This is a genomic window from Pedobacter indicus (assembly GCF_003449035.1).
GTDB lineage: Bacteria > Bacteroidota > Bacteroidia > Sphingobacteriales > Sphingobacteriaceae > Albibacterium > Albibacterium indicum.
In genome coordinates this window covers 3,228,758-3,344,100 of sequence record NZ_QRGB01000001.1, presented here as the reverse complement: position 1 = coordinate 3,344,100, position 115,343 = coordinate 3,228,758, and the positions used below count along the sequence as shown (strand labels likewise).

Here is a 115,343-nt window from a genome sequence, read left to right as displayed (position 1 = left end):
CCATAATAGCCGCCACCATAGTAACCACCGTAGTATGAGTAAGGTCCCCAGTATCCACTATATGGATATCCCCATCCAAAGCGTGAATAACCATAATACGGGCTATACCAGCTATTCCAACCTATGCCGAAGTAGATACCCGAATAGAACGGGCTGTAGAAATCCCAATGATTGATCCAAGGATCGTAATAAGGTAATCCTGGGGTGCCATAGTAAAACCGGCTGATCCGATTGGCATAAGACATACCCTCGTAATAGCCATCATAGTAATCATTATTAGAATATTCATCTTCATAATATTCATCCTCGTAACGCGGTTCGCTGTCTTGTGTTACCACCACAGCCTCCGCATCTCTTCCGTAAACATCGTCAGGGAAAGTTTGGGCGGTATTATTCAGCGACGCACAGGACGCCAACAATGCCATAACCCCCACCAGTCCCAGGCTGTTTAATATTTTATATTTCAGTTTCATCTTGTTTGGTTTTTGCACAGTAATTAGTTGTTTGACTATATTAATGTGCTGAGGTTTAAAGCCTCTGTTAAAATTTTCTATTATAATCCGCAATATTAAGAAATCCGTCTAACTTTGTGTGTAAAGAATTAATTAGTATTCACCTTAATTTACACAATAAAACTGGTAAAATAAAATGAGTAAGGGTATTACAAGCAGGGCAGAAGACTATTCCCAATGGTATAATGAATTGGTAGACAAAGCCGATTTAGCGGAGCACTCAGCCGTAAGGGGCTGTATGGTGATCAAACCCTATGGTTTTGCCATTTGGGAGAAAATGCAGGCTGCTTTGGATAAAATGTTTAAAGACACAGGGCACAGCAATGCTTATTTTCCGTTATTCATACCAAAGTCATTTTTTTCAAAAGAGGCATCTCACGTTGAGGGCTTCGCCACAGAATGTGCTGTAGTTACTCACTATCGACTAAAAAATGACGGGACTGGTCAAATTATTGTCGATGAGGAAGCTAGATTAGAAGAAGAGCTGATCGTTAGACCGACGTCCGAGACGATCATCTGGAACACCTATCGGGGGTGGATAGAGTCTTATCGTGACTTACCGATCCTCGTTAATCAGTGGGCGAACGTCGTTCGTTGGGAAATGCGTACACGTTTATTTTTGAGAACAGCTGAATTTCTTTGGCAGGAAGGGCATACAGCGCACGCTACTTCAGAAGAGGCCGTGGCCGAAGCGGAGCAAATGCTGGATGTATACGGAACGTTCGCTGAGCAGTGGATGGCTTTACCGGTTATCCGTGGAAAAAAAACCGAAAGTGAACGTTTTGCCGGGGCGGTAGATACCTATTGTATCGAGGCATTAATGCAGGACGGGAAGGCCTTACAAGCAGGTACATCACATTTCTTAGGTCAAAATTTCGCCAAAGCTTTTGACGTTAAGTTCACGTCTAAAGAAGGTAAACTTGAGCATGTATGGGCTACGTCTTGGGGGGTCTCTACGAGGTTGATGGGAGCGCTTATTATGGCTCATTCGGATGATGCGGGACTCGTTCTGCCACCCATGCTAGCGCCGATACAGGTTGTTATTGTGCCGATTTATAAAACAGAAGAAGAAAAGCGAGAGATAGATCAACTTGTTGACGAATTAATGGCAGCTGGGAAGCAAAAAGATATTTCGATGAAGTTTGATGATCGTGATACACATCGTCCAGGATTCAAATTTGCCGAATGGGAGCTAAAAGGCGTTCCGGTGAGATTGACAATCGGTGCGCGTGACTTAAAGAACGGTACTGTTGAGGTCGCCAGACGTGACCAGCAGACGAAAGAAACTGTTTCTAAAGAAGGCTTGATAGATCGGATAGAAAAATTGCTTGAGGATATTCAACAAGCGATCTTTGACAAGGCTCTGGCCTTTCAAAATGAGAAAACTACCGAAGTTAATTCTTACGATGAGTTTAAAGAGGTTCTGGAGAAGAAAGGAGGCTTTGTTTCTGCCCATTGGGACGGTACTCCTGAAACCGAAAAGCGCATCAAAGATGAAACGAAGGCTACAATTCGCTGTATACCCATCAACAATAAACAGGAAGCCGGAACTTGTATATTAACAGGCAAGCCCTCTACACAACGAGTGCTGTTTGCAAAGGCATATTAAGAGTTGCGAAGAAGGGTCTGGAATCTTTGTTAAAAATCTAGCACTTCTGCCAAAGACTGTTCACAAAGCATTTTTTATCATCAAAAAAATGCTTTGTGATCTTAAATCCAGCTTGTTCAGCCAACTGGTCAATTTCTGATAAATCGAATTTCTTTGAGATCTCCATGTGAATTGGTTCGTGAGCTGCAAAATTGACCGTAAACTTTTCTGATCCGCTGCCAATGTGAACTTTCTGGTCTTCTGTGCTGATTAAGTAACTTTTGCATTCACCTGAAACAGGATCATAGAGCGGGAAGTGACTGAACTTGTCAGTACTGAAGTCAGCTTCAAGCTCGTTGTTTATTCGTGTTAACAGATTGATATTGAAAGCTTTGGTTATTCCCTCCGGGTCATTGTATGCCCTTAGTATCGTGTCTGGATCTTTTTTTAAGTCAACGCCGATAAGAAAAAAATCTCCCGCCCGCATAAACCCTGACACCTGTTTGCAAAAATCGGTCGCCTGCGTGATCGTCATGTTGCCAATATTGGAGCCGAGAAACAGGATGATCATCGGTTTCTGACTTATCGTACGTTGTTTTTTGAGCATATGCACATAATCACCGTTTAGACCGTGAACCCTCATGGAGGGAACGAATTCTGAAAACTTTTTATTCAAATGGGTGATCACATTTTTTGAGATATCGATCGGGTAGTAGATAAAGTCAATCTTTGTTTGTTGAAACGCACGCAAGAGGTAGATGGATTTACTGGCATCACCCGCACCGAGTTCGACCAGATCTAACTCATGAAATCTATCTGCCACAATTTGAGCGATATCATCAGCATGCTCTTTTAAAATAGACAGCTCACAACGACTGAGATAGTACGCTTTTGAATGCATCAGTTTTTGAAATAATGCATCACCGACCTTGTCATAAAAATACTTTGAGGGTAGACTTTTTAAGCCCTTGCTTAGACCCTCTTTAACATCCTTGTAAAACTCACTCATAGGGTATTTATTATAAAATTATCCGAATACCTGTGAACTGCCATCTCGCATCAGGGTAGAAAAAGTTTCTGTATGTAGGTCTGCTGTGGCCGGTACTGGTTGCTTCGGAGGCTCCGCGGAGCACCATTTGGCTAACCATGAATTTTCCATTGTATTCACCAATGGCACCTTTTTCTTTCTTGAAACCCGGGTAGGGTAAATAAGCACTTTCCGTCCATTCCCACCGCGCACCCCAGTTTAGTTGGCCTGCCGCTACTTCCCATTCTTCTTCAGTCGGTAGCCTGGTCCCTTTCCAACTGGCAAATGCAAAAGCCTCATAGTAACTGATGTGACATACCGGCACATCGGGTTCAATAACTTTAAAGCCGTCAAGATCATAACGGTGCCACTCGCCATGATGGTAATGCCAGTATAATGGAGCTTTACCCTGATTCTTTTTAACCCACTCCCAACCATCGGCATGCCAATAGGAGAAATTTTCATAGCCCCCGTCCTGCATAAATTCCAAATATTCGCCGTTTGTGATCAGTTCGGAAGAAATAGCAAATTTGTTCAGATAAACTTTATGACGATTTCTTTCATTGTCAAAACAGAATTCATCACCTTGATAACCAATTTCATAAACTCCTTCTTGAAAGACAAGGGACGAGCCGGCGCTGCATTGTTTGTTAGTGACGTATTCAGCATTGTAAACCGGGAATAACGGGTTATTCCCCAAAATATATTTGATGTCTGTTATGAGTAGTTCCTGATGCTGTTGTTCATGATTAATCCCGAGGATCATCAGCTTTTTCAATTCAGCGCTCACATCGGTTTCCTTCAGAAACCGCAAGATCGCTGTGTCAACATGTTGGCGATAATCATAAACCTGTTCAACGGTTGGTCTGCTTAGGTTTCCTCGATTGACGCGGATTACCCTTTCGCCAACGGATTCATAGTAACTATTAAAAACAAAATTGTATTGTGGGTTGAAGGCTTCGTAATCCGGGTCAAAGTGAAGCAGGATAAACGTCTCGAAGAACCAAGAAGTGTGACCCAAATGCCATTTTGGGGGGCTCACTTCAGCTATTGGTTGTAATACATAATCTTCTACCATCAGGGGTTTGCAAATAGCCTCGGTATGTTTACGTGTAGTTTTAAACCAGTCGATCAGATCGTTTCGCTCGATGTCATTCATAGTGTTCCTAAGATTATTGATTGAAACTCCTTTTTTCAATATTGGTGTTTCACGGGTTGCGTGTTAGCTAATTTAGCTGTACCTTGTTTTCGTACATCTATTTAGATAAACAAAATATTAATTTAATTGATTTAAGAATATGAAATTTGCTACGAAGGCCATTCATGCAGGCCAAGTTCCAGATCCAAGTACTGGAGCTGTAATGACTCCAATTTACCAGACAACTACCTATGTCCAAGCATCACCTGGTGATCATAAAGGATATGAATATTCGAGAGGGACCAACCCAACCCGGAAAGCTTTAGAGGATTGCATAGCTGCATTGGAAAATGGACAGTTCGGTCTTGCTTTTTCAAGCGGAATGGCAGCTACCGAGACCGTGTTGAAGATGTTGCGGCCTGGAGACGAGGTGATTACCGGAAATGACCTTTACGGCGGCTCCTATCGTATATTTACCAAAGTTTTTGAGCCTTTGGGTATTAAATTCCACTTTATTGACCTCTCCGATCCGGATACGATACGAAAATACATCAATGAGGATACCAAGCTAATCTGGGTAGAAACACCTACAAACCCCACGATGCAGATTATCGACATCGAATCGGTCTCAAAAATAGCTCGTGAAAACAACATACTTTTTGCTGTCGATAATACATTCGCTTCACCTTATTTGCAAAACCCCTTAGATTTAGGAGCCGATATTGTCATGCACTCCGTGACTAAATATATCGGTGGCCACTCCGATGTCGTTATGGGTGCCTTGGTTGTTAACGATGAAGATTTATACAATCATTTGTTTTTTTATTACAATGCATGTGGCGGCACACCCGGTCCGCAGGATAGCTTCCTTGTTTTGCGAGGAATTAAAACATTGCACTTGCGTATGAAGGCACATTGTGAGAATGGTAGAAAAATCGCAGAGGCATTAAAAAACCACCCCAAGATAGAAAAGGTTTATTGGCCAGGGTTTGAAGACCATCCGAATCATGCTATTGCCAAAAAGCAGATGCGTGATTTTGGAGGTATGCTATCCATTGTATTTAAAGATAAATCCCTTGAAAATACATTCAAGATAGCCTCATCGTTTAAGGTGTTTTCTCTTGCCGAGTCATTAGGCGGGGTAGAATCTTTAGTTAATCACCCAGCAACCATGACCCACGGTTCCATTCCAAAAGATATACGGGAAAAAGTGGGTGTTGTAGATAACCTGATACGTTTAAGTGTTGGTATAGAGGACGTCGAAGATCTATTAGCCGACTTGGAACAAGCATTGGCTTAAGAAGAGTTCCCGATTGGTGTTTCGAAGATAGGCCAATCGGGAACTTCTCTCCCCAGTCGAGAAACTATCTTCAAAAATTTTGATAATAGGTAGCCTTTACATTAGACAACAATAACCTTCACGCCCTTTGCCTCGAGCTGATCAACCGTATGAGGGGATATCCCATCATCGGTAATAATCTGATCGATTTCATCGATGTCACAGATTTTCCCGAAACCTCGTTTCCCAAACTTTGAAGAGTCAGCTAGTACGATAGTTTTATTAGATACACTCATCATTTGTCTGTTCAGGTGGGCTTCCATAACATTGGTGGTGGTAAGTCCGTTTTCCAGATCGATGCCGTCAACCCCGACAAAAAGTTTACTGCAGAAGAAGTCTTTTAAAATTTCTTCAGCATAGGGCCCCATAACAGATGATGAACTCTTTCTTAATAGACCACCTAACATCAGAACGTCAACCTCTGGATTTTGTAAAAGTACTTCAGCAACTTGAATCGCCGACGTGATTACCGTTAAACTCTCTTTGGTTTTGATATGTCGGGCTAAGGCCATGACCGTTGTTCCCGAAGCAATAATGATTGAGTCATTCGGTTCGATGAGTGACGCAGCCGTTATGCCGATCTTGTTTTTCTCTTCGGTTTGCAGTTTCTCTTTTACATTAACCGGCCTGTCCATGGTATATGGATTATTTAACGTAGCACCGCCATGAATGCGAAACAAAAGGTTTTTGTCTTCCAGTTGTTTCAAATCCTTTCGTATGGTTACGGAAGAGACGTCCAGCATTTCACAAAGGTCTAGCACATTGACCTTGCCTTCTTTTTTTATTTTTTCTAAAATTATTCGGTGTCTGTCGGCTAAACTAATCATTTGGGTAGTTTTTTTGAAAGATAGTGAGAATGCGCGTAATTCAAAAATTAAATTTATTTTAACCTTTATGTTTTGTTTTTATTCGTGAATTTATAGTTTTGTATAGTTTCATTTGATTCGTTCAATGAATAAAAAACCTAAATTATTATGGAGACCTATATTTTATCATTAGATCAAGGCACGACAAGTTCACGAGCAATCGTATTCAATAAAAACGGTGATGTCATCAGTATTGCACAAAAAGAGTTTCAGCAACACTATCCCTCGCCAGGCTGGGTAGAGCATGATCCTTTAGAAATTTGGTCAACACAATTAGGCGTCGCTACTGAAGCTGTCAGCAAGGCGGGTTTGTCCGCTTCTCAAATTGCAGGCATAGGAATTTCCAACCAACGAGAAACCACCGTCGTATGGGATCGGAAGACAGGTAAGCCGATTTTTAATGCAATCGTATGGCAGGACAGGAGAACGGCTGGCTACTGTGATCAGCTTAAAAAGGAAGGACATGAAGATGCCATCCGTCATAAAACCGGATTGCTGATCGACTCGTATTTCTCGGGGACGAAAATTCGTTGGATACTTGAAAACGTTGAAGGTGCCAGGGAAAAAGCAGAAAAGGGAGAGCTTGCATTCGGTACGGTAGATTCATGGTTGATATGGAAATTAACAAATGGTGAAACGCATGTTACCGATGTGTCGAATGCGTCACGCACCATGCTTTATAATATTCACAGTTTATCTTGGGATCAAGAGCTCCTCAGTTTGCTTGACATCCCGGAAAGTATGTTGCCCGAGGTTAGGTCTTCCAGCGAGGTATATGGGAAGACTGCTGGAGATATCTTTTCAGTCAGAATTCCAATTGCCGGTATCGGCGGTGATCAGCAAGCAGCACTTTTTGGCCAGTTATGTACACAATCGGGTATGGTCAAAAATACCTATGGAACGGGTTGTTTTATGTTGATGAATATTGGGTCGGAACCCATTATTTCTAAAAATAACCTCGTCACAACCATCGCTTGGAAAATTGGTGACGAAGTCAGCTATGCACTTGAAGGGAGTATTTTTATAGCTGGTGCGGTAGTTCAATGGCTTCGAGACGGACTTGGCATAATTAAAAAATCCGAAGAGGTAGAGGCTCTTGCCAAACAAGTGAAAGATACAGATGGCGTTTATCTTGTGCCGGCGTTTGCCGGATTGGGGGCTCCGCATTGGGATGCGTATGCACGCGGAACCATCGTGGGGCTGTCTCGTGGAAGTACATCAGCGCATATCGCTCGGGCCGCTTTGGAGAGCATTGCATTTCAAACGGTCGATATTCTAAAGGCGATGGAAGCTGATTCAGGAGTCGATATTCACGAATTACGTGTCGATGGAGGTGCAACCGCTAACGATTTGCTGATGCAATTTCAATCGGATATTCTTGCAGCAGACGTGGTTCGTCCCAAATTGACAGAAGTAACTGCCATAGGCGCTGCTTATTTGGCCGGCCTTGCGGTTGGTTATTGGGAAAATATCCAGGATATTCAAGAACAATGGCAAATAGACAAAGTCTTTAAACCATCCGGTGAAATAAATATCGCGGACAGAATGACCAATTGGGATCGCGCGGTTAAAACCGCAAAAGCATGGGCAGATTTGGAAAACCATCAATAGTTATTTACGAGTTTTAAACCAAAAATTATGACACCTTTTTTAGCAGAGTTAATAGGAACAGCCATCTTAATTTTATTAGGAGGAGGTGTTGTTGCTAATGTATTGTTGAAAGGAACGAATGGTCATGGTGGTGGGTGGATCGTCATAACAACGGCGTGGGCCTTGGCGGTGTTTACAGGTGTTGTAATTGCCGGGCCTTATAGTGGAGCTCACTTAAACCCCGCGGTGACATTGGCAATGGTGATCAGTACAGACCTGACGTGGGCTGAAGGGTTACAATTTGTCGTCGCTCAGTTTTTAGGTGCTATGATCGGTGCTTTTTTTGTATGGCTTATTCATTTTGAACATTTTAAGGCTACGGAAGATCGTGGTGCTAAACAGGCTGTTTTTTGTACCTCACCCGCCATTCGTAACCTTCCCATCAACTTGTTAAGTGAAGTTATAGGGACTTTTGTCCTGATTTTTGCAGTGTTCTATTTTACCGATGCCGAAATAAGAGACACGCAAAGTCCGGTCGGGCTTGGCTCCATCGGGGCCATACCGGTTGCTTTCGTTGTATGGGTTATCGGTTTATCACTTGGCGGAACAACCGGCTACGCGATCAACCCCGCACGTGACCTAGGTCCCCGTATAGTACACGCCTTGCTGCCAATAAAAAATAAAGCGGACTTTAATCTGAGCTACGCGTGGGTACCGGTAGTAGGCCCACTCTTAGGGGCTTTATTAGCCTGCTTGCTTCATATCTTGATCAAATAACCTCCCTGCTTTTTACCGTATTCTTCTCTCTTAGCTTAATGTATTATTAACGTTGGGTTAATAGTATTACGCTATACTTGCAGCAATTTTTAGATGCCAATAAGTTAGTGTCTGCATAGTAATTACTTAGGTTAAGAATATGAAACAAATTTACATTAATCGGGTGAGCGCCCGTCTCATGTTTACGCTTATTTTAGTTTTAAGCTTGTTCTGTACAAGCTTATATGCACAAGAAAAGCTGGTAACGATACAAGGTGTCGTTTATTCCGCGGATGATCGCGAGGCCCTGCCGGGGGTCTCAATTGTTGCAAATGAAACCAGCGTTGGAGTAACAGATGCCAATGGAAGTTTTTCGTTAAATGTGAATACCGGAACTACGCTAAGGTTTGCTTTTATTGGATTAAGCCCCTATGAGATGGAGGTAACACGAGCTGAATCTGGCTTAGTTATCCAATTGCAAAATGAAGCAAGAGGTTTGTCAGAGGTTGTAGTAACTGCCCTAGGAATCGAACGGGAAGCTAAGGGCTTAGGGTATGGTGTGACAACGGTGAAAGGTGAAGATTTTACAGAGGCGATGTCAAATAACTGGACTGATGCACTTAAAGGTAAGGTGCCTGGATTGAATTTGACTCAAGCGAGCTCTGGTCCAATCAATTCAACGAGGATTAATCTTCGTGGGGATCGTTCGTTAGACCCAAACCGAAATGAGGCTTTGATTGTCGTAGATGGTATTCCGATGATTAATGGTAAAGCTTCATCTGGAGTGGATCAAGCCTACGGCCCGGGTGCATCTGGCGATGACAAAGATATTCCGATCGATTTCGGTAACGGCTTATCTGATATCAACCCAGATGATATTGAGTCGGTTACAGTTTTGAAGGGTGCAGCCGCAACAGCTTTGTACGGTAGTAGGGCAGGTAATGGAGCACTGATCATCACAACTAAATCGGGTAGAAATAAAGACGGCATTGGGGTCTCGTTCAATTCGAACACCAGTGTGAATGATATTTTGCAGTGGCCAGATCGTCAATACGAATACGGACAGGGTAATAATAATAGAAATGCAGCTGGAGAACTGTATTATTCATATCAATTGTCACCTGACGGAGCAAATACAGGATCAACATCAAGTGCATTTGGTCCGAAGTTCGAGGGACAAAGCTATTATCAATATGATCCTACTTTAGAAGGTCAGTCTGCATCGCCACAACCATGGGTTCCTTATGAAGATAACGTCACAGGTTTTTTTCGTACGGGTTTCAATACAACGAACAGTGTTGCGATCGACGGAGCAGGCGAGCGGTTTAGCGGTCGGGCCTCAATTACTCATACAAAAAATGAGTGGATCATGCCTAACACCGGCTTCGAACGCTTGGTCGCGTCTTTAAATACGAATATGAGGGTGTCGGACAAACTGACGTTGAATGGAAAGTTTAGTTATACAGATAAATCAAGTGACAATCTTCCGGGAACGGGATATAACAATCAGTCAATTGCTTATTTCATGATTTTCCAGAATCCGAATGTTGATCTGGCATGGTATGAACCACGATGGAAAGAAGGCAAAGAGCAAATTGAGCAAATTCACCCGTTCAGCTCCTATATAGAAAACCCTTATCTTATTGCTCATGAGATGACAAACAGTCTTCAAAGCGCCAATGTTGTCGGCAATTTGCAAGGAACTTACACTTTCGATGATCGTTGGAGCCTCATGTTGCGTTCTGGTCTGAACATGCGTCAAGATCAACGTGAGCAACGTCGCCCATGGAACACATCAAACTTTCCGCAAGGCTTCTACAAGCAACAAGACGTTTATTTCTTTGAGTCAAATACAGATGCTTTGTTGACTTTTCAGGATGAATTGAATCAGGATTTCTCGATAAACGCATCCGTGGGAGCAAATACGATGAGAGGGGAATCCAAACTGAACAATTCAATAGCACGGGGTTTGACCCTTCCGGGCATTTATAAGTTGTCTAATGCATCGGACCGGGCGCTAGCTGAAAATGAGATTATGAAGCGTCAAACGAACAGTGTTTATGGTTTAGTAAATTTTTCATGGAAAGATCGGATCTTTTTGGATATCACCGGACGGAATGATTGGTCATCGACGCTACCAGAAGATAATCGTTCTTATTTTTACCCTTCTGTTAGTAGCAGTTTTGTGTTAAGCGACTTGCTAACATTGCCGGAAGCAATTTCATTTGCGAAGGCAAGACTGTCATGGGCTCAGGTGGGTACAGATACAGATCCTTATAGATTATCGAAATATTATTCTACGTCGGCATTTCCTGGTTCAGCGGAGGCGCCGACTTCTCTTCACAATGCAGAACTTAAGCCCGAAATTTCCTCTTCGTGGGAGGCAGGGTTGAACTTTGCGTTACTTAATAACCGAGTTTACGCTGATGTGAATTTTTATAATAACGAGACTGTCAATCAAGTGTTGACTATTCCATTGGATGTGACGACCGGTTTCTCTTCCGCATTTATTAACGGAGGTAAGATTCGGAATCGTGGTATTGAAGTGATGTTAGGGGCGACGCCAGTATCAACGAGAGATTTTAGCTGGAATACGAACATCACTTGGTCAAAGAACGATAACGAAGTGCTGACCTTAAGCGAGAACATCGGTAGCGAAGAGCAAATCATAGCAACGAGCGGAACAGCTTCAATCATCGCCACGGTAGGTGGATCGACCGGTGACATCTGGGGATACGGGTTAGTGCGCAATGAAAATGGTGACGTTGTATTTGATGCTGAAACTGGTTTGGCAGTTCGTCCAGCAGATATTACCAAAATAGGTAATGCTTATGCTGATTGGAGAGGTGGTTTTTTCAATGAGTTTAAGTACAAAAATTTCCGTTTAAGTGCGTTGATTGATGGACAATACGGTGGTATTGTATATTCTCAAACACATCACAAGATGAGTGAACAAGGTAAGCTGACACATACCTTGCTTGGTAGAGAAACAGGAACAGTGATTGGCGAAGGTGTTGTTGAAAATGCAGACGGAAGTTATTCTCCAAATACCACTCCGGTAGCAATTAACACATGGTATGGTGACTACTACCGCCGTGCAAATATCGAGACAAACAGCTTCGATGCTTCCTACTTAAAATTGAGAGAGGTGCGTTTGGAATATACACTACCAGCTTCATTTGTTTCGAGATTACGCGTGAAAGGTGCAAGTGTAGCCGTATATGGAAGAGATATAGCTATGATATCAGATTTCCCAATATTCGATCCTGAAACAGCATCCTTAAACGGGTCGACGATTGTACCGGGCGTAGAAATGGGCCAACTTCCCACACCGAGAACTTGGGGTTTCAATCTGAAATTTAATTTTTAATTACTGTTATTTAATATCGTTATGAAAAAGATTTTATTAGGTGGCTTGATCATTTTAAATATATTCTTCCTGTCATCTTGTACAAAAGACTTTGACAGTTTAAACACAGATCCAAATCGTATCGATGAGGTAACTCCTGGTAGTTTATTGACACCGACGATCTATGGAATGAGCACCTATTTTACAGAACGGAGTTATTCATTTACCTGGCAACTGATGCAGGTTGGATTGCCAAACCCAAGCGTAGCCAGAGGTGTACATAGATATGAGGTCAACGAAAACGCTGGAAACGGAACTTGGAATACTCTATATAAATGGTTGAGAAATACCCGAGAAATGGAGCAGGCTGCAATAGAATCAGAACTTCCTATATATACCGCCGTTGCTGCGACCTTAGAAGCTTATATAGCAGGGATTCTGACAGATAGCTTTGGAGACGTTCCGTTAAGCGAAGCACTTAGAGCAGAGGAAGGTATTAACCAACCCAAGTTTGATACGCAGGAGGAAATCTATCGCTACCTGATCGATAAGCTAGAAAACGCAAATTTAGTTTACGAAGCCGGTGGTGAAATGACTGGTAATGATTTACTGTACAATAATGACGTGGAGAAGTGGCGTAAGTTTAACAACTCATTATTGATGCGCCTTCTTTTGAGAACCTCAAAGCGTACCGAGTTTGATAGCTACAACCGCTTAAAAGGGATGATTGACAATGCTGGTAAATATCCGATATTTACTAGCAATGAGGAGGCCGCTTTGGTACCAATTAGTGGGATGTCACCCTATGATTACGCTTGGGGACGAAGACAAGATTATGTGAATTTTGAGGCTATGAGCTCTTTCTTCGTTGATTTGTTAAATGATTTAGAAGATCCGCGCAGAGCACTGTTCATGACACAAGCTAGCGAGTTGGTCGATGGAAAAGTTGTTCCTATAGGCTATAAGGGCATACCTTCAGCACACTCGGGAGACGCCTCACAATTTAATTATAATCCAAGTACACCACAAGGCGACCTTATGGTACACACAGCTTTGGGTACTGAGATTATTGAAGTGATTATGACCTATGCTGAAGTCGAGTTTATTAAAGCGGAAGTAGCCCTTCACTTTAATGATCGTGCAGGCGCCAAAGAAGCTTACGAAAAAGGTGTTACAGCATCCATTACGCAATGGAAAGGCGGTACAGTGCCCGCCAATTATTTTGATAATGAATTTGTAGCTTTCGGTGGAACAATGGAGCAGTTAATGACGCAAAAGTATCTCGCACTTTTCTTCAATGATTATCAACAATGGTTTGAATACCGTAGAACAGGCTATCCTGTATTACCTAAAACAGAATATATGCTGCATGATGGTGTTATGCCGACTCGGTTTATGTATCATAATGACGTGAGGAGATACAATCCCGAAAACTATCAAATAGCGGCTGAGCGAATTGGTGGCGATGACGTGATGACAAAAGTTTGGTGGGAAAAATAGATTTAGTTTTCTAAGATTTATTTTCAAGATTCGGGGTTTTAAACTTTCTTTTAAGTTAAAATTAATACATTCTATTTTTCACGCAACCCGCTTTTTTTCGTGTTAAATACCCGGTAAAGTCCTTTATTTCCAGTTGAAATGCTGTAGCTATCCTTGAAAGATACTGTACTCTTCGACGGACTTTAGTCGGACATTGTTCGGACATCCTTCGGACATTAGTCGTGTCAGCACGACTAATGTCCGAAGGATGTCTGTTTAAGATCCGTTTAATATTCGACGCTGATTTAAACGAGGGTTAATTTATCATTTAAGTTAAATGCAGCCAAAACTCTATGTTTAAAATTCAGGGATGAATTATTGAAAATCAGGGGAAGTGCTGATTAGAAAAAAATCTCGTTCGATAGTTTTTCGAAACCAAGCATTGCATTGGAGTATTTTGCGACTCTCGGGGAAATTCGTGATTTATATGGTTCAAAACCTACAAATAATTGACGCTTTTTGTGTGTCGTTCTATTAAAATTATTAATTTAGAAAAATTTTGATAACCCTATTGGTTTCGTTATTCGAAAAAAGACTATTTTATTATACCATTTTGATTAATCATGAATAAACAAAAAAATTCAAGACGTGAATTTCTGAAAACATCAGCATTGGCGGCGGCGGCATTTACGATTGTGCCCCGACACGTGCTGGGTGGCCAAGGTTTCTTGGCTCCGAGCGACCACTTGACGAAAGCGGTAATTGGAGTCGGTAGTATGGGGCGTGGACACTTTAAATATGCAGGTACAAAAACAGTTGCAATTTGTGATGTTGATAAACGACATCTGCAAATAGCGGCAGGTATGTTGGAGAAAGGAGTTAAACAACTTCATGATTATCGCGATTTAATACAGCTTCCTGAAGTAGACATTGTACATATTGCAACTCCGCCACACTGGCATGGAATTATGGCAGCAGAAGCAGCAAAGGCTGGGAAGGATATTTGGTGTGAGAAGCCTATGACACGAACGATTGGCGAAGGAAAGCGAGTGAAAGAGGCTGTTCAGCAACATGGTCGTATTTTCCGTCTGAATACATGGTTTAGGTTTGACGCGAATTTTTACGGCATGGCGGTGCCAGTGAAAAAGATTAAAAAACTAGTTGACTCAAAAATGTTAGGTTGGCCACTAACTGTTACAGTTGGACGACATACTGGCTTCGATTGGAAATTTTATTGGGTTGGGAAAGATAACCTGCCGGTAGAGAAAGTGCCTGCAGAGTTAGACTATGATATGTGGTTAGGCCCGGCGCCGTACAAGCCATATAGCGAACATCGAACACATACAACGTTTCGTGGATATTGGGATTATGATGGAGGCGGCTTAGGTGATATGGGTCAACACTATCTAGACCCTATCCAGTATTTCTTGGGTAAAGATAATGAAAGCCCGATCTCTGTTGAGGTTGATGCGCCGCAGCAGCATAGTGACGCGGTAGGAACATGGCGAAAAATCGTGTTCACTTATGCGGATGGGTGTAAGATTGTTTTAGATGGTGAAGGGAAAATTGATGATGTCCCTTATATCGATGGCCCGAATGGGAAATTATATCCGGGCTTTAAATCTGATATTCCAAATATGGAGCAAAAGTTAGCGGCATTCCCAGAGCCGGAAGCTCAGGTAACCGATTTTGTGCAGGCGGTTAAAGAACGCAAGAAGTTTGCTTTGAACGAAGATAACGGACATCGATCTTGTACGTTGGTGAACATGGGATTGATAGCAGTAAGGTTGGGCAGAACGTTGAAGTATGATCCAGTAAAAGAAGAGTTTATTAATGATGAAGCGGCAAATAGGTTGATCGACCAACCTATGCGGGGTCCGTGGACTATCTAAACCAAACTTAAATCGACATATCAGAAAATCGTAATAATGAAAAAAACAATATATACTTTATTAGCAGCATTTATGCTGCAGTTACCGGCTTTTGCACAGCAAGCTGACCAACGAACTGCCACAACGAAAGTGGCCGACGTCTTGGCCTTGCAGCCAGCTTTGAACGAGCAAAAGTTAAATGAAGCTATGGCTCAACTCGATGGCTTTGCGGCTTCGGATATCACGGCGCTTATTAAGCAACTAACACCGGAAGGACAGGGTGATGACTCGAAAGTAGAGTATGCATCCAATAGTTATTCTTTTTATGTAATGCTCCCGGGAAAAGAAAACCAACGTGCCAAATTCGTTCAAGGATTGGTTGCTGCATTGCCGGAAGTTGCTGATAAAGATAACAAAGGTTATATTATTTCTCTCCTTCAGAAAGCAGGAAAAGATGATGCCGTAGCTGCATTAAGCCCTTTTTTGACGGATGAGTACTTATCGGAGAAAGCAGCGCGCGCGCTAGCGACTATCGGGACGGAAACCGCATCAAAAGCGTTATTGGAACAGTTACCTAACACCAGCGGGCACGCTCAGGTTTCAGTTGTCGAAGCACTAGGAGATGCACGTTATGCTGGCGCTGAAGAGGCCATTATTAATTTGGTGGGCAGTGATGATGTAGGGTTGGAGCGTGCTGCGCTATATGCTTTGGCAAATATCGCTGGTACCGCTTCTGCAGATGTTTTAAAAGCGGCTGCTAAAGACGCGGGATATATCTACAATGAGTCGAACGCTACCGCTTCATTTATTCACTATGCAAACCAATTGGCAGAAAAAGGGGAAGAGCGTTTAGCAGAAAAGTTAGCTTCAGATTTATTGAAAGATGCAAAATCAGATGAGCAGGTTCATTCACGGATCGCTGCATTGGAGTTGCTAGCACAAATAAATGGCGAAAGCTACACAAAAAAGCTGGTTAAAGCGGCTTTAGATAATAACCTTGAATATAGGGTAGCGGCACTTAAATTTGCAGCCCCTTATCTTACCGATGCAAATGCAGGAAGATGGATTAAAGGAATACGTAAGGGAAGCCCAGAAACAAAAGCAGATTTCATAAGCTTTCTAGCTCGGAACAATCAGTCGGCAGCTATTCCGGCAATTCAAAAGTCGTTGACTAGTAATTCTGATATCGAGCGCGCGGCTGCTATCCACGCACTTAGCAAGTTGTCTGGCGATCAGGCTGCAGGGGATTTAATTAAGCTTTTAGAGAACGGCAACGAATCAGATCGGGCTGCTGTGAAAGAGGCATTGTTGACGATGAAGGGAGAACAAGTGCCGGTTGTATTGACCGAGTCTTTACCAAATCTCAATGCTGCTGATAAAGTTTTGATTTTAGAAGTATTAACTAATCGTGCGTATGCAGGTAGTTTTGACGCTGTTCAACCGTTGTTAACAGACAGCGACCCTAAGGTAAAGGAAGCTGCATTTAATGCACTTACGCAGATCTCGAGATCGAAAGATCTCCCGAAGCTCTTGGAATTGGTGAAAACAGCCTCGGGGGATGATTTAACTGCTGTGCAAACGGCTATTGTTAATGTCGTTAATACAAGCGCTAATCAAGAGCAGGATATCGACCAGGTTTTAGCAGCTTACACAGGTGCGAATGAGCAAGGTAAGATGTCATTGTTACGTGTTTTATCCGGTATCGGAGGAGAAAAAGCCCTTGCTGCTGTATCTGAATCGGTTGCTAATGGTAATGCAAGTTTGAAGAGTGCATCGATCATCGCTTTATCGGATTGGAGTGATGAGAGCGCCTTGCAGGAGCTTATTAAGCTTAGTAAGACGACCGCAAATGAAAAAGAGTTTGATGCTATTCTAAAAGGTATTGTTCGTATTGCAAGTGGATCTACATTGCCTAACGAACAGAAGGTGCTTATTTATAGAGACCTAATGGACGTTGCGCAAAATAGTGCACAAAAGAAATTGGTCTTGGGCAGATTACAGGCAACCGGCACGTATAATGCATTGATCTTCGCAGGTACTTTTTTAGACGATAAGGAATTGCAGGGAGTTGCTGCTAATACCGTAATGAACATTGCTTTAGATAATAAAGATCTTTACGGTCAGGACGTGCGTGTATTACTAGACAAGGTGATCGGGCTCTTAGGTGGAAGCGAAAGCAGCTATTTGAAGGAAGCAGTAAGGAAGCACTTAGCTGAGATGCCAAAAGGACAGGGTTATGTTTCCTTATTCAATGGCAAGGATTTAACCGGATGGAAGGGCTTAGTGGCTAATCCGATTAAACGTGCACAGATGTCAGAAAAAGAGTTGGCTGCAGCACAGAAGAAGGCAGATGAGCAAATGAGAGCAGGCTGGATCGTAAAAGATGGAATTTTGACCTTTACTGGAAAAGGTGATAATATCGCAACAATAAAACAGTATGGTGATTTTGAGATGTTGGTAGACTGGAAGCTTGATAAAGATGGTGAAGAAGGGGATGCTGGCGTGTACCTTCGTGGTACTCCGCAAGTACAAATATGGGATACTTCGCGAACCAACGTGGGTGCTGAGGTCGGATCTGGTGGGTTATATAACAACCAAAAACACGAAAGTAAGCCACTGAAGGTTGCTGATAATCCATTAGGTGAGTGGAATACATTCAAAATTAAAATGGTAGACGATAAGGTTACCGTCTATTTGAATGGTGAACTGGTTGTTGATAACGTGGTGCTTGAAAATTATTGGGATAGAAATCAGTCTATTTTCCCTATTGAGCAGATTGAATTACAGGCCCATGGTACCTTGGTTTACTACCGCGATATTTTCGTTAAGGAGTTACCGAGAAAGGAAATATTTGAGCTTAGTGCGGCTGAAAAGAATGAAGGGTTTGAAGTTTTATTTGATGGAACGAACCTGGATTCGTGGACAGGGAATACAGACTCTTATGTTGTGAGTGAGGAAGGGACTTTAGCTATTTACCCTACGAAGGGCTCTGGTGGTAATTTGTATACAAAAAATGAATATAGTGATTTCATCTACCGTTTTGATTTCCGATTGACCCCCGGTGCAAATAATGGAATTGGTATCCGGGCTCCGCTGACAGGCAATGCTGCGTACGAAGGTATGGAAATTCAGGTATTGGATAATGATGCAGATGTGTACAAAGACTTAGAAATTTATCAATATCATGGTTCTGTATATGGCGTAATTCCGGCTAAAAGAGGTTTCTTGAAGCCTGTTGGCGAATGGAACACTGAAGAAATTTATATAAAGGGTGATGAGATTCGTGTGACCTTGAATGGAACAGTAATTCTAGAAGGTAATTTAGCAGAAGCATCTAAGAACGGAACTTTGGATGGGAAAGCGCATCCTGGATTAAAGAAAGCTAGCGGACATATAGGGTTCTTGGGGCATGGCTCTGAGGTACACTTTAAAAATATTCGAATTAAAGATTTAAGTAAATAGATTAAAATCAATTATTAAAAGATGAAAAAAGAGTTTTTAGCTACAGGGTTAATTGCTGCTGTTATCGGTTTTTCAGCATGTAACAATCAATCAGGTCAAACCGGCGACACAGCACAAACAGATGCAGATAGTACAGAAATGACCACTGAAGACGAGTGGATTTCACTTTTTGATGGTGAATCATTGGCAGGCTGGCATGGTTATAATAAAACTGAGCCGGTTGATAACTGGATTATAGAAGACGGGGCGTTGGTTTGCTTAGGAGCGGCAGAACACGATACTGGCGGAGATATCGTAACGGACAGGGAATTTGATAATTTCGAGCTAGTATGGGATTGGAAATTAGAAGGAGGGAGTAATAGTGGTGTAATGTATCATGTAGTAGAGGATCCTAAATATAAAGGCCCTTACGAGACTGGACCGGAATATCAGATGATTGATGATGAAGGATGGCCAGGAGAATTGGAAGAGTGGCAAAAAACAGGAGCTGACTATGCGATGAACCTCGCGAATGATAAAAAGAAAGTGAAACCAATCGGCGAGTGGAATAATAGTAAGATCGTTTATGATAACGGACATGTAGAGCATTGGTTGAACGGCGAAAAAATCGTTGAATTCGAGGTTGGGACTGACGAGTGGAATAAAGAGAAAGAAGAAGGCAAATGGAAAGATTTCCCGGATTATGCTTCTGTGAAGAAAGGTAAGATCGCTTTACAAGATCATGGAAAGAAAGCTTATTTCAAAAATATCAAGATAAAAGAGCTTTAGTCTCTTTGTTTATTCATGCACAAGAAAAGGATCGTGGGCTATTGTCTACGATCCTTTTTTTATGTATCAGTTTGGTGTGAATAAGTAGAAAAAATATGTATACTGAAACAATTCCATCATGATGTATGTTGTTCTCTTCAACAATTAATATGGATTAAAAACTAAATTCTCTTTATGCAAAATTGGCTCAAAACAGTAATAGCGGGAGTAGCCGCATGGAAATGGGGCGGCGGATGTCTTGGAACGATCGCCGTGTTTGTTATCGTATACTGGTTGTTGGGGCAGACCGGTTGTTAATCAGGTTTTATCACCCCACACTTCCGTATTTTTAATACCCAACTCTTTAGCGTTGAAGACAGGGTCTTTTCCCTGTTTTCTTTGCTTAATGTAGTCTTTAAAGGCTTTCAACGCTGGTTTTCTCAATAAGAAGATTGCAATTAAGTTGATCCAGGCCATTAAACCAACGCCAATATCGCCGAAAGTCCAAGCTAACTGGGCTGACTTTACGGAACCGTAGAATGTAGCACCTAATAAGCCTATTCTTAATAACCATAGCCACCACTTATTGGTCTTTTTTGGTTGGAGATAACTCAAATTTGTTTCCGCAATATAATAGTATGCCATAATGGTGGTAAACGCAAAGAATAGTAAGGCGATAGCCACAAAGCCATGACCTATGGTTGGGAAATGCGTGCTAACGGCTGCCTGTGTAAATCCGGTTGCATCTACCCCTGGGTTATGGTCGATAATGAATCCTCCCTCGGGATTATTGACGTGGTACTGATTGGTGAAAAGAATCATCAGCGCGGTTGCTGTACAGACAAAAATGGTGTCAATGTACACAGAGAATGCCTGCACCAAGCCTTGTTTTGCTGGGTGACTTACTTCTGCGGCAGATGCAGCGTGCGGGGCGGTTCCTTGTCCGGCTTCATTAGAATAAAGCCCCCTTTTTACCCCCCAAGAAACGGCCATCCCGAAGATACCTCCAAAGAGAGGCTCCAGATCGAAAGCAGATCGGAATATTAATCCCATAACTGAAGGAACTTCTTTAATGTTTAAGATGATGATGACGACCGCCATAAGCACATAAGCACCCGCCATAAATGGTACGACAATCTCCGCCACCTTCCCGATTCTCTTTACTCCGCCGAATACAATTAAACCCAGTAATAACGTAACGGCTGCACCGGTGACCTCTACTGGGACGTCAAATGCGTTGTTCATGCTTGACGAGATACTGTTGCTTTGGACACCGGGTAAGAATAGCGCGGTGCTTAGGATCGTAGCTATGCAAAAAAGGATTGCATACCATTTAACCCCTAAACCCTTTTCGATGTAGTATGCAGGTCCACCGCGAAATTGACCATCTTTTACTGTTTTGTAAATCTGACCGAGTGTTGCTTCCATATAGGCAGATGAGGCACCTAACAAAGCGATTGTCCACATCCAAAAGACAGCACCCGGACCACCCATAGCGATGGCTGTGGCAACCCCGATAATGTTTCCCGTTCCAACGCGACCAGAAATGGCAATAGTAAACGCCTGAAAGGATGAAACGCCGTGTTTAGAAGGCTTTCCATTGAATAGGAGCCAGACCATTTCCCTAATATATCTGAATTGCATGAACTTCATCGCAAACGTGAAATACAATCCCATTGCTACACAAAGAAAGACAAGCGCATCGCTCCAAATAATACTGTTTATAAAATTTGCTATTTGTTCCATGAAGTGGTTTTGGAGCCATAAAGAAAGTGATTTTTAAACAGAATCACGATTTCAAATTCATGTTTTTTTAGAAAGTTTATTTGTTAGATTGATCTAAATAAATTAGTTTTGTATCATTAACTCACTTGTTTTCATGCGGTTTTTGTTGCTAATATTATTGTTTTCCCTTATTTCTTGTCATTCACGCGATGTAAATGAATTTCGTGATGATCAGAGACCTTTGGTAGTCGTTACAACGAACCTGCTTGCTGATGTTGTGCGGAATATCGTCGGCGATTCGGTGAGAGTTGGATCGCTTATGGGAGCCGGAGTTGATCCGCATTTGTATAAAGCTAGTATTGGTGATTTGAAGCAGCTGTTAGCTGCAGATATTGTTTTGTATCAAGGATTGCATCTAGAGGGGAAGTTAGGTGAGGTTTTGGCGAAGTTGGGCAGAACAAAGGAAGTAATGGCATTGGCCGACCATATCCCATCGGCAAAGATCCGATATGTCGATGAGAGTCATGCTATCCCTGACCCGCATATTTGGTTTGATGTTAGTATATGGAAGGAAGTTGTAGAGTCTGCCTGTGTTAAATTGTCAGAAAGGCTGCCGGCGTATGCTGTCTATTTTCGTGCGAATACGGATAGATACCTGAGTGAATTAGACGAACTAGACCAATATGTGCGTGAACAAGTTCATTCGATCGATCGGGAGAAACGGGTTTTAATCACGTCGCACGATGCGTTTAACTATTTCGGTAATGCCTATGACATTGAAGTGCGTGGTTTGCAGGGTGTTTCAACTTTATCCGAATTTGGTTTAAAGGATATTTCTGATTTAGTGAAAACAGTAATCAATCGAAATATAGCGGCGGTATTTGTAGAAACCTCCGTGTCATCTAGGTCCTTGCAGGCTGTTGTTGCAGGTGTTCGTGAGCGAGGAAAAGAGTTGTCGATTGGAGGCATGCTTTATACGGATGCACTCGGTGAAAGTGGACAAGCAGAGGGCACCTATATTGGTATGATGCGCTATAATGTGAATACAATAGTAAAAGGGTTAAAATGAAAGAGCAAAAAACAGTTTTGAAAGTTAATAATCTTACCGTAGGCTATACGCAAAAGCCTGTACTGTGGGGTATTGATTTTTCTATACCCCAGGGGAGTATTGTGGGTGTTATTGGTCCGAATGGTGCGGGGAAGTCTACTCTTTTAAAGTCGATTATGAGCATTATACCTATCTCCAGCGGTTCTGTTGAGCTATTTGGTAGCTCACTTGATGAGGTACGACACCGTGTTAGCTATGTTCCGCAAAGAGAATCTGTAGACTGGGATTTCCCAGCGTCGGCATATGATGTCGTTATGATGGGGCGTTTTGGTAAGCTTGGTTTGTTGAAGCGACCTGGTCATGATGATAAACAGATTGTCAATGATTGTCTCGAAAAGGTCGGCATGATGGAGTTTTCAAAAAGACAAATTTCACAGCTCTCAGGTGGTCAACAACAGCGTGTATTTATTGCGAGAGCGCTGGCACAGCAAGCTGATTTTTATTTGCTTGACGAGCCTTTTGCAGGTGTTGATGCCGCGACAGAGAAGACCATTATCGAGTTGTTGCGAAATATGGCGAAAGAAAATAAAACGGTAATGGTTGTGCATCATGATCTACAATCTGTTAAAAAGTATTTCGATTGGACAGTCTTGTTAAATGTAAACCTGATTGCGTCTGGCAAGACGGAAGAGGTATTTACCGAAGAAAATATCCAACGAGCTTACGGTGGAAAGTTAACACTACTTTCTGATGTTCGTACGAAGTTGGGTCATTCGGATTACACAGATAAGGAGGGTTAAGTGATTCAATCTATTGTCGAATTTCTTTCTTTTTCTGATCCTAATATTCGTTATGTGGTATTAGGGTCGATGCTTTTGGCCGCCAGTTCTGCTGTAGTTGGTGTATTCATTGTATTAAAAAAGAAGGCATTGATTGGTGACGCAGTTTCTCATTCAGTACTGCCAGGTATTTGTTTTGCATTCCTTTTCTCTGGAAATAAAAATATTCCCGCATTGATTACTGGTGCTTTTATTTCGGGATGGTTAGCATTGGTTTTGATCGATTTAATTGTTAAAAAATCGAAAGTCAAAAAGGATGCGGCTATAAGCATCGTATTAACTGTTATGTTTGGCTTAGGTATTGTTTTGTTAACTTATATTCAACATCATGGTAGTGCAGCACAAACGGGTTTAGAAAGTTTTATTTTCGGAAACGCAGCAGCGTTAATCGGTACCGATATCATTGTTTTCTCGGTTATTGGACTTGTTCTGTTGATAGTTGTTCTTGCTTTTTTTAAGGAATTTACCTTAATTTCATTTAATGAATCTTATGCTAAGACACTGGGTATACCTGTCGGACGATTAGATTTGCTGCTTTCTACCTTGACAGTTTTGGCTGTTGTCTCTGGTATTACAGCTGTGGGGGTTGTTTTGATGGCTGCGATGCTTATCACGCCAGCCGCTGCGGCGAGGTTCTGGTCGGATAACCTGAGAAAGATTGTTTTCCTTTCTGCATTATTTGGTGCTCTATCTGGATTTTTCGGTGCATTCATATCTTATTTAGCGCCTTCGATGCCTACGGGGCCGTGGATGGTCATCACTTCATCTATCATTGCTTTTGTTTCTTTCTTTTTTGCACCTAATAAGGGTTTTGCCTTTAGGCAAATGAAGCGTAAGAAGTCGATGCGTATCGTGGATGATGAAAATGTTCTAAAGATATTTTACCATCTGGGTGAACGCATAAATGACTACACCCATGCTTATTCCGAAAGCCACTTAATTGAAATGAGGGGGATTAACCAGAACCGGTTGAAATCTGCTATTAAGCGTTTGACAAGACGAGACCTGCTTTTGGAGGAACATGATGGTAAAAGAAAGTTCAGTGACGAGGGCTATAAGCAAGCAGTAAGAATAGTTAGGTTGCATCGCTTATGGGAACTTTATCTGTTGAAATATGCCAAGATTCCTGCACATCAAGTGCATGAGAGTGCCGAAATGATCGAGCACATCCTAACCCCAGAAATGGAAAAGGAATTGGAGTTGCAACTGGGTTATCCAGATAAAGACCCGCATGAATCGATTATACCACGAATTAAAAATTGAGTGATGATTTTATTTTGGATTATATTAACAGGTGCTCTTGTTGCAGTTTCTGCCGGACTATTAGGGTGTTTTCTCGTATTACGTAGAATGAGTATGATCGGTGATGCTATTAGCCATGCTGTCCTTCCTGGAATTGTAATCGCTTATCTAGTGAGTGGTAACCGAGAGCCAATGACTGTTTTAATCGGTGCCAGTATATTGGGTTTAGTTACCACAGTTATGATTGAATACTTGCAAAAGAAAGCACGTGTACAAGGTGATGCAGCCATTGGTGTTACTTATACATTTATGTTTGCTGTTGGTATTCTTTTGATTACTTTATTTGCTGGCCAGGTTGATATCGATCAGGATTGTGTTTTGTATGGAGAGATTGCCTATGTTCCCATCGATACAATTATTACCGAGAGTGGAAAGAATATAGGACCGAGACCTGTTTATCTTTTAAGTGGGATGTTAATAATGACTATTTTGTTTATAGTTCTATTTTTCAAACAACTATCTATAACCGCCTTTGACCCTGCTTTTGCTTCGGCTATCGGAATATCAACGACTCTGTGGCATTATCTTTTAATGGGACTGGTATCCATGACAACGGTAATCTCCTTTGAGTCGGTAGGTGCAATCCTAATAATTAATTTTTTAATTGGTCCGCCGACGATTGCGTATTTGCTTACGAATAGCTTAAAAAAAATGCTTCTTTTGACGATTGGCATTGGTATCGCGATTGCTGTGGTCGGAGGGCTTGTTGCAGCTTATTTTGATGTGTCTGTTGCCGGAACCATGGCAGTGACTACGGGCGTTATTTTCGCATTTACTTTTGCTTATTCTCGTTTTTCACGTCGGGTTAACGTGCAGGCTCATGTTATTGCTATTGTCCCAAAACCTCTTGAATCATAATAACAATACACTATTTTTGTAAAAGATGAAGGATGTTTTCCGTTTCAAGCAATTTCAGGTAGATCAGCGAGGCTGCGCTATGAAAATCAACACAGACGGTGTATTGCTGGGCGTATTTGCTGCACCTAACTCAGAGCAGGTGCGCAGGATATTAGATGTTGGTACGGGGTCTGGGGTGATTGCGCTGATCCTTGCCCAGCGTTATAGTCAGGCTGTGGTGGATGCGATCGATATAGACGAAGACTCCTTTGCGTGTAGCAAATTGAATTTTCGGAATTCGATATTTGCAGATAGGACAAATGCTTTTCACATTGATATGGAGAGTTTCGAGTCGACAAATGCTTATGATTTAATTGTTTCAAATCCACCGTTTTTTATCGATTCCCTGAAAAATACTGATATGCGAAAAATGCGATCACGACATAGTTCTCTATCTTTTTATAGGTCGTTATTTCAGAAAGCAACTGAACTGTTAACGAATGTCGGTTCTTTTGTTATTGTTTGGCCTATTAAAGTTCGTGACCGAATTGTTGATTTGAACTATACAGAGGCGTTAAATTGCTATCGGGAGGTTCTAGTCCAATCATTTCCGACGAGTGAGCCTTTTCGGGTGATTAGTTTTTTTAGCAAAGATGGCTCGATGAATTACACAAACGAATTGTTCGCGATTTACAAGGAGCAAAATGTGCATTCGGATAGATATCAAGATGTATTAAAAGATTTTTTCACAATTTTCTAGTTTCGGTTAACATGAAAAAGATAGGGCTGTTGTCTGATACTCATAGCTATCTAGATGATGCTGTTTTTGGATATTTTAAAGAGTGCGACGAAATCTGGCATGCTGGTGATTTTGGTTCGATTGAAGTGATTGAACGGCTCGAGAACTTTAAGCCTTTACGTGGGGTTTACGGCAATATCGATGGGAAAGAAGTTCGGACAATATTTCCCGAAGTTAACCGGTTTATGTGCGAGGGTGTTGATGTGTTGATGACTCATATTGGTGGGTATCCCAAACGCTACCAACCGTATGTTAAAAAGGAAATGTTACGACATCCGCCGAAACTTTTTATATCTGGACATTCGCATATATTAAAAGTTGTATATGACGAAGAGTTTGCGTGCTTACATCTTAATCCGGGTGCCGCCGGGAAACAAGGCTGGCATCGTGTGAGGACTTTATTGCGCTTCGATGTTAAGGACAAGAAAATTCAGAATCTGGAAGTTATCGAATTGGGAAATAGGTAATTGTGAAAAATAAACTTAGCTTTGTTGAGCCAATTAGATATTCAACTTAAGCTTAGTTATGATAAGATTTAAAACTCTAGGTCAATTCATTATTGAAAAGCAAGCAGAATTTCCCTATGCTAAGGGGGAGCTGTCAAGGCTGCTTCGTGATATTGGGATCGCTGCGAAGGTAGTTAATAGAGAAGTTAATAAAGCTGGTTTAGCGGATATCCTGGGTGATCATGGAACATGCAATATACAAGGTGAGGAACAGAAAAAATTAGATGTATTTGCCGATGAGCAGTTTATTGATGCTTTAAGTCAGGGTGGAGAATGTTGTGTTGTCGCGTCTGAGGAACACGATGAATACATCAAGATAAAAACACCTGTATCAGCAAATGCGAAGTATATTGTATGTATTGATCCACTTGATGGTTCGTCAAATATCGACGTGAATGTTTCGGTTGGAACTATTTTCTCCATCTATCGTCGGAACAATTTAGATAATCCTGTTTCCATTACAGATATTCTGCAAAAGGGCGTCAATCAGGTTGCTGCGGGGTATATTGTATATGGTTCTTCTACGATGATGGTCTATACCACGGGTAGAGGCGTAAATGGTTTCACATTGGATCCCACTATCGGAGAGTTTTGTTTATCGCATCCGAAGATGAGAATCAATGAACCTGGTTTAATGTATTCAATTAACGAAGGGAATTATGTTCATTTTCCGCAGGGAGTAAAAAATTATATTAAATATTGTCAGGAAGAGGATAGAGCAACCCAAAGACCGTATTCGTCAAGATATATCGGGTCAATGGTGGCAGATATTCATCGAAACCTATTAAAAGGCGGAATCTTTCTTTATCCGGCTACAGCTGCTTATCCTAGTGGTAAGTTGCGGCTTATGTATGAGTGTAATCCTTTAGCGTTTATTATCGAGCAAGCAGGAGGTAAGGCGAGTAATGGGCATGTTAGGATTCTAGACATACAGCCGCAGAGCCTGCATCAGCGTACGCCTGTTTTTATAGGAAATAAAGCCATGGTAGATCAGGTGGAAAAGATGATGGTTGAGGCAGCTATTGCCTACGGAGTCTAAAATTATAAGCCTTCCCGTACTTCAATTAAAAATGCTTTGATTCGCTCTAGCGAGTCAATCACCGATTGTGTATTATTTGCTTCCTTTTTATTCGATTTAAGATAGTCGCGTGCACCTTGGAGCGTATAGCCCTTTTCTTTGATCAGAGAAAAGATAATTTTCAAGTTTGAAATATCCTCCTCTCTAAACAGACGATTTCCCTTTTTATTCTTTTTAGGTTGGAGAATGCTAAATTCTTTTTCGTAAAAACGTATTTGGGATGGTGCTACATTGAACATAGCGGTTACCTCTCCCATAGTGTAATACATTTTTTTTATCTCGTCAGATTCTTTATACGGCATATAGCATTGCAATAATAATTAATTAAGGGTACGTTTACCCAAAGTTAATGTATAAAATAGATTAATCAAAAGATTGGTTTACCTGCGAAGCAACTTTCAGCATTTCAGCGTATTCGGTTGGAGTTAAGTCGTTGTAAAAAAAGTTAACGGGATTAACTGACCGGTTATTTTTCAATACTTCATAGTGCAGATGCGGACCGGTAGACGCACCAGTATTGCCAACGTACCCTATTAAATCCCCTCTCTTTACTTTTTTTCCGCTCGATACAGCAAACTTACTGAGGTGTGCATAAAGTGTTTTGTAACCGTATCCATGATCTATTTCAATATGACGACCATACCCGTGATCAGAAGATACCTTAATGACTTTGCCATTTCCTGTTGCATAAACAGGGGTTCCAATAGGGGCAGAAAAATCAATCCCTGAGTGCATCTTTCTGATTTTATAAATTGGATGTATTCGTGATCCAAATCCTGAGATGCCTCTTCTTAGATTTTTACCACTTAAGGGCTGAATAGCGGGGATGCTGGCGAGCATCTCAGATTTCGATGCAGCCATTGCTTCCAAGTCTTTAAAAGACTTTGCTTGTACGTACAGCGAACTAGCTAGTTGATCAAGTTGTGCACTGCTTTTTATCATTAATTCAGAATTGTTGTAGTCTTTCAGACTCTCGTATCGGTCGATACCTCCAATCCCGGCGTCTCTGATATCTGATGAAATTGGGTCTGCTTCAAAAATAACCCGGTAAATGTTAGCGTCTCGCTCTTGGAGGTCTTTCAATACCGCATTTACCTGATTCATTTTGTCCTGCATAACCTCATACTGCAATGTCATTTTGTTCAGTTCTCTTTTTAACTGTCTTTCTTTTGGTGAGTCCAGATAGGAGAATCCTAGAAATAACAAAATGCATGCGAAAACTAAGCCGCAACTCAGTATACCGGTTAATCTTAAGATTTTTGTCCAAATATTAACCTTGACTTTCTCGTATTTCAGCGTATGTGAATTGTAATAAAATTTCGTTTTAGCCATTTTTTATAATACCATTCCAATGGTTACGAAAAGCAACGGTGCCAAAGGTAAACAATTTTGATCAGATGAATATGTTAAAAAATGTTACCGTGTTTTCTCCGGTGCTATTTTCTCGAATCTAAGATAAAGCGTTAACTTTGCTGAATTAGAATCAGCCATGACTAGTAAAGAGATAAGATCTACCTTCCTAGAGTTTTTTGAGACGAGAGGGCACCGTATTGTGCCTTCTGCTCCTATTGTTGTAAAAAATGACCCGACTCTGCTGTTTACCAATGCCGGTATGAACCAGTTTAAGGATTATTTCCTGGGTAACCGAATGCCCGCAGATAAGCGTGTGGTGGATACGCAGAAATGCCTTCGTGTAAGTGGGAAGCATAATGATCTTGAGGAAGTGGGCGTTGATACTTATCATCACACAATGTTCGAGATGCTGGGCAACTGGAGCTTTGGTGACTATTTCAAAAAAGAGGCGATTGAGTGGAGTTGGCGCTTGCTGACTGAAGTGTATAGGATCGATCCGGATCAGATTTATGTGACGGTGTTCGAGGGCGATGAAAAGGAAGGGCTTCCATTTGATCAGGAAGCTTATGATGAGTGGCTGAAATGGATTGATCCGGAACGGGTGCTGAAAGGGAATAAAAAGGACAATTTTTGGGAAATGGGGGAAACTGGCCCCTGTGGCCCTTGCAGTGAGATACACGTGGATTGCCGTTCAAAAGAAGAGCGCGAAGAATTTGACGGCCGTAATTTGGTGAACGAGGATCATCCGCAGGTGATCGAGATCTGGAATAATGTGTTCATGGAGTTTAACCGTTTGAAAGATGGCTCTTTGCAAGAATTACCCCAGAAACATGTCGATACCGGGATGGGTTTTGAGCGTTTGGTTCGCGTTCTGCAGCAGAAGAATAGTAATTATGACACGGATGTTTTTTCGGGCACGATCGAAGCGATTGAGAAGATCTGTGATATCGGTTACCAAGGCGGAGATAGCCGTGAGGATATTGCATTCAGGGTGTTGGCCGATCATATACGTGCCGTATCTTTTGCAATAGCTGATGGGCAACTGCCATCAAACACGGGGGCCGGATACGTGATAAGACGGATATTAAGGCGCGCAGTCCGTTATTATTACTCCTATTTGCAATCTGAGTATGCGTTGTTGTACCGTTTAGTACCCCTACTATCGGATCAATTCAAAGAGGTGTTCCCTGAACTGGATAAACAAAGAGACTTTGTAGCCAAAGTCATCAGGGAAGAGGAAGAGACTTTTCTTAAAACGCTGGAGAAAGGCCTGAAGAAAATAGACGAGGTGATCCGTCATTCAAAGGAAAAGACCATTATTGATGGGCAGACCGCCTTTGAGCTTTATGATACCTTCGGTTTTCCAATAGACCTTACGCGGCTGATTGCTAGTGAGAAAGGCTTTTCGGTCGATGAAGGCGGCTTCGAACGAGAGATGCAGAAGCAAAAAGAACGGAGTCGGGCAGCTACTGCGATCGATACGGACGACTGGGTTGTATTGAGAGAAGGAGGACGAGGAGAGTTTGTCGGTTATCACGACCTGTTGATAGAAACCGAAGTGGCACGCTATCGAAAAATCAAGGTGAAAGATAAAACCAAATACCAGATTGTTTTATCAGCAACCCCATTTTATGCGGAAAGCGGTGGCCAGGTAGGGGATCAAGGTGTGCTTGTTTTTGGAGAAGAAACGATCGCTGTAACCGATACAAAAAAAGAGAATGAACTGATTGTTCATATGGTTGATAAGTTGCCAACTGATATTAACTCGAAGCTTGTGGCGCAAGTCGATATGCAGAAACGATTAAACACGAGCTACAACCATACCGCTACTCATCTGCTGCATGCAGCCCTTAAGGAAGTCTTGGGAGACCATGTAGGACAAAAAGGTTCGTTCGTATCGCCGGATATCCTCCGTTTTGATTTTTCACACTTTTCAAAGCTGAGCGAAGAGGAATTAGTGCGAATCAATAGGCTTGTCAACAGCAAAATCCGGGAAAATATTTTAGTTGAAACAGAAGAGATGCCCAAAGAAAAGGCTCTTTCTTTGGGTGCAACTGCTCTGTTTGGTGAAAAATATGGTGATGAGGTAAGGGTGGTAATGATCGATCCCGCTTATTCTATAGAACTGTGTGGAGGGACCCATGTGCCACAGACAGGGATGATCGGCGTCTTTACCATTGTCTCCGAATCAGCAGTGGCATCGGGTGTGCGGAGAATCGAGGCATTGACCGGTCCTGCGGCTTTTAACTATTTTACAGAAAAAATAAGCCAGAGCAAACAGATCGCTGAACTTTTAAAAGGGAGCAACCCTCTGAAGGCCATTGAAGACATGATCAATGAGAATCATCAGCTTAAAAAAGAGGTTGAAAAAGCTACGCTCGATAAAGTGAAAACTCTAAGGGACGAACTTGCCGTAAGTGCCGATGATATAGGAGGGATCAACTTTATTGCTCGAAAAGTCGATCTTGATCATGCAGATACTGTCAAAAAATTAGCATTCTCTCTTAAAAACTCTGTTGATCGGCTTTTCCTTGTCCTAGGCGCGGATATTCAAGGGAAGCCTCATTTAAGTGTCATGATTTCCGATGATTTAATTAAAGAAAAGGGATTCAACGCATCTGTAATCATCAGAGAGCTTGCGAAAGAAATTAATGGTGGCGGCGGTGGTCAGCCTTTTTTTGCTAGTGCCGGGGGAAAGAATGTAGAAGGACTGCAACGTGCAATAGATAAGGGACGAACACTTCTCGTTGATAGTTAAATTGATGTTTTACGAAAATAAATCACAATAGAAACATTATAGGTATATATTATGCAGAAAATATTTTTTGGTTTTATCGCGTTTTTTGGTCTTATCACCTCTTGTGCTGATAAAGATATTTTTATTCTAAATGGGGAGATTGACAATGCCGGCGATTTAAAGAAAGTATTGTTGTATGAAGGGGATGCAGTAGTCGACTCGGCATTTCTTAACGAAGAAGATAAGTTTCGTTTTAAACGAACAGCGGTAGAGGCCAAGCCCTATACCTTGGTTATTGGTAGCCGATCTTATATGCTGGTTTTGGGTAATGGAGATCGAGTTGATTTTAAGACTGATTTGAATCAAAGTAGTGACAGCTATACGGTAACAGGTTCGGAGATTTCTTCTAGACTTCAAGCTTTAAGTAGTATAAGAGGTGAGTACCAAAAGGCTCAAAATGAGCTTCAGAATGAATATGAGACTAGACTGAATAATAATGAATCTCAGGCAGATGTACAAAAGGAACTCATTGCAAGAAACGAACAAATATTAGCTGAAACCTCGAAAAAAACATTGAATTTTGCTAATGAAAATCGCGAAAACCTAGCTGGTTTTTATGCTATGCTTTCGATATTCTCTCTTGATCCGATAACTTATGAGAATGAGTTAATTGAATATGCAGACGAAGCCAGAGAAAGGTTCCCCAATAATTCATCAGTTCAGTTCTTTGCAAATCATATGGCTGAATTGAAGCCTGTGAGTGTCGGTCAGAAAGCACCTGACTTTGAATCGCTGACTCCGACAGGTCAACCAGTTCGTTTATCTGATTTTAAAGGTAAATATGTTTTACTGGACTTTTGGGCATCATGGTGTGGACCTTGCCGAGAAGAGAACCCTAATATTGTTAAACAATATCATGCATTTAAAGATAAGGGTTTTACGGTACTTGGTGTGTCTCTCGATGATAACCAAGCCGCTTGGTTAAAGGCTATTAAAGACGATAAATTGGATTGGACCCAGGTGTCTGAGTTGAAACGCTGGGATAGTGAGGCTGGCATGCTGTATAAAATTACTGCGATTCCTGCGTCTTTTTTAGTAGATCCTGAAGGAATAATTGTTGGGAAAAATCTAAGAGGGGAAGCCCTGCAAGTTGCTCTAATGGAATATCTAAATGAATAAAGCCTTCCCTGTTAACGATTAATTAACACTAAGTAAACATTTAGGTTTTAATTAGTTTATATTTTAGCATAAAATTTAAATGAAATGAATGTTTCGAAGAATAAGATTTTAATCGTTGATGATGAACCTGATATTCGTGAGCTAATCGAATACAACCTCCGAAAAGAAGGTTATCAGGTTATGACTGCAGTTAATGGCAAGGAAGCGGTTCGAATTGCTAAAGAAAATATTCCTGATTTGATTATCCTCGATATCATGATGCCAGAGATGGATGGGATTGAGGCATGTCGAATAATGCGCACAATGCCTGAATTTAGAAATACATTTATGGTGTTTCTAACTGCTCGAAGTGAAGAGTATTCAGAAATTGCAGGTTTTAATGTTGGTGCCGATGATTATATTGCTAAACCAATCAAACCTAGGGTTCTTGTTAGCAGAATCAATGCTATTTTACGTCGAAACGTTCAACAGGAAGAACCGCTTTATAACCGAATAGAGATAGCGGATCTAGTGATTGACCGAGACGCATTTATGGTGTTTCGAGGGGAAGAGAAGATTGTACTTGCCAAAAAGGAATTTGAGCTACTTTATTTACTTGCATCTAAGCCTGGGAAAGTGTTCACGCGTGAAGTTATATTGAAAAGTATTTGGGAAGATTCCGTTGTCGTTACTAATCGAACAATTGACGTTCACATTCGTAAACTACGTGAAAAAATTGGTAATGACTACGTGACGACTGTTAAAGGTGTGGGTTATAAATTTGAAAAGACATAGCCTGAAGTCAGAATAAGCGTTTGGCTGTTGAGGTTACTCTGATTTTACGTACTTCAAGGCTAGATCTTCTAGCTCATCTAAATCAAAGGGTTTTTTTAAATAATCATCAGCGCCTGCTGATGCGGCTAGCTCGGGTAGGTTACTATTCGCTGAAAAAAGAATTACGGGTATATTCTTAAGTTCCGCTGATGCTTTTAGTTGCTGGGTAGCTTTTACCCCTCCGATATCCGGTATCCAATTATCAATTAGAACCATATCTGGATTTGCTGACTTTACTTGTGAAATAATGTCGTTGCAGTGGGTGGATGATGATACCGCAAAGCCCATGTTCTCAAATACATATGTACAGAAAAATAGAATATCTGAATCGTCATCCAGGATTAGTATTTTATGCGACATGTTTCAAGCAGTATAGTGAGTTGTCAATTTGTTTGCAAATAAGTTACATAAGCAAAATTAGTTCCAAGTTTTCTCGCGTCGTTGATAAGGTTCACGATGGATTTCAATATTGCTAATGCTCGAAGCATATCGTACTTTTGTGACGATGAATAATAATAGATCAATTCGTAAATTTGTAAAGCTTTCGGATCTAATCATATTTGAAGACTCAAATATGATTGTTATCAATAAGCCTCCATTGATTTCTTCACTCAACGATAGAGGGTCTGAAGAGCAGAATATTCACCAAATAGCGAAAGCATATTGTGAAAGTGCTCAAGTATGCCACCGTTTGGATCGCGAAACATCGGGCGTGATGATAATTGCGAAGAACCCAGAAACTTATCGTTTGGTGTCAATCGAATTTGAACACCGTCGTGTTGAAAAACGTTATCACGCGATCATAGAAGGTATTCATAAGTTTGAAGAAAGGTTGGTTGATCTCCCCATTTTAAATCAAGGGAATAAAAATGTAAGTATTGATAGAGTAAGGGGGAAGAACGCAATTACTTACTTTAATTCTGTTCGCTTTTTTAGACACTTTACGATGGTAGAGTGTCGTCCCGTCACGGGTAGAATGCACCAGATTAGGATTCATTTAGCAACGCTGAAAGCCTCCATAGTTGGGGATGATATGTATAAAGGTCAACCAGTATATCTTTCGCAACTTAAAAGAGGGTATACCTTAGGAAAAGGGAAAGAGGAGCGACCGATCATGCAACGCTTTGCCTTACATGCTAAATCGATCGCATTTCAACTTGACGGTAAAGAGTATAAGTTTGACGCACCTTACCCGAAGGATTTCGCTACATTGATAAAACAATTGGAGAAGTTTGATTTATAATCTCCGTGTATTGCTTTTGTATGACTTTTAATGGATTATAGAGACTAATATCCTAATATTTTCAGTACCTGTTTACTGTTTTGCTCCTCACCAAATACTTCAAAGTTGAAAGTTTCATCTCTGTTTCGACGAATGATCACGTGTTTAGGAGAAGGGAGCAAACAATGATGGATGCCGCCATATCCGCTTAAAACTTCTTGATAAGCTCCGGTGTGAAAGAAGCCTAGATACTGTACTTTTCGTGTTTTAGGCATGAATACATTGTTCATGTGAGCTTCGGAGTTATAATAGTCTTGTCCATCACAAGTGATACCTCCAAGATTAACTTTTTCATATTCGAAGTCCCAGTTGTTAATCGGGAGTAAGATGTATTTCTGATTTAATGCCCATACATCCGGTAAGTTTGTAATAAAGGATCCATCTAGCATCAACCAACGTTCGCGGTCATTCTGTTGCTTTCGGCCAATGACTTTGTATAAAATACCCGAGGCTTCAGCGACAGTATATTTACCAAACTCAGTAATAATGTCAGGTTCCATTACATCATGAAGTGCACAGATTTCTTTGATTCGGTTAACAATTTCATTTACCATGTATTCGTAATCGAAATCATGTACTAACGAATCTTTGAAAGGCATCCCACCTCCAATGTCCAATGTGTCAAGATCAGGGTTTATTTTCTTAAATTTACAGTATAAAGTGACGTATTTCTCAAGTTCAGTCCAGTAGTATGGGGTATCTGAAATGCCCGAGTTGATAAAAAAGTGGAGTAATTTGACTCTGAAGTTTGGGTTAGGAACAATTTTATTGTTGTAATAATCAATAATATCTTCCATTCTGATTCCAAGTCGTGAAGTGTAAAATTGTGAATCTGGTTGTTCTTCAGCTGCTATTCTAATTCCCAGATTACAAGGAGTGTCTAATTCGACTTCATCGTCGAAAAGATTAAACTCTTCTTTGTTATCGAGCACTGGAATAATATTTTTATACCCATCATGCAACATGTCAATAATATATTGTTTGTATTGATAGGTTTTAAACCCATTGCAGATAACGGTTATATCTTTATTTACGATACCTTTTTTCTCCAAAGCATCAATAACTGGCATATCAAACGCTGAAGAGGTTTCTAAGTGAATATCATTCTTTAGTGCTTCTTCAACAATGTGCCTGAAATGTGAACTTTTGGTACAGTAACAATATTTGTATGTACCTCGGTAATTATTTTTCAGTATAGCGGTTTGGAAAAGGATTTTAGCTTGTTGAATTTTTTTGCTAATTATCGGAAGGTAAGTAAACCGTAATGGTGTCCCATAGGTCTCAATCATTTCCATAAGGTTAATGTCGTGGAAATAGAGCTCATCGTCGATTATTTCAAATCCGTCTTGCGGGAAACCAACACTTAAGTCAAGAAATTCCTGATAGGTCTGCATTATTTTTTTAATTTTGGCAAAGATATGCTTTCACATCGAGATGTTGAACAAATCAACGTCAATTTTGTTCCCAATTTTTTGTGAACTTTGTTTGATTTTATCATAGTATGCGAGAAATTCAATTAATAGAGGTTAAGTCTGAACTTGGTGCAGGAACACGAGGAGCTAGTCTCGGTGTAGATGCAATTAAGATTGCTGCTTTGGATTTTGGTAGCCGATTTTTTAAGCAATATCCTTCTAAAGAAGTTCAGAACGAAAATCATTTACTATTTGAATCAACAGGAAGCCCTTATGGAAAGCGGATATCGGGTATTTTAACAGTATGTGAGCGTGTTGCAGATGAGGTTAACAAAACCTATCACGATCAAAAGTTCCCGGTCGTGTTAGCGGGAGATCACAGCACTGCTATTGGGACAATTGCAGGAATTCGGAAAGCTTATCCTAAGAAGAGATTGGGTGTTGTTTGGATCGACGCGCATGCTGATATTCATTCACCCTATACAACACCCACCGGAAATGTTCACGGAATGCCCATCGCTGTGTCGTTGGATGAGGATAACTTAGCGAACAAAATAAATAAACCAGACCAAGAAACAGTTAACTATTGGTTTCAATTGAAAAATATTGGGGCAATTGTTCCGAAGATACAACCACGTGATTTAATTTATATAGGGGTGCGAGACGTGGAAACACCCGAAGCCTCTCTGATTAAAAAGAAAAAAATAAAAAACATCAGTGTAGCAAATTTTCGAAAGCTCGGTGTCGAGAGGATTGTAAACGATATTACAAGCTATCTAGATCAGTGTGACATGATTTATGTCTCTTTTGATGTTGATTCGATGGATCCAACCATATCTCGTGGAACAGGAACACCAGTACCGAACGGTTTTACTGAACGGGAAGCGGGTGCTCTGGTTGCTCGGCTTTGTGCACACCCAAAGATATGTTGCTTTGAGATGGTTGAAGTAAACCCAACTTTAGACAGCGAAAACTTAATGGCAGAAAATGCATTTGAAATTTTGAACCGTGCAATCAACGCACTAGTTCACGATTAATAGTTTCCAGAATCAGATGAATATACAAGATCAATTAGTTGCAGCCGTATGCGATGCGGTAAAAGATTTATACGGCGCAGACTTACCTGAAAGTCAGGTAAGCTTACAAGAAACACGAAAAGAATTTGAAGGCGATATCACCATAGTGACATTTCCGATGGTTCGTTTTTCTAGAAAATCACCTGAAGCTACCGGAGCGGAGATCGGAGAGTATTTAAAGCAGAAACTATCGTTAATAGTAGAATATAATACGATTAAAGGCTTCTTAAATATTGTTATAGATGCAAAATATTGGGTAAGTCGATTAAATGAAGATATCTCGAAACCCGATTTTGGGCTTTTTCCTTCGAATGGAAAGAAGTTGATGTTAGAATATTCTTCACCTAATACCAATAAGCCACTTCATTTAGGACATGTCCGTAATAATTTACTGGGTTATTCTGTCTCTGAAATTCTCAAAGCGTACGGTTATGATGTTATTAAAGCAAATTTGGTTAACGACAGGGGTATCCATATTTGCAAATCTATGCTTGCCTGGCAACTTTTTGGTAATGGAGAAACACCTCAGTCTTCAGGTAAGAAGGGAGATCATTTGGTAGGTGATTACTATGTCGTTTTTGACAAGAAGTACAAAGAACAGATTCAACAGCTTGTGGCAGAAGGTCAAACTGAAGAGGAGGCTAAAAGGAATGCTCCTTTGATTAAGGAGGCTCAATTAATGTTGCAGCAATGGGAGGCAGGTGACGGAGAGGTAGTTGCGTTATGGAAGAAAATGAACAACTGGGTGTACGCCGGTTTTGAAGAAACCTACAAACAACTTGGGGTTGATTTCGATAAGTTCTATTATGAGTCTGATACCTATTTATTGGGGAAAGATATTATCCAAGAAGGATTAGAAAAAGGAGTTTTTTATAAAAAAGATGATAATTCTGTGTGGATTGACTTGAGCGATGACGGATTAGATGAAAAGCTAGTTCTACGCGGCGATGGTACTTCCGTATATATCACTCAGGATTTAGGTACAGCACAGCTTAAATATGATGACTTCAAAATGGATGAGTCGGTTTATGTTGTCGGCAATGAACAAGATTACCATTTTAAAGTTCTTTTTCTTATCCTCGATAAACTGGGGAAAGATTGGGCAAAAGGACTTTATCATCTTTCTTATGGAATGGTCGATTTGCCGACGGGTAAAATGAAATCCAGAGAAGGGACTGTGGTTGATGCTGACGACTTAATGGAGCAAATGTTTGATACCGCACGGGAGCGTACGGAAGAACTTGGGAAAGTAGAAGGATTTTCCGATGAAGAAAAAGATCGGCTATATAGACAGATCGGTTTAGGAGCTCTTAAGTACTTTTTATTGAAAGTAGAGCCAAAAAAACGACTTCTATTCAATCCTTCTGAGTCGATCGATTTTCAGGGACACACAGGCCCGTTTATTCAATATACCTATGCACGAATTAAATCTGTATTGCGTAAAGGAAGATATCATGGTGAAGAACATATAGATTCACTTACTTTTGCCTTAAAAACATCGGAGATTGAGCTGATTAAAGCATTGGATCGTTTTCCTGAAAAGATTAAGGCTTCAGCAGAGGAATTTAGTCCTGCTCAGCTTGCAAACTATATTTTTGACATCGCAAAACTCTATAATAAATTCTATCATGAAGAAAGTATTTTGCAGGCAGATGATGAAGAGGTAAAGGCATTCCGACTGTTTTTATCAAATGCCACTGCAGGTGTTATTGCTCGTGGAATGAACCTGTTGGGTATTGAGGTTCCCGAAAGAATGTAAAGACGACTTTAGGCTTTATCGTAAACATAAAAGCCTTCATTGGTTTTTCGTCCTAATTTTCCGGCTGTAACCATTTTCGTTAACAATGGGCATGGTGCATATTTGGGATTACCAAAGCCGTCATAAAGTACACGAAGAATTGCCAGACAGACATCGAGGCCAATAAAGTCAGCCAATTGCAATGGTCCCATTGGATGAGCCATTCCTAATTTCATTACTTCGTCAATTTCTTCTTTTCCGGCAACACCCTCGTAGAATGCATAAATTGCTTCATTAATCATTGGCATTAGGATACGGTTAGCAATAAAGCCTGGAAAATCATTGACCTCCACAGGGGTTTTGTCGAGTTTACGAGCAATACTCATGATTTGTGAAACCGTCGCATCACTCGTTTCGTATCCGCGAATGACTTCGACCAATTTCATCACCGGAACCGGATTCATAAAATGCATTCCTATAACCTGTTTCGGCCGTTTTGTAACGGACGCGAGCGTTGTAATAGAAATAGATGATGTATTGGAGGCCAATATAGTGTGTGACGGGCAGAATTGATCGATTTCACGGAACAGCGATCGTTTAGCTTCAAGATTTTCAGTAATGGCTTCTATCACCAGATCTGCTTCTTTCAGGCTTTCTTTTAATGAAGAAGAGAGCTTTATATTGGAAAGAGCTTGTACTTTTTGCAGCGGTTGTATTAATTCTTTTTTTACTTTTCTACTAAGATTTTGATCGATTGTTTGAAGAGCGTTATTTAGGCTATCTGGATTGGTGTCTACTAAGCTAACCTGAAAGTTATGAAGGGCGAAACTATGAGCGATGCCATTACCCATTGTGCCAGCGCCGATGATAATAATTTGTTTCATTTAGGATGTTTATTTTACTATAAAGTTAATAAAAAAAGCGACCCGCCTGAGAAGCGAGTCGCCTGATTGCTCTGAACCTGAAACAGAACAATCTTTACTAAACCTAAACCTAAAACTTAATCTATTCTGAAATCAAAAAAACTATTATAAAACTTGGTCTCTTTTTTACCTTTTATCTTGTTGGATCCTCTTTGTCGAATCCTGTTTTTGTCGCATTCCGGCGCCTCTTTTAAATCTATTGCGTCTTTGTTCCGAATACTTTATTTGAGCCTCTTCCCATTTCTCTTTTTGTTCAGCAGTAAGAACGCTTTTGACTTTCTCATTGTGCATTTTCCTGGCCTCTCTCATCTTTTCCGTTCTCTTTTTTAGATCATCTCTTTGTTCAGCCATTTTAGCCTGTGTTTCTTTTGCTCGATCTAAGTTGAGAGCGTATACTTTTTCCTTTTGCTCAGCCGTCAGGTCGAGTTGTTTAGTCATTATCTCTGTTGACCTTTTAGCTTGATCCTCGGGAGAGGATATTCTTTTTCGTCCTCTCTCTTGTGAGAAAGCGAATCCGCTCACCGTTAGTGCTAATATTAATAATGTTATCTTTTTCATCGCGTTCGTGTTTTTCTTTATTAGATAGAGTGTTTCGCGACAAAAAAGTTTAAGCAGCTAAATGTTAAAAAATGTTAATTTTAAAATTACTTGGGTTTGATTGTGCTGATTGTTTTTTGCATTTCGGTGATCATACTAGTTAGCGATTCCAGCGTTGGCTCACTGGTCGGTTCAGGGAATTCGGTGCTAATAAATGCTTTTGCTTTCCATACCTCGAGAATATCATTCGTTTCAATCCAGTATGGATCATAAGATTTGTTATCTGAAAGGAGTTTAAGGCCTTTGTCTGTTTTAAATTTGAACGCAATCCGTTTATAAACAACGCCCTCTGTTTTCGAGACGATAACATAGGTCTGCCCGGGTTTAATATTGTGCCAGTCTTCCATGTATTCTCCGATAATGATTGTTCCTGGCAGCAGCGGTAGCATCGAGTCGCCTTTAAGTTCAAAAGCCCTATAGGTACCTTGATTGAACATGGGTAGTTTAAATTTAGGGAGCTCGCTAATAAATTCCGGATCAGCATATCCATTCAAATAGCCCGCGCTTGCTTTGACAGGAACCAGCTCGATGTTTTCGTTATCGTCGTTGTCTGTCGTAATACTTAGAATTCTCAATGATGAACCATCTACAATTGACTTGGGTTTCCACTTGTCGTTTATTTTTTCATCAACTATTTCGTCTATCGTTAAGTCGAAAAAGTCTACTATTTTTTTTAGCAGTTCATATTTTGGCTCAGCCCGGTGTTCTTCATATGCGCCTACTAAAGAGCGTTTAATTCCCATTAAATCAGCAAATTGCTGTTGTGTTAACCCTTTCTTTTTTCTTAGGTAACGTAAGTTTGCAGCGATGTTAGACATTTTAAAAATAATTTTGTTATTACTAATATTATTAGTATAATTGTGCCATTAAAGTTAGTAATTAAAATTGAATCACCAAAAAAATTAGTTGAAATGGAAGGTAAGCAACAATTTGTGTATATATTGACAAATACCAATCGACAGAATTTTAAGATTGGTTTAACCGATGATTTAAGCTATACTGTACAATATTATAAGCAGAGGCAAGCTCAGAGTATTAATAAACATCAAGATGCGGCACGATTAGTATACTTCGAAGAGATTTCTCAGGACAGGGCGCTCAGTAGACTATGTGAGATTGACGCATATACAAGATCTCAGAAAGAAAGATTAATACGCAGAGACAATACAAACTGGATTGACCTTAGCCTTCGACTAGATATGCACCGGCTATCGAATACATACCGTAAGCTAAATGTCGCCTCTTAAATGATCTTTAACCTATTATAGTATCCTACCAACCTGGAGCGAAGTTAATTCCGAATGTTCCGAATTTAAGATCGTTTCTTTGGAAAGGAATTGCAAAATAAGGCTCGATTACAAAATATCCGAACATATTTACCCTAAGAGATACACCGGCACTCATTGCTGGGACACGTTCGTAGACATTCACATAAGCATTGGGATTTGATGGGCTAGGCACCTGTTCGACTAGGTCGGGCTCAGATTTAAAAGCAATCTTATCTCCTTCACTCCATGCCAAACCAATATCAAAAAAGAAGTTCAGATCGGAAAAAAGCATCCTTGATTCGATTAGAGATAGACGTTCTGGTCCTGTAAATGGAATTCTGGCTTCGATATTACCAACAGCAATTCGAGTACCCATTAACTGATTATAGTTAAAGTTAGAGAGGCCACCACCCTGATTATTGTAAAAGCTTGAAGATTCGTATCCGCGAATTAAATAAGGATATCCCAGAAACAGAGGATATAGCCGATCGCTGTCTTCTCCTACCCGCATGTATGTATAAGCACGAGCAGCTAGCGTAACTTTGTTCATTCGGTGGTACTTCCTTAAGTCGACTGTATAACTTCTGAAGTTGTAGTCACCAAAATACTGTTCTACACCTAATCTATACCGATAACCGGCAAGAGGAGCTGCTACACCAAACACCGAATTATCGCCTACGAGTGCTGTGTTCAACTGTTGAATAGTGAAAGCCTCAAAGCTTGAACCATATGTTTCTGCAGCTTCGTCTAAATTAATTTTTCTTCTGTCACCTCCTAAATAGTAAAGCGGATATCCACTGCCAGGATCTGCAGCGTAATAGTTTGTGTAGCGATCAATACGATAGCTATAATGTGCAAATGCGCCTCCCAATTCAACACGCGTTCTTCTAGAGAACGGATATGCTACGAATGCTTCAGCTTGCTCCTGAAATGTTCTTATAATATCGTAGTTGTCCAAGTAAGCTACTCCTGTCGGCGAGATCTGCGAGTTTTCATCAATCGATGCAGATACCAAACCAGAGATAAATGGGATATGAGATATTGCACCTCCCCAATTTAGGCGGCTAGCCTGATTGATATAGGCTACTTGCCCGCCGAAGTCATATATCTCACCGTTAATAGCCAAACCAGCAAAAATTTGATTTCGCCCTAAGATGTCAGAGAATATCCCCTGAATACCACTTGCCAAACCAGCGCCATATCGACTTCCTACAGAAACGCCCATGCCGCTACTTGCCAGATAGTCTAATTTAAACTTCGGTGTGTAGGCTATTGGGTATATTTGTGATGTATCAATCCTTGTTAAATTATTAAAATTTCTAAGGTTGGTATTGACAACGTCTACTCCATATGATTTAATAGGAGGGAGCATTGCAGCTGTAAAGTCTATTGCGTCATTTGACACACTCTGTGGGTCAAACTCATCGGCTTTCGCATTATATATGGTATAGGTTTGTGATCGATAGTATGAGTATAATATGTCGTCATTTGCAGAAACACTCAATGCCGGTGAATACTCGGTAATACCACTAATGCCTGTAAAATATTCAGTCAGCTGCTCGGTCGAGTTTGTTTCGATTGTATAGCGATATAAGTTTCTAAATCCGTCTCGGTTCGAAAGGAAATAGATTTGGCTGTCATCTCCGGAGAATTGAGGATTTAAATTATTCGCTGTTGGGAATACAGGCAGATCAACCACTTGTTTCGTTCCCATATCCATCAAGGAGAGATTAAAACTGATATTTACAGATTCATCGCCACGCTTAAAGCTGCCTCGGTCACTACTAAAAACCAAATGTCTGCCATCGTGTGAATAGGAGGGGTGATATTCCGAAAAAGGATCATCTGTTAATTGTGTTAGCTCTTTCGTTTGGATGTTATATTCATAGAGATCGCTTTGTCCTTGCTTCAAGCCAGAAAAAACAACAGAATTTCCGTCCGGAGCCCAAGTAATGTTACTAAATTCTCCCACTTCTCCCATGCCCTCAGTCAAAAGGGTTCTTCCATTCTCAACATCAGTGATCATGAGTTTATTACGTCCTTCAGAGAATACACTATAGGCAAATTTTCTACTGTCAGGCGAAAAACTACCCGCTGATTCGATATAGCTAAATTCATCAATATGACTGTTGCTGATTCGACTCGTTAATTTCCGTAGAATCTTGCCGGTTTGGGCATCAGCTAGGAAAAGGTCGATACTGAAGAGATCTTTTTCAGATAAGAATGCAACGTATTTACCGTCTGGTGAGATAGCTGGCGATACGTTCGTATTACCAGCATTGTTTTTGTCAATGATAATATTTCCAACAGGTTTTTTGGTTGTATCCGTTAAAAGTGGCTTATAGGTATTTTCGATAGCTTGTCTCCATAAACTAGAGACTGTCGCTTCATCGTAGCCCAAAACCCTGCGAACAGCCATTTGGTAACCATACTTTGCTGTAGCCTTAAATAGCGGCACAATGACCGTGTCTCCGTAAGTTGAACCGATATAGGACCAAAATGCTTGCCCGTAACGATATGGGAAATACTTATTACTTTCAGTCAGGTCTTTCAGTGTCGGTATATCCTGGTTGAGGTACGCATCGCGCATCCACATAGCTGTAAAGGCGTCTTTCTTTCCAACAGAAAGATATTCTGCCATACCTTCAACCATCCATAAGGGAAGGTTCCCAATGTTTTCCAATTGAGTGGAATCTCCTTCGATCAGTGAATGATACTGGAATGCGTGAACCATCTCGTGTCCGAGTACGTGCCGCGTTTGACTGTTAACCTGCATGATGGGCATTACTACCCGATTCTTAAACCCTTCCGTCACCCCGCCGGTCCCTACGCCGATAGTGCCTTGTATAGCAGTTGTTTGTTGAAAATCGGGATGGTTATTATAAATGATCAATGGGTTTTTATGGTCAAACGTATCCCGGAATATCTGTTGGTGAAGTTCATACCACAATTCACTTTCCTTTGCAAAATTCTCGAGAAGGGAATCATTCTCCATATAATAATACAGATTAAAATGCGGAGTTTCCTTCACTTTAAAATCAAGCTTCTTGTAGCGCATTTTATTTTGACCAAAATATTGAGCCTGAGCATCGAAGAACGAACAGAACAAAACAATCAGAAATGAAATCCTTATTACTGCATTCTTGTTAAGTCGTTTTGTAACCATATATTCCATCGTTTCTTTATAATTGTCTAGTTAAAGATATGTTTTTTTGTTTATAAACTGTCTGGTAAACTTCCCTCAATCTCCTCCAAAATACGATCCATCTCAATAGCGTGAGGCAGAGGGATTGCACCTGAGTCAACTACCGTTGAGTCAATTCGTGGGCGGGGTCTAGGTGTCGGGCAGTTATACTTTTTCGTGATTTCCACTGTAGGGTCAGGAAAGGGGCCGTATGTGTACCCACTGTTCTCATCTTGGTAGAGCTTTTCCATAAACATTCCGAAAATAGGAAGAGCGGTATGCGCCCCTTCTCCCGTTGCGGAACTTTTAAAGTGAATACTCCTTTCGTCGTTTCCAACCCATACGCCTGTGACCAAATCCTTCGTGAGTCCCATATACCAACCATCAACATAATCCGACGAGGTACCAGTTTTTCCCGCAATTTGATTGCCATTCTTCCAAAGATCCCACTCCCATAGCGCCTGCGACGTTCCTCCTGGTTCGTCCATTGTTCCTCGAAGCATATAAATCATCAGCCAAGCATCTTCTTCACTGATAACCCGTTTGTTGTCAGGCTTAAATTCAGCGATTACCTCGCCTTTTTTATTTTTTATTGTCGTTACCAAAATAGGTTCTACCAAGTTTCCCTTATTTAAAAATGTAGCATATGCTTTCACCATTTCCAATACGCTTACGTCGTTAGACCCCAAACTAACAGAGGGCACCGATTTTAGCGGACTTTTAATACCTACGCGATGAGCTGTCTCAACTACTTTGTCCCAGCCCACTTTTTCAGTGATTTGCGCGGTGATTGAATTAACAGAACGACCCATTGCCCATCGAAGCGACATATTCTGATAAGTAAAATTCCAGTCTGCATTTTTAGGCTCCCATTGCATCTCTTTTCCATTTTCGATGTATTCGATTTTTACGGGTTTATCGACAAACCTATCACATGGCGCCATACCTTGCTCTATCGCGGTAAGGTAAGCAAAAGGTTTAAATGTAGACCCTGCTTGTCGCCGTGCCTGGTCGACATGATCGAATTTGTAATATTTGTGATTAATCCCACCTACCCAAACCTTAATCTCGCCGGTGAATGGATCCATTGACATCATCCCTGTATTAATCATCTTAGCATAATGAGCCAGCGAGTCGAGCGTAGAATAGTTGACTTTTTTCATCCCATCCCACGTAAATACCTCCATTTCCTTTTCCTGTTCCAGATAAAATTGGATACTGTCCTTGTTACCTTTATATTTTTCGTTCAGAAACTCATAATAGTTGGTTTTTGTTGCCAAGTTCTCAAGAAATCCTTCGATCACATCGCCTTGCGAATCGCGCCAAGGCAGATCATTGCCCCAGACATTTTCGAAACGATTCTGCAAAATTTTCATCTGTCTGGCAACTACCTCTTCAGCATAAGACTGCATTCGTGAGTCAATACTCGTATAAATCTGGAGACCATCTTCATAAATATCGTAACCACTTTCCTTGCTCCATTCATCAAGAAATCTTAAAACTGCCGAGCGTAAGTATGAATCTCCAATTTGGTCGTCATCTATTTCTGCGACAGACAGGCCAATATCTAATTTTGCATAATCGTTCAGTTGGTCAGCGCTGATGAAGCCCTCCTTGGCCATTTGACCTAAAACTATATTCCTTCTCTTCTTGGCGTTTTCGGGATTTCTAATTGGATTATAGAGTGTCGTACCTTTTAGCATTCCAACCAGTAAGGCAGATTGGGGGGCATTCAGCGAGTCAGGTAGCGTATTGAAATAATGACTAGCGGCTGTTTTGATACCATATGTATTATTGCCAAATGATACCGTATTTAAATACATCGTCAAGATTTCTTCTTTCGAATACTTTGTCTCGAGTTTATATGCCGTCATCCATTCTTTGATTTTGATGATAATCATTCGAACACCGGGTATTTTTCCAAGAAGACCTGATGATTTGTCGTAGCGGGTTTGATACAGGTTTTTTGCCAACTGCTGTGTCAACGTGCTGGCACCACGTCGTTCTCCCTGAAAAGTAGAGAAGATACTCGTAAATACCGCAATGAAATCGACGCCATTGTGTTTATAAAACCTGATATCCTCGGTAGATATTAATGCATCTTTTAAAGGTTTAGAAAGTTCATCGTATTGAACCGGATTCCGATTTTGTTTAAAATAACTTCCAAGAAGCTTTCCATCTGCAGAATAAAATTGCGAAGCAACATTTAGTTCTGGCATTTGAATGTCATCCCTTGTCGGCGAGTATCCAAAAAAATTAAGAAAGTTAATCTCAATAGCACAGATAAAAATAATAACGAAGTAAACAGAAATGAGGAGGTACCGGAGGAACTTATTCTTAATTCTTCTAAACATATCCGTAAATATCGTAAATGTTTAAATAAAATTATCTTTATATTTATTTTACTGAGCATTACGTGCTAATTGTTTCATGTGATATAGAGAATTGAACATAAATACCCAACTAATGAGCCAAGATTATAAACAGTTTAAGATAACAAAAGGACCGATTAAACTAGCTGATTTTAAGACAGATGAAACTTTTGGTCTGTCGAAGAAAGATGCTAAAGAAGATTTAGAAGACTTCCAAGAGACGCTATTTGAACTTCAGGAGCGTCTATATGCGGAAAACCGCCGGAGCTTATTGATTGTTTTTCAAGCCATGGATGCTGCCGGTAAAGATAGCGCTATAGAGCATGTAATGAGTGGCGTGAACCCCCAAGGTTGCCAGGTTTTTAGTTTTAAACAACCTAACGATGAAGATTATGAGCACGATTTTCTGTGGCGGCATTACGATGCTTTGCCAGAGAGGGGTAGAATAGGTATTCATAACCGTTCACACTATGAATATGTATTAGTCTGTAAAGTGCATCCGGAGTACATTTTAAAAGAGCGACTCCCAAATATCCGGAAGGTAGATGACATCACAAAGCCCTTTTGGGATGATCGCTACAAAAGTATTCGCCAATTTGAGGAGCATCTAACTCGAAATGGAACGACAATCATTAAGTTCTTCCTGCACTTATCCAAAGAAGAACAACATGAGCGGTTTATGGATCGTCTGAATGAGAAGGATAAACATTGGAAATTTTCAGCCGGAGACCTCGATGAAAGGGAGTTATGGGAGGATTATGAACGTGTATATGAAGAATGTATCAGCGCAACCAGCTCAGATGAAGCACCTTGGTATATCATCCCGGCCGATAAAAAATGGTTCTCCAGGCTGGCAATAGGTCGGATTATCGTAAAAACCCTTCAAGAGATGAATCCCGATTTCCCCAAAGTAAGTAAAAAGCAAGCAGAAGAGTTAAAACTCTATAAAGAACAATTGGAAAGTGAAGCAGATAAGCCTAAATAGTCCGAAGATATTTAAGTTTAATATTCGGAAGACTTGCAAACTGATCGGCTAAACGGTTTACAATCGATTTTCTAATAGCGATCTGCATCAAGCAGCTAATTTCAAAATCCTGTTTGATTATTTCAAGATTATCATCTTTGACAAGTCGCATAATATCATTCATCTGGGGATACTCAAAGCTTATTTCATAGATATCCCGTTCATGTTTTTCTATGATCTCCGCCTGATCAATAGCATCCTGCGTGGCCGTTTTATAAGCATGTATCAATCCCGGTATCCCTAGCAAAGTTCCGCCAAAATATCGAACCACAATCATTAGGGTGTTCGTTAAGTCATTGGATAATAAAGTGTTTAATATGGGTCTGCCTGCCGATCCCGCAGGTTCACCATCATCGTTTATCCGATAAACAGTCCGGTCCATACCCAGTCGATATGCATAACAGTGATGCCTAGCCTTAGGGTGTTCATTTTTGACCTCGGTTAAAAGATCTTTTAAATCTTGCTCATCTTCAAAAGGGAAACCATATGCAATGAATTTACTCCCTTTGTCTTTAAAAATGCCCGTAATAGGAGCGTTTATCGTTCGATAAGTATCTTCAAATAGACTCATTACCTGCAATAATAAGGATAGAAATGATAGCAAGCAAAATGCCGACTTTGTTCAAAGCGGATAACTTCTCTTTGAATAAATATAAGCCTACTATTGCACCCAAGGCAATTACACCGATATTCATGGCAGAAAAAACGACGGATGGGTTTTCTGGAATTGCTCTATGCGCTTTCATATACAACAAGATATTGCCGAAATTAAATACACCCAAGAGTACACCCCAAATGATCGCCACGATATTAAACGGTTCTTTTCGTTTATATATTCGCGTGCCAATATAAATAAATGAGATAACCATTGCCATAATGAACACAAATAAGACAGAAGCGGTATAGGGCATTTGTTGATGCTGGGCAATTTGTTTAAAAAGCACGTCAATAAGACCCATTCCGAAGAAAATAATCAACGGATATGCCCAGCTCCTTTTCTGCGTTCTAGAGTCTGAGGATGCACTCCATTTGATAGAACAAAGAATAGCGGCTATACCTACGACTATACCGACAATTGATTTTGTGTTTGGCTCTTCATTGAAAATCAGGAATGCTGCGATAAGCGGTATGAAAATCGACGTACGTTGCGCAATATCAGTCCTGACAATACCAGTATATCTGATTGAGGCGGCAATGGCCCAAAAAATAGCAGGTAAAAGAAAGCCGAGAGTAAGATATAGGATGGTATTTCCGACTTCAAATGAAATATGCTGGATTTCCGGTTTATAAAACATTATATTAAGTAAAACCGCGGTCGGATAGTTCCATGCTATAATCTGGTTTGTGCTTACTTCATACCGTCTCGCTAGTTTCAAAATGATTGAAACCAGTACACTACAGATGATACTAAAAAATACAAATATCATGAATGGTAATAGATAGACAGTTGGTCGCTCCCTAATCGTATCGACTCGTTTGGAGCAGTGTGAAGAAGCGAAGCGGCAGATAGCCCCTCGCCCCAAACAATGTCTGATGTAAACACACGAGCCTCATCCCAGAGACCGGCCTTTATAAAGAGGTCCAGAGTTTTTGCACCCCCTTCTATGATTACCGATTGTATATCCATCAGAAACAGCTGAAAAGCAATGCTCTCCGCTAAATAAAAGTCGAAACTTTCCAAAGAGATGAATTTTAAATTTTTCTGTACATCTGTTTTTACTTCATTGAGGACGATGGTTTCGATAGATTTATCAAACAGGTGAAGACCCGATGGAAGCTGCAGGTTGCGATCCAATACAATCCGCTTTGGATTTTTACCTTCCCACAACCGTGTATTGAGTTGTGGATTATCAATCAGCGCCGTGTTTTTCCCAACTAAAATGGCATCTTCTTCAGCTCGCCAACGATGAACCAATAATTTCGATTGTTTATTGCTAATCCACTTCTGCTGAGGTTTGTTCGGAGCGAAGAAGCCGTCCGCAGTCTGAGCCCATTTTAAAATGATATACGGTCGCTTTTTTGATAGTCGCGTAAAAAAACGACGGTTTAAATGCCTAGCTTCCTTTTCTAAAACACTTTCTATTACTTTAACTCCTGCATCCCGTAATCGTTCGATCCCTTTTCCATTCACTTTGTCAAAAGAATCTCGACAAGCAACAACTACCTCGGGTATCTGATGTTGGATAATCAAATCAGCGCAAGGCGGTGTTTTGCCATGATGCGCACAAGGCTCCAAACTCACATACAGCGTTGAGTTTCGCAACAGTTCATCTGATTGTAAACCACGCGTTTCGATAACTTGATTAATCGCATTTACTTCAGCATGGGCCTGTCCAAATCCTTTGTGCCAGCCTTCGCCAATAACCTGATTGTCGTGAACGATGACAGCTCCGACCATTGGATTTGGGCTCACGGAGCCCGCACCTAATGAAGCGAGATCAAGGCAACGCCTCATATACAACTCATGGTTCTGCATAATGCAAATATACTCCTTTCGTTATTTTATGTAGATTTGAATATTAAATACTTATCCATGACTCACCTCAAGGAAATTAAAAAAGAGTTTATAGAAGCACTGAAAGATCTCTATGATTCGCAAGAGACTAGCGAATTATATTGGCTTAGCTTGGAACATGTATTAGAACTGGATAGAGTACAGCTGAAACTAAATGAAAAGCTCCGGTTTAACGAAGCTCAAATCACCCAACTCCAAAAGATTTTAGATGAATTAGTTACAGGCCGGCCGCTTCAACACATTATTGGTTACTCATGGTTTTATGGAGAGAAGTTTACCGTAAACAACTCCGTTTTAATACCACGTCCGGAAACAGAAGAATTAGTGGCATGGATCATAGATGATGTAACGCAATTCAAGATTCGCGAACCGGTTCGCATTCTCGACATTGGAACCGGAAGCGGTTGCATCCCCATCATCCTTAAAAAAAAGATACGATGCAAAACTCAAATTCATGCCGTTGATATATCACCTGACGCATTAGAGGTTGCCAAGGAAAATGCAGAACTCAATAAGGCTGAAATCGATTTCTTGCAGCTCGACATCCTGCAAGCAGAACCCTATGTCAATCAGCTAAACCAAAAGTTTGATATCATCGTAAGTAACCCACCTTATATTAGTCGGGAAGAAGAACGCGAAATGCATTCCAACGTTATCGATCATGAACCACACCGAGCATTGTTTGTCGATCAAGAAGGTCCACTTATTTTTTATAAATCCATTGCCGATTTTGCGCTCAAAAATCTTCATGACAGAGGAAGGCTTTATTTCGAAATTAATCAACGCTATGGTAACATCCTGATAGATTACTTGAGATCCTGTGGGTTTAAGGACATTATTTTAAGAAAGGATATTTCAGGAAACGACCGCATGATACGTGCGTCTTTATATTCTTGACGACGTACAAAATATATAACAATCTAAAACACGAAAATGAAAAAGAACTTTTTACTCTTTAACGTCCTTGCACTAGCAGGTTTACTATTCTCGGCTTGCTCTTCAAAAACTCAAGTAGACCTCATCGTACACAATGGTGTTGTTTATACTGTAGACAGCTCCTTTTCAAAGACAGAGGCTTTTGCTGTCAAAGACGGAAAATTTATCAAAATAGGGACAACAGATCAAATCTTGAAGAATTATGAGTCAAGCCACGTGATCGATGCCGAAGGGAAGGCTATTTATCCGGGTTTTTACGATTCCCATGCACACTTTTTTGGTCTTGGTAGCACGCTCGCTCAAGCCGATCTTAACAATACTAGAAGCTTCGAAGAAGCAGTCGAACGCTTAAAAGCTTTTCGGGAAGCCAATCCAGATGCAGAGTGGATTTTGGGAAGAGGTTGGGATCAAAACAAGTGGCCAGGAAAAGAATTTCCTGATAATAAGCTTTTGAACGAGGCTTTCCCCGAAACTCCTGTTTACCTAACACGTATAGACGGGCATGCCGCCATCGTTAACAACAAAGGGTTGGAGCTATCAGGCGTTACCCAGTCGCGTAATGTTGAAGGGGGCTTATTCGTAACGATTGATAGTAAACTAAGCGGTGTATTGGTTGACAATGCTATGAACGTGGTGGCACGTAATATCCCCGATCCTACAGAAGAAGATTTAACTCGTCAGTTAATAAATGCTCAAGATTCCTGTTTTGCGGTTGGTCTCACCACCATAGCAGATGCCGGTTTAGGGATTAATCAGATTGAGCTGCTGAAAAAGTTGTACGAGAACGGAAAATTGAAAATTCGGGACTATGCCATGGTCGCATTAAGTGAGAAAAACCTAGATCATTTTAGTAAAGAAGGCACGTATATTAGTGACCGCCTGACGGTTCGGTCTTTTAAACTAATGGCTGATGGTGCTCTCGGATCAAGAGGTGCTTGCCTCATCCATCCTTACTCAGATGCACAAACCTCTGGGTTTCTTTTACTTTCCCCGTCTAAATTAGATTCGGTTGTGAGTGTTTTAAGTAAAACAGATTTCCAGGTCAATACCCATGCAATTGGAGATTCGGCAAATCGTGTCATGCTCGATGTTTATGCAAAATATTTGAAAGGAAAAAATGATCGTCGCTGGCGGATCGAGCATGCCCAGATTATCGCACCCACAGATTTTGCAAAATTTGCTTCCTATTCAATTATACCTTCTGTGCAACCCACCCATGCCACATCTGATATGTACTGGGCCGAACAGCGCCTAGGACAAGAGCGCATCAAAGGTGCTTACGCCTATAAAGATTTATTAAACGAATATGGGATGCTTGCTTTAGGAAGTGATTTTCCTGTAGAACATTTTAATCCAATATATGGATTCCATGCCGCTGTAGCACGGGTTGACGCTAATAACTATCCAGAAGGTGGATTTCAACCAGAAAATGCCATCAGCAGAGAAGAAGCATTAAGGGGCATGACCATCTGGTCCGCTTTCGCATCTTTTCAGGAAGAAACACATGGAAGTATTGAAGTAGGGAAGGTTGCTGATTTCGTTATTATGGAGCAAGATATTATGGAGATTCCAGACGAACAGTTGAGAAGCGCAAAGGTTAATCGTACAGTAATTGCCGGTGAGACTGTGTTTTCGAAAAATAATTAGAAATGTTTGGCGTTGAAATCAAGGAAGTTAATCATTCATTTGAAATTAAATTCAATTATTTTTGGACAGTATAGTCGATAATTCTATCTTTGCATCACTTTCAAAAAAGGAAGTATTTACATAAACGTAAAAGATTCCGTAGCTCAGCTGGTAGAGCAATACACTTTTAATGTATGGGTCCTGGGTTCGAGCCCCAGCGGGATCACATCTTGGGACAAGTCTAAAAACGATAGACTTGTCCCATTTTTTTTACCTTGTAACTTGCTGTTATTCTGATAAATAAGAGCAATCGCCGAATTTAGTCTCGGAGTTCGATGTCTTGTTCCGTCAAATTCCAAAAAATCGGGGAACATCGAACTCACTATAAGCCTTTTTTCCTCAATATCGCCGTTTTCATAGCGTCTATCAATGTTTGCGACCTTTTTTAAGGTAGATGCGACCAAATCCTTAATCTCTGTTCCGACCACTGCCAAATCATTTAATCTTCGTTCCAAAACCTCAATCTTTCCTTTGGTCAATTTCTTTACTTCTTGGAAATCATCGTCTGCCATTTCTCCATCGGCGTTTTTTAAAAGCGCATTTTGATAGCGTTTGTTCAACGCATCAATCTCATCTATGATATTTGCCCGTTCGGTGTTTTGGGCTTTGGTCTTGCTGTTGAAGTCTTTTATAAAGGCTTCGATAAAAACATCGACCATTCCCTCTTTTGGCGACATATACCGCAATTGTTTTAAAAAAGCCTCATTAGCAGTCTCCGCTTTGAACCTTGTTCCACAGGCAGAACTACAATGATAGTAGTAATAGTAATTGCCCATCTTTCCCTTTGAGGCACTTCCAGTCAGCATACGCTCGCATTTAGGGCATTTGAGAAACCCTCTAAGTGGCAAATTGTCCATAGCCACGATTTTAGGCTTTACAATCCTCTTTCTCCCATCGAGAATATCCTGCACATCAGCAAAGGTCTTTTCGCTGATTAAAGGCTCGTGTTGTCCTTTGACAAAACATCCCTTTTCCTCTTTGTAGGGAGGTATGAATATTTTGCCACAGTACAATGGGTTTCGCATGGCTACCCAAAAATTGTTCTTACTGAATCGCCCCTTTCCATCTGCTTTCTCCCGAACCATTTTCCATATCTGTTCCGTATTGAAGTTATTGGAAACGATTTGTTCAAATGCCCATTTCAAAAGGGGGGCTTCAAAGTCATGTGGGGCAATGAATTTCTTTTTGCCCTCTGTTATCTTGTTAACATACCCCAAAGGCGCTGTTCCCATATACCGCCCTTCTTTTTTCGCCCTGCGCATTCCGTGAAAAACATTTAACGCACGCCTGTCGTTTTCCACTTCGGGTGAAGCAAGATAGAACGCAAGCATGATTTTATTTTCGGGAATGGTAAGGTCTAAGGGCTGTTCGATTGCCACAGGTTCAACGCCATGTGTACGTAACTGGTTAATCATTTGGTAGGCATCCCCTGCGTTTCTACTAAACCTATCCCATTTGGTAAATAGTATTATCGACCCCGCTTTATTGTTCTTTGTTTTGCGTAGGTTGGATAAGTATTTCTGCCATTCCGGACGTTTGAAAGATTTTGCCGAATGGTCTTCTATGTAAACATCCCTTACCGGAATGCCTTTTATCTCACAATATTTTCTTAATCGGTCTTCTTGGTCACGTTGCGAATATCCCTTGTCCGCTTGCTCGTCTGTCGATACACGTATGTATAAATCTGCCTTTCTCATCACAACAGTTTTCTTTGTTCATTAGATTAAAGTTTTCCTCTTAGATATTGGTTAACTGCAATGTCAGCTATCTTCTTGACAAACTCCAAGATGGTTTTTGCTTCCTCTAAATCGACCTCTGTTCCTTTCTTTTTCAAGATTTGCACAACTCTTTCGGGAGTTAAATCGTTCGTTTTTTCTTTCTCCATCTCAACTCATTTTTGCCTGCTAACCGTGCAGATTAATCCGCATAAACAAACTTATCGAGTTGATGGAACGAGCATTAGGATATGTCTTCTTACTGGATTACTTGGCTTAGATTGGCGCGTGGCATTACAATAGCCAAAGCACATTTACGGCATTCGCTTCACTACTGACCGCAAAAGAGCTTAGGGCTATGATTGGGAATAGGAAATTGAAGATGTCGTTCCACAGGTTGGGCTGTTCCACTCCAAACTTCAATCACCTGTAGCCGTACTAACAGATATTAAATTCTTTCTGAACCATTTTCCACACACTATCCTCCTTACTTCCACAATTGGTTTTAATGTAAAAAGCGAGTATGCCTGTTTTTCACGTTTCATGGAGCAAAGGTTGGACGTGTTCTTAACGGAGGCAAAAGGTCATGCAAGTTTGAAAAAAAATCTCCACCCGTTGGGTAGTATTTGTTTTCCAAAACCTTGTGCCTCCTAAACACTAACCTAAACTGCTCCCGAAACGAAACACAGCATACTCCGGCTCTTTACACGAATAAAAAAAATGTCAGGCATGAGAATTAAAAGCATTGGAAATGGTATTGAAACAAAACAACAGCACCACCTCTCATTGCCGAATAAATCAAAAACAATTTAAAACGGTAAAGAAATGATACAACAAATAAACACATCGGAAGCAAGGGTATATGTCGGCACATACAGAAAATACAATGACGGTTCAATCTTCGGGAAATGGCTTGACCTTTCCGATTATGCGAACAGCGAGGAATTTTACACCGCTTGCAAGAAGCTACACGATAACGAGGAAGACCCCGAATTTATGTTTCAAGACTACGAAAACATACCTAAGGGCTTAATCGGTGAGTGTTGGATAAGTGATAACATATTTGAAGTTTTGGAGGCTTTGGAAGATATGGACGAAACCCGAAAAGAAGCATTCCTAATATGGTGCGACAACGGACACCGTAAGCTATCCGAGGGGGATATAAGCGACCTAATAAGCGACTTTGACGATGACTATATAGGCGAATACAAGGACGAGGAAGATTTTGCCTATGAACAGGTTGAGCAAATGGACTTACCCGAATTTGCAAAAAGGTACTTCGATTATGAAGCTTTTGCCCGTGACCTGTTTTGTGGTGATTATTGGAGCGATGGTGGTCATGTATTTTGTAATTCGTGAATTTTAGGGAACGGTGCGCCGTTCCCATTTTTATTAAAATCTGTTCGGGCAAAAAAGACAGATCCTCCCCAGGTCGGAACAGTCTTTTTTGCGAAAAGTGGAACACCCCCTTGGTCAAATGCTCGCATCCCGCAGTTTCCTCCATTGCATTTTTCAAAAGAGCTGTGCTTGAAACAGACTACTTTCTTTCGTGAGTTGAGACGAAAAAGAAAGTAGCAAAGAAACCTACGTTTATGATTGACTTTTAAAGTATTCCATTGCTACCCCCCTAATCCCCATGCTGAAATATTTTTTATTTTCACTCAATGCTTTAACGGCGGTTAGCATTCCATCGGGGTCAGCGAATTTCAGTATATAGCCCGAAACACCTGCCTTTAGCATACTCGTTACACTTTCCTCGTTATCGTCCGTACTGGAAATTAGAACTTTTAAATCGGGGTACTTTTCGAGCAAAAGTTTAGCAGTAGCAAAGTCTTCCTCTATGAGACAGACATCCGGCAACTTGCCACCCTCTTTTATTTTTTGTAGGGCATCCTGCCCGTAACCCGATTGGAACAATACCGTATATCCCGAATTTTCAAGTTGCTTTACAGACATATCCCGAAGCTTTGGATTGTCATCTATGACCGCTACATAGACATTGTTTTTGTTGTCTTTTCCAGTATTCATAATATCTGTTTTAAAAGTAGCGACCTGCAATAAAAAAAGCGCAGGCAACTACACTTACCGATACTGGGGCACTGGTATGCCTGACAACGAATAAGCGAGCACCCACGCCTATGGCGTGAGTATTCCTACTTATTGTCTCGTTGTCTTAAAAATTACCAGTTTTCAGTATCGAGACTTAAAGCAAAAACACTTTAAGTATTTTAATATTTTCTATTAGCAAAGATAACGAAGCGATTTATTATACACAATATTATAATCGTGTCCTTTAAGAGCAAAGTACACTACATTTTAAGTCTACTAAAAAATCCCGCCACATCGGGCAGGATTTTTCTGTCTTTAATCACGGCTGTTAAACTGGAAACTGACTTGCTTTTCGTTTCCGAAATTGTCCGAAATCCAAATATCAAACGCCTGTGATACGGTGGATTGCGAGGTGTAATACAACCTAAATTGTGTCTGTGGCAAGAGGTACAGGTCATTGGGCATATACGGCGGTTCGCTGTAATACCGCAATGCTCCCTGTCCGTCAAACTGGAAATAGCGGATAAAGTATTTCGCATCGCTGAAATTGGCCGACCGTTCAATGGTAATCCGTATTTCAACGGTCTGCCCGTTCGTCACCTCTTTGGGTACAGGCATTACCTGTACCTCAAAAGGGTAATTTTGTTGTATGTCGATCTCGTCTTTTTCGCAGGAGGTCAGCACCACGGCGCAGACCAACATTGCCAAGAGCATGAACATCGCCTGTAAATGTAGGCGGTATTTTCTGATTGATATTTTCATCGTAAATCAATTTAAAAGTTAAACCTTAGTCCAATCCCTGCCGATGGACGGAACTGTTTAAAATCCGTACCCCAAAGCACTTTGGTACGTCCTTGCAGGAGCAACACAAAGCGGTCGGACAGGTACGTTTCGAGCGTGAGCCGTCCGCCTGTGCCGTAAACAAAATTGTCTCTGTCGAGGATGGTCGAGCCGTCCGGTAGCATGGCTTCGCTCCGGTTAATCGTTTCATAACCTGCAACGGCTGTTAGCCCTGCATTCAGCGTGATGGTCTTTCTTGCATCGCCCAATAGCTGAAGACTGTAACCCACCTCGCCCGTATAGGTTTCGAGCGGTATCTGTACATCCCTGTAACCGGAAAGCTGATAGGCATATTCCGCACCCCATATCCAGTAACTGCCGTTCTTTCCGTTCACGGTCAATGTCAAATTCAGATAGTAATTGTCGCTTATATCTTTGGACAACATACCTGCGTTTATCTCCAATCCCTTTTGTTTGGGGAGCATACGCTGTGCCTGTACTGCCGTCATACTTAGCATGGCAAGCACCACGGCAAAAATGTATCTTATCATTGTTCTTTCCTTTTGGGTTAATTAATCTTTAGGTGCATATCGCTTATCAGTTTGGCGTGTACGAGGTCGGAGTTTTCCACCTGCAACACCTGTTGCCTGCCACCGTTCTTTTCAAAGATTTCAATCACGAGTACCTTGTCATCCGTGATGGTAAACTGGTCAAGCAGGAACACGTTTTGGTCGGTGCTGTTACCCGTAATTTCACCGAGCGTTTTATACATCCGCAACGGGTTCATTGCCTTTTCCTGCACCACGGTACGCTTGGCGACTTTTTTGTCCACTACCTTGAAATTCACAAAGTCAATGTTGAACGGTACATTGCTTTTGTTACGCAGTTCCGTATGGAAATAGAATTTTCCGTTGTGAACATAAATACCTTTCAGCAGGAATTGTATGCCGTAGCTTTTTGCCCCGATATGCTTTACAATTCTTTTGTTCTTTTTGTAAATCGTTTCCATGAGCAAGCCCGCCAGTGACGGAGAATTGCCTCCCAGTTCCTCAAACAGAACATCGTTGCCGTTTTTCCTGTTCGATACCTTTTGCATGGTCAGCAAATCATAATTCAGTGTTGCGGGATAAGGACTGTAAAAAACGTTGAAATTATAAAACTGACCATCATCCGTGATGACCGAAAAATTGGTTTCCTCGTCAAAATCCCTTACGCTTGCCTTAATGCGCAGTACATTTTCCGCATCATCGGCTTTACCTGCAATAAGGTACTCACTGCCCAAATCCACATAGCGGATTGCGGACGGGAATATGAGGTGCGAGGTCTTGCTGTACGTCACTTGCATTTCGTAAGGCTCAACCTTACCCATGCTTAATTTTGTGGTATTGGATGCAACTTGTTGTGCATTCGCTCCTGTAATAAAGGCTGTTAAACAGACCATTGCCATGAGGCTCTTAAATAATGCTTTCATATCGATATTATTTTAATTGAACTTTAGTTTTTTGAAACGAGGAATAGCTGATGACCGGCTTTCACGGTCACTTTCGGTGTCCTTACTTTCTTTGAGAAGTAGCCAGATACGCCCTGAACCACACCACGGGAAAGGTCACCTGCCATCTGTTGCCCTGCCGAGCGTGTCATCATAATAGAAGTGCCGGAGGTTTGGCTCATGTTGGAGGCAATCTCGCTAAGAGCATTCATTTCGGGGGAATATGGTACATATAGTCCTTGCTGTCCGTCCACATCATACACGGTTATATCAACCGGAATAATGTTGCCCTCAAATTCGATGGATGTTACCTTTAATTGCAACCTGCCACCTTGGAACTTGGCATTTGCCGTCAATACCGTTCCTGCCGGAATGGAACGGACGGGAGTTTGCGCCGTTTCCAACAAGCGTAAGCGCACACCGCTTTCGCCTGTCACGGTCTGTGTTTCCTGTACTACCGCCTTGATACTGTTTTTCGGTTGTATGTCCTGTTCCGAAATACCTGCCGTATAAAAACCACGGTTTCGGGTTTCGTTCCAGTTTGCCAAAAAAGCACTGTCGGTCGGTTCACGGTACAATGCGGACACCGTATTTTTCCTTACGGGATTGAATGCCACAAAATATTCTTTTTGCGAAGCACTCTTTGCCGAAACTGTTGTATCAGCATTACCTGTTTGTTCTGGAGCCTTTGGCAAGTAACGGGAAGCCATTTCGTATGACTTTTCCATCAAAGCCAGTTGGTCTTCCACGGTCGTTGTAGGCGGTACGTCCTTTTCGGCCAGTTGCTCTTTCAATTCCTCAACCTGTCTGCGAAGTTCCTGCGTTTCGTAATCGTTGTTGTCGTAGAACGAGGTCAGCGTATTTTGCGCACTGCGGTAACTGTTCAGAGCAGGGTTGCTGTTCCTGCGTGTACCACCGCCGTAAGCGTAGCCGTCTTCGTAGCCCTCATCCAGTTGCTCCACTTCCGGATCGGCGGTACTGTCCTCGCTCCAATAGTCGGATAATGACAGGAGCGCATTGCGCTTTTCCTCTATTTTCTGTTCGAGCATTTCCTGTTCATAAGCCTTTTGCTTGTCGGATTGAAGCCCTGCATCGGTAGCCTGCGGTACGACATCGTTCAGACCAATATCCTCAACCTTTTGCTTGTCGGAAGATGGTTTGAAGATTAAATACATACAGCCGAAGAACACCACGCCCATAAGGGCAAAAATGATGGGCTTTTTTAACTTTTCGGCTTTGTTCTGCGCACCGTCTTGGGGTGCATCCATTCCGTTTTTCGGGTCGCCATCTTCGACCAAAAAACTTACTTTGTTTTCACTGTCTTTCATACATTTTACGTTTTAAGATTGTGTTAATACTGTCCTGCGGAGAAACCGAGGATTTGTTTTGCCTGTTAATCGGGTTTTCGATATGTTCTATCGTTAGGGTATTATCGGGCTGTGCTACATCGTAGCATACTTTTAACAGTACGATAATGGACAATAGCGCATAGACCGAAAAGAGCAGTAGCGTATAGCGGTGCTGTTTTTCAACAGGCATCGCTCGCCACTGTCCATCGAGTTTGTCAAACCAATTATTGATTGTCGTTCTTAGATTTTTCATGCCCCAATCCGTTTTAGAAACTGAACCACTTCTGCCTGTGAACCGTCTTTTGCTCCGGTGCATCGCTCACCATAGCGATTGCCTCCTTTGCTTTGGGAGCGGTCACTACGGATAGGTCGGTCAGTTCCGTTTGTTTCAATAATTGCCCGAATTGGTCTTTTCTTGCAACCTCCATTTTATGGAGGAAGAATTTGCCGTTTAGGTATTTCACCCACATACAGCATTCTACATAGGGTTTGTCATCGCCTGCCCATTGCAGAAAGCCCGTCAATAATAACTGTGACTTTGGTGCGCCCTCCGCACCCTTTCGGCAGTTTTCGAGGTATTCACTTATGCTGTCTTTCAGTTTTCCGGCATACGCTCCCTGCGTATGGAAATAGCCGTCATACCCTTTTGCGGTAAGGATTTTGGCAAATGTGTTCAAATCTGATATTGCTTGCATAATCTTGATTTTAGCGGTTTATGATTTCTACATCCCTGTTTTCCAACACGGCAAATTTTTCGATATTGAAACCCTGCGGATTGTTGTCGGACTTGACCGAGTTTAACAATAGGCATGAGGTGACTAAACTTCGTTTGGTCACATTGCTTGGACGGATGATAAACTGTTTGGCATACGTTCTTACCGCATACGGATAAGTATCGAAGTTGCAGACCACGCTGTCCACTTCGATACGCTGTTGCACGTTGCCCGAAATGATACGGTTGTAGTAACCTTTTTCCGAAAGGTCTTTGTAATAGTCAAAGGCACTTTTGTCGGCAAGGTTAAACGCCCTTTTCATGTTGCTTTCGATAGCGTTCTTATCGGGTGCAAGCGTAAAGAACAGTTCATGGAAACGCTTAACGTGTTCCCTTGCCTCAACAGGTCTGTTGATGCTTGCATCCTGTGACAGTGCCAACATCAATGATTTGCCGTTGTCCAGTACATATATTTTTTGGCGTTGCGCCTCCGCAAACTGGTAGGCTTTCCATACGTTCAAGCCTGTCACGGTGGTACAGAGTACGGCAAATACAATGGCGTACAGCCGTATTTGCCTAAAGCTGTTTTCTATGTTTCTTAATGTTTTAAATTCCATTGCTTTTTGATTTTTATTTGTTCATTAATCTGCCACCGATATTGCCTGCCACTGCCCCCGTTCCGGCTCCGGCGATGTTTCCGGTTTTCGATGCAGTCTGATTGACGTTGCGCATGAAGTTCCCTGCGCCTCCGGCTTGGATAACCCAACCTGCCACCGTTGGAATGGTGAAGTAGCCCACAATCCCAATCAGCATGAAGATGATATACACCGTGTTGGATGTGTCGGGGATATACGTAGGGTCGGCAAGCATTTCAATATCCCGTTCCAGTATAAGCGATTGTATTTTCGCAAGTATGGAGCTGAACATATCGGATATGGGCAACCATAGGTACACGCTGATATATCGGGTCAGCCATTGCGTAAGTGTGGACTGAAAACCATCCCATACACTTATCGCAAAGGCTATCGGCCCGAGTATGGACAGCACGATAAGAAAGAACGTCCGTATGGTATCTATGACCAGTGCCGATGCTTGGAAAAGTATCTCCAAAAGGTTGCGAAACCATTCCTTTATGGCTTTTTCTATCTTATAGGCTTGTCGGTCAAGGTACATTCCCGACATGGTAGCTAAATCGGACGGCGACCATCTCAATTCGTCCAGTTTCTTATCAAATTCCTCATCGCTTACGAGGTAAGCGGTTTCGGGATTGCGGAGCATGGCTTCCCGTTCTAACTGGTCTTTTTGCTGTTGCAACTGGTTGAGGTCAAGCACCTGATTTTCGAGCATGGCGTGTGTGCCTTTTACCACCGGAGACATTACGGCATTGATAGTTCCCAATACGATGGTCGGGAAGAACATAATGGCAAGCCCGATGGCGAACGGTCGCAGGAGCGGAAACACGTCTATCGGTTCAGCACGGCTCAATGCCTGCCACACTTTCAGTGCTACGTAGAACAGTGCACCCAATCCGGCGATGCCCTTTGCCACTGTCGCCATATCGGCGGACAGTGGGAGCATCTCATCGTACAGCGAGCGCAGGAGTTCGTGAAGATTGTTCCATTCCATAGCTTACCAGTATTTTTGTTCAGCCGTACCGTACAGTTCAAGCACCCTTTGGGTGTTGTTCTGTTTTTTTGCCCTCAAAATGCTCACGGAGATATTTTTGTTGGTATAATACCGAACAAGGCTGTGGTAATCCTTGACCTCTTTGTAAACCCTGTCGATGATGTCCATACGTTCCTTATCATTTAAGGAAAGTCCGGTCGAGCTTACAATCTGTTTCAGTTCTTTGAGCAGTTCGGTACTCTCGTTTAGGAGCGTGGAATAACCGTTGGCGATTGCCGTCAGTTCCCGTGGACTGAAATTCGGGTCGTTCATCATCTTGCCGAAATTGTTCACGTACATTTCGGACACATCACCCACGAGCAAAACCGTCTGTTGCACCTTACGGGCATCTTTTACAAGGTTGTTTACGGCTTTCAGTTTGTCGTAGTATTCCTTGCCCTGTTCATACACTTTCTTTACCTCATTGAAATTTTTGATGGTATTAGATACCGTAGACGAGGTTTGCACAATTTCATTTGCGGAGTTGATAATACCCGATGCAAGGTTTGACGGGTCAACCACTATCCACTGTGCCTTTGCGGACGGTGCAACGGCAAGCATAAATGCCGTACACACCAGTAACATTGCTTTCTTCATTGTTCTGATTTTTTTAAATGATTAATAACTATTTGCGTTCTCACGCCTTTGTTGGGCAATGCGCTTTATCGCCAGTTCCACATTGCCATCCAGTTCGGAAGCCAGTTGCATGACCTCCATTTTTTCGGTTTCCTCCGTGGTGTAGGCTAAGTATTCTTCGAGCGAAACCTCTGTGGCATACACGGCGGAATGCGTACCGCCAAGCCCAATCCACACCTCTTTGTAAAGCCTTGACGGGTCGTTGTTCATGTTGATGGAAAGGATTTGGGATTTTTCCTTTTCCGTCAGTCCGAGCATCGCTTGGATGTCGTCAAACTTGTTCATGTACTTGCGTTGGTCTAAGAGGATTTTACAGTCGGAATTGTTGATGATACTTTCCTTGACCACGGGTGACTGGATGATGTCATCGACCTCTTGTGTGACGACTATCGCCTCTCCAAAAAATTTTCTTACAGTCTTAAAAAGATACTTGATGTACTCCGCCATTCCCTCTTTGGCGATGGCTTTCCACGCTTCCTCAATCAGTATCATTTTGCGCACACCTTTGAGCCTGCGCATCTTGTTGATGAATACTTCCATAATGATGATGGTCACTATGGGAAAGAGGATTTTGTGGTCTTTAATCGCATCAATTTCAAACACGATAAAGCGTTTGGAAAGCAGGTCAAGTTGCTTGTCTGAATTGAGCAGGTAATCGTACTCGCCACCACGATAGTAAGGCTCTAATACATTTAGGAAACCTGCAACGTCAAAGTCTTTTTCCCTTACCTGTTTTTCTTCCAGTACACTTTTGTAGTCACCCCGTACATACTCGTAAAATCCATTGAAAGAGGGATATTCACCGCTTTGCTTGACACGCTCGATGTAACCGCTCACGGCGTTGGACAACGCCACTTCCTCCGAACGGGTCGGCGGTTCATCGTCACGCTTCCACAAAGTCAGTATCAAAGTCTTGATACTTTCCCTTTTCTCGATGTCGAAAATGCCATCGTCCGTGTAGAACGGATTAAAGGCGATGGGGTTATCCTCGGTATAGGTAAAATAAACACCATCTTTGCCTTTGGTCTTGCCCTTAATCAACTCGCACAATCCTTGATAGGAATTTCCGGTGTCCACGAGCAGGACGTGTGCGCCCTGTTCGTAGTATTGCCGTACCATGTGATTGGTGAAAAAAGACTTACCCGAACCCGATGGCCCCAAAATAAATTTGTTGCGGTTCGTGATTATGCCTTTTTTCATGGGCAGGTCGGAAATGTCCAAATGGATAGGCTTTCCCGTGAGCCTGTCCGCCATCTTGATGCCGAAAGGTGATACCGAATTTTGGTAATTGGTTTCCTCGGTGAAGAAGCACAATGCAGGTTCGATGAACGTATAGAAACTTTCCTCTGCCGGAAAGTCGCCTGCATTGCCTGCCATGCCTGCCCAATACAGCGTGGCAACATCCACCGTGTTATGCCTCGGTTTGCATTCCATCAAAGCGAGCGCACTGCCCGTGTCGTTCTTTAGCTGTTTGAGTTCACTTGGGTCATCCGACCACGCCATCACATTGAAGTGCGCACGGACGGAGGAAAGCCCGAAGCTGTGCGCTTCGTTCAGATACCTTTCAATCCACTCTTTGTTAATCTGATTGGCACGGCTATACCTTGCCAGTGAGTGCATATTACGGGCTGACTTTTCAAACTTGCGCAGGTTCTCATCGCTGTTATCCAAAAACAGATATTGATTGTAGATGTGGTTACAGCTAAGGAGCAAGCCGACCGGAGAGGCAAAGGACAACAGGCAATCGCTCCTGTCCGTGGACAGCTTTTCATACCTCGTATTTGCCGATACCGTGTTGGGCAAATCGTCCGTATCGGACAGGGTGTGCAGGCACAGCCTTTTGTTGCCGATACGCACATCCTCACTGCCCAAAGCTATATCCTGCATGGGCGTTCCGGCTTCCCTCGACAGGGTAAGGTACTGTTCGAGCAAACCCTGTGTGCCGTCTGTGCCGATGATGTCATCCTCGGACAAGCGTTCCAGTTTCACAAAACCGCTATCATTGATAATCCGCTCAAACTGTGCAACCGTCTCCATGAAACGGCGGACGGTTTCTTTATCCCTAATTTCTTTCGGGATAAGTACACCTCTGCAAAGCGAACTAAAGTTGCTCTGCATCCGCATCCGCTCTTTGGTCGTCTTGGTCAAAAAGAGATAGCAGTAATGGTTTAAAAAAGGACGTTCGTTGAAATGTTGCTGATAGGATTTCGCAAGGAAACTTTGGTCTTCCTGTGCAATATCCGGCGCATAATTTTCCTTGATGTACCAATCCTGTTTGTGGACAATGGTATAGTCCGGCAAGGTCTTGATAGCCTTGTGCCAAGCCGAATGAATGGCATCGTACTCTGCCGATGCTACCGTGAACAGTTCCGGCAGGTGTACCCGAAAGCAAGCTGTGATGTCTGCATCCTTTGAAATGATACAGTTGTGTTCCACCGCCAGTAATGGAAACTTGCTTTCCAACGTTGTGGCTTTTCCTTTGTTTCTCATAGGGCATTGGATTTAGGGGTGCATTTCAGATAGCGGTGTACGGCTCTGCGACAGATGATGTATTTCGGATGCCTTTTCTTTGCCCCGACTTTCATCAATCCGTATTCGCCGTATTTGCCGTTCAATGCGAATGTTTGCCAAACGATGAGCGATGCTCCGCCTGCCCCGACAAGCAGGCACACGTAGGAGTTTACGCCTGCCATGTACATAATCATGACGAGGACAAGCACACCGAGCAAGCCTCCGGCGAAGATGAACAGGTACTGTGCTTTCAGCCCTTTGAACTCGACCGTCCTACCGATACCTTTATTGATATTGTAATTGCTCATAGGTCGTCGGCTTAAAGGAAGAATGAGCGGAGAATGGTCGCCGCTACGATGAGGAAGATACAAGCCCCAAACCACGACGCCGCAGTCTTGCTTGTATCGGGGTCACCGCTACTAAATTTGTTGTACACCTTAACGCCTCCGATTAGCCCGACCACCGCACCAATCGCATAGATTAATTGGGTTGCAGGGTCGAAGTAACTCGTTACCATCTGCGTGGCTTCTTGGATGCCTGCCGAGCCGTTGCCCTGTGCGAACACACCGAATGCCGACAGGAACGCAACGCCTGTCAGCAACACTTTTTTGCTTTGTTTTTCCATGATTTAACTGAATTAATTTGTTACTAATTCCCATCTCGTGTGGGCTTTCGGAACAAAAGTCTTATGGAAATCGAAGCGTTATGGGAAACTGGAAATCAGCGGAATTAATTGGCAGGGTATGGCTTTTTATACTATTTTAGCATTGACAATAATCATCCAAATACTTAATGAAATTATCAGACTTAACAATAGAAAGCATAAAGGAATTTATATCGGGAGATAATGACCTAACACCTCGTCTTTCGGGGTCGGATATTTTAAAAATTTTTAACCTTATTGGTTTTAAGGACGTTTACAAATATCAAGATGGGGGGATGCCGAGAAGCCTAAGCCGAAATGCTTATGTTTTAGAAAAACTATATGAAATAAATGGAAGTAAAGAAATGGTTCAACTACTGCAAATTGTTTTTGACCCAAGACATTTCACAAGAGATACGAGTAAGGATATAAAAAAAGCTGTTGAACAAATCAATTCCCTGTTGCAACAAGACGGTTATAGGCTTGACGAGTTTGAGGGTAAATACAAAATAATAGGCGCAGATTTACCGGATAACATAGAAGTTGAAGTTCATTTTGAAGATATAGAAGCACAAATTGTCGAGCAAATCCGAAATGCCAAATTCTCTATTTGGGTAGCAGTTGCATGGTTTACAAATAAAGTCTTAATGAGAGAGATTTATAATAAGAAGCGTGAGGGAGTAAACGTTCGCTTAATAGTGTTGGATGATGAAATTAACACAAAATATGGATTTCCTTATGAGAAATATTTTGAAACCAAAAGAGTACCTAAAAGTGGGAAATATGAAAATATAATGCACCATAAATTCTGCGTAATTGACTTAAAAACGGTTGTTCATGGCTCATACAACTGGACAACTAAAGCGAACTGGAACAGAGAGACAGCAAGTGTTGAAAATAGTCGTGAGTTGGCAGAGAAATATGCGAGCGAATTTATCAGTCTTATTAAATAGTGATTTTTAATGTAAATAATAATGGCAAATATTAAACGTCCAATGTTTGAAGCTCATGTACTGGAGGGATTGTGCAGGGCAATTGGAGATACAACAGATGGTTTAACAGGTTCTGAAATAGGACAAATCCTTTTAAATTCTAATATTCCTGATGTTGACCCCCAAAATACAAAATGGAGAAGATTATATTCCGCATTTGCAAGTTGGCAAAATCAACACCAATGCTCAAACCATATATTACGGTTTATCAAAGATACTTTACAACCTGTGAGGTATATTGGTAAAGAAGAGGTTTTTCATAATCGCAGATTAGAAGTGAATAAACGTTTAGCTTTTATAGGTACTGAATTAACAGAAGAGGGCAACCTTAGATTAGTTGAAAAAGCCAAAACAATTGCCGATGCCGAACAAAGAGCCAGTCGTTTAAAGCATAAATTAGAAAGCAGAAATGTTCATTTAGCCGTTTTTGAATATTGTCGGGCTGAATTATTACTTGAAAATTATTTTCATTCCGTTTTTGAAGCGACCAAAAGTATCGCTGACCGTTTAAGGAAGATGACGGGATTATATGCGGACGGTAACGCTTTGGTAGAAACTGCATTCTCCACTACTAACCCTTTGATTAAAATCAACAACTTAGTAACAGAAACGGATAGAAGTGAGCATATTGGATTATGTAATTTAATCAAAGGTATTTTTGGTTTAATAAGAAACCCTACCGCCCATCAACCTAAAATTAAATTTGAAATCAGCGAAGAAGAAGCTCTTGATATTTTAAATACTATTTCATACGCACATAAGCGTTTGGATAAAGCATTATAAAAAAACAAAGGGAAGCTGTCTTTTCAGACAAACTCCCCGATGTCGAAATCCTCCAAATCACTTTTCCGCAAATCGGGAGAACTGAAATCCGTTCCGGTGGAGAGGCTCTTGTCCAACAACTCTGCAATCTTCCGTGAAGCCCCATCCATTGAGTTTTCGAGCAGACCGAACAATTCCGTTCCCTGTAATCGCTGAACTATATCCACCGCTTTTTGTTGCAGGGCAGGCTCTGGTACTTCTTGTTCCAACCATGCCCCCACGGTTGTCAGTTCATCAAAGGTAACCCCTGTGGCAAACTCATTGTCGCTGTCCTCAAACCCGTACTCATCCCATTCGTCTTCCTCATTTTCAAAATCGGACATACTCCCGAAAACTTCATCCGGCTCTCCCTCAATCTGCGGATTTTCCAATCCTAAACCTATCCCGTAGGTTTCTGTTCCAAAATTATCAGCTATCCCGTCACGTTCGCCCGATTGTCTCTTTGTGGCATTCAGTGGCAACGTGTGTCGTTCCACAGGCTTGGGAAGCCCCATAATATCCGATAGGTCGGGGTTTTTCTTTTCCGGCTTTGCCTCCCTGCTGACGGTCTTATGGATGACCACCTTATCTTTCAGCAAAAGGATGATGACGATGATAAGGCATATTACAATCAATGTTTCCATAGCTATAAGATTGGCTTTTGCTTGTCGGCGTAGATAATCTTTATTTCGTCTCCGAACTCCTCAAAGTGGTGTTTCAATACACTGTGCAGGTAATCGGAAAGAGTGATTTTTCCCTCTCCGAGCAGAAAGACGATACGGGATAATTTCTTGTGGAAATCGGGGCTTATGTAGACCGATTTTCCGCACCTTGCCACAACCCCTGTCGGTCTTAAAAATGCCGTTTGATAATGGGCTTTGCGCAGTATCTTTTCCTGTTGTTTTTGCTGTGTCTTTTTCATCTTGATATAATTTGATTTTTAATGGTGATGAAGCTATCCGCCAGTTGGCGGATGGTTTCATAATCTAATACTTTAAAAAATGGGTTTAAACTTATTGTTGAAATCATCGGTAATGGCTTTCTCGAACTGTTCAAAATGATGTTCGAGAATATTGTCCAAATAGGCATATAGGGGTATCTTGTCCTCCCCGATAACCTGCACGATACGGGAAAGCCGTTCGTGGTATTCCTGCCGGATGTAGATGCTCTTATCGCCACGGCGTGTCATGGTGTGGCTGTTGAGAAAACGCTCGCCATAGCCCGTATCGGAAGCCCTCTTTTGTCGGTTGCGCTCTTTGGCTACGGGCTTTTCCGTTGGCGTTTCCTTTGTCGGCTCTTGGGGTGTTACCGCCTGTTGGGGCTTCTTTGTTTCGCCTGCCATGATGGACATGAGATAAGCCTCGTCAATCGGGGCATTTGGCTTTTTCTTGTTTTCATTTTCCATAGCGGTTACAGTTTGACGGTTCTTAAAAATTCACTGATGAACAAATCCAAGCCGGAGGTTTTCATCAATCTTTTGTCGGGAGGTAACAGCGTGGAACGGAAGACGGTCTTTGCCGTTGCCTCGCTTTCCTTGCGGAAGCGTTTGCTGTCGGCAATGCGTGTTTCCATTGCTTGCAGTCCGACCTCTTTGATGACGTTGCCGTAGATTTCGTACAGTTGCGATTTTTCCCTGCCATCGACCATGTTCCAAAACAGCCGGATGGTTTCGATGGAGGTCTGCCCATGCTTCATGAGGACATTGGTCAGTACATCGGTAAAGCTCAATGTGCTTTCCATGACCACACGGTCTGCCGTGATGGGCGAAAAGATATGGTGCATTCCTGCCAGTGTATTCAGCAAGCCCGAAGTGTTCACCGTACCCGTCAAGTCGAAGAAAACCATATCCACGGGAACGGTCGGAGACTGTATGAACGCTTCCGCATCCGTTAGGGCATTGTCAGCCCTACTTTGCAGTACCGGATAGGCTTTCTTGTTGATGGTCGAGAATTGGCGGTGTGCCAGTTTTTTCAATACCTCGTTCTGCATGACCGCTTTCAAATCCCGTTCCCTCATCTGACAGATGCTGTGCTGTGGATAATCGCAGTCAAAGACGGCTACGTTATAACCCATTTGGTAATGGAGTATGCTTGCCGTAACTGTCGTAAACGTGCTTTTCCCAACGCCTCCCTTTTGGCTTGAAAAAGCGATAAATTTTGTCCTGTTTGTTGCTTCCATTTCTATTCTGTTTTTAAGTTTCTATTTTCCGTGTACTGCCTGCCGTCCGGCATGAAACAGGGCTGTCATCCCTGCACACTGTCCGGCAGTCTTGATACAATTCCGCCTGTCGGGCTTGCCGTCATTCGTTCAATCAGCCATGCCGTCATTCCGGCTTTCACACAGGCAAGACCGATGGCTTGCCTGTCGTCCTGCCCGTTGGAATGGCTACGGGATAGCTTTCATGCCATCCGGTATTCCTGCCTGCCGTGCGGAACGCCGTCATGCGTTCCGGCATTCCTGCGCTCCGTCTTTCAGAACTGCCATCGGGAGCGGATGCCTGCAAACAGGCTTGCGTGACTGACACCACAAAGAAGCAGGTTATTCCGTTCCATTGATTTAAAGCGGTAATCCACGGCATTTTTTGGCAACGTTTGGTCGTGGTGGACAGGGCAATGCTTTGAAAAAGCTACCCTTACTTTGTAAGGGCTTAAATGCAAAAGGTGGATGGAAAAATCATTGGAGAATAGAAGTTATGGGCGGAACGGCACAAAGCCGTTTTTTTCCGCTTTACCCAATCCGCATCCGCCGATAGGCGGACGGATTTTCTGTTCACCCGAACAGAGCAAGTTATGTTTTGAGATGCTCGAAATAAATTCCGCATCTCAAAACCACTTGCTCCGCCAGTTGGCGGAGAGCTTTTAAAACACCCTCCGAAGTCGGGGTTTATGTTAATTAACTAAAGTTGAGCTCGCTAAAGCTCGGTTATTAATGGATTTAGATATGGAAAACAACAGAAGAAACCGAACAAACAAAGTTGGTCGAAAGCCTAAGAAAGACCCTGCCATCCACCGTTATTCGATTAGTCTCAACGCCATGGAAAACGCACAGTTTCTTACACTGTTCGAGCAATCGGGAATGAAAGTAATGGCGCATTTCATTACAGCCTGTATCTTTCAGAAGCCAATCAAGACCGTAAAAATTGATATGGATGCAGTCGATTTTCATACGAGGCTCACCAATTTTTACAGCCAGTTCAGAGCGGTCGGCGTGAATTACAACCAAATCGTGAAGATACTTTACCGCAATTTCTCGGAGAAAAAGGCATCGGCTTACCTCTTTAAACTGGAAAAGCAGACGGCAGAAATGGCGGACTTATGCCGGAAAGTGATTGAGCTGACGCAGGAATTTGAGAAGGAGTATTTGAATAAACAATAGAAAAATGGACACAAATGCGTGGTATGAGTAGCGAACAACTACCCGATTTGTATAATTCCTTGATTTTATAATCATTTAAAGATATATTAACAGAATGCAGTTAAGAGAAGAAAAACTAAAAGCCATTATCGATTGGGCAGGAAAGAACAAGGACGTAAGAGCTGTTTTGCTTACAAGCTCCCTTGTGAATCCACTGGCACCCGTCGATGAATTCAGTGATCTGGATATTGAACTCGTTTTTGAGAATAAAGCAGTATATATTTCGGATAACAGCTGGACACATTATTTCGGCAATCCCATTGCAATGGTTGAAGAAGACGAAAGCTACTTCGATTATAAACACGCGATGAAAATGGTTTTGTATGAAGATTATGTAAAAGTTGATTTCAAACTGTATAGCGTCCCTGATTTTTTAGAGGAAGTAAACCAAGATGAATTGTGTGAAGATTGGGACATCGGCTATAAAGTTTTGATTGATAAAGACTGCATCACACAGAATATGAAAGAGCCCACTTATCGGGTTTCCATCATTAAAAAACCTACAGAACAGAAATTCAGGCAGACGTTAAATGATTTTTGGTGGGATACTACATACTTGGCTAAAAGCCTTGTAAGAGATGAATTATTTTACGCGAAATTTATGTCGGAAAACAATATTCGAACCGACTATTTAATCCCTCTAATCGAATGGCATATCGCTAGTCAGCACGATTGGAGCATAACAACCAATAAGTTTGGAAGGCTCTTTAAAAAACTTCTCACCTCTGAAATGTGGAGCAAAATAGAACAGACATTTTCAGGAAGGAAAATTGAAGACAATTGGGATGCATTGTTCGCAATCGCGGATTTAGTGTCTGAAATCGGAACAGAGCTTTCAGAAAAATTAGGTTATGAATACCCTGCAAAATTAGAAATGGATATAAGAAAATATTTAAGCGAATTAAAAATGAAGTCCCAATGAAAAGAGTAACGCAATGATAGCGAAGATTGGAAAGGGCGAGAATTTGTACGGTGCAATTTCATACAACCAAAAGAAGATTGACAGTGAAAACGGGCAGGTTTTATTATTGAACAGAATACCCGAAACATTGGATAATACCTATTCGACCAGTTACCTGCACCAGTGTTTTGATCCGTATCTGTTGGCAAATATCAGAACGGAAAAGCCAGTGCGCCACATATCGCTGAACCCCGATCCTGCGGATAGGGTCAGCGATGGGCAGTTCGTACAAATGGCGCAGGAATATATGGAGCGCATGGGATATGGCAACCAACCTTATATCGTTTTTAAGCATACTGATATTGAACGTACCCATATCCATATCGTAACGGTATGTGTGGGTTTGGACGGGAAAAAGCTACCGGATAGTTACGACCATCCCCGTTCGATGGCAATCTGTCGGGATTTGGAGCAAACGTATAACCTCATACCTGCAACGGAAAAACAGCGTACCGGAAACGAGCAGGTATTCCGTCCGGTGGATTACAGAGCCGGAGACGTTAAGAGCCAAATCGCATCGATGGTGCGACACTTGCCGAAGTATTACAGTTACGCAAGCCTCGGAGCGTACAACGCTTTGCTATCGCTTTTCAATATTACGGCGGAGGAAGTCAAAGGGGAACTGCACGGACAGCCTAAAAACGGTCTTGTTTATTTTGCGCTGAACGAACAGGGAGAAAAAGCGAGCAATCCTTTTAAGGCATCCCTTTTCGGGAAGCAGGCAGGACTGGACGAATTGCAAAACCAATTCGCAAAGGCTAAAGAGAAAATGAAAGCCGACCCCGTAAGAGCTGTACTCAAAAGCACCATTGAAGTGGCAATGCACACCGCTACAAACGAAACCGATTTTAAAAAGCAACTGATGGAACAGGGTATCAATACCGTGGTACGGCGCAACGATGAGGCGCGTATATATGGTATGACTTTTATCGACCACGAAAGCCGTACCGTTTGGAACGGTTCAGCTTTAGGTAAAAACCTTTCGGCGAATGTCTTTAATGATTGGAGGAACGAGCAAGCGGTTGGGCAACGCCAAGAAGCTGAAAAAACAAACGCACAAAATCAGTCATCTACCACGGGCAACACCGTAGAGAATGAGGAAGCCCATGCACTTTTTAACTTTCTAAATAAAGAACAGCAGACCGATGATTTATGGATAGATGGATTGGGTGGTCTACTGCCGGAGGCACAGGGCGAAGACTACGAGGAACAGGCATTTGCAAACCGTATGAAGAAAAAGAAAAGAAAAAAAATGTAAGCATAAGTTTGATTTAAGTGATTTATAATCATATAAATTATTTCTAATTTTGCTATTATAAACTCATAACATCCCTATATGCCAACAGAAATTGAACTCAAAGAAGCAAAAAATTCTCTTACGTCACTATTAAGTAAATGTGACAGGGCAATCCTCAAATTAGAAGAAAAATCTTCACAACATACGCTAATGGTACGTCGAATAAAAGCGTTGAATATCTCCCTACAACTCATAGATATCGAATTAGAAAAGATTATCTCTGCATAAAAAGGCTAATAAGCAGAATACCGCCACCAAGAGCCATCAGCCCCCCCTTTGGATAAGCACTTTTAAATAGCCTCTAAATTTCCTGCATCACTAAAATTTATTGTTATGCAGGGAGAAGACGATTTGAGAGGATTAGCCAAAATCATGGCTTTTATGCGTGCTGTAAGTATTCTTTTGGTACTGATGCACTTTTATTGGTTCTGTTACGGGTTCTTTGCCGAACGTGGGTGGACACTGGAAATAATAGGTAAGATACTGACCAATTTCAACCGTACCGCAGGGCTGTTTGCCCACACCCTTTACACCAAGATTTTTGCATTGCTGTTGTTGGCGTTAAGCTGTCTCGGCACTAAGGGTGTAAAGAATGAAAAGATAACATGGGCTAAGATTTACACTGTCTTAGTTATAGGTTTTGTACTGTTCTTTCTGAACTCGCCATTGTTAAAGCTGTCGGCAGGGGTTGCCACATCGCTTTACATCCTTACAACGAGTTTGGGATATATAGCCTTGCTCATGGCAGGGGTTTGGATGAGACGATTGCTCCGCAACAATCTGATGGACGATGTTTTCAATAATGAAAACGAGAGTTTCCAACAGGAAACCCGTCTAATAGAAAATGAATACTCGGTCAATCTTCCCACAAGGTTTTATTACAAAGGCAAGTGGAACAACGGATGGATTAATATCGTCAACCCTTTTCGAGCTTTGATTGTACTGGGGACTCCCGGCTCTGGAAAATCCTACGCCATCGTAAACAACTACATCAAGCAACATATCGAAAAGGGGTTTGCTATGTATATCTACGATTTCAAGTTTGACGACCTTTCCACCATTGCCTACAACCATTTACTAAAGCATGTCAATAAGTATAAAGTAAAACCCAAGTTTTACGTCATCAACTTTGACGACCCACGCCGTAGCCACCGATGCAATCCGCTAAGCCCTGCCTTTATGACGGACATATCCGATGCCTACGAAGCCTCTTATACCATTATGCTTAACCTTAACAGGTCGTGGATTTTGAAGCAGGGGGATTTTTTTGTGGAAAGCCCAATTATATTGCTCGCTTCCATCATTTGGTATCTGAAAATCTATGAAAACGGGAAGTATTGCACGTTTCCCCATGCTATTGAATTGCTTAATAAAAAATATGCAGACGTGTTTACTATACTTACTTCATATCCCGAACTGGAAAACTATCTTTCAGCTTTCATGGATGCGTGGCAGGGCGGAGCGCAAGACCAGTTGCAGGGGCAGATAGCATCGGCAAAAATTCCGTTGTCACGGATGATTTCGCCACAGCTTTATTGGGTAATGACTGGGGATGATTTTTCACTGGACATCAACAACCCCCAAGAACCGAAAATCTTATGCGTGGGTAATAATCCCGACCGTCAAAATATATATTCGTCCGCTTTAGGATTGTACAATTCGAGGATTGTAAAACTTATCAATAAGAAAGATAAGTTAAAGAGTTCCGTTATCATAGACGAGTTACCTACAATATATTTTCGGGGTTTGGATAATCTTATCGCAACGGCACGTAGCAATAAGGTGGCTGTGTGCTTGGGTTTTCAAGACTATTCGCAATTAATAAGGGATTACGGCGACAAGGAAAGCAAGGTCATCCAAAATACCGTGGGCAATATTTTCTCCGGTCAGGTAGTGGGCGAAACAGCTAAAAACCTAAGTGAACGCTTTGGGAAAGTGTTGCAGAAACGGCAAAGCATGACTATCAACCGTAATGACAAATCTACTTCTATATCCACTCAATTAGACAGCCTTATTCCGGCTTCCAAAATATCCACGCTCACACAGGGTATATTTGTCGGGGCAGTATCGGACAACTTCGATGAGCGTATCGAGCAGAAAATATTTCATGCTGAAATTGTAGTGGATAACGAAAAGGTTTCTGCCGAAACCAAAGCCTATAAGAAGATACCGCAGATATTATCCTTTACCGATGAACACGGCAACGATAATATGAAGCAGGTAATCGAAGCCAATTACAGACAGGTCAAAGCGGACGTTGTGCAGATTGTGGAAAGCGAAATGGAACGTATCAAGAATGACCCCGATTTACAGCATTTGGTGCAGGCAGAGTAAAGAAAAGGTTATTGAAGATGCTTGCCCAAACGGAAAAAATGCGTATTTTTGCATCAATATATAGAAATCCATGAGCGTTACAAATTAATATTCTAAATCAACAGAACTTTCTGTTTTTGTTATCAAACAGGGTAGCAGTTACTGTTACCTAAATATTTCACGTCATTTTTTTTACGAGGAATGACATAACAATTTAGAATATTAATTTTAATGGAAAAATGGAGAAAGACCTTCCTTCTCATATGGATAGGTCAATTTATATCGTTATTAACGAGTTCAACAGTTACTTATTCTGCTTTCTTTTGGCTAAGTCTGGAAACTAAATCGCCCGAGGTGCTTGCCTATGCCGTGTTGTCAGGGTATTTACCTCAGGCGGTTTTAGGATTGTTTATAGGTGCATATGTCGATAGATGGCATCGGAAGACTATAATGATAGTATCCGATTTATTTATAGCGTTCTGTACGCTTATACTGATTGTACTTTTTCTGTCTGGCAATGTTCAACTTGAATACCTTTATGCGCTTTTTGCCTGTCGCTCAATAGGGACGGCATTCCATACACCTGCGATGCAAGCATCTATTCCCTTGTTAGCACCCAAATCTGAATTATCTCGAATAGCCGGCATTAATCAGAGCATACATTCTTTTTCAGGAATAGTAGCTCCTGTGATAGGTGCTACACTTATTAGTTTTGGACGCATAGAGTATATTCTTTTCTTGGATATTATCGGTGCCGTTTTTGCATGCTTGTTATTGTCTTTTGTATACATACCTAATCCTATAACTAAAAAAGCTGGAAACAGCTTGTTTCAAGATGTAAAAGAATGTATTCTGCTAATACATTCCAAAAAGGGTATGTCATACCTATTTATCTGTTCCGCACTTGTAACCTTTTCATTTATGCTAATTTCTGTACTGCTACCATTAATGACTATAGAGCATTTTAACGGTAGTTCGTTTCAAATGGGGCTAATCGAAATGTTATGGGGCATAGGTGCTTTAGCAGGTGGGATTATTATAGGGATAAAACGTCTGAATATAAATAAAGTGACACTTGTAAATATAATGTATTTGCTTTTTGGTGCATATTTGGTGATTTCAGGAGTTTTATCAGAAAATGCTTTCGTGTACTTTGCTCTGCTAACCGTAATTGGTGGATGTTCTTATGCTATTTACAATGCTATATTTTTAGTCATCATCCAACTTAGGGTCGAAGATGCTTTTTTGGGCAGAGTTATCTCCACTTACAACAGCTTGATATTGCTCCCCTCTATAGCGGGTATAGTAGGCACAGGAATAATTGCTGATTATATAGGAATTGCTAATGTGTTTATCATAGCGGGTATTGTTAGTGTCTTTACGGGTTTCATTAGCTTGTTCGTGCCATCAGCACGAAAATTGGGTAATATATAGCCCTCCATCGAGTAAACGATAAACACCTTCAATAGAAATAGATGGAGTGTTCATCTATTTCTATTAAGTACTCATTCATTAATTTCATTATAGAGTTATGGATAAATTTTACTATGATACATTATATAGGCTTGATATGGCAATAAAGGATTTGGAAATCGAGACCGATCGCTCATTACAACGGATAGAGGCAGTGATACACCTCATTGTTGAGTGCCTATCTGAAGTAAAAGAAAATATTCTAAAAAAAGGGTTCAAGAACAATGAAGCGGAAATTCGATTTTTCAAATTCCAGAAGCCTATTATCGTAGCCAAACTTATTTATTACAATTCAATTTATAAAATTGAGACAAGGAAACCCTATGGGTCAAAACCTATCAAGAAGTATCTCAACAGAGAGTTGAAAAAACTCAAACGTTATTTTGACAACAACCTCGATTTCTATAAGTACTATCGTACCAATAACACTTCGCTTGACGAGAAGCTCTTTATACGTGGAAACCACGATATAAAGTTATGTTTGGACACTGGTTATTTTCAGTCCGACCTAACATTTTCCACCTCGCATGATTACAAAGTTGCTAAAATAATAGCCAATGATTTGATACAGGTATATATCGAAGACCAGTTGAACAATAAAGACCAAGAAGATAAGCCTCAAGCCTTGAAAAAACTCAATTGGACGGGTAGCAAAGTGGCAATAATAGAACTAATTTATTCACTGCATTATCAAGGTGTATTTGACAATGGAAATGCAGATATACGATTTATTGCTAAGTATTTTGAGAATGCGTTTAACGTCAATTTAGGCAACTTTTATCAAACGTATTTGGAACTGCGAAATAGGAAAATGAACCCTACAAAGTTTCTTGATACACTTCGGGAAACGCTTCTAAAGAAAATGGACGAACAGGAAGGAAAGTAGCAATGATATGAAATGTATTCTTTAGACTATTACCTAAAACTAATAGAAGAACAACACTGAACCATAAGGTACAGCGTTGTTCGTTTTTTTAAGTATGATAATCAACGGGAACAAGCCTTAGCATATTCAAAAAACAACCTAAAAATTGTTCAGAGGACATTAAACTCACTGGATTATCCAATTCCAGACCATAACAATTTGCAAGATCCCTTACTTGGTGCTTTCTGAAAATTCTTTTTAAAACAGTTCTTGATGGCAAATGTGGCGACTTAGTCATAAAATAAAGAAAGCTAAGATATTTCTCCTTTGTTTCGATACCAATATTATCAATACATTTTTTTTTACTAATTTTCACTAAAGCCGATTTTACAGTCGGCGGGGGCATGAAACATTTAGGACTTATTTCGTAGATAATCCCTACCTCAAAAAACGTGTGGTAAAAGACTATGTACGGATTGAAATACTTTTTCCTAATAAGTTTTTGAGCAGCCTCTAACTGCATAATCAAACAACCCCGTTTAAAAAATTCCATATTGGAATACATGAGGGATTTGAGAATTTCGGAAGTTAAAGCAAAAGGTATGTTAGATACTACTTTAAAGCTTTTTTGTGGCACTACAAATTTTCGGTAGTCATCTCCGACGATAAAAACATTTCTATTGGTCTTGAATTTTGAACGTAATTCCGAAACTAAACTGTTATCGTTCTCTATAGCAACCACATTTGTAGAATATTTGACCAAATGTATCGTCAAAAATCCAGAACCCGCACCAATATCTAAAACAATATCTTCTTTCTGTATGTTTGCCAACCGAATGGCGTCTTTTATTAGTATAGTATCAATTGTAAAGTGTTGCCCCGTAAACCTTACTGGTAAGCTACGCTTTTTCATAAAATGTTTCTTTTGAATAATTACTGAACTGAATAGAAAATCGCAAAGAGCGACAGACAGTATTATCCATCAGAAATAAATAACCGAACTACTCCAAAAAGGAACAGCAATGGTTAACCATCAGTTGATGACCCAATAATTATTAAGGAAATTTTAGATAACTTTTAGACTGTCTATCGCTTAGATAACAGTCCATAGTTTTATAAAGCAAGCGCAACAATTCACACCCATATCAAATGTTCTTTGTACAAAGATATAAAAATAATATTACACCGATTTGCCAAACACTGCATTTCAACTGAACTATTTTTGATTTTAATTATCGGTAATTTAGGGTAAGCTCAACAGTGATTTTAGGCGTGCCACCGTCTGCATTTTAGCACCATGCCCAGGCTATCGAAAAAATGCAGACGGGTCGGGCTATCCGCTGTATCTTTTGCGGATCTGCGAGGACCGCAAAAGGATGTCGCTTCTATCCCTCACGCTGTATGCCGTCCAAAAAACAAAACATTTATTTTCTTTTTGGTTTCCTGTTTTCAAATTCAAAAGAGGTTTCGGCTTTATCGTTCATGACGATATAGGCATTGAATTTATTGCCCGAATTGCTTTTCATGCTTTTGATAAGGTTGGTCTTTCCTTTGGTCACAAGGCTTTCTATATCGGAAAGGCCCAACGGCACTCCGCACACGGTACGGAATTGAAGCCAGTTGCAAGCCTCATCGGGGCATTTTACAACCTTGTTCCAAACCAATAGCTGACGGCTCTTGCATTTGGGGCAGGTCATTTCGGGTTGCTTTTCATGGGCAATGCCCGTGTCCAAAAGCTCCCGTGTAATGGAAGTCGCATAGGCTTCCATTTCACGGTGAAAAGCACCTGCACCCGCCTCGTTGTTTTCGATTTTCTGCAATGCCATTTCCCATTCGGCGGTCATGGCTACATCGGCAATCTTTTTGTCCTTAACCGCTCCATAAACCTGCAATCCCTTATGGGTAGGGATAAGGGATTTCTTTTCACGCCGAATGTAATCCCTCTTAAAAAGCGTTTCTATAATAGAGGCTCTTGTGGCAGGTGTACCGATGCCGATGTCTTTTAGGGCTTTCCGTTCTTCCTCGTTGTCAATCTCTTTTCCGGCATTTTCCATTGCGGACAACAGACCTGCCTCGGTGTAAAGCACAGGCGGTTTGGTTTTCTTTTCCAGTACGGATGCCTCTTTGATTTTCAATTCATCACCGACCTTTAATTCCGGCAGTTCCTGCACAGGTTCGCTGTCCTCGTCTGTAAATTTTTCTTTGATGCCTCGCCAGCCGGCTTCGAAGATTTTACACCCTTTCAGTGTAAAATCATAATGAAAAGCCTGCAATCCGATGTCTGTTATTTCTTTGGTACAGGCAGACGAAAGGGCTTCCAACAGGCGGTGCGCAATCATATCATAGATAACATTTTCGTGTGCCGTTAATTCGGACGGGATTTTTTCGGTAATCAGCAGACCGTGGTGGTCTGTGACCTTTACGTCATTCACGATGCGTTTGTTGAAACGACCCCATTTCACTTTTCCGACCGCTTTTTTGCAGGAAGCCCGTGCTTCCAAATTCCTTACCAGTGCAGGGATTTCCGACCACATATCTTCGGGGATGTACTTGCTCCCTGTACGGGGATAGGTGATAAACTTCTTTTCATACAGGATTTGGGCAATGTTCAATGTTTCCTCGGCAGTATAGAAAGCCCTTTTGTTCGCTTCTTTCTGCAATCCCGTAAGGTCGAACAGCAAAGGCGGTTGCTCCGAAACCGTTTTGGTTTCCACCGCCGTAACGGTTGCTCTTCCGATACGCTGAACGGATTTCAGCGTATCTTCAGCAAGTTTCCTGTCATCCCATTTGGTCTTGGAAAGGCTCTTAAAGTCTGTAAATTCCTTGCGGTGTTCCAACTGGATTTGAAAGTATTTTTTGACGGTAAAGTCTTTGTTTTCCAAGTATCGCTTGCAGATAAGGGCAAGCGTAGGCGTTTGTACTCTACCAAGCGAATAAACGCCACGCCCTGCCGAAATGCTCAACGCCTGCGAGGCATTGATGCCCACAAGCCAGTCGGCTTTGCTCCGCCCTTGTCCGGCACGGTACAGCCCGTCAAATTCGCTTCCGGCTTTTAGGTTGTCAAAACCCTGTTTAATCGCCTTTTCCGTGAGTGAGCTTATCCATAGACGTTCAAAGGGTTTCCGGCATTTTAGGTATTCATAGATATACCTAAAGATGAGTTCGCCCTCACGTCCGGCATCGGTGGCCACGATGATACTATCGCATCTACCGATGACCTGTTCGATAATCTTTAATTGTTTTAATGCCCCGTTATCGGGAACATAACTTTTGTCCTTTTTTATCTTGCGTACCGTAAGTATAAAAGGGTCGGGCAATATGGGCAGGGCTTCCCTTTGGAAGCCCGATAACCCGTAATCTTCGGGCATCGCCAGTCCGACTAAATGCCCCAATGCCCACGTAACTTCATAGCCGTTTCCTTTTAGGTAGCCATCCCGTTTTTCGGTCGCTCCCAACAGGGTGGCTATTTCCCTCGCCACACTTGGCTTTTCTGCAATGATTGCTTTCATGATACTATTTCTTTTAATGGATTATGTGGTGAACATTTCTCTTTGAGAAACCCCTCCGTGTTCTGTGAGAGGGGATTTCCAAAGAAAAATGTTTTTTGATGGTGTTATCTTCTTACCCCTTTGGATTTAGCCGGAGCGTTGGGTGCATTCTGCCGTTGCTGTTGTGCTTTATTTTTCGGCTTTTGTTGTTCCGGTTTCAGAGGCTCTTTGATGTGCTTGGTTGCCTCGTTGGTTTTCCCGTTGGAGTTTACGGCAACCTGTGTTTTGTGTGCCTCGGCAGGCTGTGCCTTATTTTTCAGCGCATTGGGGTTCTTAAAGTTGAAATTATAACCCCCTGTTTCTTTGTTCAGCGTTACGTAACCTTTATAGGCGTTTCCCTGTCCGTCTTTGAAGTCCGAAATATAAAGGGTCTTGCCCTCGGTAAGTTGCTTGTACTGTTCATTGGAGAACACTTTGTTGCGGAACATTTTCGGGTCGTTTTCCTGTGTCTGTTTGGGGGCTTTATCGCCAAAGAGAAACTCCGTATATTTTTTGTCGGCGTTGAACTGCACATGGGCATTTTTGTTTGTACTGTTCCTAAAATCCAACCCCTCTAAATAAATGGCTTTCCCATCTTTCAAATCCCGTTTTTGGTCTTCGGTCAGTTTTACGCCCTTAATCTCATCGGGTACTTTTATGCTATCCTGCCGGAATGCGATAACCTCGTTCGTTAGGTGGTCGATACTGATAATGGACGGTATCTTTTCGCCTGTCTTGCGGTTGGTCAATTCCACCACACGCCCCATATTTCCGGTTTTGAGCAGGTTTTCCCTGTCTTCTTTGGTAAACTCGTGACCAAAGAAAGGGGCTTTGAGGTTGGGTTCGTGGCGCACACCGTACATGACCAGTACAGGCTGTCCGCTTTCACCGTCTTGGAAACCGAGCCTTGCTTCCGAGCGTATGATAGCTGAACCGAAATTGACACTTATAGGATATACCTTATTGGTTTTATAGCCCTTTAATAGCAAATCCAACTGACCGTCTTTTTCAAGCCTCTCTTTGCTTATCCCGAATTGTCCTAAAGTTTGCCAGTCAATGTCTTCTGCCTTATAGCGGTATTCGCTTTTTTCCTGCGCTTGCTGTGTTTCCGGTGTCGCCTGTGGTGCTTCCACATCCTTTTTGGTTTCCTGTTGTTGCTCCTTTGGCTCTTTAACCTTATGCTTTACCATGACAGCCTCGCCCTCTTTGGTGGGGGCATCGACCTGTTTCTGCATTTCTTTGGCGGTTTCGACCGCTTCCTTTGCAGGTACTTTGAAGAAAGAGAAATGGGTCGGGTCTTTAATCTGTCGCCAAAAGTTGGAGAAGAAATTTGTAAACAAATCTCCGGCTCTGTCCACTCGCATAAATTGGCTTTGGTTTTTCTTGGTGGCATCAACGGTTTTCAGATTGCCGTTTTCGTCAACGCCAGTGACGGCTTGGATTTTCTTTTTTTCCTTGTCCATCACCAACAGCACATCCGAAAGCTGTTCGGGATATTGCTGTGGATTTTCATTTGTCTGTTCGCTCATGATATTGATTTTTTAAAGTTTACATTGTCCGAAAGTAGGTGAAGCAGGTACGACATAGCCGTACCCGTCTTTTCGTGGTAGGGTTTGTCATCGGTTTTCTTTTGTACGCCGTAGAGGGGCTTTGAAACTTTCCCTAATGAACTGGTGTACATCCGATAGTTTGTAGTACAGTTTTCCGCTGATGGTGTAATACGGTAGCTTGCCCGTGGAGCGGTATCGTTGCAGGGAGCGGTGGCTGATTTTCAGCATGAGGAGCAGGTCTTGGTTGTCCAGTAATTCCTCGCCGTCTATGCTGTGCCGTTCTTTCTTGATGTTTAGGACGTACTCTTTCAAAATATCGAAACGCTCCATTATACGTTCCATCCATGCGATAAATTCCATTCTGTCGATGTTCATAACAAATACTTTTAATGATTTCTAACACCACAAAATTGGAGCGATTGGCGCAGGCTGTCGTCCGATATGTGTCTATCAAAAAGGCACTTTTTTTATTTTTTTACAATTCATGTAAAGTTCCGTTTTTAGGGTCTTTCCGCACTTTTGGTCAATCGGTCGGCATCCAAATTAATGGATTTGGCGATAGACACATATAGGCAAGTGCGTGTAAAGTATTGGTTTATTAAACTTCTTGCCTTATGGTAAGTAGACTTAAAGCATTGAGCCGTTATATTTGTAGTGTAAAACGTGAATGGCTAAGTCCATCGTTTATCTAAAACAGAGGCTATATGAATCAGAAATTTGAAGCAGGAATTAATATCGCTATTAAAATACCTAAAGGTAAATACGAAAAGACAGTTTCTTTCTACAGGGATATACTGAAACTTGAAGTTTCGGAAAAGCCCATCGACAATCCCACCGTCTCCAGAACACACGAAGTAAAATTCGGAAATAATGTAATTTGGCTGGACTGTGTTGACAACTATACCCATTCGGAAACTTGGTTACAACTCACCGTTCCAAATGTGGCTGAGGCGACAGATTATTTACTGTCTAACGGTGTCGAAACATGTGATGAATTGGATTCAAGACCCTGCAGGCACAGTGTTCAACGTGCAACAACGTAAAGAAGAATAACGTCTTTTTTTCGTTTATTGAAACCAAAGTTTGTTATCGAATTAGGAAGACAAAAATTACAGGTTGTCTTCCCTGTCCATATATTCCTCTAAGCTGTGTTTCAGTTGGTCTAAAAACAATGTCCGAGAGCCTGCACGGGTCTTCATCCTGTGGAAGCTGTTATGGATGTCGTTGAGCGAGACACGGAACAGGATTTGGAACACCATGCTGATTTTGCGGATGCCTATTTTTCCGTGCGAAATGGCATCGCAGGCATAGAGTGCATAAATCAATTCGATAAGGGCATTTTTGGTCTGTGTCCAAAAGAAGTCCTTTGTTTCCTCTTGTTGCAATAGTACATCAGGGTTTTGTTCGGGGCTTAGCTTTGTCGTCAGATAGTTATAGATTAATTCGTTGGCTATGATTTTCGCCACCTTGTAATCAAAGTAAGTCGAAGATTTTGTATCAATTTCAAACACGAAGCTGTTCAGACCGTCATAGCAGTTGATTTTGCCAAGTGTAAAGTATTGTTCATCTCGGTCGGTTCTGCCGGAACGGTAATAGCGGTAAAAATCGGAATTGCAGACATGCTCGGTGTATTCCTGTTTCAATTCACGCAGGTGCATGGCAAAATAGCTCTCATACATATTTCCATTACTTGCAGGGCAGGCAGTTTCTATTCTGAACACTTTGTTGTAATAGATGAGTTTGCCAAGAACGGTAGGCTTTATCTGCTTAAAGAAAAGTATTTCGTCCTCTAATGTTGCGAAGCCCTCATTTAAAATGTCTTCTTTAATGTCTCCGAGAAGCTCTTTCAGATAGACCGTCATCCTGTATGCCTCGTCCATAAAACTCGAAGCCTCCGCCGACAACTTACGTTCCTGTTTCTGTATGTCGGAGACGATTTTGTGTAATAGGTGTCTCATAATACCAATGGTTTAAAATGAAGCCAATAAGCCTCTCCAAATTTTACGATTAGTACCGAGCTTTTTTCATGAGACAGGACGAAGTAGGTGAAGATTTTTTGTCAATAACACAATAAATGATATCTCTACAACTCAATGCGTTACTTTGTAAATATTTATCACGCTTAAAATTCGTAAATTGTCACAGAGAATTTTTCAGTCATCATAAATACGTTCTTGTTTGCGTATCAGGGGATTAAGAAAATATATTGCATATACACAATGACATTATTAAAGAAAGAATATCTACTACTATATATATGAAACTTGTAACAAGAAATGATATTGAAAATTGGGCAGACACAGCTTTGTCGAAAAGTGATTTCCCATATTTAATTTCACTATTGGTGCGTGCTACTACACCCAAAAGTACCCAAATCAATTTCCCTTCTGGAAGTACATCTTATATTGGCGGTTGGGACGGAGAGGTATTTTGTCAAGAGGATACGGCTTATGTTCCAAAAGGAATCTCATTATATGAGTTTGGAACAGAGACACAACCCAAAACAAAAGCCGATAAAGATTATAATAAAAGGAAAGCCGACACTTTAGGTTATGATCCTAAAGAGAGTGTATTCGTTTTTATTACTCCTCGATTTTGGAAAGCAAAAGAAAAATGGATAAACACGAAGCGAGCTGAAAACTTTTGGAAAGATGTTAAAGTCTACGATTCATCAAATTTAGAACAATGGCTTGATATTGCCGTTTCGGTCTCAATGTGGTTCGCAGATTACTTAAGAAAGGCTCCAATTGATGGAATAGACACAGCGCAACAGTTTTGGAAGTATTGGTCAAAATTTAAAAGCATCGAATTGTTGCCACAGATAGTTACATCTGGTCGTGAAAGAGAGCAAGAAAATATTTTTAACTTTCTCGAAGATACCCCTAATATTACCTCGGTCAAAGCGGCATCAAAAAATGAAGCTATTGCGTTTATCATTGCGGCAGCAAAGCTTTTTCCTATTAATGAATCAGAACGCTTTTTTTCAAGGACATTAATTGTTAACTCTGAAGCGGCCTATAAAGTAGTATCAACAAATTTTGTGTCACCTCTTATTCTAATTCCAACTTTCGATAACAAATTACCAATGTTTTCTGCTGTTTCTAACAATCATCATGTTTTAGTTCCGTTGGGTGCTGATGACGAGTTTAACCAAGAAACAATCACTTTGCCAATTATCGACAAATTTGGCCAGGTGAAATGTTTAATCGATAGCGGTATCCCCGAAACTGACGCCGAAAAGTTTTCTCGAGAAGCGGGAAGAAACATCACTATCCTGAAAAAACTTCTTGGCTTTCCTCATAACAAAGCAAAATGGATGGAGAACGAAAACATTCGTGAAATTATCCCTGCATTACTAATTGGAAGATGGAACGAAACCTTTGTCGGTGACATCGAACTGATTGAAAAGTTGTCAGGTCAAAAATATTCTGAATATGTTGTTACGCTAAATAGATGGAAAAATTTTGAAGAATCTCCCATCATTCAAATTGGCGAGACTTGGCGATTAACTTCTCCGTTGGATTTATGGACAAATTTATCATCTTTTCTCACTCCCAAAGATTTTGAAGACCTTCAAGAATGTTTTGGATTAGCATTTAAAAATGGTAATCCAACGATTGAACCCGAAGATGAAAACAGCTTTTCTGCATATTTTTCGAAAAGGAAAAAATACTCTACATGGTCACGAGAAGGGTTGGTTCAGTCCTTAATTTTAATAGGAAGATTAAACGAAGTGAAAATTTCCAATCTAAAAAATCCTCAAAGTTTTGTTGATGCTTTAATATTTGACTTACTTGATAATGCAAGCGGAGAAATGTGGATATCAGTTGACCACGAATTACCGTTAATAGCAGAAGCATCACCCGAAAGTTTCCTGAATGCTGTCAACAAATCTTTAGTCAAAAAACAGCCTGAAATCATGGATATGTTTATGGAGGAAGATGGGTTCATTGATAAGACGAGTCATCATACAGGATTGTTATGGGCACTTGAAAGTTTGGCTTGGTTGCCAGAATATTTATTGGATTCGAGTTTGATTTTACTCACATTATCTCGGCTCGACCCGGGGGGGCGTCTGTCTAACAGACCATCAAACAGTATAGCCGAAATCTTTAAACCATGGCATTATCAAACACTTGCTTCATTTGATGAAAGAATGAAGGTTTTGAGATATATTACAGAAAAAGAAAAAAAGTCGGGCTGGTCTCTCTTGATAAGAATGTTGCCTGACCGTCACGGTATTGCACACCCAACTCACAAGATGCGCTGGCGTATATTTGATAAGAATATAAATTTAAGTTACACCTACGAAGAAATATGGAAAACTCATTCCGAAGTTATTGAAATGCTGATATCAATTTTCGATAACGATGAATTGAAATTTGCGCAACTCATAGAGGAAATTCCAAATCTCTCTTCACAAGATAGGAAGCGTGTATTAGAATGGGCAGAAAGTATTTACGAAAATGTTGAACAGATAGATTTTTTATCTTGGGAATCCATAAGAAAGATATTAAATCAACATAGATCTCATCCTGATACGGATTGGGCTTTACCTGGATCAGAGTTGGTTAGATTGGAAGCTCTTTATAACAAACTTCAGCCGACGGACATTATTAACAAGTATATTTGGCTCTTTAATGACCACTGGCCTGACTTTCCCGAGGGATTTAAATATGTGGAAAATGATTATAAGGAACGACATGTACAACAGCAAAACCGTATTAATACTGAAAGAGAAAAAGCTATAATTATTCTTCGTGAGGAATTAGGTTTAAGTAGAACATTAGATTTGCGTAAAAAGGTTAAAGAGCCGTGGCACTTAGGTAGTGCTTTAGCTGGCATCATTTCCACTCAAGACGAGGTTTTAAAAGTTTGTGAATGCCTATACGATGATAAAAGCACCATAGGCTTTATTCATAATTTTATTTATCAAAAATCTCGCCATGAAGACTTTAATTGGGTGAAATCATTGATTTTGGATTTACAAGAACATGGTTATAGTAATATAGCGATATCCAATGCTTTAATACCACTAAATCAAAACCAACAATTGTGGGATTTCATTGCATCTTTGAATGAAGAAATTGAGAATGAATATTGGGAAAATGTCAACCCAAATTTTTACGGAGTGTCCGAGAGCGAAATAACGTTTGGGATAAATAAGCTTCTAAAATACAAGCGTTTCTTTTCTGCTATTGATGTTTCTAATCACTTTATAGAAAAACTACCAAGTAATCTTCTTTCCGAAATGCTTTTTAAGTCGGGAACAGAAGAGTCGAATGAAGCACCACGATTTAAAGGATATGAGATTGAACGGATTTTTGAAGAACTTGATAAACGAAAAGATATCGATAAATCCACACTAATTAAATTAGAATGGCTATTTCTACCAATCTTAGATTCGTATGGTACGAGAAGAAATCCTAAAGTTTTGGAAGAAGAACTGACTAACAATCCAGAATTTTTCATCGAAATTTTAAAATGGGTTTATCTACCAAAAGATAGAGCAGTACTGGAGAAAGAAAGGGAGGGTATTTCCGACGATTTTATCCAAAACAGAGCGAAACAAGCCTATCATTTACTTCATTCTTGGAAAAAAATACCGGGTATGAAAGAAGACAAATCCATCGATACAACAACATTGCAAGAATGGGTTCTTAAGGTAAGACAATTGGCAAAAGCAGTTGATAGATTAGAAGCTGCCGATTCCGAAATTGGAAAGATATTGGCTCAATATCCCGAGAATTTTCCTGAGTGGCCACAGGAGGTAATATTTCAAACCATTGAGGAGATAAATACCCGTAGTATTAAAAGTGGTTATTCTACGGCTATGTTCAACAAAAGAGGTTCTACCACAAGAGGCCCTTACGATGGAGGAAATATCGAGCGAGCAAAAGCCCGCTACTTCGAAAAATTAGAGACAGATTTCCAGTACAAATACCCAAATGTCGCTGAAATTTTTAAACACATGAAACAACGATATTTGGAGGACGCAAAGAGAGAAGACGAGGAAGCCCAACGTAACAAGTTAGAGTACTAAAATCAAAATTTTCGAACCTTTGACATCTGTTTAGGTTTAGGTCGGTTGACCTCTAAATCATTCTGATATGGACTGTCTTTCAATTGATTCAACCGTCTTAAATCTTCCAAAAAAGAGTTCGAGTTCTGTACCAGCGGGTTCACTTGATGGGACAAGTCTAAAAAAGATAGACTTGTCCCATTTTCTTTGCCTTGTAACTTGTTATTATTCTGATAGATAAGAGTAATCGCAGAATTTAATTTCGGAGTTCGATGTCTTGTTCCGTAAAATTTCAAAAAATCGGGGAACATCGAACTCACTATAAGCCTTTTTTCCTCAATATCACCGTTTTCAAAATATCTATCCATGTTTGCGACCTTTTTTAAGGTAGATGCTACCAAGTCCTTAATTTCCGTCCCATTACAGCATAGGCTTTGAGAGTTAAATTCCAATCTGCTTTAACAAAGTGTCTGTGCTTAGCAGCCATCAATTGTCCTATATCATCAACAACGGTTTTCAGCAATTTTTTTTCCAGTTCATCAATTCGTTCCGGGTGGAGCGAGCTAAAGAACTGTTATTGGATCCGAAAATGATGCCGGCTTTGAAATTTTTAAAGAGCTGCCGGTGGATGCAGCGAAAAAATGTATCGCGCATTGGGATATTGAAAACAATGTAGATTATATCAATACCCTCAAAATAAAATATAGTTGGGGTAAATTTGACCTTAGCGGTAGACTTGGATGCGCGTGATGAAAATATCCCTGAGCGATTTGAAATTACCAGAACTTATATCTCGAATATTATACCTAAAATCAAACGATTGGCGGAAGAATTGTATTTGATTAAACAGTTGTTGGGCTTGCTTGTTTTTTCTAAAAGAGCAGGTATGAAGGAAGCTAGCATCAAGGTTTTGGTTATTTTGGGGCATCCCCGTAAAGACAGCTATAATGCGGCCTTGGCCGAATCCTATGTGGCAGGGGCAAAGGCAGCTAGGGCGCATGTGGAATTCCTACATCTGGCTGATCTTCACTTCGATTTGCATGTTCAGATTCCTTCCCCGCAGGATCAACTTGAAGAGGAGGATCTCAAGGAGGCCAAGCGATTGATAAGATGGGCGGATCATCTTGTTTTTGTCTATCCGACCTGGTGGGGAAATATGCCCGCTTTATTAAAGGGTTTTATCGATCGAGTATTTGTTCCTGGATTTGCCTTTTACGAGATTCAGCCGGATGCCTTTAAAAAATTGCTCCGCCCAAAAACTGCCCAGTTGATCATTACCATGGATACGCCTGTATTGATAGACCGTTTGATTAATGGAGCACCTTCGAGAAGATCGTTAGAAAATGCTACCTTAAAATTCTGTGGTGTGAGTCCTGTAAGGAGTATGCTGATCAGTCCGGTAAAGCACTCTTCTGATGAAAAGAAGGAGGAGTGGCTTACCAAGGTCTATCATCAAGGAAAATCGCTTGAAAATGGCGTACTGACTCCTTGGGAAAAGTTGATGGATCAGATCATGCCCTGGATCAAGGCGATTCGATTGCAATTCTATCCCATGACCTTCTTTGCCTATGCTATTGGTGCTTTTTTATTTGCAGAACTAGCAGGGCCTATTAACCCTTGGATTTTCGTATTGGGATATCTTGTTTTATTTTTGATCGAGGTGATCACGGTTTTCAGTAACGATTATTTAGATCGGGAAAGCGATCGGTTGAATAAACATTTCAGTACATTTTCTGGGGGATCGAGGGTATTGGTCGATGGTGTGTTGAGTGAAAAAGCTTATACCAATTCCTTGAAATATCTGTTAGTAGTATTGGCGGTTCTCTGTGTGTTCATGGGCATATTCGCTATTGCTTCCGTTATGCATGTTTTGTTGGTTACTGTCCTCATGTTTTTTATTGCGGTTTCTTATACAGCCGCGCCTTTAAGTTTTTCCTACAATGGCTGGGGCGAGATTGTGGTGGGAGTTACGCATAGTTTTGCCGTTATTATCTGTGGTTTTGTTTATCAGGGTGGAGCGTTGAATAATATTTATTCTTGGGTGGTTGGTATTCCCTTGTTCTTTTCCATTGTTCCGGCGATTATAATGGCTGGAATACCTGATCATGATGCCGACCGAGCTGCTGGAAAAGGAACCTTGGTGGTTAGGCTTGGAAAGGTGAGGGCGACCAATTTGGCGGGGATTTCCGTCTTGTTGTCCATGAGTTCTGTCCTGCTTTTGAAGAAGGATGTGCTGTTGAATAGGATTTATTCGGATATTATTTATACAGCCTTTTTGCACGGTGCCTGGTTGTTATATTTACTTTACCAATACATCAATAAACCAGAAAAACCTGATCGTATTGATGGCATTATGGGCATTGCACTTATGTATATCCTTTGGTATACTTTAGTGCCTTTTTTTAATCTTTTATAAAGTTTCAAATTTTGAAATATTATTAAGATTCCAAATGAACCGATATTTTTTAATTTTCCTCCATTGAATTTCTGTTGTTGGCATTGCAAATGGTCAAGATACAATTCCATTTAAGCTAAATGATCATTATAATATTTTGGTCAAGGCATTGATCAATGAAAATGACTCTGCTGATCTCATATTCCAGATTTCTATGCAGGAAGCCTCATTGGCACCTAATCGGGAGCGGAAAATGAGTTCAGATAAGTTTTACGTAGCATACTTTCCTGGCTTTCAGACTGTATCGCTTGATCTTTTAGATTTATCAATTTTTAATGAGGAAAATCGTCTCAAATCTTCTAACAAAGAGTTTGAGTTCTGTACCAGCGGGATCACAAAAGGCGCTAGAAATAGCGCCTTTTTGCATTAAACGAGTCTGTCTAATGCGATTTTTACGGATCAATTCCATCTTTATCATCTACTCATGTCGAATGGTTCATCATGAAATAATATTCATGTCGAAAAATGGTTGTTTTTTCACCATTACTATAACCGCCTCGATGTTGGACTTGAAAGTATAATGATGTACCTGTCAGCAACATTTTTACAGGTAGGTGAAAAGTTATGCGCAGGGATTTAGTGTTTTTTAAAGTACGACCTAAAATTGATGTGTCGCAGCAATAAAGAAGAGCAACAAAAAAGAAGGCGCCCTTTCCGAGCGCCTTCTTCATATAAACCAACCTAGAAAGTATTATAATTCATAACCTGGTGTTTGCGTCAATTTCGGATCATTGTTAAGTGTCGTAACGTCCACCGGCCACAATACTTTGTGTGAATCTCCGGTGGTTAGTACCGGAACTTTACCATAATCCAAGGTTGAAGAGAATACCAGCGGTTTTCCGCCAGCATCTTGTAAGCGCAATACATCAAACCAACGTTTATTTTCAAAAACAAATTCCTTGTCACGTTCATACAAGATAGCTAGTTCATTAGCTGCGTAACCTTGGTTAGTATAAGCATGTACGGCAGCATTATAATCCGAACCATAAGCTCGCTGACGAATTTGATTGATGTAAGAAGAGGGGTCTCCGCCTTTTTTATTTTCTACTTCTGCAAGCATTAGCAGCACGTCGGCATATCTGTATACAGGAATATCGTCTGCATATACGCGGTTTCCGTTGCTGTTAATCAGTCCTAAAAATTTCCTTAGAATCAGTCCGCCATTGATAGCCTCTCCGCTCGAATTTTTGTCATAAAAATCAAGAAAGGTTGCTTCTTTCCGCTTATCTAGATCGCTGTAGCTTTCGAATAGGTCAAAATAATATTCATTCCTAAGCAAACCATTTCCTTTAAGCTGTAAGGTATCTCCCATCACTTTGCCATCTTTGTCATACTTTACGCCAATAAATACGTTGTCTGAATACACAAACTGACTTACGTTATTCGTCGCTTCATTATCCATGAAGCGTAAAGAGAAGATGATTTCGCTATTACCTTTTTGATTATAAGAGAAGACATCGTTAAAGTTCGATTGTAATGAAAATTGGCCTTTTACTTCGTTTAATGCTGCTTCCGCTGTTGACAAATCGCTCGTTGCCGGAGTTTGATCTCCAGTAGTTACCTTAGCTGACCAAAGATAAACTTCAGCTTTTAACATTAAGGAGGCAAATTTTGACCAATGAGATTTGTTTCCACCTATTGTTTGGTTTGATCCAAATTGATTGATCGATTTTTCTACATCGTTTTTAATGAAATCCAATGTTTCCTTCGGACTGGATCTTTCTAGGTATAGAGGCTCCGCTGTTCTAGTACCTTCTAGTACCTTTGTGTCAGTAGCGAGCGGCACACCGCCATAGGTACGGTATAACCAGAAATAATAGAATGCTCTGATGCCGTATAGTTGTCCCAGGTAATAACCACGACTTTCATCTGAAAGAAACGGGCATTCATTTTCTACTTTGTCGATTCCAAGGTTAATATTTAAAATCTGTCCGTACAGGCCTCCCCAAGAGGCTATGCCAGTTTTATCTTTGGTGAAATCTTGGTCTTTTATTGGGCTCGAATAGTTCAAGCTAGTTGCAGTAGATGAAACACCATCTTTTTGCAGTCCGCCACGAGCTTCGCCCATTACCCAAAAAGTTGTACTTAAATTTCTCATTTGGCTGTGCATGCCGACAACAAAGCCTTCTACCTGAGCTTCATTGTTCCAGAAGTTCCCACTTCCGTAATAATCCTCAGGTGCTAGGTCAAGTGAGTTACATGATCCAAGGCCTGCCGACAGACAGATGAGGACGACTATATACTTAAATATTTTCATGATTTTATGTTTTTTGATTCAATAATCGAATAGCTAACTAGAATTTAAGGCTCAATCCAAAAACAATTGTCCGCGGCAATGGGTATCCACCGCCTACATTTCCGCCTACTTCTGGCGAATACATTTTTGATTGAGAGATGTAACCAAGGTTTTGTCCTGTAACTGATACCTCAATGTCCGAGAATCCTTTGATTTCCAGTAGACTTACCGGAACCGCGTAAGACAAAGATACTTCTCTGAACGATAAATAACTTGCATCGTAAATAAACATAGAAGTATTACGCGCATAGTTTCTTTTGCCGAGTTGGTCCGCCCAGGTGTAAGTTGGGTATGGTGCATTTACGTTTTCCGGAGTCCAGGTGTCTTTCGTTTCCACCAAAGTATTAAATGAACCTTGCATCATCCCCATAAACCACGGCATAACGACATCGACTTGTTTGAACCCAAGTGCATAATCCAATCGGGCAGATAGCGTCAGGTTTTTCCACCGAACATCGGTACTGAATCCACCAAACCATTTTGGAGTTGTATTGCCAATATAGACCATATCAAAGTTATCAATGGTTCCATCTCCATTTACGTCTTTCCAGTTAACATCACCGGGTTGGATCGGTAAGCCCGAACCTCTTTCCGCGTCGCTCATCGAATTCCAAAGATTAGGGCCATATAGCCTACGGCCGTTACTTCCGTTGTTACCTGAAGTCATGTCAATTCTGTTACCAGCTATTCTTTCAACTTCGGCCTCATCTTTAAATATTCCTAAAGCTTCAAAAGCCCATAACCCTCCGGGAGTTTGCCCTTCCTGATATCCACCAACCCAAGTCAGCTCACCCGTTCCTGGGTCATATACTTGATATGCACCTTGGCGGTTATTTTCTAAACCATTATCAGGAAGCTTTTCGATTGTGTTTTTATTGTACGCGATGTTTGCATTGATGTTCCATGTTATATCGTCTCTCCGTAACACGTTGAACCCTAAGTCAAGTTCAATTCCCTGATTGCGGAATTCACCATTATTCGACCTGATGCCGGAAATTCCTGATGTAATAGGCAGTGGGATGGAAGCATATTTGTCTACCGTCAAACGGTTATAATAAGTCACGTTTGCATTAATTGTGTTTTGCAAAAAGCCCATGTCAACACCTACCTCAAATGTCTGCGAACGCTCCCATTTCAGACCCGGGTTAGGTATACTTCCGATAACATATCCAACTTGGTTATTGTACATCGTTGATCCATATGAACCTTGTAGTTCATAAGCGCCAATGCCGGAAACATTTCCATTTAGACCATAGCTAGCGCGTAGCTTTAAAAAGGATAGAACATCGCTATGTTCACGCATGAAGTCTTCCTGAGATAGAACCCATCCGGCTGACACACCCGGGAAAAATCCCCAACGGTTGTCTCCTAGCAGTTTGGAATAACCATCTTGGCGGGCTGTTAGCGATAATAGATACTTAGCTTTGTAATCATAATTGACACGACCAAAAAAGGATAAAATTCGCTCTCTTACATGATAGCTGTCAATATTTCTTCTTCCTTCATCGCTTGAAGTTAAGGCGAGGTCCGAAAAGTCGTCTGTAGGTGCACCTGATCCACTTGCAGACATTCCTTTTTGATATGCATCGTAAAATTCAGCACCGGCTAGTGCGTCGATTGAATGCGCCTCATTAATAATCGTGTTGTAATTTAGAACCCCATTGTAGGTTTGAGAGCGCGTTCTAGCAAAGCTGGCTGAAGAGTTTCTCGATGTGTTGACGTTCCCCGGACTAGCCAGATAGTCTTTGTTGAATGATTCATAAAAACCTTCGTCATACATCCAGTTTGCATTCAAGTTAAAGCTCAATCCTTTATATATATCGGCTTTAAAGCTTTGTATGATGGTAAACTTATCGGTTTGGTTGTCTCTCTTAAATTTATCAATATTGTACAAAGGGTTACCATCACCACTGTTCGTTCCCAACAATAATTCTCCATTTGCATTATATTCACGCTGGGTTGGCGGTGCGCTTTGCATCCGGGCAAAATAATTTGCCTCTGATGTATTGGTGATATCGTACCATCTTGCATTGTTAAAGTTCAATGAAGTGCTAGACTTTAACCAATCCTTAACTTGGTAGTCTCCGTTGAACAGAACTGTTAGTCTTTTGTACCAGGTCTTTGCGGGGCTTCCTTCTGCATCTTGATAGCCAATTCCCGCATAATAGTGTCCTTTGTCGCTACCGCCACTCATTGCAATGTTATAATCTTGCGTGAGTGCCGGATTTTCGAATGCGGTTGACGATCTATCAAATTCAGAGTATATAATTTCCTCTCCCGTTATTGGGTCGGTCATTGATTGCCATCCTTGATTTAATAAAAATCTCAAATTCTCGGTAAGTCGCATCGGGCTCCAAATAGCCTGACCAGTTTTGTTCCCATCAAGAGGGTCTCCATTATCATCAAAATACCTGTTACCAAGACCGAAAGGTTGGGCACCTTCCAAGTTTGCTTGGACACCGGCTCCATGGCCTGTCCACGCACCACTGCTATTCTGAAAAACATGCCCTGAATTGTAAACACCTTGTCTTACCCAAGTTAAATAGTCTTTCGCATTCATAAAGTCATAAGGGGTATTCATGTAATTTAGACTCATACGGGTCTTTACCGTAATGTCAGACACTCCTGTCTTACCTTTTTTAGTTGTTATCAAAAGTACCCCATTGTTAGCCCTGGCACCGTAAAGTGCTGTTGCGCCAGCATCTTTCAATACTTCCATAGAAGCGATGTCCTCTGGGTTTACATCACTAATCCCACGAACCTGTCCGTCGATCAATACCAAAGGGGACCCCGAGCCGTCAAGGTTTGTTCCTCCACGTAAGACGATTGATGGTACGGCACCAGGTTTACCAGATGATTGAACAACTTTTAAGCCTGATACGGCTCCTGATAATGCCTGTGCAGGATTTGAGAAAACACCTTTCTCAAAGGTTTCAGCCTTGACCGTCGCAATTGAATTCGTCAACTTCGAACGTCGTTGTGTACCGCCATATCCCGTGACGACAATCTCATCTAACTGTTTTGAATCTGACTTTAATATCACGGTAACTGAAACCTCATCAGAAAGGATAAGCTCTTGAGATTCGAAGCCGATATAGCTAAAAACAAGAACATCACCGCTTTTCGCTTCAATCCTGAAGCTGCCCGCTTCGTCGGTTTGTGTTGTTCGCGATTGGTCTTTTACCTGAACCGTAACGCCGGGCAAAGCAATTTCTGTCTGGTCCTCAATGACCCGACCTTGATAGGTTACTGTCTGTGCAAACAGCGAACCCGTAAAAAAAAGCATTAGTACCATTAATAATGCTTTAAAAATTGTAAACCTTTTACTCATGATTAATCAATTTAGGTTAGTATTATGTATAACTTAATCAAAAGTAAATCATTGAATTCATTAATAAAAATTTTTTAACATTTTATTTCTTTTTTTTTTAACATGAAAGTGACATGGTTTTATATGCTATCCAAATAGTGTATATTGAAGTGCAGACGAAAATATCATTATTGAAATAGACCCTAAGGAGATGATTAAAGACACAACAAATAGTAAACATTATTATTGGGGAGATGCTTGCGACGGATGGCATTTGGTGCAAACCGATTCACTAAGTATTATCCAAGAAAAAATGCCACCTGGCTCATCAGAAAACTTACATTATCACACTAGCGCTCAGCAGTTTTTTTATATCCTAAAAGGAACTGCGGTATTCGAAGTCGAAAATGAAATATTTGAGGTGAAGGAAGGGCAGGGCTTTCATATACTTCTAAAACAGACACACCGTATTTTCAACAAATCCGATAAGATGCTCGAATTTATCGTCATATCCGAACCTAAATCACACGGAGACCGGATTGATCTATAGGCGTTGCATAATCTTTTGTTTCGCTAAATTATTTTAAATTTATCCTTTTATCGCCCTAAATTTTAAAAGATGAGAAATACGATAAAAGTGATAACCTGTTTCATGTTGTCCTTTGCAGCCTGTAATAATCCCCAGGATGATCAAAACAAAGCCGAGGATGGCACACTTTTACCCATCGAAGAAGCAATTTTAAAAGACAAAAACAGCTTTTATTATATCGATGTTGACCAATATGAAACCGATGATGCAACATTGCCCATCGGGGTTTTTGATTCAGGAACCGGAGGTTTGACTGTTTTAGATGCCCTGGTTCGATATGATGAGTACGAGAATGAGAGTCGGGGAGCCGGTTCGGATGACAAACCAGACTTCAGTACAGAAAAGTTTATTTATCTGGCAGATCAAGCGAATATGCCTTATGGAAACTATTACGCAGAAGGAAAAAGCGATTTACTACTTGAGCATATTATCAAAGATGCGCAGTTTATGCTGGGTAGTAATTATTATGAAAATGCGAAAGCTAAAACTGCAAAGAACGATAAACAGCATATCAAAGCACTGGTCATTGCTTGCAATACAGCCACAGCCTATGGTCAGGAACACATCGATGCATTCATTGAGAAATCAGGATTGGATATTCCCGTCATTGGAGTTATCAACGCCGGTTCACGTGGTACACTGAGTCATTTTGACGCAGACGAAGATGGATCAATTGCAGTCTTCGCAACGGTGGGGACCATCGCATCAAAAGGTTATGAAAATACCTTGAAAGAAATGAAAGAGGAGTTAGGTTATACGGGTGATATTCAAATTTACAATCAAGGTGGGCATGGTGTGGCAGAGGCGGTAGATGAAGAGCCGGATTTTATAGATCGTACGGCTACCGGACCACGAGACGATTATCGGGGACCTTCACTGGACAATAAGGACTATCAGATTGATCGCACCTTGATGGATGTGTATAATTTTGATTTTGATCATCACAAGATGTTGTGCGATTCAAAGAATACGGATGATTGTGAGATTCTCCAGATTAACTCGTCTGAGAATTATGTACGCTATCATCTGGTTTCATTGATGGAACAGTTACGAAATAATGCAGACGCGAAACCTTTGAAAGCTCTTGTGTTGGGTTGTACACACTATCCTTACTTACGGTCGGAAATAAACGAAGTGCTTGCTGAATTATATAACTACAAGAGAAATGGTAAGTACATCTACCGCGACCTGATGGATGATCAGATCGAAATCATTGATCCGGCAGAATATGTGGCTAAGGAATTACACGCAGCGCTAAAAGCGAAAAATCTATTTAATGAAAACAGCAGCATGGCTCAAAGTGAATTTTTTATTTCAGTTCCGAATATTGACAATGAAAATACAAAGTTAGAGGGTACCGACCGTTTCACATACGACTATAAATATGGACGTAATGCCGGTGAAATTCAGGAATATGTAAAAGTAGTGCCTTTTAGTAAAGAGAATATTTCTGATGATATCCTGAACCGTCTGAAAAGCTCCATCCCAGAAACATTCAAATTAATACAGTCCTTTAGTGCTAACAGCGATAAGGTTACTAATCTCGCTGATCAAAATAAAATACGATAATCTAAAGCCAACTCCATCTTATGTTTAAACGAAATCAAATTAGCAGATCAATCGGATTCTTAATTATTGGCCTAACTCTCTCTACGATGGTTGCGGCACAAGACCTTGCCGAGCAAGTCGTTATCCGCCGTACAGGTTACGGTGTGCCCCACATCAAAGCAGAGAACATCAAAGCTGCATCATTTGCCATGGCTTACTTACAGGTGCAGGATTATGGGAGGAGTGTAATAGATGGCTTAATTCAAGCGAAAGGTGAATGGGCTTTAACCGAGGCATTAGATGATAGCCTCATGGCAGATCAGATTGACCGCGATGCCGCAGCTAAACTGCGCTATGCGAGAGCGGAGGAAACTTTCGATCTGTTGGATCAGGACACGAAAGATCTACTGGAAGGCTATGCAGCAGGAGTCAATAAATACATTGAAACATATCCAGATGAGTTTGAAGAATGGGTAAAGCCCAATTTCAAGGCGATGGATGTCCACGCTAAAAGCATTGGTACTCACAGCGGCAGTGCAGTGCGTGATTTTATCCGTTCACTAAATAAGACACAACAGCAGGAGATAGCAGGTAAGGATAGGAATGTCTTTGCTCGCTTGGCTTCGCACAGTAAAGATGTCCACCCAGATGTCGGCTCAAATGTTTGGGCACTGGCGCCCGAGCGTACCCGATCGGGCAAAGCGATCCTGGTTAGAAACCCCCATCTTTCTTGGGGCGCTGGTTATTATGAAGCTCATATGACCGTACCGGGTAAGTTTGATTTCTATGGAGATTTTCGCATGGGCAATCCCTTGGGCATTGTTGGTGGCTTTAATGAACATTTGGGTTGGTCTACGACTAACAATTACCCCGATATTGATGAAATCTATGCCTTACAAGTCGATTCATCAAACCCTGATGCCTATCTGCTTGATGGAAAATCCCATTTCTTGGAAAAGAAAACCGTAATGGTAGACTATAAAACAAAGAATGGGGTTGAGCAGGCTTCTCGTGATTTTTGGTTCACACCTTATGGACCGGTTATTCATCGGGATGAGAATAATATTTACATCATCCGAGCAGCTGGCGAAGGTGAATATCGAACCGATCAACAGTTTTTGCGGATGATGAAGGCAACGAATCTGGAAGAATGGAAAGATGCGATGCGCATGCAAGCCAAGCAAACTTCGAATTTTACTTATGCCGATGGAGATGGAAATATCTTTTATGTATGGAATGCCTCTGTTCCGGATTTGCCACTACCTAATGGAGGAGACACAACCGCTGTTTCTGTGCAATCGAGTAATCAGATCTGGAAAGAAGTGGTGGATTGGGATGCACTTCCACAGCTTTTAAACCCCGAAGGAGGATATTTGCGCAATGAAAACGATCCGTTTCATTTTACAAACTTAAACGAAATCTTGAGACCGGAAGATTATCCAGACAATTTTGATGAACCGCGATTAAGGCTTAGAAGTCAGCTTTCATTGCAGCTCATCGGTCAGGATGATGTGCTTTCATTAGAAGAAGTTATCAAGCTCAAGCATGATATGCGTGTGTTGTTAGCTGATCGGGTCAAACCAGATTTAATCGAAGCTGTGCAAAGAACTCAACCTAAAGGGGAGGTGGCCAAAGCGTTAAAACACATGAAGAAGTGGGATAATACCGTTGCAGCCAAAAGTCGTGGCGGCATATTATTTAAAACCTGGTGGGAGCGATATGTCGAGCTTGCTAGTGACGGAAAAGACATTCCTGCAACACCTGAATCAGCCGGGTACAAAGCAGATCCAACATCTTTGTTCAAAGAAGCCTGGTCTTTCGATAAACCTACAACAACGCCAAACGGGTTAGCTAATAGCGAAAATGCGGTTGCTGCGTTCTTATGGGCTATAGAGGCTTGTAAAGAACGATATGGAGATTGGAACTTACGCTGGGGAGAAGTACACCGTGCAAAGATTGGTGATCAAGACTATCCAGTCGGGGGTGCTACGGGTGATCTGGGTGCTTTTCGTGTGCTTTGGTATGTAGATCACAAAGAAGATGATAAAAAGTTACAGGTCCGTGGAGGCGATGGCTGGGTTCTAGCAATTGAATTTGACGATACTCCCCGCGCTTATTCTGTACTTGCTTATGGTAACAGTACTCGTGAAGACTCTCCGTATTATGCTGACCAGCTTAAAATGTTCACTGAGAATAAAATGAAAAAAGTAGCTTATAGCGAAGAGGATATTGAAAAACAAACCATATTGGAGTTTCACCCGGGCGAAGAAGTGAAGGTTAGGATAAATTAAATAGATTAATAATATAAGATGAACAAAAAACACCAATCGTGGTATATTATAGTGAATATTTGTATTTGGGTATTTACTTTTCACGTATCCATTATTTACGCTCAATCTGAGCAAAACGTATATACGCCTGCAGAAAAACTGACGGTTGTCGGTAAAATTGTTCCTACTCCTAAGCCGTTTCAACGGGTGGATACGTTGCAATATTCGGAACTTCCATCTAATGTAAAAGAACGAGTTGTTCATTCAGCTGGCATTGCGATATCTTTTGTAACCAACAGTACGCAAATAACTGCTAAATGGTGCACAGAGGGCAGTCCGACTTCAGCAACCATGACGGAAGTTGCATATCGGGGAATGGACCTTTATATTAAAAAAGATGGACAATGGGTCTATGCGGGCGTCGCACGACCTCAAGTAGGAAAGGAGTGCTTTAGTACCACTCTAGCCAGGTACATGGATACAGAGGAAAAAGAGTGTCTGTTATATTTACCATTATATAACGAAGCGACGAGCGTATCTATTGGTGTTGAGGAAAATGCTTACATCCGCCCCGGAAAGCAACCTTTCAAAAAGAGGATTTTAATATACGGCTCTAGTATAGTCCAGGGTGCAGCGGCCAGTCGACCAGGTATGGCTTATCCGGCTAGGCTTTCTCGGATGACGGGATTGAATTTTTTGAATCTCGGAATGGGGGCAAGTGCCAAAATGGAAAAACCTGTGGCAGACATGATCGCTGAGATGCAGGCAGATGCTTTTATACTAGATTGTGTACCGAATAGTTCACCGGAAGAAATCACCCAGCGAACAGCATATTTGATTCGGACGATCCGGCAGAACCATCCCGATGCTCCGATTATTGTCATGCAAAGTGTATTTCGGGAAAGTGGAAATTTTAATCTCCGAACTGAAGCTAACGTTGCGCAACAAAATGAAAATATTTTAGAAGAAGTCGAGAAACTAAAGAGATCAGGAATTGAAAGTCTCTATTTTATACCTTCGGATGATTTCTTAGGTGACGATCATGAAGGTTCTGTCGATGGTACACATCCAACCGATCTTGGGTTTGATCGTATGTTACAAGTAATAGAACCTAGGATTATGGAGATTCTTAAAATGGAACTATGATTAAACATTTTGCTGCTCTACCTTTAAATAGGAAGGCAGAGCAGCAAATGTTCATTCACTAAAATCACTAGTCTTTATTTTCCACATACAGCCAGTTGGGGCGAGGTCGTTCTAACGTTCCACTACCGTCAATAAGTGGTGTAATCCGTTCCCCATTGACCATCGTTGTCACACTCCCTCCACCGTCAAGCATAAATGCAAACTTAACATTAAGTGCAGATAGAATTCGGATAACATCCCTCGCACTCATGCCTACTCCACCAAAACCTCGTCCGCCGCAACTGAAAATTAAGATGTTCCCGTTGTCATATTGAGCAATAACCTGCCTTGGATCGGTATTTCTGCTATAGTTCTTAACCGAGTTCAGAATTTCTTCTGATACAGCTTGATGATTTTGTATGAGAGGAGTAAAGGCTGTAAGTGCATATTTTGCCCCGTCGTTTACAATATCTTCCGCTGTTTCCTCAACCTCATAAGAAACAAGCTGGTTATTATCTTTTATGCCTAACGTATATCGAATTGTTGATCGTTCCTGGATAATATCCCCGTCAATAATCTGAATTCCAACAGCCTGCCTTTCGCCATCCGGAAGGTTGCTTACTCCCATTGATGCGTTAAAAGCCACGCAACAATTCGTTCTATCAGCAAATTCAGTTCCGGTCTCGCCAGTAATCTTGTCGGCGAGCGCCATTTTTAAATCAACTTTGCTTGCATCTAACTCCGTCAAATTATAATAGGTGCCCGATACAGGATCAAAGAGATTGGTAACTGTTGTAACACTATCGCACCATGAAGGTGTATAATTTGGTATGGTGCTTTTTAAATTGAAATCATCAAACCATACGTTCGCGTTCACTGGTGATTCACTGCCTGCACCTGAACGGTAGTTTGCAAAGAGTAATTGGTTCACTTTTCTCTTAGAATCATTTTTTGTCCATCGTATAGCAGTTTTTAATATAGGAACGTCATTGATATAGAGTTCTGCTCTACCATTCGTGTCAAGCCCGGTATTTGCTCTGAATACCATTCTTATATTATACCAAACACTTCCGCGAATATTGCCTGCCGCAGGATATCGCACATCGAAATCATCGCCAGATGTGCCAGCCTGATCCGCATGGTAAATGTAGGGTTTGAAATATGTATTTCCATTAGCATCGGTATCCCAGGCCAAGCGAAAGGTACCACCATCACCAGCGGGCACTCCGTTGGCTCCGTCACCAATATTCAATCCCCAACCTACTCGACCTCCGTTTTGCGCAAAGTCGAAGTCTGCATGGAATTTTACTTTATAATTCAACTCAAATCCGTCACTTTCATCTACCATAGTGTTGGTGATCACACCCCCTGATGCCCCATTTACATCTTTCAATAACGTTACACGTAATCTGTTTAGAGAAATTAAGGTCCGAGCCTGTTCAGCTTGTGTAAAGTTATTGATATCGCCGAAGTCCGCTATGGCCATAGCGACATTATAAATGTCGCCGTTATTCCAATTGTTCCAATCCACGGAAATATCTGTAGGTGAAATAGAATTTGTGACCATCTTCATTTCGGGAGTAATTTCTTCGCTTTTGACCATATATGTATCACACGATGCAGCGAAGGTTGATATTACGATCATCAATGTGGTCACCTTAAAAAGATAAAAAAAGAGAGCTTTCATGTTGTTTTTTATTTATCAATTAAAACCAGGGTTTTGTGGCATTTTTTCTGTCAGGTTAGCATCAATAACAAGCTGAGGAATCGGATAAAGTGTATCTCGGGCGACCGCCGTCTGTCCCCCACGGAAGTTATGTGCTTTTACGCGCTCCAGCCACTTGCCCGTCCGGAGCAATGTGTAACGCCGGTGTTCCTCTCCGATCAGTTCCCTGGAGCGTTCATCTAGGATGAAGTCGATAGTTACATCGGATGCTGATATCTCACTGGCCTTAGCTCTTCTCCTGACGATGTTGACGGTTTCAGCTGCACCAGCGGTATTTCCTAATCGTAATTGGGCCTCTGCTTTGAGAAGATAAGTTTCGGCAAGTCGAAGATAAGGCTGATCGTTGTATGAACCTCGTAAGGCATTCACATCTGGGGTCATCGTATCATATTTCCGGATAAACGGATAATTATTGACGACGCCATTCCCTAGGCCGGTTAAATCATTTTCCCAACTCAATTTTAATGTATCTCCGTACTTATACCCTGGAGGCAAGTTATCCGCAGGAGCCGGTGCGTTTTCTGCTGCTGTTTTCAATATGTAGTATTTCCTTATGGCATAATTAGAGCCGCGTTCGTCTTGCGTTTCATATAAATCAATTGCCCATTTAGTGGGTTGTTCTCGTCCTATCCCGATGCCTCCTCTTTCAACGGTATGTTTTAAGGGAACGACACCATTGACCATAATTTGTACATGTTGATTGGTAGCGTTGTGATACCTCCGCATGATGCTGCCGCCATCACCACCCCCTCCAACAACATTATATTCCCACTGCCACACCCATAATGCTTCTGTATTTCCTTCTTCTCTGTTGACATTGCCCTCATAGAACATATCCATAAAGGTGACGCCTGGTTGGCCTGCCCTCACTCCGTACCGTTGTGTCACAAGCTCATAGTTGGGAGTATTGATACATTTATCCGCCCAAATCAAAGCGCTATCTGGTTTTCCAGTAGTCAGGTACAATTCAGACAGGTAATGCTGAACAGCCCCTTTGCTAATTTTTCCCCGCACTGGTGGTTCCACTTCAAGATATTGTTCGGCAAACAGCCAATCGGCTTTCATCTGGTTTCGAATTTCTGCTACTGACGTACGTGTCCAGTCGGTTTTTATATTCGAGCCGGTTGACTCTTCGAGGCTAAGCGGAACATCGCCCCAACAGAAAGTCAGATGTCTGTACGCCCAAGCCCGTAGAGCTTTTGCTTCTGCTATTACTCTGGTCCGATTTGTTTCTTCAGTTCCGGGCGCTCCATTCCAGTCTATATCGGTTCTGTTTTCTGCCTGGTTAATAATTGTATTTGCAGCATTAATTATCTGATATAACCATAAGAAAATGCTACTAAGGTTAGAATCCGTTGAAACATTTCGCGTATTCCATGTTAGCGCAATAAATCCAATTCCCCCTCTTTGATTAGGAACGATATTATCTGTTCCGAGCATAGCGATATCAGCTCTTAAATTTTCAGTAGTACCATCTCTTCCTTCGCGCTCCCCTCTAACCAGTGCGTACAATCCGTTAAGTCCTGCTTCAAATCCGCTTAAACTTGTATAAAGTGTTTCTGTGGTGATCAAATGTGGTGGATCTTCTTCCAACCATTTTTGTTCAGAGCAGGATTGAGCAAAAAAGAATACAATAAAAACAAGAACAATATTTATTATCTTTTTCATAATATACTATCTTAAAAATTTAAAATTCTAGATTTAGTCCAATGGTATATTCTTTTTGCAACGGAACATCCAATTGGTTATTTAACTCTGGATCCATCCCACCGAAATTCGTGAATGTATATAGATTCCTTCCAGAGACATAAACCTGAAGTCTACCTAAACCCAATTGGGACAATACATGCTTTGGAAAATTATAGGCGAGCGATACGTCCTTGAGTCTAACAAAACCGGCTTTTTCGTAAGGGGCGGCAGTATATCCTTCTTGGACATTAGCATCAAGCCGGTTCATATACCACTCATTGGTTGGGTTATCTGGTGTCCACCAATTCTTTTTTGTAGTATTAGAGAGTATAGTTCTACCTACTGCATCAGAAAGTAAGGTGTTTTCCTTGGTCATTCCATGCATCCCATAGACAAATACACTCAATCTAAAGTCCTTATACGAAATTGCATTATTCATCCCCCAAGTAATTTTTGGGTCTAACTGGCCAATAATGATCCTGTCGTAAGCAGGGGAGAGTATGCCATCAGGTGAACCTTCTGGGCCGGAGACATCTTGGATTTTGATAAATCCTGGTTGTGTATTATGGTTTTCCGCTTCTGCAGCTTCATCCAATTGCCAAACACCAATCCAGTTATAATCATAATTTACACGTATTGGTTCCCCGATAAACCACCGGTTGGCAATATCATCTATTTCGTTTCCGTTTTCATCCTTGTACCCATAGAGAGAAATAATCTTGTTTTTCACAAAAGCAACATTCCCGGTGGTCGTCCAACTGAAATTATCCGATGAAATATTGGTGGACATCAATGATATTTCAAGCCCCCTATTTTCGGTTTCGCCGATGTTTTGAGTGATAGAACGCACAGCGTTTACAGGGGAAACCGTCCTGTCAAGGAGCAGATCGAAAGTATTCGATTTGTACACATTGATATCGCCGACCAGTCTATTATTGAAAATTCCGAAATCCAACCCGATATTCATCGTTCTCGTTGATTCCCAGCCGAGATCGGCAGTTCCCAACTTACTCGGAATATACCCAGGCAAAGTGGTCGATCCGGCTACGATATCTTCTGACGCCAAACGTGAGATCGTCTCATAAGCTGAAACTGCCTGATTCCCATTAAGTCCTATGGAAGCCCTTAGCTTAAGTTCACTAAAGATATCTTTCCACGAAAAAAAATCTTCATTTACTATATTCCACCCAAGCGCCATTGATGGAAAGAAGCCTCGCTTGGTCTTTGCCCCGAAACCGGAATAAGCATCACTACGACCGGTTAGGGTCAAGAGGTAACGGCTGTCGTATGAATAATTTATACGGCCCATGGTTGATAATAAAGTAGTTTCGTTGTTCGAAAAACCAGGAACCACCAATGAGGCCTGTTCAGCACCATACCATTTTAGAAAGTCGTTTGGAAAACCTTGTGCGCTTAAACTATTTGTGTTACCTCGAGCGTTTTCAAAACTGTAGACCCCGGTCAGAAAAACACTATGTTTGCCAAATTCCCTATTATAATTTATAATATTCTCAATTACGATGTCCCTTGATATACCTCTGCTTACAGAAGCGTCACCATTAACTAAGATTCCTCTTTGCGTATCACGTCCATAATACGTGGCATCATTCGATACACCCAACCTAACACCAGTATTTATCCTATATTGTAACCCCTCAGCAAAAGGGAAGTCAACAACGACAAAATTATTAGTTACTACCCGATAAGATTCGTCAATGTTTTCGGCAAGCAGACCCATCAACGGGTTACGGTACGTATTGTACTCGGGCCATGGGTTAATGCTCTGATTCCCGTTTTCATCGAATGGGGTCGTTAAGGGGTTGTAAGTGTAAACACCCTGAGTTCCATCCCAGATTGGGGCAATTCCTCCGGCATCGGTGTATCCAAGTTGGGTCCTTGTACCGAGAGTCAGCCATTCTTTTAATTTTGTATCTACGTTTATCCTGGTAGTAATCTTATTGTAGTTGTCATTTACAGCTAGTCCCTTTATATTCAAAAAATCTCCGGATATGTAATATTTGGTATTTTTAAAAGCACCTGAGAAAGAAAGGTTATGATTTGTACTCATCCCTTTGCGTAAAGCAAGGTCCGCCCAATCCGCGAATACCCCTGAGTCGTAAACTTCCTGTTCCGAAGGGGTCATCGAGGTCGGTTCCCGCTCTAATTTAAAATGATAAAATTCCTCTCCAGTCATCATTTCAGGTAAGTTTGCGAAGCGTTGCATTGCAAAAAAACCACTGTATTTTAATTTTGTGTCACCACTATTTCCTGATTTTGTGGTGACTAGGATAACCCCGTTACTTCCTCTCGAGCCATAAATTGCTGCAGCTGATGCATCTTTTAAAACCTCAACGGACAATACGTCGTTCGGATTTACATCACTCAGATTGCCGGCAATTCCATCGATGACAACCAAAGGAGCGTTACTAGCCTTTATCGAGTTGCGTCCTCTGACCATAATTGATTCTGACGGTGTAGCTCCGGCTGATGTGGTTTGTACTGCTACACCGGGGATTGCACCTTGAATAGCCTGGGTCAAATTAGCATTGGGAACACCATCCAGTCTGTCCATCGGTAGTGAAGCGACGGAGCCGGTAACATCACTTCTCTTTTGTGTTCCGTATCCTACCACGACCACCTCATCTAAAGCTGCAATCGACGCCTCAAGTTCAACGTCCAGGTTTCTTTGTTGGTCAACTACAATTTCCTGTTCGATAAAGCCAACAAAACTAAAGACCAGCGTAACATCGTCATTTTCAGGAATGAGTAAAGAATAAAATCCGTTTTCATCTGTACTCGTTCCGGTTGAACTTCCTTTGATATTAATGTTTACCCCGGGAAGGACCTCTCCATTTTTATCTGACACTGTGCCTGATATTTCCCGATTCTGTCGCTCGTTTCTATCTTGGGGAACTCTATTAGTTACTTTATTAATTCTAGCTTTTTCCTTTACAAGAATGTTTTTTCCTTTTATCGTATACGTTAGCGGCAACCCGTGTAACAACTGGTCCAACGCGTTTGTTAAGGGAACATTCTTCACATTAACATCTACTCTGACAGTCTCGTTCACTGTGCTGGAGGACCATGAAAAATTGTATCCGGTTTGTTTGTTGATTTCATCAAACACGTTTTTGAGTGAGGTGTTTTTCACATTCAGGCTAACTTGCTGTGCTAAGCTGGATGCGTTGACTTGGAGGAGACCGATAAGGAGAAATATTGTTGTAAGCTTCATAATTAGGCCTATTTTTCTTGCGCGACCTTTCGATCGATACCATGGTTTGGTATGGTTTATTAACATAATACTGTTATAATGGTACATACCTAGCGGCAATTGATGCGCCTATAAACTTGCTTTGATACGTGAGTTTATCTAAGTTTGTACACTGGTTAAAAAAATAGAAAATTTGGTTTTACCACCTGTTTTTCGATTGATCAGAATTTGATTCAGGGGCGTCTGCAGCGCTCCTGATCTTTTTCAAACTTTGTATCTGATCTTTTTTTTGTTTGATTATTCCATGTTTGTTACCTCCTGCCTTTATGTTTGATTCACTTTTATTTAGAATTACTTTTTATCTACGATAACCGTATGTCCTTCAATAGTAAAACTGGCATTACCTACTTCTTCCAGTATTCCCAAGACGATCGATATATCATCATAGCGAGAAACCATCCCCACGAATCGCTCCTCTTTAAGAGAGTCATTCTTATAGACAATTCCCACTTGGTACCACCGCGAAACATTACGTAAGATGGCTTCTAATGATTGATCGTTGTAACGGAATAGACCATCTTTCCATGCGGTATAAGCTGAAACATCAACCGGTGCAATATGTGTATTCCCGTTTATTATCGTGCTTTGCTCTCCCGGATGTAATCTATTAGTGGTTCCGGATTCGCTGTTGACAATTTTAACGGTACCTTCGACTAGCGTAGTTTTTACTTCAGGCTCACCCTCGTATGCGGACACGTTAAAGGCGGTTCCAATTACTTCAACGTCTTGCCCTCGTGAAGATACTTTAAAAGGCTTGTTCGCATCGGGCATTACTTCAAAATATCCTTCACCCGTTATATACACTTCCCTTGCTTGGTCGCTAAATTGGGAAGGGTATTTGAGGGTAGTGCTGGCATTGAGCCAGACCTTAGTGCCATCGGCTAGGGTAATCTGGTAGGTTCCTCCGGGAGGGGTAGTGAGCTCTAAAAAAGCAATTTGTTCTTTCTGTTCCTCTGGATCCGAAACAGTTGATCCATCCTCATAGTATATAATATCATCTTTTAAGATAATGCCGGGTTGGGTCTCACTTAGATTTATCTTCTGTCCATCGGCGAGGGTAAGTACTGCTTTATTACCACCTGGGAGAATCTCATTTTTCACTACCATGTGCTCGGTTTCAGTTTGATGATGGTACCACCAAGTGCCTATACAGATGCCTATTAAAATGGAAGCGGCGATTGCGACACGGTAATACATCTTTTGATTTTTTGCTCGTTGATAGCTTACCGGAATTTTATTAGCAACGGATTTCAGTCTTTCTTCCAATTCTTCATGATCGAGCTGACCTCTATTCTCCATGGCATACTGGTTATACCAAGCTTCGAGCAATCTTTTTTCTTGATCAGAAAGGGTGCCCGCTTCATATTTTTTAAATAACTCATTGAGTTCTTGAGGTTCCATATATCCTAAAGACCCCTTGTGGCCCAAAATGTCCCAGAACAAATAGAGAAAAATCTAAGTTCGGATGGCATTCACCGAAATCCGACAACTTAAAGCAAGAATAGGGTAAGAAAAGAACCGACTTTCATTTTTAGGAGCTGGAGAGCATTGTAGACTTGATTACGGACGGTTTTTTCCGATATATCAAGCTGTTTAGCTATCTCTTTGTAAGAGCAGGTGCCCTCCCGACTTAAAAGAAATACATTTCGCATCTTTTCCGGCAAGGAATTCACCTCTTGCTCGATGATTGTTGCAAGTTCGCGTTCCAATAATTTCTCGTCTGTATAGCTATGCTCTTCCTGCATGAACGTCTTTAAGGATTCTGCATACCGAAAGGCAACCTTTCTTCGAGCGAAACGTTTAAAGATACGGTTTCGTAAGGTCACGTATAAATAAGAAGAGAGGGATGTGTTAATCTCTATTTCGAACCGTTTGTGCCAAAGAGTTAAGAACAAATCTTGGATAATGTCTTCGGCTTCATCGTGATCTTCCAACAGATGGTAGGCATGACTATATAGTATTCCTTTATACCGCTCAAATAGCTCTGTATAGGCCATTTGGTCTCCCTGTCTTAGTAGGGCAGTAAGTTCATTGTCTGTATAGCTTTGATAAGCGGACATAACTAGCACAAACATAGTAAAACATAAACGTTCTCACCAAGGCTTAAAAGAATTGGTAATATAAAGGTAATGAAAAATTAACAGCGTATTTGATCGGATCGGGGGTAGTCAGACGGTACTTGATTTTTTTGATCATTTGATTAAAATATTTGAATAAATCAAAAAATAGTTTATATATTTGCTTCCGTAAACGGAATAAGACAATGGCAGGCAAAAAAGAATCAAAAGGAACTGATACCAGCACAGAAGATAAAATCAAAGCAGCGGCGAGGATTGTTTTTCATAAAAAGGGTTATGCTGCCACGCGTACACGTGATATCGCCGAAGAAGCAGGTATCAACCTTGCCTTGCTTAATTATTATTTTAGGAGCAAAGAGAAGCTGTTCAATATCATCATGACGGAAACCTTGACTGGTTTCGTTCAAAATATGGCGGTTGTGCTCAATGAAGAAAAGACGACCCTAAAAGAAAAGGTAGAACAGATCGCATCGGGCTATATTGACACCATTATAGCTGAGCCGGAGGTGCCTGGCTTTATCGTCAGCGAGATTAGGAACAACCCAAATGATTTGTTGAAAAAACTGCCAATCAAAGAGCTTGTGAATAAGTCAGTGTTTGTAACCCAATACAAAGAAGCAATTGCTCAGGGGAAAGTCTCCGAATCAAAACCATTGCACTTTCTAATGAATTTGATTGGTTTGGTTGTCTTTCCCTTTATCGCCAAACCTCTATTAATGGGCATCGGAAACATGGAAGATCCACAGTTTAATAAGTTAATGCAAGAGCGCAAGAAGTTGATTCCGATCTGGATCAGCGGAATGGTAAAAGTATAATAAATTTTTTTGGTCTAAAATTAATCAAATGATTGAAACATAAAATTAAATTGAATGATTAGCATTATGAACGTCCCGAAAACAAATTGGCTGATTGGTGTACTTTTTCTTTTTAGCCACCTAGCTGCCGCTCAGACAGGAACTAAATTAAGACTTGAAACCTGTCATTCACTGGCCAAAACAAATTATCCACTGATGAAGAGCTATTCTCTGATAGAAAACACAAGACAGCAATCTATGTCAAATACGAAAAAGGGCACCTTGCCTCAGATTAACTTTGCCGGACAGGCTACTTACCAATCGGAAGTTACACAGATTCCGATCTCCTTACCTGACATGGATATCCCAATGATGAGCAAAGATCAATATAGCTTGACGGGTGAAATTTCGCAGTCCATCACAGAACTGTTTACAGTAAAAGATCAGACAGATTATGTAAATATCAATGCAGAGACGAATGCAAATAAAACAGACGTAGAGCTATATAAACTTCGTGATCGAATCAACAAACTTTTCTTCGGAATACTTCTGGTTGATGAACAGATCAAACAAACTGAATTATTGGAGAATGATATTCAACGAGGTATCGATCAGACGACTGTGGCTATTTCTAACGGGGTTGCACTAAAAAGTGCTGCTGATAACCTGGAAGCTGAGCTCCTGAAAGCTAGCCAAAGGAGCATTGAACTGAAGGCTACAAGAAAGGGGTATGCAGATATGCTGTCGACGTTCATCGGTAAAACGATAGATGAGAATACAACGCTCGAAAAACCTCTTCCACCCATGTTTTCCGATACCATCATTCGACCTGAAATCAAGTGGTTTGATTCGCAGGAAAGATCCTTCGATATTCAACGTAAATTGATTGAGGCAAAAAAACTACCCAGGCTTAGCCTGTTTTTTAAGGGTGGATATGGTCGACCGGGTCTCAACATGCTGCATGATGACTTTCAAGGTTATTACATTGGTGGTGCACGTTTGAGTTGGAGCCTGTCAGCATTCTATACGCATAAAAATGACAAGAAGATCTTGGAAAATAACCAAGATATGGTCGACATTCAACGAGAAGTCTTTTTATACAACACCAGGCTTGAGCTGATTCAGCAAGATGCTGAAATAAATAAAATTGAAGAATTGATCGAAACAGATAAACGTATTATCCAGCATCGTGAAAAAGTAAAAAATACCACAAGAAATCAACTAAAATATGGTGCCGCGACGTCAAATGATTACCTCACAGCCCTAACTGCAGAGGACCAGGCAAAGCTAAGCTTGATTATCCATGAGATTGACCTGTTAATGAAAAAATATGACGTGCAAACCACGACTGGAGTCTAGTAATCATAAAAATATACACAATGAACAAGCCTAAAGCAATTATATTTGCAGCTGCAATCCTCGTATGGACAGCCTGCACCAATAATAACAACACTTCTTTTGATGCCTCTGGATCT

96 protein-coding genes, 1 tRNA gene and 1 pseudogene (2 of these 98 running past the window's edge) are annotated in these 115,343 nt (G+C 41.2%); 49 read left to right on the top strand and 49 right to left on the bottom strand.

The window, feature by feature from the left end; translation table 11 throughout:
- Positions 1–473, bottom strand: the 5' portion of a protein-coding gene (locus D3P12_RS14690) for a hypothetical protein (protein ID WP_118196745.1). It extends 469 nt beyond the left edge of the window; the window shows 473 of its 942 coding nt (coding positions 1–473); the start codon lies at positions 471–473; its stop codon lies beyond the left edge, outside the window.
- A gap of 175 nt (positions 474–648) precedes the next feature.
- On the opposite strand from D3P12_RS14690, the gene proS reads away from it, so the two are divergent.
- Positions 649–2,121: a proline--tRNA ligase gene (gene proS / locus D3P12_RS14685; RefSeq protein WP_118196743.1), complete on the top strand. Its 1,473-nt coding sequence runs from the start codon at positions 649–651 to the stop codon at positions 2,119–2,121.
- 37 nt (positions 2,122–2,158) lie between these two features.
- Here the strand turns inward: proS and D3P12_RS14680 are convergent, their stop codons facing one another.
- Both D3P12_RS14680 and egtB read right to left on the bottom strand, forming a co-directional pair.
- Positions 2,159–3,109 carry an L-histidine N(alpha)-methyltransferase gene (locus D3P12_RS14680; RefSeq protein ID WP_118196741.1) on the bottom strand — a complete coding sequence of 317 codons (951 nt, stop codon included), beginning with the start codon at positions 3,107–3,109 and terminating at the stop codon, positions 2,159–2,161.
- A gap of 10 nt (positions 3,110–3,119) precedes the next feature.
- A complete protein-coding gene (gene egtB, locus D3P12_RS14675) occupies positions 3,120–4,286 on the bottom strand; it encodes an ergothioneine biosynthesis protein EgtB (RefSeq protein ID WP_118196739.1) in 1,167 nt (388 codons plus the stop codon).
- A gap of 139 nt (positions 4,287–4,425) precedes the next feature.
- On the opposite strand from egtB, the gene D3P12_RS14670 reads away from it, so the two are divergent.
- Positions 4,426–5,565 (top strand): cystathionine gamma-synthase, encoded by a 1,140-nt coding sequence (locus tag D3P12_RS14670; protein WP_118196737.1) that lies wholly within the window; start codon positions 4,426–4,428, stop codon positions 5,563–5,565.
- A 101-nt stretch (positions 5,566–5,666) separates the two neighbouring features.
- On the opposite strand, the gene D3P12_RS14665 is transcribed toward D3P12_RS14670, so the two are convergent.
- Entirely contained in the window at positions 5,667–6,431 is a 765-nt protein-coding gene (locus D3P12_RS14665; RefSeq protein ID WP_118196735.1) for a DeoR/GlpR family DNA-binding transcription regulator, read from the bottom strand.
- Positions 6,432–6,578: 147 nt separating this feature from the next.
- Here D3P12_RS14665 and glpK point away from each other — a divergent pair, with 147 nt between their 5' ends.
- From glpK to D3P12_RS15665, 8 genes are all read left to right on the top strand, one after another.
- Entirely contained in the window at positions 6,579–8,081 is a 1,503-nt protein-coding gene (gene glpK, locus D3P12_RS14660) for a glycerol kinase GlpK (protein WP_205941115.1), read from the top strand.
- Positions 8,082–8,108: 27 nt separating this feature from the next.
- The gene (locus D3P12_RS14655) at positions 8,109–8,837 is read left to right on the top strand and encodes an MIP/aquaporin family protein (RefSeq protein ID WP_118196731.1); all 729 of its coding nucleotides are present in this window, start codon (positions 8,109–8,111) and stop codon (positions 8,835–8,837) included.
- A gap of 139 nt (positions 8,838–8,976) precedes the next feature.
- On the top strand, positions 8,977–12,186 hold the full coding sequence (locus D3P12_RS14650; RefSeq protein WP_118196729.1) for a SusC/RagA family TonB-linked outer membrane protein: 3,210 nt from the start codon (positions 8,977–8,979) through the stop codon (positions 12,184–12,186).
- Positions 12,187–12,207: 21 nt separating this feature from the next.
- Complete coding sequence (locus D3P12_RS14645) at positions 12,208–13,665, top strand: SusD/RagB family nutrient-binding outer membrane lipoprotein (protein ID WP_118196727.1); 1,458 nt, start codon at positions 12,208–12,210, stop codon at positions 13,663–13,665.
- Between the two features lie 602 nt (positions 13,666–14,267).
- On the top strand, positions 14,268–15,536 hold the full coding sequence (locus D3P12_RS14640) for a Gfo/Idh/MocA family oxidoreductase (RefSeq protein ID WP_118196725.1): 1,269 nt from the start codon (positions 14,268–14,270) through the stop codon (positions 15,534–15,536).
- 36 nt (positions 15,537–15,572) lie between these two features.
- On the top strand, positions 15,573–18,977 hold the full coding sequence (locus D3P12_RS14635; protein ID WP_118196724.1) for a DUF1080 domain-containing protein: 3,405 nt from the start codon (positions 15,573–15,575) through the stop codon (positions 18,975–18,977).
- A 21-nt stretch (positions 18,978–18,998) separates the two neighbouring features.
- Complete coding sequence (locus D3P12_RS14630; protein ID WP_245977465.1) at positions 18,999–19,745, top strand: 3-keto-disaccharide hydrolase; 747 nt, start codon at positions 18,999–19,001, stop codon at positions 19,743–19,745.
- Positions 19,746–19,919: 174 nt separating this feature from the next.
- A complete protein-coding gene (locus D3P12_RS15665; protein ID WP_262511136.1) occupies positions 19,920–20,042 on the top strand; it encodes a hypothetical protein in 123 nt (40 codons plus the stop codon).
- On the opposite strand, the gene D3P12_RS14625 is transcribed toward D3P12_RS15665, so the two are convergent.
- Positions 20,043–21,470 (bottom strand): alanine/glycine:cation symporter family protein, encoded by a 1,428-nt coding sequence (locus D3P12_RS14625; RefSeq protein ID WP_118196722.1) that lies wholly within the window; start codon positions 21,468–21,470, stop codon positions 20,043–20,045.
- A gap of 133 nt (positions 21,471–21,603) precedes the next feature.
- On the opposite strand from D3P12_RS14625, the gene D3P12_RS14620 reads away from it, so the two are divergent.
- The 7 genes from D3P12_RS14620 to fbp are packed head-to-tail and all read left to right on the top strand — an operon-like array spanning position 21,604 to position 27,819.
- Positions 21,604–22,518, top strand: coding sequence for a metal ABC transporter solute-binding protein, Zn/Mn family (locus D3P12_RS14620; RefSeq protein WP_118196720.1), 915 nt, complete (start codon positions 21,604–21,606; stop codon positions 22,516–22,518).
- Positions 22,515–23,297, top strand: a complete 783-nt coding sequence (locus tag D3P12_RS14615) for a metal ABC transporter ATP-binding protein (RefSeq protein WP_118196718.1) — start codon at positions 22,515–22,517, stop codon at positions 23,295–23,297. The genes D3P12_RS14620 and D3P12_RS14615 overlap by 4 nt, the downstream gene beginning before the upstream one ends.
- Positions 23,298–24,599: a metal ABC transporter permease gene (locus tag D3P12_RS14610; RefSeq protein WP_205941114.1), complete on the top strand. Its 1,302-nt coding sequence runs from the start codon at positions 23,298–23,300 to the stop codon at positions 24,597–24,599.
- Between the two features lie 3 nt (positions 24,600–24,602).
- On the top strand, positions 24,603–25,496 hold the full coding sequence (locus tag D3P12_RS14605) for a metal ABC transporter permease (protein WP_118196716.1): 894 nt from the start codon (positions 24,603–24,605) through the stop codon (positions 25,494–25,496).
- Positions 25,497–25,521: 25 nt separating this feature from the next.
- Positions 25,522–26,235: a tRNA1(Val) (adenine(37)-N6)-methyltransferase gene (locus D3P12_RS14600; RefSeq protein WP_118196714.1), complete on the top strand. Its 714-nt coding sequence runs from the start codon at positions 25,522–25,524 to the stop codon at positions 26,233–26,235.
- Between the two features lie 11 nt (positions 26,236–26,246).
- Positions 26,247–26,741: a metallophosphoesterase family protein gene (locus tag D3P12_RS14595; protein WP_118196711.1), complete on the top strand. Its 495-nt coding sequence runs from the start codon at positions 26,247–26,249 to the stop codon at positions 26,739–26,741.
- Between the two features lie 58 nt (positions 26,742–26,799).
- Positions 26,800–27,819 carry a class 1 fructose-bisphosphatase gene (fbp, locus tag D3P12_RS14590; protein WP_118196709.1) on the top strand — a complete coding sequence of 340 codons (1,020 nt, stop codon included), beginning with the start codon at positions 26,800–26,802 and terminating at the stop codon, positions 27,817–27,819.
- Positions 27,820–27,821: 2 nt separating this feature from the next.
- On the opposite strand, the gene D3P12_RS14585 is transcribed toward fbp, so the two are convergent.
- Positions 27,822–28,160: a MerR family transcriptional regulator gene (locus D3P12_RS14585; RefSeq protein ID WP_118196707.1), complete on the bottom strand. Its 339-nt coding sequence runs from the start codon at positions 28,158–28,160 to the stop codon at positions 27,822–27,824.
- Between the two features lie 61 nt (positions 28,161–28,221).
- Positions 28,222–29,190, bottom strand: coding sequence for a M23 family metallopeptidase (locus tag D3P12_RS14580; protein ID WP_118196705.1), 969 nt, complete (start codon positions 29,188–29,190; stop codon positions 28,222–28,224).
- 157 nt (positions 29,191–29,347) lie between these two features.
- Here D3P12_RS14580 and alaS point away from each other — a divergent pair, with 157 nt between their 5' ends.
- From alaS to D3P12_RS14565, 3 genes are all read left to right on the top strand, one after another.
- The gene (gene alaS, locus D3P12_RS14575) at positions 29,348–31,969 is read left to right on the top strand and encodes an alanine--tRNA ligase (protein ID WP_118196703.1); all 2,622 of its coding nucleotides are present in this window, start codon (positions 29,348–29,350) and stop codon (positions 31,967–31,969) included.
- A 51-nt stretch (positions 31,970–32,020) separates the two neighbouring features.
- Positions 32,021–33,127, top strand: a complete 1,107-nt coding sequence (locus D3P12_RS14570; RefSeq protein ID WP_118196701.1) for a TlpA disulfide reductase family protein — start codon at positions 32,021–32,023, stop codon at positions 33,125–33,127.
- A gap of 84 nt (positions 33,128–33,211) precedes the next feature.
- Positions 33,212–33,901 (top strand): response regulator transcription factor, encoded by a 690-nt coding sequence (locus tag D3P12_RS14565; protein ID WP_118196699.1) that lies wholly within the window; start codon positions 33,212–33,214, stop codon positions 33,899–33,901.
- Between the two features lie 33 nt (positions 33,902–33,934).
- Here D3P12_RS14565 and D3P12_RS14560 read toward each other — a convergent pair whose 3' ends face one another.
- A complete protein-coding gene (locus D3P12_RS14560) occupies positions 33,935–34,300 on the bottom strand; it encodes a response regulator (RefSeq protein WP_118196697.1) in 366 nt (121 codons plus the stop codon).
- A gap of 145 nt (positions 34,301–34,445) precedes the next feature.
- On the opposite strand from D3P12_RS14560, the gene D3P12_RS14555 reads away from it, so the two are divergent.
- Positions 34,446–35,183, top strand: a complete 738-nt coding sequence (locus D3P12_RS14555; RefSeq protein WP_118197119.1) for an RluA family pseudouridine synthase — start codon at positions 34,446–34,448, stop codon at positions 35,181–35,183.
- 44 nt (positions 35,184–35,227) lie between these two features.
- Here the strand turns inward: D3P12_RS14555 and D3P12_RS14550 are convergent, their stop codons facing one another.
- The gene (locus D3P12_RS14550) at positions 35,228–36,616 is read right to left on the bottom strand and encodes an arginine decarboxylase (protein WP_118196695.1); all 1,389 of its coding nucleotides are present in this window, start codon (positions 36,614–36,616) and stop codon (positions 35,228–35,230) included.
- 107 nt (positions 36,617–36,723) lie between these two features.
- Between D3P12_RS14550 and rocF the strand changes: the two genes are divergently transcribed.
- Positions 36,724–37,671 (top strand): arginase, encoded by a 948-nt coding sequence (gene rocF, locus D3P12_RS14545; protein WP_118196693.1) that lies wholly within the window; start codon positions 36,724–36,726, stop codon positions 37,669–37,671.
- Positions 37,672–37,687: 16 nt separating this feature from the next.
- Positions 37,688–39,469 carry an arginine--tRNA ligase gene (gene argS, locus D3P12_RS14540; RefSeq protein ID WP_118196691.1) on the top strand — a complete coding sequence of 594 codons (1,782 nt, stop codon included), beginning with the start codon at positions 37,688–37,690 and terminating at the stop codon, positions 39,467–39,469.
- Positions 39,470–39,477: 8 nt separating this feature from the next.
- On the opposite strand, the gene D3P12_RS14535 is transcribed toward argS, so the two are convergent.
- The 3 genes from D3P12_RS14535 to D3P12_RS14525 all read right to left on the bottom strand — a co-directional run bounded on the left by D3P12_RS14535 (position 39,478) and on the right by D3P12_RS14525 (position 41,786).
- Positions 39,478–40,332, bottom strand: a complete 855-nt coding sequence (locus D3P12_RS14535; protein ID WP_118196689.1) for a 3-hydroxyacyl-CoA dehydrogenase family protein — start codon at positions 40,330–40,332, stop codon at positions 39,478–39,480.
- A 165-nt stretch (positions 40,333–40,497) separates the two neighbouring features.
- Positions 40,498–40,929, bottom strand: coding sequence for a hypothetical protein (locus D3P12_RS14530; protein ID WP_118196687.1), 432 nt, complete (start codon positions 40,927–40,929; stop codon positions 40,498–40,500).
- Between the two features lie 86 nt (positions 40,930–41,015).
- A complete protein-coding gene (locus D3P12_RS14525) occupies positions 41,016–41,786 on the bottom strand; it encodes an XRE family transcriptional regulator (protein WP_118196685.1) in 771 nt (256 codons plus the stop codon).
- 93 nt (positions 41,787–41,879) lie between these two features.
- On the opposite strand from D3P12_RS14525, the gene D3P12_RS14520 reads away from it, so the two are divergent.
- Positions 41,880–42,215, top strand: coding sequence for a GIY-YIG nuclease family protein (locus D3P12_RS14520; RefSeq protein ID WP_157970366.1), 336 nt, complete (start codon positions 41,880–41,882; stop codon positions 42,213–42,215).
- Between the two features lie 25 nt (positions 42,216–42,240).
- Here the strand turns inward: D3P12_RS14520 and D3P12_RS14515 are convergent, their stop codons facing one another.
- Together D3P12_RS14515 and D3P12_RS14510 are read right to left on the bottom strand one after the other, a co-directional pair.
- On the bottom strand, positions 42,241–45,402 hold the full coding sequence (locus D3P12_RS14515; RefSeq protein WP_118197118.1) for a DPP IV N-terminal domain-containing protein: 3,162 nt from the start codon (positions 45,400–45,402) through the stop codon (positions 42,241–42,243).
- 50 nt (positions 45,403–45,452) lie between these two features.
- Positions 45,453–47,774 carry a transglycosylase domain-containing protein gene (locus tag D3P12_RS14510; protein WP_118196681.1) on the bottom strand — a complete coding sequence of 774 codons (2,322 nt, stop codon included), beginning with the start codon at positions 47,772–47,774 and terminating at the stop codon, positions 45,453–45,455.
- A 112-nt stretch (positions 47,775–47,886) separates the two neighbouring features.
- Between D3P12_RS14510 and D3P12_RS14505 the strand changes: the two genes are divergently transcribed.
- Positions 47,887–48,777, top strand: coding sequence for a polyphosphate kinase 2 family protein (locus D3P12_RS14505; protein WP_118196679.1), 891 nt, complete (start codon positions 47,887–47,889; stop codon positions 48,775–48,777).
- Here the strand turns inward: D3P12_RS14505 and D3P12_RS14500 are convergent.
- Genes D3P12_RS14500 through ribD form a run of 3 tightly spaced genes read right to left on the bottom strand, consistent with a single transcriptional unit; the run spans position 48,770 to position 51,292 of the window.
- The gene (locus D3P12_RS14500) at positions 48,770–49,387 is read right to left on the bottom strand and encodes a YigZ family protein (RefSeq protein WP_118196677.1); all 618 of its coding nucleotides are present in this window, start codon (positions 49,385–49,387) and stop codon (positions 48,770–48,772) included. The genes D3P12_RS14505 and D3P12_RS14500 overlap by 8 nt on opposite strands.
- Positions 49,374–50,243: an EamA family transporter gene (locus D3P12_RS14495; RefSeq protein WP_118196675.1), complete on the bottom strand. Its 870-nt coding sequence runs from the start codon at positions 50,241–50,243 to the stop codon at positions 49,374–49,376. The genes D3P12_RS14500 and D3P12_RS14495 overlap by 14 nt, the downstream gene beginning before the upstream one ends.
- On the bottom strand, positions 50,240–51,292 hold the full coding sequence (gene ribD, locus D3P12_RS14490) for a bifunctional diaminohydroxyphosphoribosylaminopyrimidine deaminase/5-amino-6-(5-phosphoribosylamino)uracil reductase RibD (RefSeq protein WP_118196673.1): 1,053 nt from the start codon (positions 51,290–51,292) through the stop codon (positions 50,240–50,242). Before ribD ends, D3P12_RS14495 begins: the two co-directional genes overlap by 4 nt.
- A gap of 57 nt (positions 51,293–51,349) precedes the next feature.
- Between ribD and prmC the strand changes: the two genes are divergently transcribed.
- The 3 genes from prmC (at position 51,350) to D3P12_RS14475 (ending at position 54,119) form a co-directional block, all read left to right on the top strand.
- The gene (gene prmC, locus D3P12_RS14485) at positions 51,350–52,228 is read left to right on the top strand and encodes a peptide chain release factor N(5)-glutamine methyltransferase (protein ID WP_157970365.1); all 879 of its coding nucleotides are present in this window, start codon (positions 51,350–51,352) and stop codon (positions 52,226–52,228) included.
- 36 nt (positions 52,229–52,264) lie between these two features.
- On the top strand, positions 52,265–53,914 hold the full coding sequence (locus tag D3P12_RS14480) for an amidohydrolase (RefSeq protein ID WP_118196669.1): 1,650 nt from the start codon (positions 52,265–52,267) through the stop codon (positions 53,912–53,914).
- A 132-nt stretch (positions 53,915–54,046) separates the two neighbouring features.
- Positions 54,047–54,119, top strand: a tRNA-Lys gene (locus D3P12_RS14475).
- 526 nt (positions 54,120–54,645) lie between these two features.
- On the opposite strand, the pseudogene D3P12_RS15625 reads toward D3P12_RS14475, so the two are convergent.
- Positions 54,646–55,650: pseudogene (locus tag D3P12_RS15625) on the bottom strand (recombinase family protein); the annotation flags it as partial.
- Between the two features lie 26 nt (positions 55,651–55,676).
- Positions 55,677–55,838 carry a hypothetical protein gene (locus D3P12_RS15455; RefSeq protein WP_165438746.1) on the bottom strand — a complete coding sequence of 54 codons (162 nt, stop codon included), beginning with the start codon at positions 55,836–55,838 and terminating at the stop codon, positions 55,677–55,679.
- A gap of 655 nt (positions 55,839–56,493) precedes the next feature.
- On the opposite strand from D3P12_RS15455, the gene D3P12_RS14465 reads away from it, so the two are divergent.
- Positions 56,494–57,027 carry an antirestriction protein ArdA gene (locus tag D3P12_RS14465; protein ID WP_099372183.1) on the top strand — a complete coding sequence of 178 codons (534 nt, stop codon included), beginning with the start codon at positions 56,494–56,496 and terminating at the stop codon, positions 57,025–57,027.
- Between the two features lie 231 nt (positions 57,028–57,258).
- Here the strand turns inward: D3P12_RS14465 and D3P12_RS14460 are convergent, their stop codons facing one another.
- The 13 genes from D3P12_RS14460 to D3P12_RS14400 form a co-directional block, all read right to left on the bottom strand.
- The gene (locus D3P12_RS14460; RefSeq protein WP_118196667.1) at positions 57,259–57,696 is read right to left on the bottom strand and encodes a response regulator; all 438 of its coding nucleotides are present in this window, start codon (positions 57,694–57,696) and stop codon (positions 57,259–57,261) included.
- A 336-nt stretch (positions 57,697–58,032) separates the two neighbouring features.
- Positions 58,033–58,437: a DUF3872 domain-containing protein gene (locus D3P12_RS14455; protein WP_373604707.1), complete on the bottom strand. Its 405-nt coding sequence runs from the start codon at positions 58,435–58,437 to the stop codon at positions 58,033–58,035.
- 53 nt (positions 58,438–58,490) lie between these two features.
- Positions 58,491–59,048, bottom strand: coding sequence for a conjugal transfer protein TraO (locus D3P12_RS14450; protein ID WP_118196665.1), 558 nt, complete (start codon positions 59,046–59,048; stop codon positions 58,491–58,493).
- 17 nt (positions 59,049–59,065) lie between these two features.
- Entirely contained in the window at positions 59,066–59,968 is a 903-nt protein-coding gene (gene traN, locus D3P12_RS14445; protein ID WP_118196663.1) for a conjugative transposon protein TraN, read from the bottom strand.
- Between the two features lie 23 nt (positions 59,969–59,991).
- Positions 59,992–61,314, bottom strand: coding sequence for a conjugative transposon protein TraM (gene traM, locus D3P12_RS14440; RefSeq protein ID WP_118196661.1), 1,323 nt, complete (start codon positions 61,312–61,314; stop codon positions 59,992–59,994).
- Entirely contained in the window at positions 61,301–61,588 is a 288-nt protein-coding gene (locus tag D3P12_RS14435; protein ID WP_118196658.1) for a nitrogen regulatory IIA protein, read from the bottom strand. Before D3P12_RS14435 ends, traM begins: the two co-directional genes overlap by 14 nt.
- Positions 61,589–61,601: 13 nt before the next feature.
- Positions 61,602–62,030, bottom strand: coding sequence for a hypothetical protein (locus D3P12_RS14430; protein ID WP_118196656.1), 429 nt, complete (start codon positions 62,028–62,030; stop codon positions 61,602–61,604).
- A gap of 10 nt (positions 62,031–62,040) precedes the next feature.
- Positions 62,041–62,664 (bottom strand): conjugative transposon protein TraK, encoded by a 624-nt coding sequence (gene traK, locus D3P12_RS14425; protein ID WP_118196655.1) that lies wholly within the window; start codon positions 62,662–62,664, stop codon positions 62,041–62,043.
- Between the two features lie 13 nt (positions 62,665–62,677).
- Positions 62,678–63,673, bottom strand: a complete 996-nt coding sequence (gene traJ, locus D3P12_RS14420; protein ID WP_118196653.1) for a conjugative transposon protein TraJ — start codon at positions 63,671–63,673, stop codon at positions 62,678–62,680.
- A 3-nt stretch (positions 63,674–63,676) separates the two neighbouring features.
- Positions 63,677–64,309, bottom strand: coding sequence for a DUF4141 domain-containing protein (locus tag D3P12_RS14415; RefSeq protein WP_118196651.1), 633 nt, complete (start codon positions 64,307–64,309; stop codon positions 63,677–63,679).
- Positions 64,310–64,330: 21 nt separating this feature from the next.
- A complete protein-coding gene (locus tag D3P12_RS14410; protein WP_118196649.1) occupies positions 64,331–66,838 on the bottom strand; it encodes a TraG family conjugative transposon ATPase in 2,508 nt (835 codons plus the stop codon).
- Complete coding sequence (locus D3P12_RS14405) at positions 66,835–67,167, bottom strand: DUF4133 domain-containing protein (RefSeq protein ID WP_118196647.1); 333 nt, start codon at positions 67,165–67,167, stop codon at positions 66,835–66,837. The genes D3P12_RS14410 and D3P12_RS14405 overlap by 4 nt, the downstream gene beginning before the upstream one ends.
- Before the next feature lie 11 nt (positions 67,168–67,178).
- On the bottom strand, positions 67,179–67,484 hold the full coding sequence (locus D3P12_RS14400; protein ID WP_021192140.1) for a DUF4134 domain-containing protein: 306 nt from the start codon (positions 67,482–67,484) through the stop codon (positions 67,179–67,181).
- A gap of 167 nt (positions 67,485–67,651) precedes the next feature.
- Here D3P12_RS14400 and D3P12_RS14395 point away from each other — a divergent pair, with 167 nt between their 5' ends.
- Together D3P12_RS14395 and D3P12_RS14390 are read left to right on the top strand one after the other, a co-directional pair.
- The gene (locus D3P12_RS14395; RefSeq protein WP_118196645.1) at positions 67,652–68,455 is read left to right on the top strand and encodes a phospholipase D-like domain-containing protein; all 804 of its coding nucleotides are present in this window, start codon (positions 67,652–67,654) and stop codon (positions 68,453–68,455) included.
- Positions 68,456–68,476: 21 nt separating this feature from the next.
- Positions 68,477–69,277: a TIGR02391 family protein gene (locus tag D3P12_RS14390; RefSeq protein ID WP_118196643.1), complete on the top strand. Its 801-nt coding sequence runs from the start codon at positions 68,477–68,479 to the stop codon at positions 69,275–69,277.
- Positions 69,278–69,300: 23 nt separating this feature from the next.
- On the opposite strand, the gene D3P12_RS14385 is transcribed toward D3P12_RS14390, so the two are convergent.
- From D3P12_RS14385 to D3P12_RS14370, 4 genes are all read right to left on the bottom strand, one after another.
- Positions 69,301–69,939, bottom strand: coding sequence for a conjugal transfer protein TraD (locus tag D3P12_RS14385; RefSeq protein ID WP_118196641.1), 639 nt, complete (start codon positions 69,937–69,939; stop codon positions 69,301–69,303).
- A 2-nt stretch (positions 69,940–69,941) separates the two neighbouring features.
- Positions 69,942–70,217, bottom strand: coding sequence for a DUF3408 domain-containing protein (locus D3P12_RS14380; protein WP_046792024.1), 276 nt, complete (start codon positions 70,215–70,217; stop codon positions 69,942–69,944).
- Positions 70,218–70,289: 72 nt separating this feature from the next.
- Positions 70,290–70,700 carry a DUF3408 domain-containing protein gene (locus D3P12_RS14375; protein ID WP_118196639.1) on the bottom strand — a complete coding sequence of 137 codons (411 nt, stop codon included), beginning with the start codon at positions 70,698–70,700 and terminating at the stop codon, positions 70,290–70,292.
- A 5-nt stretch (positions 70,701–70,705) separates the two neighbouring features.
- Positions 70,706–71,473: a ParA family protein gene (locus D3P12_RS14370; protein ID WP_118196637.1), complete on the bottom strand. Its 768-nt coding sequence runs from the start codon at positions 71,471–71,473 to the stop codon at positions 70,706–70,708.
- A 762-nt stretch (positions 71,474–72,235) separates the two neighbouring features.
- On the opposite strand from D3P12_RS14370, the gene mobA reads away from it, so the two are divergent.
- The 7 genes from mobA (at position 72,236) to D3P12_RS14325 (ending at position 79,639) form a co-directional block, all read left to right on the top strand.
- Positions 72,236–72,670, top strand: coding sequence for a conjugal transfer protein MobA (gene mobA / locus D3P12_RS14355; RefSeq protein ID WP_118197117.1), 435 nt, complete (start codon positions 72,236–72,238; stop codon positions 72,668–72,670).
- A 94-nt stretch (positions 72,671–72,764) separates the two neighbouring features.
- The gene (locus tag D3P12_RS14350) at positions 72,765–73,631 is read left to right on the top strand and encodes an AadS family aminoglycoside 6-adenylyltransferase (RefSeq protein WP_118196631.1); all 867 of its coding nucleotides are present in this window, start codon (positions 72,765–72,767) and stop codon (positions 73,629–73,631) included.
- Positions 73,632–73,644: 13 nt separating this feature from the next.
- Positions 73,645–74,928, top strand: coding sequence for a conjugal transfer protein MobB (gene mobB, locus D3P12_RS14345; protein WP_118196629.1), 1,284 nt, complete (start codon positions 73,645–73,647; stop codon positions 74,926–74,928).
- Positions 74,929–75,006: 78 nt separating this feature from the next.
- On the top strand, positions 75,007–75,195 hold the full coding sequence (locus D3P12_RS14340) for a hypothetical protein (RefSeq protein WP_118196627.1): 189 nt from the start codon (positions 75,007–75,009) through the stop codon (positions 75,193–75,195).
- Between the two features lie 105 nt (positions 75,196–75,300).
- Positions 75,301–77,301 (top strand): conjugal transfer protein MobC, encoded by a 2,001-nt coding sequence (gene mobC / locus D3P12_RS14335; RefSeq protein ID WP_118196625.1) that lies wholly within the window; start codon positions 75,301–75,303, stop codon positions 77,299–77,301.
- Between the two features lie 210 nt (positions 77,302–77,511).
- Positions 77,512–78,714: an MFS transporter gene (locus D3P12_RS14330; protein WP_118196623.1), complete on the top strand. Its 1,203-nt coding sequence runs from the start codon at positions 77,512–77,514 to the stop codon at positions 78,712–78,714.
- Positions 78,715–78,850: 136 nt separating this feature from the next.
- Positions 78,851–79,639 (top strand): RteC domain-containing protein, encoded by a 789-nt coding sequence (locus D3P12_RS14325; RefSeq protein ID WP_449369346.1) that lies wholly within the window; start codon positions 78,851–78,853, stop codon positions 79,637–79,639.
- Positions 79,640–79,727: 88 nt separating this feature from the next.
- Here D3P12_RS14325 and D3P12_RS14320 read toward each other — a convergent pair whose 3' ends face one another.
- The 4 genes from D3P12_RS14320 to D3P12_RS14305 all read right to left on the bottom strand — a co-directional run bounded on the left by D3P12_RS14320 (position 79,728) and on the right by D3P12_RS14305 (position 85,070).
- Entirely contained in the window at positions 79,728–80,531 is an 804-nt protein-coding gene (locus D3P12_RS14320) for an rRNA adenine N-6-methyltransferase family protein (protein ID WP_118196619.1), read from the bottom strand.
- 511 nt (positions 80,532–81,042) lie between these two features.
- Positions 81,043–83,127 carry a type IA DNA topoisomerase gene (locus D3P12_RS14315; RefSeq protein WP_118196617.1) on the bottom strand — a complete coding sequence of 695 codons (2,085 nt, stop codon included), beginning with the start codon at positions 83,125–83,127 and terminating at the stop codon, positions 81,043–81,045.
- 104 nt (positions 83,128–83,231) lie between these two features.
- The gene (locus D3P12_RS14310; RefSeq protein ID WP_118196615.1) at positions 83,232–84,674 is read right to left on the bottom strand and encodes a DUF3945 domain-containing protein; all 1,443 of its coding nucleotides are present in this window, start codon (positions 84,672–84,674) and stop codon (positions 83,232–83,234) included.
- A gap of 87 nt (positions 84,675–84,761) precedes the next feature.
- Complete coding sequence (locus D3P12_RS14305; RefSeq protein ID WP_090603262.1) at positions 84,762–85,070, bottom strand: helix-turn-helix domain-containing protein; 309 nt, start codon at positions 85,068–85,070, stop codon at positions 84,762–84,764.
- Positions 85,071–85,399: 329 nt separating this feature from the next.
- On the opposite strand from D3P12_RS14305, the gene D3P12_RS14300 reads away from it, so the two are divergent.
- The gene (locus tag D3P12_RS14300) at positions 85,400–85,738 is read left to right on the top strand and encodes a VOC family protein (protein ID WP_205941113.1); all 339 of its coding nucleotides are present in this window, start codon (positions 85,400–85,402) and stop codon (positions 85,736–85,738) included.
- 66 nt (positions 85,739–85,804) lie between these two features.
- Here the strand turns inward: D3P12_RS14300 and D3P12_RS14295 are convergent, their stop codons facing one another.
- The gene (locus D3P12_RS14295) at positions 85,805–86,653 is read right to left on the bottom strand and encodes an RteC domain-containing protein (protein WP_118196613.1); all 849 of its coding nucleotides are present in this window, start codon (positions 86,651–86,653) and stop codon (positions 85,805–85,807) included.
- Between the two features lie 299 nt (positions 86,654–86,952).
- Between D3P12_RS14295 and D3P12_RS14290 the strand changes: the two genes are divergently transcribed.
- Positions 86,953–90,738, top strand: coding sequence for a hypothetical protein (locus D3P12_RS14290; RefSeq protein ID WP_118196611.1), 3,786 nt, complete (start codon positions 86,953–86,955; stop codon positions 90,736–90,738).
- Positions 90,739–90,740: 2 nt separating this feature from the next.
- On the opposite strand, the gene D3P12_RS15620 is transcribed toward D3P12_RS14290, so the two are convergent.
- On the bottom strand, positions 90,741–91,085 hold the full coding sequence (locus D3P12_RS15620; RefSeq protein ID WP_245977463.1) for a hypothetical protein: 345 nt from the start codon (positions 91,083–91,085) through the stop codon (positions 90,741–90,743).
- Positions 91,086–91,435: 350 nt separating this feature from the next.
- Here D3P12_RS15620 and D3P12_RS14275 point away from each other — a divergent pair, with 350 nt between their 5' ends.
- On the top strand, positions 91,436–93,133 hold the full coding sequence (locus D3P12_RS14275; RefSeq protein ID WP_157970364.1) for an NAD(P)H-dependent oxidoreductase: 1,698 nt from the start codon (positions 91,436–91,438) through the stop codon (positions 93,131–93,133).
- Between the two features lie 136 nt (positions 93,134–93,269).
- Complete coding sequence (locus D3P12_RS14270) at positions 93,270–93,542, top strand: hypothetical protein (RefSeq protein WP_118196606.1); 273 nt, start codon at positions 93,270–93,272, stop codon at positions 93,540–93,542.
- Positions 93,543–93,863: 321 nt separating this feature from the next.
- On the opposite strand, the gene D3P12_RS14265 is transcribed toward D3P12_RS14270, so the two are convergent.
- Positions 93,864–95,429 carry a RagB/SusD family nutrient uptake outer membrane protein gene (locus D3P12_RS14265; protein WP_118196604.1) on the bottom strand — a complete coding sequence of 522 codons (1,566 nt, stop codon included), beginning with the start codon at positions 95,427–95,429 and terminating at the stop codon, positions 93,864–93,866.
- Positions 95,430–95,466: 37 nt separating this feature from the next.
- Positions 95,467–98,799, bottom strand: a complete 3,333-nt coding sequence (locus D3P12_RS14260; protein ID WP_205941112.1) for a SusC/RagA family TonB-linked outer membrane protein — start codon at positions 98,797–98,799, stop codon at positions 95,467–95,469.
- A 190-nt stretch (positions 98,800–98,989) separates the two neighbouring features.
- On the opposite strand from D3P12_RS14260, the gene D3P12_RS14255 reads away from it, so the two are divergent.
- The 4 genes from D3P12_RS14255 (at position 98,990) to D3P12_RS14240 (ending at position 104,331) form a co-directional block, all read left to right on the top strand.
- A complete protein-coding gene (locus D3P12_RS14255; protein ID WP_118196599.1) occupies positions 98,990–99,328 on the top strand; it encodes a cupin domain-containing protein in 339 nt (112 codons plus the stop codon).
- A gap of 69 nt (positions 99,329–99,397) precedes the next feature.
- Positions 99,398–100,936 carry a glutamate racemase gene (locus D3P12_RS14250; RefSeq protein ID WP_245977462.1) on the top strand — a complete coding sequence of 513 codons (1,539 nt, stop codon included), beginning with the start codon at positions 99,398–99,400 and terminating at the stop codon, positions 100,934–100,936.
- 20 nt (positions 100,937–100,956) lie between these two features.
- Complete coding sequence (locus D3P12_RS14245) at positions 100,957–103,206, top strand: penicillin acylase family protein (RefSeq protein ID WP_118196597.1); 2,250 nt, start codon at positions 100,957–100,959, stop codon at positions 103,204–103,206.
- A gap of 18 nt (positions 103,207–103,224) precedes the next feature.
- Positions 103,225–104,331 (top strand): SGNH/GDSL hydrolase family protein, encoded by a 1,107-nt coding sequence (locus D3P12_RS14240; protein ID WP_118196595.1) that lies wholly within the window; start codon positions 103,225–103,227, stop codon positions 104,329–104,331.
- Between the two features lie 67 nt (positions 104,332–104,398).
- On the opposite strand, the gene D3P12_RS14235 is transcribed toward D3P12_RS14240, so the two are convergent.
- From D3P12_RS14235 to D3P12_RS14215, 5 genes are all read right to left on the bottom strand, one after another.
- Complete coding sequence (locus D3P12_RS14235; RefSeq protein ID WP_118196593.1) at positions 104,399–105,997, bottom strand: phosphodiester glycosidase family protein; 1,599 nt, start codon at positions 105,995–105,997, stop codon at positions 104,399–104,401.
- A gap of 15 nt (positions 105,998–106,012) precedes the next feature.
- Positions 106,013–107,704, bottom strand: a complete 1,692-nt coding sequence (locus D3P12_RS14230) for a RagB/SusD family nutrient uptake outer membrane protein (protein ID WP_118196591.1) — start codon at positions 107,702–107,704, stop codon at positions 106,013–106,015.
- Positions 107,705–107,723: 19 nt separating this feature from the next.
- On the bottom strand, positions 107,724–110,957 hold the full coding sequence (locus D3P12_RS14225; protein ID WP_165438745.1) for a TonB-dependent receptor: 3,234 nt from the start codon (positions 110,955–110,957) through the stop codon (positions 107,724–107,726).
- 330 nt (positions 110,958–111,287) lie between these two features.
- A complete protein-coding gene (locus D3P12_RS14220; protein ID WP_118196587.1) occupies positions 111,288–112,397 on the bottom strand; it encodes a FecR family protein in 1,110 nt (369 codons plus the stop codon).
- Positions 112,398–112,486: 89 nt separating this feature from the next.
- Positions 112,487–113,056, bottom strand: coding sequence for an RNA polymerase sigma factor (locus D3P12_RS14215; protein ID WP_118196585.1), 570 nt, complete (start codon positions 113,054–113,056; stop codon positions 112,487–112,489).
- A 203-nt stretch (positions 113,057–113,259) separates the two neighbouring features.
- On the opposite strand from D3P12_RS14215, the gene D3P12_RS14210 reads away from it, so the two are divergent.
- The 3 genes in view from D3P12_RS14210 to D3P12_RS14200 are tightly spaced (at most 54 nt apart) and all read left to right on the top strand, a layout consistent with a single transcriptional unit that may run on beyond the window.
- Positions 113,260–113,889, top strand: a complete 630-nt coding sequence (locus tag D3P12_RS14210) for a TetR/AcrR family transcriptional regulator (protein WP_118196583.1) — start codon at positions 113,260–113,262, stop codon at positions 113,887–113,889.
- 54 nt (positions 113,890–113,943) lie between these two features.
- Complete coding sequence (locus tag D3P12_RS14205) at positions 113,944–115,227, top strand: TolC family protein (protein WP_118196581.1); 1,284 nt, start codon at positions 113,944–113,946, stop codon at positions 115,225–115,227.
- 20 nt (positions 115,228–115,247) lie between these two features.
- Positions 115,248–115,343, top strand: partial view of an HlyD family secretion protein gene (locus D3P12_RS14200; RefSeq protein WP_118196579.1) — the beginning only. 804 nt of this gene lie beyond the right edge of the window; only the first 96 of its 900 coding nucleotides appear in the window; it begins with the start codon at positions 115,248–115,250; its stop codon lies beyond the right edge, outside the window.

Bases quoted from the DNA above. Each gene is read 5' to 3' on its own strand.
- proS (WP_118196743.1), top strand. From the start codon at position 649: ATGAGTAAGGGTATTACAAGCAGGGCAGAAGACTATTCCCAATGGTAT.
- D3P12_RS14680 (WP_118196741.1), bottom strand. From the start codon at position 3,109: ATGAGTGAGTTTTACAAGGATGTTAAAGAGGGTCTAAGCAAGGGCTTA.
- egtB (WP_118196739.1), bottom strand. From the start codon at position 4,286: ATGAATGACATCGAGCGAAACGATCTGATCGACTGGTTTAAAACTACA.
- D3P12_RS14670 (WP_118196737.1), top strand. From the start codon at position 4,426: ATGAAATTTGCTACGAAGGCCATTCATGCAGGCCAAGTTCCAGATCCA.
- D3P12_RS14665 (WP_118196735.1), bottom strand. From the start codon at position 6,431: ATGATTAGTTTAGCCGACAGACACCGAATAATTTTAGAAAAAATAAAA.
- glpK (WP_205941115.1), top strand. From the start codon at position 6,579: ATGGAGACCTATATTTTATCATTAGATCAAGGCACGACAAGTTCACGA.
- D3P12_RS14655 (WP_118196731.1), top strand. From the start codon at position 8,109: ATGACACCTTTTTTAGCAGAGTTAATAGGAACAGCCATCTTAATTTTA.
- D3P12_RS14650 (WP_118196729.1), top strand. From the start codon at position 8,977: ATGAAACAAATTTACATTAATCGGGTGAGCGCCCGTCTCATGTTTACG.
- D3P12_RS14645 (WP_118196727.1), top strand. From the start codon at position 12,208: ATGAAAAAGATTTTATTAGGTGGCTTGATCATTTTAAATATATTCTTC.
- D3P12_RS14640 (WP_118196725.1), top strand. From the start codon at position 14,268: ATGAATAAACAAAAAAATTCAAGACGTGAATTTCTGAAAACATCAGCA.
- D3P12_RS14635 (WP_118196724.1), top strand. From the start codon at position 15,573: ATGAAAAAAACAATATATACTTTATTAGCAGCATTTATGCTGCAGTTA.
- D3P12_RS14630 (WP_245977465.1), top strand. From the start codon at position 18,999: ATGAAAAAAGAGTTTTTAGCTACAGGGTTAATTGCTGCTGTTATCGGT.
- D3P12_RS15665 (WP_262511136.1), top strand. From the start codon at position 19,920: ATGCAAAATTGGCTCAAAACAGTAATAGCGGGAGTAGCCGCATGGAAA.
- D3P12_RS14625 (WP_118196722.1), bottom strand. From the start codon at position 21,470: ATGGAACAAATAGCAAATTTTATAAACAGTATTATTTGGAGCGATGCG.
- D3P12_RS14620 (WP_118196720.1), top strand. From the start codon at position 21,604: ATGCGGTTTTTGTTGCTAATATTATTGTTTTCCCTTATTTCTTGTCAT.
- D3P12_RS14615 (WP_118196718.1), top strand. From the start codon at position 22,515: ATGAAAGAGCAAAAAACAGTTTTGAAAGTTAATAATCTTACCGTAGGC.
- D3P12_RS14605 (WP_118196716.1), top strand. From the start codon at position 24,603: ATGATTTTATTTTGGATTATATTAACAGGTGCTCTTGTTGCAGTTTCT.
- D3P12_RS14600 (WP_118196714.1), top strand. From the start codon at position 25,522: ATGAAGGATGTTTTCCGTTTCAAGCAATTTCAGGTAGATCAGCGAGGC.
- D3P12_RS14595 (WP_118196711.1), top strand. From the start codon at position 26,247: ATGAAAAAGATAGGGCTGTTGTCTGATACTCATAGCTATCTAGATGAT.
- fbp (WP_118196709.1), top strand. From the start codon at position 26,800: ATGATAAGATTTAAAACTCTAGGTCAATTCATTATTGAAAAGCAAGCA.
- D3P12_RS14585 (WP_118196707.1), bottom strand. From the start codon at position 28,160: ATGCCGTATAAAGAATCTGACGAGATAAAAAAAATGTATTACACTATG.
- D3P12_RS14580 (WP_118196705.1), bottom strand. From the start codon at position 29,190: ATGGCTAAAACGAAATTTTATTACAATTCACATACGCTGAAATACGAG.
- alaS (WP_118196703.1), top strand. From the start codon at position 29,348: ATGACTAGTAAAGAGATAAGATCTACCTTCCTAGAGTTTTTTGAGACG.
- D3P12_RS14570 (WP_118196701.1), top strand. From the start codon at position 32,021: ATGCAGAAAATATTTTTTGGTTTTATCGCGTTTTTTGGTCTTATCACC.
- D3P12_RS14565 (WP_118196699.1), top strand. From the start codon at position 33,212: ATGAATGTTTCGAAGAATAAGATTTTAATCGTTGATGATGAACCTGAT.
- D3P12_RS14560 (WP_118196697.1), bottom strand. From the start codon at position 34,300: ATGTCGCATAAAATACTAATCCTGGATGACGATTCAGATATTCTATTT.
- D3P12_RS14555 (WP_118197119.1), top strand. From the start codon at position 34,446: ATGAATAATAATAGATCAATTCGTAAATTTGTAAAGCTTTCGGATCTA.
- D3P12_RS14550 (WP_118196695.1), bottom strand. From the start codon at position 36,616: ATGCAGACCTATCAGGAATTTCTTGACTTAAGTGTTGGTTTCCCGCAA.
- rocF (WP_118196693.1), top strand. From the start codon at position 36,724: ATGCGAGAAATTCAATTAATAGAGGTTAAGTCTGAACTTGGTGCAGGA.
- argS (WP_118196691.1), top strand. From the start codon at position 37,688: ATGAATATACAAGATCAATTAGTTGCAGCCGTATGCGATGCGGTAAAA.
- D3P12_RS14535 (WP_118196689.1), bottom strand. From the start codon at position 40,332: ATGAAACAAATTATTATCATCGGCGCTGGCACAATGGGTAATGGCATC.
- D3P12_RS14530 (WP_118196687.1), bottom strand. From the start codon at position 40,929: ATGAAAAAGATAACATTATTAATATTAGCACTAACGGTGAGCGGATTC.
- D3P12_RS14525 (WP_118196685.1), bottom strand. From the start codon at position 41,786: ATGTCTAACATCGCTGCAAACTTACGTTACCTAAGAAAAAAGAAAGGG.
- D3P12_RS14520 (WP_157970366.1), top strand. From the start codon at position 41,880: ATGGAAGGTAAGCAACAATTTGTGTATATATTGACAAATACCAATCGA.
- D3P12_RS14515 (WP_118197118.1), bottom strand. From the start codon at position 45,402: ATGGTTACAAAACGACTTAACAAGAATGCAGTAATAAGGATTTCATTT.
- D3P12_RS14510 (WP_118196681.1), bottom strand. From the start codon at position 47,774: ATGTTTAGAAGAATTAAGAATAAGTTCCTCCGGTACCTCCTCATTTCT.
- D3P12_RS14505 (WP_118196679.1), top strand. From the start codon at position 47,887: ATGAGCCAAGATTATAAACAGTTTAAGATAACAAAAGGACCGATTAAA.
- D3P12_RS14500 (WP_118196677.1), bottom strand. From the start codon at position 49,387: ATGAGTCTATTTGAAGATACTTATCGAACGATAAACGCTCCTATTACG.
- D3P12_RS14495 (WP_118196675.1), bottom strand. From the start codon at position 50,243: ATGATATTTGTATTTTTTAGTATCATCTGTAGTGTACTGGTTTCAATC.
- ribD (WP_118196673.1), bottom strand. From the start codon at position 51,292: ATGCAGAACCATGAGTTGTATATGAGGCGTTGCCTTGATCTCGCTTCA.
- prmC (WP_157970365.1), top strand. From the start codon at position 51,350: ATGACTCACCTCAAGGAAATTAAAAAAGAGTTTATAGAAGCACTGAAA.
- D3P12_RS14480 (WP_118196669.1), top strand. From the start codon at position 52,265: ATGAAAAAGAACTTTTTACTCTTTAACGTCCTTGCACTAGCAGGTTTA.
- D3P12_RS15455 (WP_165438746.1), bottom strand. From the start codon at position 55,838: ATGGAGAAAGAAAAAACGAACGATTTAACTCCCGAAAGAGTTGTGCAA.
- D3P12_RS14465 (WP_099372183.1), top strand. From the start codon at position 56,494: ATGATACAACAAATAAACACATCGGAAGCAAGGGTATATGTCGGCACA.
- D3P12_RS14460 (WP_118196667.1), bottom strand. From the start codon at position 57,696: ATGAATACTGGAAAAGACAACAAAAACAATGTCTATGTAGCGGTCATA.
- D3P12_RS14455 (WP_373604707.1), bottom strand. From the start codon at position 58,437: ATGTTCATGCTCTTGGCAATGTTGGTCTGCGCCGTGGTGCTGACCTCC.
- D3P12_RS14450 (WP_118196665.1), bottom strand. From the start codon at position 59,048: ATGATAAGATACATTTTTGCCGTGGTGCTTGCCATGCTAAGTATGACG.
- traN (WP_118196663.1), bottom strand. From the start codon at position 59,968: ATGAAAGCATTATTTAAGAGCCTCATGGCAATGGTCTGTTTAACAGCC.
- traM (WP_118196661.1), bottom strand. From the start codon at position 61,314: ATGAAAGACAGTGAAAACAAAGTAAGTTTTTTGGTCGAAGATGGCGAC.
- D3P12_RS14435 (WP_118196658.1), bottom strand. From the start codon at position 61,588: ATGAAAAATCTAAGAACGACAATCAATAATTGGTTTGACAAACTCGAT.
- D3P12_RS14430 (WP_118196656.1), bottom strand. From the start codon at position 62,030: ATGCAAGCAATATCAGATTTGAACACATTTGCCAAAATCCTTACCGCA.
- traK (WP_118196655.1), bottom strand. From the start codon at position 62,664: ATGGAATTTAAAACATTAAGAAACATAGAAAACAGCTTTAGGCAAATA.
- traJ (WP_118196653.1), bottom strand. From the start codon at position 63,673: ATGGAATGGAACAATCTTCACGAACTCCTGCGCTCGCTGTACGATGAG.
- D3P12_RS14415 (WP_118196651.1), bottom strand. From the start codon at position 64,309: ATGAAGAAAGCAATGTTACTGGTGTGTACGGCATTTATGCTTGCCGTT.
- D3P12_RS14410 (WP_118196649.1), bottom strand. From the start codon at position 66,838: ATGAGAAACAAAGGAAAAGCCACAACGTTGGAAAGCAAGTTTCCATTA.
- D3P12_RS14405 (WP_118196647.1), bottom strand. From the start codon at position 67,167: ATGAGCAATTACAATATCAATAAAGGTATCGGTAGGACGGTCGAGTTC.
- D3P12_RS14400 (WP_021192140.1), bottom strand. From the start codon at position 67,484: ATGGAAAAACAAAGCAAAAAAGTGTTGCTGACAGGCGTTGCGTTCCTG.
- D3P12_RS14395 (WP_118196645.1), top strand. From the start codon at position 67,652: ATGAAATTATCAGACTTAACAATAGAAAGCATAAAGGAATTTATATCG.
- D3P12_RS14390 (WP_118196643.1), top strand. From the start codon at position 68,477: ATGGCAAATATTAAACGTCCAATGTTTGAAGCTCATGTACTGGAGGGA.
- D3P12_RS14385 (WP_118196641.1), bottom strand. From the start codon at position 69,939: ATGGAAACATTGATTGTAATATGCCTTATCATCGTCATCATCCTTTTG.
- D3P12_RS14380 (WP_046792024.1), bottom strand. From the start codon at position 70,217: ATGAAAAAGACACAGCAAAAACAACAGGAAAAGATACTGCGCAAAGCC.
- D3P12_RS14375 (WP_118196639.1), bottom strand. From the start codon at position 70,700: ATGGAAAATGAAAACAAGAAAAAGCCAAATGCCCCGATTGACGAGGCT.
- D3P12_RS14370 (WP_118196637.1), bottom strand. From the start codon at position 71,473: ATGGAAGCAACAAACAGGACAAAATTTATCGCTTTTTCAAGCCAAAAG.
- mobA (WP_118197117.1), top strand. From the start codon at position 72,236: ATGGAAAACAACAGAAGAAACCGAACAAACAAAGTTGGTCGAAAGCCT.
- D3P12_RS14350 (WP_118196631.1), top strand. From the start codon at position 72,765: ATGCAGTTAAGAGAAGAAAAACTAAAAGCCATTATCGATTGGGCAGGA.
- mobB (WP_118196629.1), top strand. From the start codon at position 73,645: ATGATAGCGAAGATTGGAAAGGGCGAGAATTTGTACGGTGCAATTTCA.
- D3P12_RS14340 (WP_118196627.1), top strand. From the start codon at position 75,007: ATGCCAACAGAAATTGAACTCAAAGAAGCAAAAAATTCTCTTACGTCA.
- mobC (WP_118196625.1), top strand. From the start codon at position 75,301: ATGCAGGGAGAAGACGATTTGAGAGGATTAGCCAAAATCATGGCTTTT.
- D3P12_RS14330 (WP_118196623.1), top strand. From the start codon at position 77,512: ATGGAAAAATGGAGAAAGACCTTCCTTCTCATATGGATAGGTCAATTT.
- D3P12_RS14325 (WP_449369346.1), top strand. From the start codon at position 78,851: ATGGCAATAAAGGATTTGGAAATCGAGACCGATCGCTCATTACAACGG.
- D3P12_RS14320 (WP_118196619.1), bottom strand. From the start codon at position 80,531: ATGAAAAAGCGTAGCTTACCAGTAAGGTTTACGGGGCAACACTTTACA.
- D3P12_RS14315 (WP_118196617.1), bottom strand. From the start codon at position 83,127: ATGAAAGCAATCATTGCAGAAAAGCCAAGTGTGGCGAGGGAAATAGCC.
- D3P12_RS14310 (WP_118196615.1), bottom strand. From the start codon at position 84,674: ATGAGCGAACAGACAAATGAAAATCCACAGCAATATCCCGAACAGCTT.
- D3P12_RS14305 (WP_090603262.1), bottom strand. From the start codon at position 85,070: ATGAACATCGACAGAATGGAATTTATCGCATGGATGGAACGTATAATG.
- D3P12_RS14300 (WP_205941113.1), top strand. From the start codon at position 85,400: ATGAATCAGAAATTTGAAGCAGGAATTAATATCGCTATTAAAATACCT.
- D3P12_RS14295 (WP_118196613.1), bottom strand. From the start codon at position 86,653: ATGAGACACCTATTACACAAAATCGTCTCCGACATACAGAAACAGGAA.
- D3P12_RS14290 (WP_118196611.1), top strand. From the start codon at position 86,953: ATGAAACTTGTAACAAGAAATGATATTGAAAATTGGGCAGACACAGCT.
- D3P12_RS15620 (WP_245977463.1), bottom strand. From the start codon at position 91,085: ATGGATAGATATTTTGAAAACGGTGATATTGAGGAAAAAAGGCTTATA.
- D3P12_RS14265 (WP_118196604.1), bottom strand. From the start codon at position 95,429: ATGAAAATATTTAAGTATATAGTCGTCCTCATCTGTCTGTCGGCAGGC.
- D3P12_RS14260 (WP_205941112.1), bottom strand. From the start codon at position 98,799: ATGAGTAAAAGGTTTACAATTTTTAAAGCATTATTAATGGTACTAATG.
- D3P12_RS14255 (WP_118196599.1), top strand. From the start codon at position 98,990: ATGATTAAAGACACAACAAATAGTAAACATTATTATTGGGGAGATGCT.
- D3P12_RS14250 (WP_245977462.1), top strand. From the start codon at position 99,398: ATGAGAAATACGATAAAAGTGATAACCTGTTTCATGTTGTCCTTTGCA.
- D3P12_RS14245 (WP_118196597.1), top strand. From the start codon at position 100,957: ATGTTTAAACGAAATCAAATTAGCAGATCAATCGGATTCTTAATTATT.
- D3P12_RS14240 (WP_118196595.1), top strand. From the start codon at position 103,225: ATGAACAAAAAACACCAATCGTGGTATATTATAGTGAATATTTGTATT.
- D3P12_RS14235 (WP_118196593.1), bottom strand. From the start codon at position 105,997: ATGAAAGCTCTCTTTTTTTATCTTTTTAAGGTGACCACATTGATGATC.
- D3P12_RS14230 (WP_118196591.1), bottom strand. From the start codon at position 107,704: ATGAAAAAGATAATAAATATTGTTCTTGTTTTTATTGTATTCTTTTTT.
- D3P12_RS14225 (WP_165438745.1), bottom strand. From the start codon at position 110,957: ATGAAGCTTACAACAATATTTCTCCTTATCGGTCTCCTCCAAGTCAAC.
- D3P12_RS14220 (WP_118196587.1), bottom strand. From the start codon at position 112,397: ATGGAACCTCAAGAACTCAATGAGTTATTTAAAAAATATGAAGCGGGC.
- D3P12_RS14215 (WP_118196585.1), bottom strand. From the start codon at position 113,056: ATGTCCGCTTATCAAAGCTATACAGACAATGAACTTACTGCCCTACTA.
- D3P12_RS14210 (WP_118196583.1), top strand. From the start codon at position 113,260: ATGGCAGGCAAAAAAGAATCAAAAGGAACTGATACCAGCACAGAAGAT.
- D3P12_RS14205 (WP_118196581.1), top strand. From the start codon at position 113,944: ATGATTAGCATTATGAACGTCCCGAAAACAAATTGGCTGATTGGTGTA.